Raw genomic sequence first — 112,288 nt, 5'->3', positions numbered from 1 at the left:
AACGACCGCAGCAGCGGAAACGTGTAGACGCCCTGCCGGATGTCGTTCCCGACCGGTTTGCCCAGCTTCTCCACCGACGACGTCAGGTCCAGCAGGTCGTCGAGGATCTGGAACAGCAGCCCGAAGTGCGCCCCGTACTCCGACAGGCGGGTGGTCTCCTCGTCCGACGCCGACGCGCAGTGCGCCGCCAGCACGCACCCCACCCGGAACAGCGCCCCGGTCTTCAACGCGATCGACCGCAGCGCGCTGTCCGGCGACCGGTGCACGTCGTAGAGGTCCAGCACCTCCAGGACCTGCCCCTCGACCAGGTCGGTGACCGCCGCCGCGAGCTTGCCCGCCGCGTAAGGCGAGATCGACTCCAGCGCCGCCTGGCTGGCCCGCGCCAGCATGAAGTCGCCGACCAGCACCGCCGGGCCCGGACCCCACTCCGCGTTCACCGTCCGCACCCCGCGCCGCTCGACCGCGTTGTCCATCAGGTCGTCGTGCACCAGCGACCCGGCGTGCAGCAGCTCCACGCACGCCGCCGACGTGACCGCCTTCGCCGAGATCTCCCCGGACAGCGCCAGCGACCCGGCGAGCATCACCACCGACCGCAGGCGCTTGCCCCCGGCCGCCGTTATCCGACCCGAGAACGAGTTGACGATCGGGAGCGTCGAAGAGGTGGCCAACTGCCGGATCTCGTCCTCGACCCTCGGCAGCGCGCTGGCCAGCGCCGGGATGGTCGGCATGGTCGTGGTGGGCACACCGCAGATCGTCGCGCGCCCCTGCTGAGAGCCCGCTGAGACGCCGAGCAGCGCCCCGGGACCGCCGCGCGTTCACATCGGGCGGATCACGGCCCGCCCCGACGCAATTCCCGCCACCGGAAACGACTCAGAGCACCGACGCGGCCACCGCGAGCAACACCACCGCGATGCAAAGTATCCAATGCCACCGCATGGGAGGACGCGCGTCACCGGCCGCGAAGTCACGCAGTAGGGGGTCGCTCATGTTTCCTCTTCCCGAGGTGCCACTACACGAATAACGTCGTGGCGAAACCGCGGAACGTTACCCCTGATCACGCTTCCGCAAGTTTGCGTCCACTTCGGACATCAACCGCGCCCGATCACGTCTGAGCTGCTCACGACGTTCCTGGTCGCGCACCAACTGTCGCACGTCGTCGTCCCGGTATCCTGCGGATTCGCGGTAGAAACCTTCTTCGAACCACCACCACGAACGCAGCCCCACGCGCGCGACACGCACGGGCTGTCCCCGCCTGCGCACGTCGAGTGACGGAAAGTCCGCGATACGCACCGGCGGACATCCGGTGGCCACGAAGAAATGCCGTTTCCGGAACAGGAATCCGCGGTCGGTGAAGAATCCGGCGTTCCGGTCGACCACCAGGTCGGCGTTCGGCACGGACGGCCGGAGCCGCGCGAACGAGGGCGTCCGCGGCCACGACCGCTGCCACCACGAGATGCCCGCGAACGCCGCGAATCCCGCGACGAGCAGGAGCACCACACCGACCACGCTCGACATCGATCCCCCAACACCCGGCCGTCCCTGATGGTCAGACGTGCCGGACGCCGCGTCCAGGACCCTCACCCGGAGCGCGCAACCTGACAGACTCCTGCCGTGGCTCTCCACGTGACCTTCATCTGCACTGGCAACATCTGCCGTTCCCCCGTGGCGGCGATCATATTCCGCGACCACCTGGTCCGGGCCGGCCTGGGTGACCTCGTCACCGTGACCAGCGCGGGCACCGCCGGGTGGCACGCCGGCGACCCCGCGGACCCGAGGACCGCCAAGTCGCTCGTCGACCACGGCTACCCCGCCGACCACACCGCCGCGCAGGTGTCCGACGACCACCTGGACGCCGACCTGGTCGTCGCGCTGGACTCCGGCCACGCCCGCGCGCTCGCCCGGCTGACCGACCCGGCGAAGGTCCGCCTGCTCCGCTCGTTCGACCCCGACGCGGACGGCGTGGACGTCCCCGACCCGTACTACGGCGACCGGGAGGGCTTCGACCTGGTGATCTCCCAGGTGGAAGCCGCCGTGCCCGGCCTGCTCGCCTGGGTGCGCGAGAACCGGTGACCCCCGCCCGCCCGGCGGCCGGCTCGCCCGACCCGGCCGAGGCCGCCGCCGAACTCACCGGCACCCCGGCCACCGCAACCCGCCGGATCGGCGACGCCGTCCACGAGGTCGACCTGGCGGACGGCGGCCGCGTCGTGCTCAAGCACCACGCCCACCCCGACGCCGTGCGGGCCGAAGCCGCCTCCCTGGCCTGGCTGGCCGAACCCGAGGGCCCGCCCGTCCCGCGGGTCCGCGCCCACGACGAGCACTGGCTCGTCCTGGACCAGGTCGAGCCCGGACGCCCGTCGCCGAGGGCCGCCGAGACCTTCGGGCGGAGCCTGGCGGCGCTGCACGCCACCGGGGCCCCCGCGTTCGGCGCGCCCCCGCCCGGCGGCCCGCGCGACGCGTTCATCGGCCTGGCGACCATGCCGAACGTCCCGCACCCGACGTGGCCGGAGTGGTTCGCCGAGCACCGCATCGCCTACTACGTGCGCCGGGCCGTCGACTCCGGCGTGCTCACCGCCGCCGAGGCGCGCGTGATCGAGAACGTCCGCGTGGAGGCCCCGGACGAACCGCCCGCGCGGCTGCACGGCGACCTGTGGAACGGCAACGTGCACTGGGCGGCCGACGGCCGGGTGTGGCTGATCGACCCGGCCGCGCACGGCGGCCACCGCGAATCCGACCTGGCGATGCTCGCCCTGTTCGGCTGCCCCCACCTGGACCGCGTCCTGGCCGCCTACCACGAGGCCGCGCCGCTCGCCGACGGCCGGCGCGACCGGGTCCCGCTGCACCAGCTGTTCCCGCTCCTCGTGCACGTCGTCCTGTTCGGCCGCGGCTACGCCGACCGGGCCGTCGCCGCCGCGCGCGCGAGCTGCTGAGTTCACGGGCTCCCACGCCGTCGGAGACCCGCTGCCATGATGAGCCGATGGGGATCAGGGCGTTCGACCGCGACGACTGGCAGTGGCTCAACGAACCGGCCTCGTGGTCGGCCGACGACGGCCTGACCGTCACCACCGACCCGGACACCGACTTCTGGTGCGCCACCCACTACGGGTTCCGGCGCGACACCGGGCACGTCCTCGGCGTCGCGCTGACCGGCGACTTCACCATCTCCGCCACGTTCACCGCCGACTACGCCGCCCAGTACGACCAGGCCGGCATCGCGCTGCGCGTGGACGAGCGGAACTGGATCAAGGCCGGGGTCGAGCTGGTGGACGACGAGTTCCAGGTCAGCACGGTGGTCACCCGCGACTTCTCGGACTGGTCGGTGGTCCCGGCCGCCCGGCCGGCCAGGGTCTCGATCTCCGCGACCAGGGACGGCGACGCGGTCACCGTCCGCTACGGGCTCGACGATGCCGAACCGACCACGATGCTGCGCCTGGCGTACTTCCCGCCCGAGGTCTGCGCCCTCGCCGGGGTGATGGCGGCGGCCCCGACCGGCCCCGGGTTCACCGCCCGGTTCGACCGGGTGCAGGTCACAACGGCCTAGGGCTTACCGTGGACGGGTGCGGTTGAGCTTCCTGTTGCGGCCGGGGTGGCTGGCGTTGACGCTGGCGGTCTGGGTGTTCGCGGGCGCGTGTTTCGCCTTGCTGGCCCCGTGGCAGTTCAGCCGGGACGCGGAGCGCGACGCGCAGAACAACGCGGTCACCACGTCCGTGCGCACCGATCCGGTGCCCGTCGCGACCGTGCTGGACCGGCCCAACGCCGACAACGAGTGGCGGCGGGTCAGCATGACCGGCCGCTACCTGCCCGAGGGCCAGGCGGTCGCCCGGCTGCGGACCGTGCAGGGCGAGGCCGCCTCCGAGGTGCTGACCCCGTTCGCGCTGGACAGCGGCGAGACCGTGCTGGTCGACCGGGGTTACGTGCGCCCGGTCAACGGCCTGAAGGTGCCGACCCTCAAGAGCGTCCCGGAGGGGACGGTCACGCTGGTCGCGTGGGTGCGCGCCGGCGAGAACGACGACCGGGACGCGATCGAGCGCGACGGCCACCGCGAGGTGTACGCGATCAACTCGGCCGTGGTCGGCCGGGCGGCGGGCCTGGACATCCGGCCCGGCTACTTCCAGCTCACCGAGGGCCAGCCGGGCGTCGAGGAGGAGCTGCCGCTGCCGAAGCTGGACGCCGGCCCGTTCTTCTCCTACGCGCTGCAGTGGATCGCGTTCGGCGCGATGGCCCTGGGCGGCTGGCTGTACTTCACCGTCCGCGAGGCCCGGCCCGGCGGCGCGCTGACCGGCGAGCCGAAGGTCAAGCGGAAGTCGGTCGCGGAGCTGCTCGCCGAGGACGAAGCCGGGGACGTAGCAGCGCCAGCGCCGAGGTGACCAGCGCGGCCGACGCGCCGACCACCCGGGACAGCTCCACCGCGCGCGTCACGTGGCCCGCGTCGGGCTGGCGGCCGTGGCCGAGCACCGGCCGGTCCTCCGCGCCGTGCGAGTACACCGTCCGCCCGCCCAGCCGGATCTCCAGCGCGCCCGCGAACGCCGCCTCCACCTGCCCCGCGTTGGGGCTGGGGTGGGCCGCCGCGTCCCGCCGCCAGGTCTTCCACGCCTCGCCCGACGAGCCGCCGACGACCGGCGCGCCGGCTGCCGTGAGCAGCGCCGCGAGCCGGGCCGGGACCAGGTTCGCGAGGTCGTCGAGCCGGGCCGAGGCCCAGCCGAACCGGCGGTAGCGGGCGTTGCGGTGGCCGACCATCGCGTCCAGCGTGTTCGCCGCGCGGTAGCCCAGCAGGCCCGGCACGCCGGCGACCGCGCCCCAGAACAGCGGCGCGACCACCGCGTCGGACGTGTTCTCCGCCACGGACTCCACAGTCGCCTTGGCCAGGCCCATGGTGTCCAGCCGCGCCGGTTCCCGGCCGCACAGGTTCGGCAGCCGGTGGCGGGCCGCGACCAGGTCGCCGCCGTCGAGTTCCCGGCCCATCGCGGTGCCCTCGTCGGCCAGCGACGACCCGCCCAGCACGACCCACGTCGCGGCGGCCGTGGTCAGCGCCTGGAACACCGGGTGCCGTCGCGCCACCCGCTCCACGGCGAACCCGGCCAGCACGGTGCCGCCGACCAGCGTCGCGGTGTGCACGACTCCGGCCACCGGGTGGTCGCGGTACACCTTGCGCTCCACCGCGGCGGCCACCCGCCCGAATCCCGCTACCGGGTGATACTTCCTCGGGTCGCCGAACACCGCGTCCGCGGCCACGCCCAGCACCAATCCGACCGCGCGTCCCACGCTCACACAGGCACGGTATCCCGCGACTGTCGGTAGCCCGCATTAGGGTGCCTCCCGTGGAACCGGCCCGCCTGAAGCTCTACGCGTACCTGGACGCACGTGACCACCAGCGCACTTACCTGGCGATCATGCGGCTGTTCACGTCGACCCTGCTGGCCGACCTGTCGGCGGGCGAGGTGGCGGGCGCGCTGGCCGGCGCCGAGCGCGAGGGCCGGGTGGAGCCGGGCGAGTCGCGCATCGAGAACGTGATCAACCGGCTCAGGCAGCTGGTCGAGTGGGGCAACCTGGTGCAGGGCCGGCGCGAGGTGGTGGCGTCGAGCATCGCCGAGTTCCAGCACGGCAGCGTCCGCTACCAGGTGTCGAAGCTGGCGGTGCGGGTGCAGCGCGACGTCGACGAGCTGCTGCGCGTGCCGGAGGGTGCGCGCGAGGTGTCCCGCGAGCTGCTGCCCGCCGTGGAGCGCGGCCTGGGCGGGCTGGGCCGGTCGCTGTCGGAGGCGCTGCTCAGCGAGGCGAAACGGCCCCGCGAGGTGCTCGCCGAACAGGTCACGACGCTGTTCCTGCAACACGCCGAGCTGGCCGCGACGGTCCGCGACTTCTACGCCTACCTGGGCCAGGTCGTGACCCGGCACCACCTCGCGCCCGAGGAGATCTCCGGGTTCCGCAACCTGCTGGTCGAGTACATCCAGATGGTCGTGGAGGACGTGCTGCGGCACACGCCCGCCATCGCCGACGCCCTGGCCGGGCTCAACGCCGCCCGCGCCGAGCTGCTGCGGCTGCTGGGCCGCGCGGACCTGGGCGACCGGGTGGAGCGGGCGCGCGGGCGGTCGGCCGAGGACTGGCAGGAGCTGACCGACTGGTTCGTGGACCGGCCCGGCCGGCCCAGCCAGGTGACGGCGCTGCGCGACGCGACGGCCCGCGCCATCGGGTCGCTGCTGGCCAGCGTGAAGCGGGCCACCTCCGGCGGCGGCCTGCTGCCCGGCCGGCGCGCCGAGCTGCTCAAGCTCGCGGCCTGGTTCGACGGCGGCACCCGGTCGCGGGCGCACGAGCTGTACGCGGCGGCGTTCGGCCTCTACTCGGCACGGCACCTGTCCCCCGCTCCCGAGCACGACACCGACAACGAGCGCACGTCGTGGCGCGACGGACCGGTGCACGAGGTGTCGGTGAGCGTCCGCAGCCGCAGCGACCGGGGCGCGCGCGGCCGCACCTCGCGCATCCTGGACGACCCGATGACCGAGCAGTCGCTGCTCGCCGAGGCGCGCGACGCCGACGAGCGCCGGGCCGCGTCCGTCGCCGAACTCGCCGCGGCGGCGCCGCGCCTGGCCACCACCACGCTCTCCGGCGAGGCGCTGGGCGTGCTGTGCGAGCTGTTGACGCTGGCCATGGCGCAACGCGACACCGCCGCCGACTCCGGTTCGGCGACCGACCCCGTGCGCGGGCTGCGCGTCACCGTCGGGCACGAAGCCGGGCGGTCCACGCGGATCCACTCGCACGCGGGCACGTTGACGCTGCACGACTCGACGCTGGTGCTCGACTGATGTTCGACGACCTCTCCGACATCGACGCCGCCGACGTCGTGCGCTGCGCCCGCACCCTGCTGCGCCGGCCGCTGCTGCGCGCGGACGGGCCGGACGGCGAGCTGCTGACCCTCGTCTACCGCCACCGGTTCGCCCTCCAGGACCTGTTCGCCCGCCACCTGGGTTATCGCCTGGTGGTCGAGCGCCGGTTCGCCCGCCTCTACAAAGCCGGTCCGGGCGCGGACGACTCGCGCGGCGTGCCGGGCATGTCGCCGCGCGGCTACGCCTACCTCGCGCTCACCATGGCGGTGCTGACCGGGATCGGGCGGCAGACCCTGCTGTCCCGGCTGGTGTCCGACATCCGCGCCGCCGCCGCCGAGGCGGGCATCGAGGTCGTGGACGACGTCGTCGACCGGCGCGCGTTGACCGCGGCGCTGCGGCACCTGGTGTCGCTGGGCGTGCTGCACGAGACCGAGGGCACGGTCGACATGCAGACCGAGGCGCTGATCACCGTCGACACCGACCTGCTCGGCCAGCTGCTGACCGGCCCGGTGGCCGAGGCGACCTCGCCGCAACGGCTGGTGGAACTGGCGAACCGGCCCGGCCCGCGCGGCGTGGAGCACGCGGTGCGGCGCAAGCTCGTGGAGAACCCCGTGGTGCTGCACGCCGACCTGGCCGCCGAGCAGTCCGAGTGGCTGCGGCGCAACCAGCGCAAGGAGTCCGCGCTGCTGGAGACGGTGTTCGGGCTGCGCACCGAGTCCCGCGCGGAGGGCGTGCTGGCGGCCGACCCCGAGGACTACCTGACCGACCTGTCCTTCCCCGGCACCTCGACCGTGGCGCGGATCGCGCTGCTGGCGCTGCCGGAACTGCTGTCGGGCGAGCCCGCGGGCGCGCGGCACCCCGTCGAGCGGGAGCGCCTGGTCGAGCTGTGCGGCCGGCTGGTCGAGGACTACCCGGCGGCGTGGTCCAAGCAGTTCACCGACGACCTGGAACGCCTCGCCGACGAGGTGCTGGAACTGTTGCGGCGGATGGGCTTGGCCACCCCCGACGACGACGACGGCTGGCTGCTCGACGCCGCCGCGCACCGCTGGATCCCGGAGCCGGACGGCGACCCGGAACGTGAAGTGGAGCGACCGGCGCCCGCGCCCGAGGTGCCGAGCTGGTCGCTTTTCGACGAGGAGAACGTGTGAACAGGTGGCGGCTGCACCGCGGCGGCATCGTCAACGTCTGGCAGTACACCGAGCAGACGTTCGACTTCTCCGGTGGCCGCGCGATCTTCCAGGGCACCAACGGGTCCGGGAAGTCGCGCACCCTGGAACTGCTGCTGCCGCTGTGCCTGGACGGCGACCTGCGCCAGGTCGGGTCGAAGGGTTTCGACACGGTCAGCCTGCGCCGGCTGATGCTCGACGACTACGACGGCGGCCCCAACCGCATCGGGTACGCGTGGGTCGAGCTGGTGCGCGACGACGAGTTCCTGACCTGCGGGCTGGGGGTGAAGGCGTCCAAGACCTCCCAGGCGATCACCGACTCGTGGCGGTTCGTCACCTCCGCGCGGGTCGGCCACGACCTCCAGCTCGTCGGCGCGGAACGCACCCCGCTCGGCCCGGCCCAGCTGCGCGACCTGATCGGCGCGGACTGCGTGCTGGAGGAAGCCGCGTTCCGGGCGAAGATCGCCGAGACCGTGTACGGCGTGCCGGCCGCCCGCTACGGCGACCTGCTGCACCTCCAGCGCACGCTGCGCAACCCGGACGTCGGGCTGAAGGTGCTGGAAGGGCAGCTGGAGCAGATCCTGTCCGACGCGCTGCCGCCGCTGGACCAGGCGATGGTCGAGCAGCTGGCGACCTCGTTCGACGACCTGGAGTCGATCCGGGAGAACATCGTCCGGCTGTCGTCGGCGGACGCCGCGCTCGGCACGTTCCTCAAGACCTACGCGGACTACGCGTTCGGCGGGCTGCGGTCGTCGGCGGACCGGCTCGGTGCGGCCGAGGACGCGGTGCGCAAGCTGGAGCGCTCGTCGGCGAAGCTGTCCGCCTCGCTGGCCACCACGGCGGCCGAACGCGCGTCCGCCGAGCACTCGCTGACCTCGCTGGAAGCCGGTGAGCAGCAGGCCGAGGAGACCATCGGCGCGTTGAAGGAGCTGCCGGCGTTCCGCGACCTCCAGGACCTCCAGACCCGCGAGAAGCTGGTCGAGGAGAAGCGCTCGTCGGCGATCGCCGCGCTGGACATGGCGAACAAGCAGCGCTCGCAGGAGGACGGCGCGGTCGACGGCGTGCTGCGGTCGCTGCGCCGGCTCGCCGAAGACCTGGGCGCGGCGCGGGAGCTGGTCGAGCCGCTGCGCCGCCACCTGCGGGTGGCCGGCCTGGACGAGGCGCTCGCGCCGGACGTGCCCCGGGTGGCCGTGGTGGACGCCGAGGTCCGCACCGAGTCGGTGCGCGCCAAGCCCGACCCGGAAGCCGAGCCGCTGCCCATCGAACGCCGCGTGCCGCCCGCCCCGACCGACCTCGACCTGGAACCGGCCGCCGCGCGCACCGCCGAGATCGCCTCCCTGGCCCGCCGACGGGGCGCGCTGGCGTTGGCGCTGCACCGGCAGGCCGACGAACTGGACACCGCGCAGCGCAAGGTGGACGCGCTGCGGCAGACCGCGCGGGACGCGCAGCTCACGGCCACCGAGTCGTCCGCGCTGCGCGACCAGGAGGCGCGGGAACTCGCCGAGGTGGCGCTGACCTGGCTGGACGAGGTGCGCGCGTGGCAGGAGTCCGGCCCGGCGCGACCCGAGAACGCGCTGGAGCTGCCCGCGTCGGTCGACCCGGCCGCCGCCCGGAAGCTGACCACCGCCGCCCGCGAGTGGGTGGGCCCGCTGGTCGCCGCCGCGCGCGAGGCCGCGCACGGCGTGACCGTGCGGCGCGGTGACCTGCACGGGGCGATCGACGCGCTGGACGCCGAACTCGCGGCGCTGCGCTCCGGCACGGCCCGCGTGCCCGAACGGGGCCGCTACGCCGTCGCCGAACGCGACCCGGCGGCCGGGTCGCCGTTCTACCGGCTGGTCGACTTCCGGTCCGACGTGGACGACACCCGGCGGGCCGGTCTGGAAGCGGCGCTGGAGGCGTCCGGGCTGCTCGACGCCTGGGTCACCGCGTCCGGCGCGGTCTCCGGCACGGGCTCCGGAGAGGTGGTGGCGGTGCCGGGCGAGCCGGTGGCCGAGCCGTCGCTGGCGTCCGTGCTGGCGCCTGCGGTCGACCCCGGCTCCCCGGTGTCCGTCGAGGTCGTCGCGGCCCTGCTGGCCTCGGTGTCGCTCGCCTCGGTGTCGTTGAACTCGGTGTCGCCGGGCGAAGGGGCGTTCGCGGTGACGGCGGCCGGCGGGTGGCGCGCGGGCGTGCTGACCGGCGCGTGGCACAAGGGCGCGGCCGAGTTCATCGGCGCGGGCGCGCGGGAAGCGGCCCGCCGCCGGCGGATCGCCGAACTGGAGGACGAACTCGCCGCGCTGCGCGCCGAACTCGGCGAGGCCGAGACCGCGCTGGCCGCCGCGCACGGGCTCGTCGACCGGTGGGAATCGCACCTCGACCGGTTCCCGGCCGACCGCGAACTCGTCGCCAAGCACGGCAGGCTGCAAGCCGCCCAGGAATCCGCCGACCGGGCGGCGAAACGCGCCGAGGAGCTGAGCGCCGAACTCGACACCGCCCAGTCGCGCGGCGAAGCGGCGCAGGGCGAGGTCGTGCGCCAAGCCGGCGACGCGGGCCTGCCCGCCACCACCGAGGGCCTGCGCCAGGCGCAGAGCGCCGCCGCCGAAGCCCAGCGCACCGCCGACCGGCTCGGCGACGTGCTGCGCCGCCAGTGCCAGTCGACCGTCGCCGACCTCACCGACGCCGCCCACCGCTACCACGCGGCCGTGGCCGACCGGGTGGCCGCCGAGTCCGACGCGCAGACCCGGTGCGTGGACTACGCGACCCAGGCGGGCACCCTGGCCGAGCTGACCGACGCGATCGGCGGCGAAGCGCGCGAGATCGCCGGCCAGCTCTCCGCCGCCGAGCGGTCCCGCCGCGAGATGCGCGAGGAGCTCAAGGGCGTCCGGGAACGCGTCGCCACGGCCCGGGAGCAGGCCGCGAAGCTGTCCGCCCAGCTCGACGCCGCCGGCGAGCAGCTCACCACGGCGCAGGACGCGCGCGTGCGGGCGGCGGAGCAGTTCAAGGCCACCATCCAGGTGCCCGGTGTGCTGGTCGCGGCGCTGCCGGACGTGCCGGAGGACGTCGAGTCGGTGCGCGCGGCGCTCGTCGTGGCCGACCGGCGCGGTGCGGGCGAGGCGACCGTGATCACCAAGCTCCAGGCGTTGCAGACCTCCCTCGCGGGCAGCCACGACATCGCCGCCGAACAGCACGAAGGCCTGCTGACGGTGACCGTGACCGGCGAGGAGGGCGCGCGCCCGGTCGCCGTCGCGGCCCGCCAGGTGACCGCGAAACTGGCCGAGCAGCGCGGTTTCCTCGACGAGCGCTACCAGAACATCTTCGCCGACTACCTGATCCGCGACCTAGCCGAGTGGCTGCGCGGCCAGATCGCCGTCGCCGAGGACCTGTGCAAGCGGATGAACGAGGTGCTCGGGCGGGCGCGCTCCAGCCAGGGCGTGCACGTGAAGCTGGCGTGGAAGCCGTCGGCGGCGCTGGAGGAGGAGACCCGGGACGCGCTGGCGCTGGTGCGCCTGCCGTACGCGGACCGCGACCCCGAGCAGGACGCCGTGCTGCGCCGCGTGTTCACCGAGCGGATCGAGGCCGAGCGCGACTCGCACTCCGGCAGCTACGCCGAGATCCTCTCCCGCGCGCTGGACTACCGGACGTGGCACCAGTTCACCGTGACCGTGGCCGACACCGGCCCGGACGGCAACCCCCGGGAACGGCGGCTGCGGCAGCTGTCGTCCGGCGAGACGCGGCTCATCTCGTACGTGACGCTGTTCGCGGCGGCGGCGTCGTTCTACGACGCGGTCAGCGGCGAGTTCTCGCCGTTGCGGCTGGTGCTGCTGGACGAGGCGTTCGAGCGGCTGGACGACCCGACCATCGCGCGGATGCTCGGCCTGCTGGTCGACCTCGACATGGACTGGGTGATCACCTGGCCGAGCGGCTGGGGCGTGTCCGACAAGATCCCCCGGATGCACATCTACGACGTGCTGCGGCCCAAGAACGGCCGAGGCGTCGCGTGCACCCAGACCACGTGGGACGGCGCGGCCCTGGACCGCATCGACCCCTGACCCGGCACCCCGGCACCCCGACGCCCCTGCGGCAGCGGTCGGGCCCGGGGAGGTCAGCCGGTCCGGCGGCGCACCCCGCCGGACTCCAGCAGGGCGGCCACCGGCAGCGTGGCCGCCCCGAGCGCGACCGACTCGGGGCCCAGCTCGCACAGCCCGATCGACACCCGCTCGAACGGCCGGCGCAGCGCGTGCCGGGCCGCCTCCCGCCGGATCGCGTCCAGCAGCCGTTCGCCGAGCACCAGCCCGGCCCACCCGCCGAGCACCACCGCCGACGGGTTGAACAGGTTGACCAGGTTCCCGATGCCCAGCCCCGCGAACCGGGCGGTCGCCGCCAGGATCACCGCCGCGCCGGGCGACTGGTCCGCCACCAGCGCGCGCAACGCGGCCTCCTGGTCGACCGGCACGGACGGGTCGAGCGCCCGGTAGCGGTCCACGATCCCGGCCGCCCCGAGGTAGGCCTCCAGGCACCCGGCGGCACCGCAGCGGCACGGCCGCCCGTCCAGCGCGACAGTCGTGTGCCCCCACTCCCCCGCGCCGCCGAACGCACCCCGGTACGGCACGCCGCCGATGATCACGCTCGCGCCGACCCCGGACCCGATCAGCGCGACCACGACGTCCGACACGCCCCGCCCGGCCCCGAACCACGATTCGGCCCGAGCCAGCGTGTTGGCGCCGTTGTCCAGGTGCAGCGGCAGCCCGGTGCCGGCGCGCAGCAGCCGTTCCAGCGGGACCGCGTGCCAGCCGGCGGACTGCGCGTAGACCAGGCCGTCCTCGACCAGACCGGGCACGCCGACACCCACCCCGAGCACGTCGGTCGCCCCGGACGCGGCCAGGCAGGCGTCCAGCCCCGCGAGCACCAGCCGGGCGATCTCCTGCGGCGGGCACCCGCCCGGCGGCACCGACGACCTCCACTCGGCCAGCCGCTCCAGCGTCAGGTCGAACACCTCGACCAGCACGTGCGTCTCGCCCACGTCCACCCCGACCACGGTCGCGAACGCGGGGTTCACCCGCAGCAGCACGCGCGGCCGGCCGCCGTCGGACTCGACCTGCCCCGCCTCGACCACGACCCCCTCGGCGACCAGCTCGCCGACGACCGTGCTGACCGTCGCCTGGCTCAACCCGGTCTCGGCGGCCAGCTCGTGGCGGCTGCGCGGCTGGTCGAAGTACAGCGCGCGCAACACCCGCGCCCGGTTGCCGGCCCGCAGGTCCCGCACGGTCAGCCTGCGCTGCACAGCCCACTCCTCCGTCGGGACAGGCGTCGAACCTACGTCATCGGCCCGGCGCTCAGGTCGCGAACCGCTGCGCGTCCCACTTCCCGTGCGCCTCCAACAACTTCCGCCCGATCCGCTTCAGGTCGGCGATGTCGCGGTCGTTGAGCGGACCGGCGAACTCCTCGGCCACCGCGGCGCGATAGGTGGGGGCGGTGGTCTCGTGCAGCACCCGCCGGCCGTCATCGGTGAGCGCCGCGAAGACGACCCGCCGGTTGTCCGGCGGCTGTGAGCGTTCCACCCAGCCGCGCCGGACCAGCCGTTCCACCAGGCGCGTCACGCCGCTCGGACTCACCGCGAGCAGTTCGGACAGCTCCGACATCGGCAGCCGCCCGCCCATGTCGATCCGGTACAGCGCCTCGTGCTCCAACAACGAGCACCCGGCCGACGCCTCGACCCGCCCGCCCATCGCGACGCGCACCGCGTCCACACCCTGCTGCACGTAAAGCCACGCCAGCAGCTCGTCGCTCGGCTCGTACCGGTTCACGAGGACCACCCTAGCAAGTCGCTTGACTCCAGAACATTTTCAGTGTCAACCTTTGCTCATGGAACTGACCCTGGTGACCGGCGCGACCGGAGCCCAAGGCGGCGCGCTCGCCCGCCTCCTCCTGGACCGGGGCCACCCCGTCCGCGCCCTCACCCGCACCCCGGAAAGCCCCGCCGCACAACAACTCCAGGCCGCCGGAGCCGAGATCGCCATCGGCGACTTCGACGACGCGCCGACCCTGAAGGCGGCCCTGCACGGCGTCCGCTCGGTGTTCGCGGTGACCACCCCGTTCGGCAGCGACATCGAGACCGAGATCCGCCAAGGCATCAACCTGGTGGACGCGGCCCAGGACGTCGACCACGTCGTGTTCACCTCGGCGACGAACGCCGACCGCTTCACCGGCATCCCGCACTTCGACAGCAAGCAACGCATCGAAGAGCACCTGACCAGCGGCAACGTCCCGTGGACCATCCTCGGCCCGGCCGCGTTCATCGACGACAAGTTCGGCGAGTGGACGCTCAGCGGCCTGCGCCGGGGCGTCCTCGGCCTGCCGATGCCCACGGACCGCGAACTGCACATGGTCGCCGTGCCCGACATCGCCGCCGTCGCCGCCCTGGCGCTCGAACAGCCGAGCCGCTTCGCCAACACCCGCCTCGACCTGGCCGGCGAAGCGCTGACCCCGCACCGGATGGCGGAAATCCTCACCGAAGCCATCGGTCGCCCGATCGAGCACCGCCGCACACCGATGGACGTCGTGGAACGCCACTCCACCGACCTGGCCGCGATGTTCCGCTACTTCAGCGACGTCGGCACCGACATCGACCTGCCCCGCCTGCACGCGGCCCTGCCGGAGATCACCTGGCACACCTACGCCGGCATCGCCGCCACCGTGCCCTGGAAAGAACTGCTCTGACCAGCGAGAACAAAGCGGGCCGACCCCACCGGGGCCGGCCCGCGCCACCTCGAACCCAAAAACTCCGCCAAGCAACCCGACTCACAGGTCGCCGCTCCGACCGCAACCGGCCCACCGGCCGGCGTCCGGTCAGTCGCCGACCGCCGCCCAGGACTGGATCATCCGGTACGCGATCGACGCCCCCGGCGCGAGCAACAGGTCCGGCACACTGCCCGGGACCTCCAGCGCCTGCCGCACCTCGGCCCGCGTCACCCACTTGGCCTGCGCGATCTCGCCGTCCGCCAACCGCAGCGGCTCGCCCGGATCACCGATCGCCTGGAACCCCACCATCAGCGACCTCGGGAACGGCCACGGCTGGCTGCCCAGGTAGCGGATGTCGGACACGGCGACACCCACCTCCTCGGCGATCTCCCGTGCGACGCACGCCTCCAACGACTCACCGGCCTCGACGAACCCGGCCAGCACCGAGTACCGCCCGGCCGGCCACCCCTCGCCACGCGCGAGCAGCACCTGGTCGGCCCCGTCGTGCACCAGGCAGATCACCGCGGCGTCGGTGCGCGGGTACTCCTCGCGCCCGCACTGCGCGCACACCCTGGCCCACCCGGCCTTGACCGCGCTCTGGCCGCCACCGCACACCGCGCAGAACTTCGCCGACCGGTGCCAGTGGAACAACGCCACCGCCGACGTGAACAGGCCCGCGCCGGTGTCGTCCAGCAACGCCCCGCACGCCCGCAGGTCGAGCCACTGCGGCTCGTCGGTCAGGTCCGCGCCGAACCAGGCACGCCCGGACGGCGCACCGGCACCCTCCGCCTCGTCCTCGGTCAGCACGGCCCAGTACGCGACACCGTCCTGCTCGCCGAGCAGCACCGCGCCCGCCGGCGGCTCGTCGCCGAACTCGACGGCGGGCCGGTCGACCAGGCGCGACGCCTGGTCGACCACCAACGTCCGCCCGTGCGCGTCGACCGTGATCACACGCGCCTTCGGCCACAGCTGCGCCAGCCGCTCCGCGTCACCGCGCAGCGGCTCCTGCCGGTCCGCCGTGAACCGCGACAGCGCCGGCAGCTCCACCAGCTCGAAGCTCACGGCAGGCTGACCCCACCCAACGACCGCAGCTGCGGCGCGAGCAGTTCGGCGTCGCCCACCAAGACCCCGGTGAACGCGCTCGGCGCGAAGAACTCCAACGCCACCTCTGCCACCTGCTCCACGGTCACCGCCGCCAACCGCGCGGGGTGCCCGGTGAACCACTCGATGTCCAGCCCCAGCCCGGCGAGGTTCACCAGGAACGAGGCCAGACCGCCCTGCGACGACGTCGCCGTCAGCAGCGACCCGATCGCGTACCGGCGCGCGGTGTCCACCTCGGACTCGGACGGCGGCACCAGGCCCAACCGCCCCAGCTCGTAGCGGGTCTCCAGCAGCGCGGCCGCGGTCACCTCGCTCGCCGTGTCCGCGTCCACCAGGATCGCCGCGCCCTCCGGCGTGAACTCCGGGTGCGACCGCGCGCTGTAGGTGTAGCCCTTGTCCTCGCGGATGTTCTCCACCAGCCGGGAGGAGAAGAACCCGCCGAACACCAGGTTGGCGATCTGCAACGCCGGGTAGCGCGGGTCGGTGCGCACCAGCCCACGCCCGGCCAGCCGGATCTGCGACTGCACCGCACCCTTCCGGTGCACCAGCAGGACGTCCCCACCGCGCACCGGGGGCAACGGCGACAGCGACACCGCGGTGCCCTCGCCGGTCCACCCACCGAGGGCGCCCTCGACCGCCGCCACGGCGGTCTCCGGCTCGACGTCGCCGACGACCACCAGGACGGACCCGCGCGGCAGCACGGCCGACGCGTGCAGCGCCAGCACCTCGTCCCGCCCGACCGCGGCGACCTCGTCGGCCTCCGGCATCTCCTTGGCGAACGGGTGGTCGCCGTACAGGTGGCGCTGCAACGCCTCCCGCGCGATCACGTTCGGCTGCGACCGCGCCAGCCGGATCCGCTCGACCAGCCGCGCCCGCTCCCGCTCGATCTCCTCGACCGGGTAGGTCGCGCCGGTCAGCGCGTCCCGCAGCACGTCCAGCACGGTGTCCAACCCGGACACCAGGGCGTTGCCGGAGAACGCCAGGCGCTCCGGGTCCACCACCGCGTCCAGCTCGCCGCCGACCAGCGCCAGCTCGGTGTCGACGTCCACCCGGCTGCGCGTCGCGGTGCCGGTGAGCACCGTGTTCGCCAGCACCTCCGCCCGCGCCGCGTGCGTCGACCCGACGCTGGAGGCCGCCGGGTCCCCGAACGGGATCCGCAGCCGCACCTCCACCAGCGGCACCGACGACCGGCGCACCGCGATCACCCGCAGCCCGTTGGCCAGCACGGTGTCCACCGTGGACAGCTCCGCGGCGGCCCGCTGCTCGCCCAGCTCCGGGAACGGACGCGGCCCCTGCTCCGTGCGACCGATCTCCTCGGCGCTGCGGTGCGTCGTCGGGGCGCTCACTCGGTACCTCCGTTGTCAGCAGCCGTGCCGGCCTCGGCGACGGCGGGGTTCAGGATCAGCACGGCCCGCGAGTCCGGCCGCAACGCCTTGGCCGCCGCGGCGACCTCGTCGGTGGTGATCGCGGCCAGCTTGTCCGGCAGCTCGTAGAGCAGTTCGGCGCGGCCGAACAGCAGCTCCGCCGAGCCCAGGCCGAGCGTGCGGCTGGTCAGCCGGTCGTGCTCGCGGTGCATGGTCGACACCCACCGCGCGGTGACCTTCGCCAGCTCCTGCTCCGTCGGCCCTTCCTCGGCCAGCTTCAGCAGCTCCTCGTCCACCGCCGCGACCACCTGGGCGGAGGTGACCTCCGGCGGGTGGATCGCGGTGACGTTGAACGTGTCCGGGTCGCGCGCCTCCAGCGGACCGAAGAGTCCGCACCCGGCGCCGACGTCGACCACGATCGCGTCCTGGTGCACCAGCCGCTGCTGGAGCCGGGACCCGTCGCCGTCGGTGAGCACGCCCGCGAGCACCAGGTAGGACAGGTAGCCCTCGACGTCGGTCACCGGGTCGGGGATGCGGTACCCCAGCGCGATGGCCGGCATCGGTGCGTGCTTGTCCGAGTGCTCGGCGCGCAACTCACCCTTCGGCGGCGCTTCCGCGAACGACGGCCGCTCCGGCACGGGACGCGCGGGCACGTCCCCGAAGTGCTTCTCCACCAATCCCTTGGCGACCTCGGGCTTGAAGTCGCCCGCGACCGTCAGCACCGCGTTGCCCGGCGCGTAGTAGGTGTCGAAGAACGCGGCGCAGTCGTCGACCGTCGCGTTCTCCAGGTCGGTGAAGTCTCCGTAGCCGTTGTGGGCGTTCGGGAAGGTCTGGAACAGGACCGGCGGGAGCAGGATCCAGGGGAACCCGCCGTACGGCCGGTTGAGCACGTTGAGTCGGATTTCCTCCTTCACCACGTCGATTTGATTCCGCAGGTTCTCTTCGGTGAGCTTCGGCGCACGCATGCGGTCCGCCTCCAGGAACAGCGCCCGCTCCAACGCGGCGGACGGCAGCACCTGGTAGTAGTCGGTGTAGTCGGGGTGGGTCGACCCGTTGAACGTGCCGCCCGAGGACTGCACGTGACGGAAGTGTGCGAGCTTCTCCAAGCTCTCGCTGCCCTGGAACATCAGGTGCTCGAACAGGTGCGCGAACCCTGTCCGGCCTTCCGGCTCCGAGCGGAATCCCACGTCGTAGTGCACGCTCACCCCGACAACCGGGGCGCTCGGGTCTGGGGCGAGCACCACCCGCAGGCCGTTGGGAAGCGTGAACCTGTGCAGTTCGGGTAGCGCCATGGAAGCAGCCTACGGGCTTCCGGCCCGGTGAGGCTTGCAGGTGGCCTGCCCGGACCAATGCCCGTGTCCGCCCGTGGCGAACCGGGTGCGTTCCCACACCCCGGGACACCGACTACCGCCCCGACCGGCCGGCTCCGCTGCCCGACGAAGCCATGTGGCGGGACGCGTCAATTGTCGAACAGGGGTTCGAACGAAGGCAAGATCACCATCGGGTGAACGTCAGCCGCGGAGCGACCTCAGGTGCCCGGCCTGGGCCAGCACCCCGTCCACCGCGCCCAGGAAAGCCGGGAACCGGTGGGCGAATCGCCGCAGGTCAGCGGTCTTCTCGGCCTCGCCGAACCAGTACAGCCCGGCCCGGCCGCCGGCGAAGGCCCCGAGCCAGCGCTCCGTTTCGCCCAACACGACCGCGTAAGGCAGCGACCGTGAGAACACCATCTCCCGGTCCGCCTCGGGGATGTTGTTCGGCGTCGCGGAAACCAGATAGCCGCGCAGGCCGCGCACGTGTTCCAACAGCACGCTTCCCCGCTTGGTACGCGCCGGCATCGACCGCGCGCCCAACGCCAACGCGATACCCGCGACCGCCACGACCAACCCGAACAACGCCGGTCCGGTGATCAACACCAGGAGCACGGTGGCACCGACGCCCAGCAGGGTCAGCGCGATCCCGACCCACCACCAGAGGCTGCGCTCGGCGTCCGGCCGTCGCACGAACCAGTTCTTCGCCACGACGTCGGCGTACAGCTCGTCGCGCACCCTCGCGAGATCGATCCGCCGGCTGCGCAACTCCGACAGCAGCACGGTGTCCACGCCGTCCGGGAGGATCGCGGCGTACACGGCGCGCTCGTAGCCGGACAGCGACGGGTCGGCGGGGTTGCGCCGCACGAACCGCCAGTCGAGCCCGTCGACCTCTTCGATCCACAGGTAGTTGCGCACGGCGAGGTCCACGATGGTCGCCGTGACGTCCACGACGTCGACGTGCTCGTCCACCACGGTCCCTACCTGGCCCGGCAGCACGCCGTCCGGGGAGGCGAAGGCCATGTGCCCGGACGCGTCGGACACCAGCACGTTCACCGGCCCGACCTCGCCCGCCATCGCCCGCGAGTCCCGGCCGCGCACGTACCAGAGCAGCAGGACGCCGCCGAGCAGCAGCACCACCAGGCCACCCAGCACGACAGCGCCGAGCGGGGTCAGCGCGAAGGCCGCGGCGAGCCCCGAGGTCTCCTCGATCCGGGCGTTCGCGGGGGCCGCGCCGTCCTGCAACCCGACCGCCACGTCGATACGCTCACCTGCGGGAAGGCCGATCTCGGTGGCCCTGACGCCACGTCCGTCACCGAGTTCGGCCGTCGTGCACGGCTTCGACGTGCCCGGCGTGCCGGCCAGGCAGTTCACCGACTTGGGGGCATCCGGCGTGATGACCGAGACCTTCACCGAGTCCAGCGCGGTGTCCCAACCGCTAGCCGGCTGCCACCTCAGCTCCAGGGTGTCGCCGATCTTGGCGACCGCGCCGACCACGGAGTACGTGACGGTGGAGGTACCCGCCTCCAAGGCGATGGTGAGGTCGTCGGCGGTCGCCGTCGCGGTGCCCTTGCCCTCGACGGCCGGGTCGGCCACCTCGAACACCCGGTCGCGGGTGTCGCTGACCGCGATCCGCAACGGAACCACCCGTTTGGCGGTCCTGCCTTCGGGGACACTAACGACCTCGGTCACGGACAGCTTGCCGTCGCGCTCCAGCTTCAGGCGCACGTCGGCGCCGACCGTGCCGGGCAGCCCGACCTGGCTGCTCGGCTGCGCCGACGCCGTGCCGGTGACCGTGCACAGCGCGGCCGCGCAGATGATCGCCGCTCCCCAGTTTTTCAACACGGCCGCGGAGAATAGCGGAGTCCGCCTATGCTTCAGTGCTGATTCGGGCATCCGCGATATGGGGGACCACCAGCGATGACGCAACCACCGCCGCCGGGTGGCTGGCCGCCACCACGACCGGTTGGGCCACCGCCCATGCCCGCTCCGCTGACCCCCCAACCGACTCGTCCGTGGCCGACCCAGCAGCCGCCGCAGCAACCGCCGCAACAGCACCCCCAGATGCCGCCCCCGCCGCAGATGCCGCCCCCTCCGCAGTGGCAGCAACAACCACCCCATCAGGTGATGCCCCCGCCCATGGCCGCGCCGCAGCCGCCGCCGGTGAACTGGGGTCCGGCACCCGGCTGGGGCCCGGGCGGGCCCTACCCGCCGATGCCGCGGAAGAAGAGCAAGGGACCGCTCATCGCGGGTGTGTTGATCGGGGTCGTCGTCCTGGGCATCGCGGCCGTCGGGATCGTGGTCGCGACGAGCAAACGCAAAAGCGTGAGCGATTCCGCCTATTCGGGCTACTCCAGCTACACATATACGTACGAACCGACCACAACGACCGAAGCGGCCACGACGACCACGACGACGACTTCCACCAAGTCCACGTCGACCAGTTCCACAAAGGCCGGCCCGAAGGCCGTGATCACCCTGGGCGACAACCCGATCCACGCGGCCGGTCTGGGCGCGTTCAACATCGACGGCTGCGCGCTGCCGGGCATGAACTACTCGCCCGCCGGCCAGGACCAGTTCCTGCGCGCCGCGCTGCCGTGCATCGAGGCGATGTGGAAGCCGTCGTTCCAGAAGGCGAACCTGCCCTACCAGCCGGTGGAACTGGTCATGGTCACCTCGCAGATCACGAACACGTGCGGCTCGATGGGACCGGACCGCACCGCGATGTACTGCGACGGCACGATCTACTGGACGCCGAACCACTACGCGAGCGAGCAGGGCTCGGCGAACCCGAACCACCCCGGCAAGTACCTCGGGCAGCTGGCGCACGAGTACGGCCACCACATCCAGTGGCTGTCGGGCATCCTGCGCGCGTCCAGCCAGGCCCAGTACGAGAAGGGCGGCTGGGACACCGAGGCGGGGCTGGACCTCAACCGGCGCAAGGAACTCCAGGCGACCTGCTTCGGCGGGATGACGCTGGCCCCGCTGTCGCACGGCGCGGTGCCCGGTGACGTGATCTCGGTGGCGTTGACCGACGCCGGCAACCGCGGCGACTACCCCATCTACCCCAACCGTGACCACGGGTCACCGGAGCGCAACTCCGCCTGGGTCAACCACGGGTTCAAGAACAACGAAACCAGCGCGTGCAACACTTGGCTCGCGAGCGCGGCGGACGTCAGCTGACCCGACTGGAGGACCGTGCACACGCCCGAGGAGCCCAAGAACAACCCGATCGTGCTCATCGGCGTGTTCTCGTTGATCGTTTCGTGTGTACTCGGCCTCGGCCTGCTGACGCAGGTGGACACCAACAGGCGGATCAGCGGCAGGCCCGTCGCCGCGCCCCAAGCGCCCGGCTCGCCGACCACGGTCGAGCAGCCCCGGCCCCGTGCGGTGCACCGGCTGGCCGACCACCCGTTCCTGACGACACCAACCCGGCCGGTGGGCGCGACGTGCGCGCTGCCCGCGTTCGGGGTCTCGGACGCGGAGCTGGCCGCCTACTACGCGGCCGGTGTGGCGTGCCTGGACCTGGCGTGGCAGCCCGCGTTGGCGCAGGTGAACCTCCCGTTCGACACGCCCAAACTGGATGCCTCGCCGGACTTGAAAGACGGCCCGTGCGGTTCCGCGCCGGCGGAGACCGAGGCGGTCGCGTACTACTGCGGACGCAACCGGACCATCTACATGCCCACGTCGCGGCTGCGCGACAACGGCGGCGGTGACCACCCCGCGACGCACCTCGCGACGTTGGCGCACGAGTACGGGCACCACGTGCAGTCGCTGACCGGGATGCTGCGCGCTGCGGACAGCAAGATCGTCGACGCGGGCGAGGAGACCCCGGCCGGGCTGGAGATGTCCCGCCGGATCGAGTTGCAGGCCAACTGCTTCGCCGGGATGTTCCTGACCGCGGTGTCCGGGTCGATCGGCCCGGATTTGGCGCAGGAGGCGGCGGACGACTTCCAGTACGCCGTCGAGGAGCCTGCGGAGAAGAACGCGCACGGCAGTCCGGCGAACCAGGCGGAGTGGGCGTCTTACGGTTTCACCGGGGGCGTCACGACGTCTTGCAACACCTTCACGGCGTCGGCGGAGGCCGTTGCCTGACCGGGTCTGCCGAGCAGGTGGGAGTACAGGCCGCCGGCGAGCCCGCTGAGGCACACGAGCAGCGCGGCCAGTCTCGTCTCGAACGGCGCTGAGACCGGGGTACTCGCGGCCATCTGCGCGGTGAAGTCGGCGTTGGTGTCGGCGGGGAGCACGACCTCCACCACCTCTCCCTGGCGGTGGCCGCAGCCGTCGAGCTTGGCGGTGCGGTTCCGGCCGTCGATCTTGAGTTCGATCCGGTCGTAGGTGTCGGAGCCGCCGCAGGGAGCCGGGGTGACGACGGTCGCCTGGGCCCGCCGGACTTCCGCCAGCGCGCCGCCCGGCCACCAGAGCGCGACCGCCGCCGCGACTCCCACCAGTCCGACGACCAGCAGGATCAGCGCCCATCCGACTGGGCCGAGCCGAACCGCCACAGGGTGGATGGTCGCAGACCGGGTGTCGTGTTGTCGTGGGGCCGGGCCGGTGTTCCGCCCCCGGCCGCTTCACCCGAAAGTGATCTTGACCATTGTCGAACGCCAGTTCGAAGATGGACCCATGCACAAATCGACATCCAATCCCGGGCCAGGTCGCCGGCACCTCGCCTCGACCCCGGCCACCGTCCACTTCAGACCCGGCCGCGAGCCGTCCGCCGACCCTTGACGGCCCGCCTCGGCGTCCCCCGTTCGGGGCGCTCGGCGGCCTGGGTCCTGCCCGGCCCGGTCCGCTCACCGCGTGCCGTTTCCTGCTTCTCCACAGCGAACTGTCCGACCATTTGCCTGAACGCAGGCTGAAGACGCGGGCGGGGCCCTGCCCTTACCACGCAGAATGAGGAGGTGTCGACTGCTGCCAGGGTGCTGGTGATCGAAGACGCGGAGGCCATCGGCGCCGCGGTGAGTTCGGCCCTGCGCGATGCGGGCTACCAGGTTCAGGTCCGTCCGGACGGCCGGGACCTGGAGGGCGAACTCACCCGGTTCCGGCCGGACCTGGTGGTGCTGGACGTGATGCTGCCGGGCCGGGACGGGTTCATGCTGCTGGAGGTCATCCGGCGCACCAGCGGGGCGGGCGTGGTCATGCTGACGGCCCGTGACGGTGTGGCGGACCGGCTGCGCGGGCTCGACCGGGGCGCGGACGACTACGTGGTGAAGCCGTTCGTGCTGGCCGAGCTGGTGGCGCGGGTCAGCGCGGTGCTGCGGAGGCTGGGCCGCACGCCGTCGACCGTGCAGATCGGCGACCTCGTGGTGGACGCGGACTCGGCGGTGGTGCTCCGCGGCGACGCCCCCGTGGAGCTGACCGCGACCGAGCTGCGGCTGCTGCGCTACCTGGCCGCCCAGCGCGGCCGGGTGGTCGGCAAGACGCAGATCCTGACCGCGGTGTGGGGTTATGAGGACTACGACCCCAACCTGGTCGAGGTGCACGTCAGCGCGCTGCGTCGGAAGCTGGAGGAACACGGGCCCCGGTTGCTGCACACCGTGCGGGGGCTGGGGTACGTGCTGAGAGCGGAAGACTCGTGAACCTCCGCACGGTGTCGCTGCGGCGTCGGGTCACCGTCTCGGCGATCGCGGTGCTCGGCATCGTCCTGGTCGGACTGGTGCTGGTGGTGGACGCCATGTTCATGTCGCAGTCGGTGCAGGACGTGGAGACCACGCTGCTGGACAAGTCCCGCAACGCGCAGACGCTGGTGAAGCAGCAGCGGGTGCGCGGTGCGGACCTGGTGAATCGGCTGGAAGGCCGGGGCGTGCAGGCGCGGCTGGTGATGCCGGACGGCACGGAGTACGGCCACCTGCCGACCGACGAGGTGACCAACAAGGTCACCCGTGACCTGCCGGACGGGTCGACGATCACGCTCTACGTCGAGTCGTCGGTGATCACGGTCGCGCAGACCCGCCTGCGCCGGTTGCTGTTGTTGGTGGGGTTCAGCGCGCTGGCGGTGACCGCCGTCGCCCTGGTGTGGGTGGTGCGGCGGGCGCTGGCACCGCTGGACGCGATGACCACGCTGGCCCGGTCGATCGCGCGAGGCGACCGGGGGCACCGGCTGAACCCGGCTCGGACGGACAACGAACTCGGTCGGACCGCGGCCGCGTTCGACGACATGCTCGACTCGTTGGAGGGATCAGAGGAACGAACCAAGAGATTCGTCGCGGACGCGGCGCATGAACTGAGGACACCGATCGCGGGCGTGCAGGCCGTGTCCGAGGCGCTGATGCAGACCGGCAGCGCCGAGGAGCGTGAACGGCTGAACCTGCTCCTGGTGCGGGAGTCCCGCCGGGCCGGACGCCTGGTGGACGACCTGCTGGCGCTGGCCCGCATCGACGCCGGCCTGGAACTGCACCGGGAACGGGTCGACCTGCTGGCGCTGGCGGAGGCCGAGGTCGGGCGCACCCGACTGTTGGCTCCCGACTTCGACGTCGCAGCCGAGGGCGAGTCGGCCTACGTGTCAGGCGATCCGCAGCGCCTGGCGCAGGTCTTGGCGAACCTGGCCGACAACGCCCGCCAGGCCACCGGCCCGGATGGTCGAGTGCGGCTGCGCGTGTCGACCGTCGGCAGCTACGCGTGGCTGGTGGTGTCCGACAACGGTCCGGGCGTGCTTCCCGAGGAGCGCGACCGCATCTTCGACCGCCTGGTCCGCCTGGACGAGGCTCGTGACCGTCGTTCCGGCGGCTCGGGTCTCGGCCTCCCCATCGCTCGCGGCGTGGTCCGAGCCCACGGCGGCGAACTGTCCTGCATCGACCCGAACGGTCCCGGTGCCGCCTTCCAGGTCCGCATCCCGCTGGCCGACTAGGCAGTGTCCGGTAAGCCTGTGATCAGGTTGTCTGGTGGTTGTGGGTCATGGCGGCCCGTGGCGAGTTGACCGATCGGGTGTGGGCGGCGATCGAACCCCTGTTACCGGTGTCGGGATGACCGGCAGGTGGTCAACGCGATCCTGTGGAAGCTCCGGACCGGAGCGCCGTGGCGGGATCTCCCGGACCGTTACGGACGGCGGACGGTACCTGGCGGCGCGTCTTGGACCGGTGCGGTCGCCGAGGACGACTCCGTGGGTGAACTGGAAGGGATCGTCGGCGTCTGCTCCAGCGTGGTCCGCGCCCACCGGCACGCCGCCGGTGCCCGGAAGGAGGGGGATGCGGACCTGCCGTCGAGGCTCTCGCGGTCGCGGGCGAGGCGCTCGGACGGTCCCGGGGCAGGTTGAGCACCAAGATCCACATCGCCGTCGACGGACGAGACCTGCCCTGCGCGTCCTTGCCGCGCCCGGTCAGGCCCGGGGCTACCCGCTGCCGCTGCCGGACGGCATCCGCGTCGCCCGCGTCGGGTCGGGCCGCCTCCGGGGCCGGGCCGGCACCGTCGTCGCCGACAAGGTCTACTCGCACGACTCCACCAGGAAGCCCCTGCGCGAACGTCGGACCCGGTTCGTATGCCCCGAACGGGCGGACCGGATCGCCCGCCGCACGGGTCGGGGCTCGGGGCTCGGACGGAGCACGTCCACCCGCCTTCGACGCCGAGGTCTACCGGCGCCGCAACGTGGTCGAACGGTGCTTCAACAGACTCAAGCAGTTACGCGGTCCGGCCACCCGCCACGCCACACGAGCCGCCTACCACCAGGCCGAACCCACCATCGCCGCCATCATCCTCCGGCTGCGATAACGAATTACAGGACACTGCCCAGGACCACCAGGCCACCACTTCCGTCCGACGAGCCTGGTCCGCCGCCCCGCCCACCGGATCTGCGCCCAGCCGAGCCGCCCATCCAGGCCGGACTGCCGAGCCGGACTGCCCAGCCGAACCGGACTGCCGATCGGGCGGCTCGGCAGTGCGGTTCGGCTGGGCGGCTCGAACGGGCGGCCGGACCGGCGGCCGAATGCGCTCGCGCGATGGGGCGCGAGTGGGCGGTGACTGGCTGATCTCAGCCTGACGGCATCGGCATCGGCATCGACATCGACGTCGGTATCGGCTGGCGGCGACTTTGGTGGCGGCGGGGAGCGGCGTGGGGCCTATCGGGGGTCGGCTTCCTTGGGCGGGGTCACCTTCTTGACGTACAGGAGGCGGTCGCCGGCTTCGACTGCGTCGGCTTCCGGGGCGTCCACTCGGTAGAGGGTTCCGGCGCGGACGACGCCCAGCACGATGTCGGGCAGGTGGCGGGGTGAGCCGCCGATCTCGGACGGTTCGACGTCGCGTTCCGCGATCGCGAGGCCCGCGTCCGGGGTGAGGAGGTCCTCGACCATGTCGACCACCGACGGGGTGGCGGTGGCCATGCCCAGCAGGCGTCCTGCCGTCTCGCTGGAGACGACCACCGAGTCTGCGCCGGACTGGCGGAGGAGGTGTTCGTTCTCGCGTTCCCGGACCGAGGCGACGACCTGTGCCTTCGGCGCGAGTTCGCGGGCGGTGAGGGTGACCAGGACCGAGGTGTCGTCACGGTTCGCGGCCACGACGATCGCGCGTGCCTTGGGCACGCCCGCCACGCGGAGGACGTCGTTGCTGGTGCCCGTCCCGTGCACGGTCACCAGGCCGATGGCCGACGCCGCGTCGAGGGCTTCCTGGGAGGTGTCCACCACGACGATGGAGCCCGGCTCCATGCCGTCGCCCAGCAATGCGCTGACGGCGGACCGCCCCTTCGTCCCGTAACCGACGACGACCACGTGGTCCCGCACCTTGGTCCTCCACTTCTGGATCCGCAGCGCCTGCCGCGAGCGTTCGGTGAGCACTTCGAGTGTGGTGCCGACCAGGACGATCAGGAACAGCACTCGGAGAGGGGTGATGACCAGGACGTTGACCAGCCGCGCCGACGAACTCGCGGGCGTGATGTCGCCGTAGCCGGTGGTGGACAGCGACACCGTCGCGTAGTACACCGCGTCGAGGAACGACAGGCCGTCGTCGTTGACGTCCCGGTAGCCCTCGCGGTCGAAGTAGACGATCAGGACTGCGGCCATGAGGGCGGCCAGCGCGCCGACGACGCGTTTCGCGATTGCCTGGACCGGGCTCTGCACCGTGTCCGGCATCCGGATCACGCCGACCAGGGTGTGTCCGGGCCGTTCGCTGAGCGGCTCGCCCTGGTGGGTTCGGCGGATCATGACAGCCTCTCCGGGAGTAGCCGCCAGAGGCGGGCTGCTGCTTCCGCGCCGCGAAGCAGCAGCGGCACGACGACGCGCTCGTTGGGCGCGTGGATGCGATCATCCGGCAACGTCGCACCCAGGTACACGACCGGCGCGCCGAGCCATTGCCGCAACAGTGCGGCCGGGCCGCTGCCGCCGGTGCGGCTGAACCGGACCGGCTGGTCGAACGCGGCTTCCATGGCCTCTTTCACCGCGCGCACGGCCGGGTGGTCGACGGGCATCGCGTAGGGCGGGGCGCCGTCGCCGCGCGGGATGATCTCGGCGCTCAGGCCGGGCGGGGTGTGGGCGGCGACGAACTCGCGGAGCGCGGCGGCGACGCGTTCGGGCTGCTGGTCGGGCACCAGGCGGAAGGACAGCTTCACCGCGGCCCGTGCGGGGACGATGGTCTTCAGTCCTGCTCCGGCGTAGCCGCCGAGGATGCCGTTGACCTCGGCGGTGGGGCGCACCCACACGCGTTCGAGGGTGGACCAGCCTTCTTCGCCGGCCTCGGCCTGCGCGCCGCCGGAGTTGGCCAGCCACACCTCCTGGTCGAACGGGAGGGCGGCGTAGTCGGCGCGTTCGGCGTCGGTGGGTTCCACGACGTCCTCGTAGAAGCCGGGCAGCCGTACCTTGCCCTGGTCGTCGTGCAGCGCGGCGACCAGGCGGGCGATGGCGGTGGCCGGGTTGGGCACGCCGCCGCCGGCGCGGCCGGAGTGGACGTCGGTGGTGCCGCCGGTGAACACGACCTCGACGCCGTAGATGCCGCGCTGGCCGGTGCAGATCGTGGGCGCGTCACGCGCGTAGAGCGGCGTGTCGGTGAAGACCACGAGGTCGCACGCGAGGTCGGCGCGGTGGTCGTCGAGCAGGCGGGTCAGGTTCGGGGAGCCGGACTCCTCCTCGCCCTCGATGAACAGCTTGATCGTCACCGACGGGTGGTCGGCGCGCAGGGCCGCCAGGTGGGCTTTGACGCCGAGCAGGTGCATGGCGACCTGTCCCTTGTCGTCGCTGGCTCCCCGCCCGAACAGTTCTTCGCCGATCAGGGTCCCTTCGAACGGTGGGTGGTCCCACTGCTCGACCGGGTCGACGGGCTGCACGTCGTGGTGGCCGTAGACGAGCACGACGGGAGCGTCGGGGTCGGCGGCGGGCCGGCACGCGTACACGGCGGGCAGCGCGCCGGAGCCGGACCACACCCGGACGTCGGGCCAGCCGTCGCGGCGCAGCGCGTCGGCGAGCCACTGGGCGGAGCGCGCCACGTCCTCGTGGTGTGCCGGGTCGGTGCCGATGGACGGGATGGCGAGCCACTCCCGCAGGTCCGCGACGAAGTCGTCGGCGAAGGCGGCCACTGCGGCGCGCTCGGGATGTTCGGGATTTTCCGGATCACCACTCACGGTGCGGGAGGATAACCCTGGGCGGGCCGGCCGGCGGGTGGCATGACAGGGTGAACCTCATGGAACCCACTCGTTCCCGTTCCTGGTCGGCGATCGCGCTGGCCGGGTTGCTGGGCGCGGCCGGCGTCACGCACTTCGCCCGGCCGAGGCCCTACGACGCGATCGTGCCGCGATCGCTCCCGGGCAAGCCCCGGACCTGGACTTATGCGTCGGGTGTCGCGGAGGTCGCGTTGGCCGCCGCGGTGGCTGCCCCGCGCACGCGCGGTTTCGGCGCGCTGCTGACGGCCGGGTTCTTCGCCGCGGTGTTCCCGGCGAACGTGAAAATGGCCTACGACTACCGGGCGAAGTCGCCCAGGGCGAAGGCCGTCGCCTTCGGCCGGCTGCCGCTCCAGGTGCCGTTGATCCTGTGGGCGCTGCGCGTCCGCCGTTCGGCGCACTGATCACTCTCGGCGCTGGGTGCGATACTCAGCGCGGCCGAGATCTGTCATCGAACCCGCAACCAGCCCTAGGATGCCCGAGTGCAACCGCTCCTCCACCATGCCGCGTCGGCACTCGGTTGGCGCGGCATCGTCGTTCCCGACGTCGCCGTGCTGGGTCACCAGGTGTCGGCCGTCGTGCGGGTTCGTGCCGACGTGCACGAGTGGCGCAGCGCGAACGGTTGGCCGCCCCAGGCGGACCCCTCGTGGTTCCGGTCCTGGTTCGAGCCGACCGCGCACGACCAGTTGCCGGTGCCCGCGGTGGAGCTGGTCGGTGTCCTGGTGGGTGAGTCCACGGTGGACCGGGCGTTGCAGTCGTGCGGGACGTTGATGACGCTCGCGCCGTGCTCCGTGGTGCTGCCCGCGCCGCAGGGCGAGCGGTCGTGGCCGTTGATGGAGCTGGACTACTACGGGATCGGCGTGGTGGCGGTGGACGAGGCGGGCACGGCCGAGCTGCTGGTGCCGCCGGAGGACCGGTCGACCGAGTTCGGCCCGTCGTTGTTCGGCCGCTGGCTGCTCGAAGTGCTCTACGACCGCGTGCTGAAGGAAGTCCCGGCGAACGCGCGCGTCAACAGCTGACCGGACGTGCCCTGCCGGCCGCAGGTGAGTAGTGGCCGTAGGTGAGTGCCGGCCGCACGCGAGTGCCGCCGGCCGCACGTGGGTTGGTGACCGCAGGCTCGGTCAGGTCGGTACCGAGCGGATCAGGGTGCGCAGGCCGTTCGCGTCGAGCAGGTCGGCGGGGCGGAGCGTGTGATCGTGGCGGACGTAGTGGAACGCCGCGCGCACGCTGTCGACCGGGGTGTTGGACAAGGCCGCCCACGCCAGTCGGTACGCCGCCAACTGCACCGACAGCGCCGGTAGGCGTTCCTCGTCCGGGACCGCGCCGGTCTTCCAGTCCACGACGGTCCAGCCGCCGTCCGGGTCGGCGAACACCGCGTCCATCCGGCCGCGCACCGACATCCCGTCGATCTCGGCTTCGAACGGCACCTCCACGTCGTGCGGGGTGCGGTCGGCCCACGCGCTGGCCAGGAACGCCTCTTGGAGGCGACCCAACTCGGTGTCCGGGGACGCGCCCTCGTCGGCCGCGCCGGGGAGTTCGTCCAGGTCGAGCAGCCGGGTCGCGCCGAAGCGCTGTTCGAGCCAGGTGTGGAACGCCGTGCCGCGCCGGGCCAGCGGGTTCGGCGGGAACGGCAGCGGGCGGCGCAGCCGGCGGGCCAGCTGGTCCGGGTCGGCGGCGAGTTCGACGAGCTGGCTCACCGAGAGGTGGTCGGGCAGGACGACCCGTTCGCGGCGGTCCGCTGCGGCGGCCCGTTCGGCGAGCAGCACGTCCACGTCCCGCACCCAGCCTTCCGGGTCGTCCGAAGACTCCTCGGGAGGGTCGGAATCGCCGGGGGGAACCTCGGCGAGGTAGGCGGGGTCGGCGGAGAACTCGGCGGGATCGGTGTCGGGGTCGACATCGGTGTCGGGGGCGGAGTCGGACGGGTCCGGCGGCAGGTCGAAGGTGTCGGCGGGCTCGTCGGGGACGTGCGGGGGCTCGTCGGGGTCGTAGTCGTCCGGGGGCTCGGGGGCGGGCCGTAGTCGTCCGGGGGCTCCGGGGGAGGTCTTCAGGGGGCTCGGGTGGTAGGTCGGGGTCTGCGGGCGTGCCGGCGTCCTGAGGGGTGGGGTGCTGAGGGGTGGGGCGGGGTGGTTGGGGTGTGGCCAGGTGGCGGTCCAGGGCGGCCAGGACGAGGTCTGCTCCTTGGGCCACGGCGGCGCGGCGTTTGCCCAGGGGGTCGGCGGGCCAGTCCGCCGACTTCACCTGGGAGGCCAGGGGGTTGGGCTCGTCGTCGGACGGTGGGGGTGCCCAGTGGGTGATGTCGGCGGGCGGGTGGTCGGCGGCCAGCACGGACTCGCGCAGTTCGGCCAGGAACGTGGACGGGCCCTTGGGCTTGTCGCCGGTCTCGGCCCACCAGTGGCCGGACACCAGCAGGCTGTGCTCGGACCTGGTCAGCGCGACGTAGAGCAGCCGGCGCTCCTCGACCAGGCGGCGGTCCTCGAAGTCGTCGGCGTGGCGGTCCAGGGCCTCTTCGACCTCTTTGCGGTTGCTGCCGCCGGGGATGCGCAGTTGCGGCAGGTCGGCGGCGTCGCCCCGGAGTTCGGCGGGCAGTTCGGCGACCGCCTTGAGCCAGCACGAGGTCTTCTTGCGGCCGGGGAACACGTCCTTGACCACGTGCGGCAGGGCGACGATGTGCCATTCGAGGCCCTTCGCCGAGTGCATGGTGAGCACCTGCACCCGGTTCTCGGCCACTTCGACCTCGCCCGGTTCCAGGCCGTCTTCGGCGTGCTCGGCGGTGTAGAGGTAGTCGAGCAGGGCGGGCAGGGTGGCGGACGGGCTGGCCGCCGCGAAGTCGGCGACGACGTCGGCGAACGCGTCCAGGTGCGACCGGCCCACGCCGCCCGGCCGGGCCATCGCCTCGATGTCGAGCAGCAGGGTGCGTTCGACGTCGGCGACGAGTTCGGGGAGCGGCTGGTCGAGGCGGCGGCGCAGGGTGGACAGTTCCGCGCCCAGTCGACGGACGCGGCGGTAGCCCTCGGCGGAGTACGCGGTCGGGTCGCCGGGGTCGTCCAGGGCGTCGGCGAGGCCCGCTTGTTCGGCGTGCTCGCCCGGCAACGCGTCGGCGAGGACGGCCAGCGGGTCGTCCACCACGGACTGGCGGCTGGGCGCGCCGGCGAGTTCCCGGGCGCGCTGCCACAGCGCGGCCAGGTCGACGGCGGCCACCCGCCAGCGGGAGCCGGTGAGCAGGCGGGCGGCGGCGGTGCCCGCCAGCGGGTCGACCAGGACGCGCAGCGCGCTGGTCAGGTCGCGGACTTCGGGCTCGTCGAGCAGGCCGCCCAGGCCGACCACCTCGACGGGCAGGTCGCGTTCGCGCAGGGCGGCGGCGATGGCGGCCATGTCGGCGCGCCGGCGGACCAGGACGGCGGCGGTGGGCGGCTCGTCGCTGGAGTCCAGGTGGGCTGCCCACTGGGCGGCGACGGTGTCGGCCATCCAGTCGAGTTCGGCGCGGACGTCGGGGTACAGGCCGATCCGGACGTCGCCGGGGCCCGCGCCGGGGCGGGCCCGCAGTTCCTCCACGTCCAGGCCGGACGCGCGCAGCGGCGCGGACACGGCGTTGGCCAGCGCGAGCACCTCGGGCGGGTTGCGGAAGCTGGTGAGCAGGCCGTACTTGCGGGCGGGCGGGAAGTCGTGGACGAAGCGCGGCAGGTTCGCGGCCGACGCGCCGCGCCAGCCGTAGATGGCCTGGGCCGGGTCGCCGACGGAGGTCACGGCCATCGGCTCGCCCTGCCCGAACAGCGACCGGAGCAGCACGCGCTGGGCGTGGCCGGTGTCCTGGTACTCGTCCAGCAGGACCGCGCCGTAGCGCTCCCGCTCGCCGCGCACGACTTCCGGGTACTCGCCGGCCAGCCGGGCGGCGAGGGACATCTGGTCGGCGAAGTCCATTGCCGCCTCACGGCGTTTGCGCGCCTGGTACGCCTCCAGCAGCGGCAGCAGGTTCACCCGCAGCCGTTGGGCGTTGACGATGTCCTTGAGCTTCTCGGGCAGGGCGTCGCGCTGGCGCGCGGTCTTGGGGGCGGACTCGATCACGGTGGTCAGCCACTCGGCGTTCTTGCGCAGGTCGGTGGGTTCGACCAGGTGTTCGCCGAGTTCTCCGGCCAGTGCCAGCAGGTAGCCGGTGATCGTGGCCGGGACCTTGTCGGTGTCGATGTCCTCCGCCCACGTCGCGACGACCCGGTGCGCGAGCTGCCAGGACGCGGTCTCGGTGAGCAGCCGGACGCCCGGTTCGACCGGCAGCCGGAGGCCGTGCTCGCCGACCAGGCGGCCCGCGTAGGCGTGGTAGGTGAGGATCACCGGCTCGGTGGTGAGGACGGCGGCGCGGCGTTCGCCGCTCGGGTCCAGGCGGTCGAGCAGGGGGGAGCCGCCGAGCCGGCGCAGCCGGGCCCGGACGCGCTCGGAGAGCTGGCGGGCGGCTTTGCGGGTGAACGTGAGGCCCAGCACGCGGTCGGGGGTGACGAAGCCGTTCGCGACCAGGTAGACGACCCGGGCGGCCATGGTCTCGGTCTTGCCCGCGCCGGCGCCCGCCACGACCAGCGCCGGGGCGGTCGGGGCGGCGACGACGGCGGCCTGCTCGGGGGTCGGTTTGGGCAGGCCGAGCGCTTCGGCGACCTCGAACGGGCTGGCCAGGTGCGCTGCCCCGCCCGCTCGTTCCCGATCACCACCCGGCACTGCCACGACTCGCATTCTCCGATTCCGGCCGCGTGAAGCTTCGGCGACCCGCAGCAGCGCGGCCGGATTGGTCGGGGACGCGGTGCGGGCGGCGGCGCTGCCCTGGTCTCAGCGGCCCACGACTGTGTCAGACCTGGGCCGGCATCACCAAACGCCACGTCGGTAACGCCCACAGCGCGCTACCGCCGGGTGACGCGGTGGTGCCGGCGGTGCCGGTCGAGGCCCGGTGAACGGGGTCGAGGCGACTGGGCACGAGACGAGACCCACAGCGGCACGCGCGCGCGACGACACCCGCGCCGGCGTGGGGGGACGGGGTCGGGCGCGGCCTGGTGGGAGGCGCTGCCGGCGGCGGGGTTATTGGCTCACCTGCCGGCCGGAGGCGTGGACGGGGCAGGAGGTGCGGGCCGGGCAGCGGTCGCAGTCGGGGGTTTCGGTGGCGGTGTAGTTCGGGCCGACGCTGGAGTTCGCGGCGACCTGCACGGCTTCCAGCCACGCCCGGACGCCCTGCTCGTCCAGCGGGGCCTGTTCGAGTTCGGTCGCGCCGGTCTTCCTGTTCTCCTTCGCCACGTACAGCAGGCGCGCGCCGCCCGGGTCCGTGCCGAGCCCCAGGTGGGTGAAGCCGCCCAGCGCGGAGGCCAGCTGGTAGACCGCGAGCTGCGGGTGTTGGCGGGCCTCCTCCTTGGTCACCGGCGATTTGCCGGTCTTGAGGTCGATCACCACCGGGCGGCCGTCGCGGTCGGTCTCCAGGCGGTCGACGCGGCCCTTGACCCGCAGCCACGGCCCGCCTTCCCGCTTGGGGACCTCGACCGAGATCTCCTCCTCGACCGCGACCTGGGTCAGCTGGTCGCGGCTGGCGGTCAGCCAGTTCAGGAACGTGTCGAGCATCCGCTCCACCCGGATCCGCTCGCGGCGGGAGAACCACGGCGCGCCGGCGTCGACCGCGGACCACGCCTCGGCGAGCCTGCTGCGCAGCTCCTTCTCGTCCGCGCCGGACGCGGCGGCCTGGGCGAGGGCGTGCACGAGGGTGCCGGTGATGGACGCCAGCTCGGCCGGGTCCTGGCCGCCGTGGCGCTCGACCACCCAGCGCACCGGGCACTTGGCCAGCACCTCGACCGTGGACGGCGACACGCTGACCGTGTGCTCCTCGGTCCACAGCGGGTCTTCTGAGGTCACGTCGGCCAGGCCGTACCAGGAGTCGGGGTGCGCGCCGGGCACGCCCTCGGCCGCGAGCCTGGCCAGCTGGGTCGCCGCGCGGGTCCGGCGGTCCTCGGTCTCGTCCTCGTCGCACACCACCCGGCGCAGCTCGCCGACCAGCTCGGCGAGCACCAGGCCGCGTTCCGGGGTGTAGGTGGGGCGTTCGGGCTCGTCGGTGGCCAGTTCCTCCAGCTCGTCGAGGAACCGGGACGGCTGCTCGTCCTCGCCGCGCACCGCGCTGACCAGCAGCGCGCGCCGGGCCCGGCTGGCGGCGACCAGGAGCAGCCGGCGTTCCTCGGCGAGCAGCGGCGCGATGGCCGACACCTGTTCGCCGATGCCCGCGACCACGTCGACCAGGCGTTCCACGCCCAGCAGCGACCCGCGCAGCCGCAGGTCGGGCCAGCTGCCCTCCTGCACGCCGGGCACGGCGACCACGGTCCACTCGCGGCCGGCCGCCGAGTGCGCGGTCAGCACCGCCACCGCCTCGCCGACCGGGGCGGACGCGGCGAGCGTGTCGCCGACGATCTGCTGGGCGGCGAGGTAGTCGGCGAAGCCGTCCGCGCCCGCGCCGGGCAGCCGGTCGACGTACTTGGCGGCGGATTCGAACAGGCCGACGATCGCGTCCAGGTCGCGGTCGGCCTGCATGCCCGAGGTGCCGTGCCGGGACGACTGGTTGACCCAGCGGTTCTGCAGGCCGGTGCTCTGCCAGAGGTCCCACAGCACCTGCTCGACGCTCTGGCCGCCGGCGATGCCGCGCCGGGCCTTGCGCAGCAGGCCGGAGATCCGCCGGGCGGGCTGGGCCTCGGCGTCCTCCAGGGCGGCCAGCCGGTCGTGCGACTCGATCACCTCGACCAGCAGTTCGCCGCTGGGGCGGTCGCCGCCGGCGGCCATCTCCAACCGGCGCAGGCCGCGCCGCAGCCGGCGCAGCGCCAGCGGGTCCGCGCCGCCCAGCGGGGAGGCGAGCAGCATGGCCGCGGTCTCCTCGTCGAGGCTGCCGGGGGTGGCGGCGCAGCGCAGCAGGGCCAGGAACGGGGCCACGGCGGGTTGCCGGGCCAGCGGCAGCTCCTCACCCGGCACGGCGACCGGGACGCCCGCCGCGAGCAGCGCGCGTTGCAGCACCGGCAGGGACCGGGTGGCCGAGCGCGCCACCACGGCCATCTCCGACCACGGCACCCCGTCGATCAGGTGGGCGCGGCGCAGCTGGTCGGCCACCCAGCTCGCCTCCTGCGCGCCGGACGCGAACAGCCGCACCTGCAGCGAGCCGGTGCCGTCGACCGGGGTGACCTCGCGGGTCGGCGACGCGCCGGGCAGCCGGCCGGCCAGCCGGGCGACCGCGGCCCGGATCTCCGGGGTCATCCGGTGGCCTTCGCGCAGCACGGCGGTGGGCCCGTCGGCGGCGGAGAGCAGGACCGGGTCCGCGCCCCGGAAGGAGAACACCGCCTGGTCCGGGTCGCCCGCGAGGACGTACTCCTGCGCGGCGGTGCCGAGCACGGACACCAGCGCGTGCTGCAACGGGTCGAGGTGCTGGGCGTCGTCCACGAGCAGGTGGCGGACCCGGACGCGTTCGGCGTGCCGCAGGTCGGCGTCGGTCTCCAACGCCAGCAGCGCGCTGCCGACCAGTTCGGCCGCGTCGTAGGAGGCGGCCGCGCCCTGGCCCGCCGCGGCCAGCAGGTTGACCTCTTCGTACTGCGCGCCGAACAGGCCGGCGGACACCCACTCGTCACGGCCGTGCGCGCGGCCCAGCTCGACCAGGTCTTCCGGGGCCAGGCCGCGTTCGGTGGCGCGCAGCAGCAGGTCGCGCAGCTCCTGGGCGAAGCCGGGCAGCGGGAGCGCCGGGCGCAGCCGCTGCGGCCACTTCGCCGCGCCCATGCCCACGTCGCCCGCGAGCAGTTCGCGGACCACCGCGTCCTGCTCGGGGCCGGACAGCAGCCGGGGGGTCGGCTCCCCCTGCCGCACGGCCTGGGCGCGCAGGACGGCGAACGCGTACGAGTGCACGGTGCGGACCAGCGGCTCCTGCGTCGTGGGCAGCACCTCGCCCTCGGCCTCGCCGGTCAGCAGGCGGGTGATGTGGGCGCGCATGGCCACGGCGGCCCGCCGGTTCGCGGTCAGCACCAGCACGCTCTCCGGGTCGGCCCCGCCGCGCCGGATCCGGTCGGCCGCGACCTCGGCCAGCAGGGTGGTCTTGCCGGTGCCGGGACCGCCGAGCACGCGCAGCGGCCCGCCCGGGTGGTCGAACACCGCCCGCGCGGGCGCGCTCCAGTCACGCCGGGGGCGCTCCTCGCGCACCCGGCGCACCAGCAACGGCGCCCGGTCGACTGCCACGCCCCGATGGAACCACGCGGGTACGACAAAGCCGGGCAGGACCCCGCGCGCCGCGGCGTTTTGTACGGGCTCTTGACAAATCCGAGTGGTCCAGGCCACGTTGGGAAGGTCCCGCGCACGCACCCCAGGCCGCCGCAGCGTGCTCGCCCTGCGTTCCGGAGGAACGATGAAACCCTTGCGGCGGTTGATGATCACCCTCACGGCCGGTCTCGCGGCGATGTGCCTGACACCGGCCGCCCAGGCCGCGCCGGACCCGGTCCTGGCGTCCCCGTACCTGTACCAGTGGGGCGCGAAACCCAACCCGGTCACCGTGATGAACCAGACGGGCGTGAAGGCGTTCACGCTCGCGTTCATCCTCTCGGACGGCGGGTGCAACCCGGCCTGGGACGGCCAACGTCCCCTGACCGGCGCCGACGCCACGCTGATCCGCAACATCCGGGCGGCCGGCGGCGAGGTCATGCCGTCGTTCGGCGGCTGGTCGGGCAACAAGCTGGGCCCGCGCTGCTCGTCGGCGGCGGCGCTCGCGGCGGCCTACCAGAAGGTGATCGACGCCTACCAGCTCAAGGCGATCGACATCGACATCGAGAACACCGACGAGTTCGAGAACGCGACCGTGCAGGACCGCATCCTGGGCGCGCTGAAGATCGTGGAGCAGAAGAACCCGGCCATCCGGACCGTGGTCACCATGCCGACCAACCGGGCCGGCCTGAACTCGTGGGGCACCCGGCTGGTCACCCGGGCCAAGGAGTTGGCCGTGCCGGTCGACGTGTGGGCGGTGATGCCGTTCAACTTCGGCGGGCCCAGCGACCTCGTGGCGGGCACCAAGTCCGCTGTGGACGGGCTGAAGAACCACGTGAAGGCGACGTTCGGGCTGACCGACGACGCCGCGTACCGGCGCAGCGGGCTGTCCTCGATGAACGGGGTCACCGACACCGGCGAAACCGTGACCACCGCCCAGTTCCGCGCGATCCGCGACTGGGCGACGAGCAAGCACCTGTCCCGCTTCACGTTCTGGGCCACCAACCGGGACAAGGGCAACTGCGGCGCGTCCGGCAGCGATTGCAGCGGCACCAACCAGGGCACCTACGACTTCACCAAACTCGTCGCGGGCTACACCGGCTGAGCCGACCGCGCGTCCACCGTGGAAAACTGGTTCGGTGGATGAAGAGTTGCACGAGATGGTCCGCGAGGTCGTGCGGTCGATCCCCCGCGGCCGGGTCGCCACCTACGGCGACGTCGCCGACCTGTCCCGCGCCCCGTCGCCCCGGCTGGTCGGCCAGGTCCTGAACCAGGACGGGCACGACCTGCCGTGGCACCGGGTGCTGCGCGCCAACGGCACGTGCGCGCCGCACATCGCCGACACGCAGCACCAACTGCTGCGCGAGGAGGGCGTGGCGGTGGTCGACGGGAAGATCGACCTGCGCACGTACCGCTGGGAGGACGCGGTCAAGGAGAAGGCGGAGGAGCCGCCCGGTCTTTGGTGACCCGCTGCTCCACGCGGGCCAGCTCGGCCTCGACCTCGGGGGCGCGGGTGAGCGCGGCCGCGAGTCGCAGCTGCGGCAACGCCTCCGCGTCCCGGCGCTGCCGGCTGAGCGTGCGGCCCAGCAGCAGCCTGGTGTAGCCGTCGGCCGGGTCGAGTTCGACCAGCTCGCGCAGCACGCCCTCGGCCCGCCCGAGCGACGCCGACTGGAAGTGGGCCAGCGCCAGCTCGGTGAGCACGGTGCGGTCGCCCGGCGCCTGCGACGCGGCGTCCGCCAGGAACCGCGCGGCGCTGCTCGGGTCGCCCGCGGCGCGGAACTCCCGGCCGCGCTCCAGCAGTTCGCGGATGTCGGTCACTTCTCCATCTCCTCGTCCGCCGGGCCGACGTGCGGGACGTGCGCCCCGCCGAGTCGCCCGGCCTGGAAGTCCTCGATCGCGTCGAGGATCTCTTTGCGGGTGTTCATCACGAACGGCCCGTAGCGCGCGACGGGCTCGTTCAGCGGCAGGCCGCCGAGCACGAGCACGTCCCACTCGGTGGCCGCCCGCATCGTCAGCGCCTCGCCGCTGCCGAAGACGGCCAGTCGGCCCTCTTCGAGCGGGCGGCGCTCGTGGCCGACGAACCCCTTGCCGGACAGCACGTACACCATCGCGTTGAAGTCGGCCGGCCACGGGAAGGCCAGCCGGGCTCCGGGCGCGACGGTCGCGTGCAGGTAGGTGATCGGGGTGTGCGTCATCCCCGGTCCCCGGTGGCCCGCGAGGTCGCCGGCGATCACCCGGACCAGCGCGCCGCCGTCGTCGCCGGCGAGCAGGAGGGTGTCGTGCGCCTTGATGTCCTGGTAGCGCGGCGGGGTCCACTTCGCCGCCCTGGGCAGGTTCACCCAGAGCTGCACGCCGTGGAACAGGCCGCCCTCGGCGACCAGGTCCTGCGGCGGCAGTTCGCTGTGCAGCACGCCGCTGCCGGCCGTCATCCACTGGGTCGCGCCGTCCTTGATCAGGCCGCCGCCCCCGGTGGAGTCCTGGTGCTCGAACGCGCCGTCGATCATGTAGGTGACGGTCTCGAAGCCCCGGTGCGGGTGCCACGGCGCGCCCTTCGCCTCGCCCGGCCCGTACTCCACCGCGCCCATGTGGTCGAGCAGGAGGAACGGGTCGGCCGACGCGAGGTCGACGCCCGGGAACGGGCGGCGCACCTGGAACCCCTCGCCCTCGTAGGACTTGCGCGCCTCGACGACCTTGCGGACCGGACGCCAGTCGGTGGTGGCCTCCGGGAGTTCGGGCAGCCTCGGCAGGATCAGGGTGTCCGCGGTCACGGCGGGCATGGCCGCCTCCTTCTGTCCGCTCGGTCGTGAAGTCTCGACCGCTACAACCTGGTTGAGATCTCAACTATTCCGCGCGGGATTCCGCCGTCGCCGAGGTCGGCCACCCCGCGGTGACCGGGCGGACGCGCGGTCAGAGCAGTTCAAGCACCTTGGTGGCCGTGCGCTCCAGCCCCACCAGCGACTTCGGGCCGGACAGCGGGTGCAGGGCGTGCACCGCGAGGCGGAACAGGGTCGCCCGCAGCAGGATCTGCGGCCACTCCGCGAGGTGCGCCCACCGCTGGATCAGGCCGTGGTCCGCGCCACCCCACGAGGTCGCGTCGACCACGACGACCGCCGCGCCGTACTCGGCGGGCCGCCAGAACGCCTTGAAGTCGATCACCGCCGGTGCCGCGTCGCCCGCGAACAGCACGTTGCCGAACAGGTCGCCGTGCACCACCTGCGACTTGAGCGTCAACGGCTTGCGATAGGCGGTGAGCAGCTCGTACAGGCGACCGCCGAGCGCGGTGTCCAGGTCGGCGGCACCCTCTTCCCACGCGCACCGGTCGGCGACCGCGAACACGTCCGCGCGGGCGTCCAGGAAGCGGGGCTTGGTGAGGTTCTTGGTCGCCTCGTGCAGCTTGACGGCGACTTCCACGATCTCGTCGTGCCGGGGCTCGGCCCGGCCGGACAGGTACTTGGTGGCGGCCCACCCGCCGACGACGTACCGGCCGTCGGTCGACCGCAGGGGTCTGCCGATGCGCAGGTTGTCGACGGTGAGCGTGTCGAGGGTCTTGGCGACCCACGTCGCCTCGGCGGGGTTGCCCGCGGGCCGGATCGCCGCGTCGCCACAGCGCCACACCGGACCGGCGTCGATCAGCTCCGGCTCGGCGTCACGCGCGCCGAACGCGGCGCGCACGTGCGACGGTGGCGGCTCCGGGGATGGGGTCACGCCGGCACGCTACCCGCAGAAGGCTCATGTGTGGTGGAGGTCGTGCCGCTCGTCGCGCGGCGTGCACCCATCCGGCCCAACCGCACTATTGCGGTCTGGAGGCATCGCCAACATCACACCCGCGAGGCCGCGTCGGCCTGCCGCCCCGATCACGCTTCTCGATCGGGGCGGAAGACCGCGCGACGGGCCGGCTTCCAGGCGGCGCGATTCAGTACGTGGGCAACGACGGGTCGACTTCGCGGGCCCAGGCGAGCACGCCGCCGCCGACGTGGACGGCGTCCTTGAAGCCCGCGCGGTGCAGCGCCGCCAGGGCCTCGGCCGAGCGCGCGCCCGACTTGCAGTGCAGCACGACCTGCTTGTCCTGCGGGAGTTCGGCGAACGCCTCGCCCGACAGGATGCGGTCCTTGGGGATCAGCACCGAGCCCGGGATGCGCACGATCTCGAACTCGTGCGGCTCGCGGACGTCGACCAGCAGGAAGTCCTCGCCGCCGTCCTGCTTCTGCTTGAGCTCCAGCGGGGTGATCGTGTTGCCCGCCGCGGCCTGCTGCGCGTCGTCGGAGACCACGCCGCAGAACGCCTCGTAGTCGATCAGCTCGGTGATCTTGATGCTCTCCGGGTCCTTGCGGATCTTGATGGTCCGGTAGGACATCTCCAGGGCGTCGTAGACCATGAGCCGGCCGAGCAGCGTCTCGCCGATGCCGGTCAGCAGCTTGATCGCCTCGGTCACCATGATCGAGCCGATCGACGCGCACAGCACGCCCAGCACGCCGCCCTCGGCGCACGACGGGACCATGCCGGGCGGCGGCGGCTCGGGGTAGAGGTCGCGGTAGTTGAGGCCCTGGCCGTCCGGCGCGTCCTCCCAGAACACGCTGACCTGGCCCTCGAACCGGAAGATCGAGCCCCACACGTACGGCTTGCCCAGCAGCACGGCGGCGTCGTTGACCAGGTACCGGGTGGCGAAGTTGTCCGTGCCGTCCAGGATCAGGTCGTAGTCCCGGAAGATGTCGAGCACGTTCTCCGAGTTCAGGTGGACCTGGTGCAGGACCACCTTCACGAACGGGTTGATCTCGGCCACCGAGTCGCGCGCCGACTCCGCCTTGGGCTTGCCCACGTCGGACTGGCCGTGGATGACCTGCCGCTGGAGGTTGGACTCGTCGACGATGTCGAAGTCCACCACGCCCAGCGTGCCGACCCCGGCCGCGGCCAGGTAGAGCAGTGCCGGGGAACCCAGCCCGCCCGCGCCCACGACCAGGACCTTCGCGTTCTTCAGCCGCTTCTGCCCGTCAACCCCGACATCCGGGATGATCAGGTGCCGGCTGTACCGCGCGACTTCTTCCTTGGTCAGCTCCGCAGCGGGCTCCACGAGCGGCGGAAGCGCCATCTGATCCTCCTCGACGAAACATGTCCTCTACCGACGGACAACACCAGCCTGGCCCACCGTCTTCCCGGATGGGAAGCCGTCCCAGAGCGTGGACGGACGGGTACCGGCCCTTCCAGGATGCCGGACCGCCGCGCCGCAGGGCCTAGCGAGGTGCCACCGGGAACGCGTTGGGCGTGCAGACCTTGCCGTCCGCCGGCACGACGCCGCGGTTGGAGTAGTCCACCTCGTTGAGCTGCGCCACGTAGTCGTTGGCGACCCCGAACGACTGCTGCATCATCACCGGCGCGGCCTGCCCGTTCTCCTGGCAGCCCTCGTGGCCGTTGCCCAGCGCGTGGCCGACCTCGTGGTTGATCGCGTACGCGCGATATGTCGACAAGTCGTTGCTGTACGCCTTCGCGCCGCGCACCCACCGGGCGGCGTTGATCACCACGCGCTTGGTCGGCGGGTGCCAGCACGACGACTCGTACTGGATCTGGAAGCCGCACATGCTGTGCGTGGTCGCCGTGGTGGTGAGGCTCACGGTGAAGTCGGCCGGCTGGTTCGGCTCGACGCGCTGCATCGCGACCTCGCCGGTGCCGATCCAGCTCCGGTTGTCGGCCAGGATGCCGTCGACGGTGCGCGCGAACGCCTCGCGGTCGCCGCCGTAGTCGGCCGCGTCCACGCCGTCCTCCACCGCGATCGTGTACTTGTACAGCCGACCTTGGCCCACCTGCGGGGACGAGCCCGCGACGACCTGCCACGTGCCCGCGCCCTGCTCGGAGAACTTGGGGCCGTCGGGCAGCACCGCGGTCGGGATGTTGACCAGGTCGACCTTCGCGGGCGGCGTCTCGCTGGCCGCGGGCGGTCCGGGCGAGGTCGTCGTGGCCGGCCCGGCGGCGGAGGTCTCGCCGGCGGAGCCGATCTTGGCGGGCGTGGCCGTGTCCAGCACGACCAGCGCGGTCAGCACCAGCAGCACGGGCACCGCGTAGATCCGCCAGCCGTAGTTGGCGACGAGGCCCTTCAGCCCGTGCCGACGCTTGCGGTGCCGGTCGCCGGCCGGCTCCCAGGAGGCGGTCAGCGGCTCGGCCCCGGTGCGCCGGGAGCCCCGGCGGTACCGGTCGTCCGGAGGGGCCGGTCGGGCACCCGAGGCGGACGCCGTGTCGCGCCCGTCCTGCGATGTCCGGTTCACGGCGACCAGGGTGCCACAACCGCGCCCACCAGGCGGACTCCGGTGCCGGCGCGGCACGGGCCGCCCAGGTCACCGGGCTGAACCGATCTACCAGGCCGCACCGGACTCCCACATGCCGAGCACGGCCCGCGCCACCGAGTCCGGCCGCTCCATCTGGGCGACGTGCCCGGTGCGCGGCAGCACCAGCAGCCGGCCGCGCGGCAGCAGCCGGGCCACCCGGGGCGCCTTCCGGGCGCTGACCAGCCGGTCCTCGGTGCCCCAGACGACCAGCGACGGCGCGGTGACCCGGGGCGGCAGCAGCCACATCGACCGGGACCGGGGCACCAGCCAGGTCCGGACCAGCTCCACCGTGCTGCGGCCCAGCGCGGTGCCCGCCCACGGCTGCGCGGACCGCTCGGCGTACTCCGCCACGGACTGCTCGATCCGCACGTCCGGCACCTGCGACGGGTCGGCGAAGCACAGCCGCAGCATCTGCTGGGTCCGCTGCTCGGGCGTGACCTCGGCCAGCCGCCGGCGCACCCGCGTGCCCACGACCGGCAGGAACGCCAGCGGCAGCCGGGGGTCCGACACCCGGCGCAGGCTGGGCCGCAGGTCCGGCACGGCGGGCGAGATCAGGGTCAGCGTGCGCACCAGGTCGGGCCGGGCGGCGGCGGCGATCAGCGCGATCGCGCCGCCCATCGAGTTGCCGAACAGGTGCACCGGGCCGGCGCCGAGCTGTTCGAGGTAGCCGATGACCACCTCGGCGTGGGTGGCCATGCTGAACGTGTAGCCGGGGATCGGCTCGGAGCGGCCGAAGCCGGGCAGGTCCAGCGCGTGCCCGTCGACGTGGCCGGACAGCTGGGCGGCGAGGTCGGTCCAGTTCGTCGACGAACCGCCCAGGCCGTGCACGTAGACGGCGGTCGAGTCGGCGGGGCCGGGCGTGCGCCGGACGTGCACGGTGTGTCCGGCCACCGTCAAGTAGTCACCTGGCCACGGCGCGCTCGTTGAGTCCAGCGGAGGTAGCGGCGCGGCGGACAGGGGCACGTGGGTGAGGGCGGGTCTGCTCGCCTCCAGGGTCTCGGTCATTCCTCCAGGATGCCTGCTCGGGCGTCCTACGAAACGAGAAGCTTTCCCGAAACGCTGCTACCAGCGAGTAAGGTTGCCGACGAGCCGGCAGGGCCACCCCTTGCCGGCTTCGCGATGGACAGGTTGGCTGGAGGCACCATGACGGAGACGGCCCAGACCACGGTCGGGCACAACGGCGGCGCGGGACGAGGGGTCCGACTCCCACGCACCGCCCGGCGTGCCCAGTTGCTGGCCGCGGCGCAGGACGTGTTCGTGACCAACGGCTACCACGCCGCCGCCATGGACGAGATCGCCGAGCGCGCGGGCGTCAGCAAGCCGGTGCTGTACCAGCACTTCCCCGGCAAGCTGGAGCTGTACATGGCGCTGCTGGAGTCGCACGTGGACGAGCTGGTGAGCCGCGTGCGCGACGCGCTGGAGTCCACCACGGACAACAAGCAGCGGGTGAAGGCGACGGTCGGCGCGTTCTACGACTTCGTGGACGGCGAGGGCCAGGCGTTCCGGATGGTCTTCGAGTCCGACCTGCGCAGCGAGCCGGCCGTGGCCCACGCCGTGGAGCGGGCGACGACGGAGAGCGTGGACGCGATCACCGAGACCATCACCGCGGACACCGGCCTCGACGAGCACCGGGCCAAGCTGCTCGCGGTCGGCCTGGTGGGGTTGTCCCAGGTCACGGCCCGCGCGTGGCTGGCCGACGAGCGCCAGGTCCCCAAGGAGGACGCGGTCTCCCTGATCTCCAACCTCGCGTGGCGCGGCATCGGCGGCGGCTTCCCCCTGCAGCATTGAACTGCCGCGCCCGCGGCGCGGCGGGCTCGGCCGCCGGGAAGTCGGCAGGTCGAGCCTGATTTCCCGGCGATCGAAAGGCGTGATCGCCGGGAATGGACCTCGACCTACTGACGCGGCCTCGCGTGGCGGTCCGGTGCGCACATCACAACAACGCGGTGATGTGCGCTGCGACCTCCTGTGATCGCTCCATCGGGAGCATGTGGCCCGCCCCGGGGTAGACGACCAGTTCCGCGTGCGTGACCTCGTCGGCGATGATCCGCGCGTGCTTGGCGGGCGTGAGCCTGTCCGCGCCGCCGGCCAGGACAACGGCCGGGATGCCGCCGAACTCCTTCAGCGATTTCACCCGGTCGTGTGCGTCGAGGGACGCGCGGAAGGCCACCATGGCCACCGGGTTGCACCGGCCCACCATGACCGCCGACGACGCCACGTCCCGCCACAGCGGCTGCTTGCCGAACAGCAGCCACCGCAGGCCGGGCCTGAGCACCCGCGTGCGCTGCAACAGCTGCGGGCGGCGCAGCCGGGCGATCTGCCGGTTCGAGGCGCGTTCGCCGGCCAGGAACGCCCGGCCCCACACGCCCGGCAGGCCGAGCGTCGAGCCGGACAGCCCGCCGGACGAGGTGTTGACGAAGGCGATCCCGGCGACCCGGTCGAGCAGCGCGGGGTGCCGCTCGGCCAGCGCCATGAGCGTCATTCCGCCCATCGAGTGACCCGCGAGCACGATCCGCCCGGTGGGCACCCGCGCCGCGACCAGCTCGGCCAGGTCGTCCGCGCACCGCGCGATCGTGGCCGCGTCCGCCGCCGACGCCGCCGACCCGCCGTGGCCGCGGTGGTCGTAGCGGAGCACCCGGCCGGGCAGTGCCGGCGCCACGCGGTCCCACGACGTGTGGTCCAGCGTCCAGCCGTGCACCAGCACGGTGGTCACCCCCGCGTCGCGCGGGCCGGTGTCCACGACGTGCAGCGCGGTCCCGTCCGAGGTCACGAACCGGTGGTCCGGTTCCCAGGGCGCGCTCATCCGAGCAGGAACGACCGGCGCCATGCCCGCATCCCCGGCTTCCCGACCAGGCCCTGCTCGTCGAGGAACTTCATGATCCGCTCGCCGGACCACCGGATCGTCTCGTGCCAGTGCGGGTTGCCCAGCGCGGCCTTGTGCGCCTCGTCCCGGTCCAGGCCGACCGCCGCGTACACCTCGGGGTTGATGATCGACCGGGTGATGAACATCGACGTGGTCGCGATCAGCCAGCGCTGGTAGGGCAGTTCCTTCCGGGTGATGGTCGCCATGCCGCGCACGACCTCCTCGCGGGCGAACCGGACGTGCCGCGCCTCCTCCAGCACGTGGATCCGGTTGACCATGCGGACCAGCGGCTGGACGGACTCGTCGGCCATGGTCTCGCGCTGCATCCGGTCCAGGATCTCCTCGGCGACCAGGATCGAGCCGTACAGCGCCGGGCCGTAGCCGATCACCGGGAGCAGTTTGCCCAGGTGGTAGACGTGCTTGCGGGGTCCGTAGGGCGGGCAGCCGATGCGCTCGACCATCCGCGCGAACATCGTGGAGTGCCGGCACTCGTCGGCGACCTCGGTCAGCGCGTACTGCGCGTGCTTGGTCGTCGGGTCGGACCGGTAGACCTCCTTGAGCAGCATCTGCATCAGCAGGATCTCGAACCAGAGGCCGACGCTGGCCACGCTCGCGACCTCGTGCCGGGACAGGTCGATCCGCTGCTCGGGCGTCATCCGGTCCCACAGCGCGGTGCCGTAGAGCGAGCACCGGTGCTCCGGGGTGTACCGCAGGCCCTCGACCAGCGGCGCGGACCAGTCGATGTCCACTTCCGGGTCGTAGAACTTGTCAGCCGAGGAGTTGAGCAGCCGCTCGGCGGTCTTCTCGCGATCGGCGACCTTCAAGGTCCTCGTCATCGGGTCCCTCCCCGGTTGGGTATTCCTGGCGAGTGGGTTTATCTGTGACTTGAGGTAACAGTTACTTCTGGTAGCGTGCGTCACATGGCTCGAACTGTCAAGGGCGGAACGGACGCGCGCCGGGAGCGCTGGAAGGGGCACCGGGAGGCGCGTCGGGCGGAGTTCGTCGAAGCGACGATCCGCGCCGTGGCCGCGCACGGCCCCGAGGTCGGGATGGACGAGATCGCCGCCGAGGCGGGCGTGAGCAAACCCGTGCTGTACCGGCACTTCACCGACAAGTCCGACCTGTACCTGGCGGTCGGGCAGCGCGGCACCGAGATGCTGATGGACAAGATGGTCCCGGCGATCACCCACGACGGCCCGATCCGGGCCCGGATCCGCGGCATCGTCGACGCCTACCTGTCGGTCATCGAGGAGAACCCGAACCTGTACCGGTTCGTGGTGCGCAAGTCGTTCACCGACCGGCCGGTCGAGCAGGACGTGGTCCAGGAGGACAAGCAGCTCATCGCCGCCGCGCTGGCCCGCCTGCTGGGCGACTACCTGCGCGCGTTCGACATGGACTCCGGCGGGGCCGAGCCGTGGGCGCACGCCCTGGTCGGCATGGTGCAGAACGCCGGCGACTGGTGGCTGGACCGCCAGTCGATGACCCGGGCGAGCCTGAGCGACTACCTGGCCACCATCATCTGGCACGCCATCGACGGCCTGCTCCGCTCGGCGGGCGTCGCGCTCGACCCGGACGCGCCGCTGGCCACCGATTTCACCGAGGAGCCCGCGCGGCTGCGGCTCGTCAACGGCGAGGAGGTCTGATGTCCGAGGAGCACGACCACGACGAGGACGGCTACACCGGCGCGGCGGTGCTGGTGTTCGACCAGCGCGAGGTGGCCGTGGACGTCGAGCTGCGCGGCTACTTCCAGCCGATCGACGGGCGCTACCACTGGTACGGCCGCGTCGCGGCGAACGACCAGGTCACCGAGCTGGTGGAGGCCGGCGCCCGGACCGCGCTGCTGCGCACCCCGGACGGCTCGGCGACCGGCGCGCTGACCGACCCCGACCCGTGGCGGCGCTACCGGGTCGCCGGGACCAGCACGCCGCCGTTCGTGATCCCGCCCGCGCCGGAGCCGGCCGCCGAGATCTGAGGCCGACGACGTAGGGCCCGAGCACGACGAAGGGGCGTCCCGCGAGCGGGGCGCCCCTTCGTCAGCTCTGCCGATCCCTCGACGGGACCCGAGGTCCTTACGCCGTGAAGCCGACCTTGCGCGAGTCGCTCGGACCGATCTCCACGTACGCGATGCGGTTCGCGGGCACCACGTAGCGGGCGCCCTTCTGGTCGACCAGCGTCAGGTGGCCGCTACCCGCCCTCAGCGCGTCCGCGACCTGCGATTCGACCTCATCGGGGGACAGAGAACTCGACACCACGAGTTCACGCGGACTGTCCGCGACGCCGACCCTGACCTCCACGCTGACCTCCGTACACGCGTTGACCACCCGACTCGGCGGTCAGACAACTGTCGAAATCAACCCTAGCCGAGCCCGAGCGCCGTCATGCGCCGCGTGTGGCTCTGCTGGAGCCGCCGGAACAGCGCGGCGATGCCGGCGAGGTCGCCGGAACCGCGCACGATCAGCTCGGCGAGCGGGTCGCGCTCCGCCACCACGTACTGGGCCTGCGTCAACGCCTCGCCGAGCAGCCGGCGGCCCCACAGCGTGAGCCGGTCCTTGATCTTCGGGTCCGCGGCGCAGGCCGCCCGGACTTCGCGCTCGGCGAACGCCGAGTGGCCCGTGTCGGCCAGCACGGCGAGCACCAGCTCCTTGGTCGGCTCGTCGAGCCACTGCGCGACCTCGCGGTAGAAATCGGCCGCCAGGCCGTCCCCGACGTACGCCTTGACCAGCGATTCGTGCCACGACTTCGGCGCGGTCGAGGTGTGGAAGGCGTCGAAGCCCGCCACGAACGGGGTCATGGCGTCCTCCAGCACGTGACCGCGGTCGGCCAGGTACCGCTCGATCAGCGTGAAGTGGCCGATCTCCGCCGCCGCCATCGCGGACAGGTCCGCGCGGCCGGCCAGCGTCGGCGAGGTCCGCGCGTCCTCCGCCATCCGGTCGAACGCCGACAGCTCGCCGTAGGCCAGTGCGCCGAGCAGGTCGACCACACCTTCGGCCACCTGGCCGGACACCACCGCTGCGTCACCCATGGCCGGGAGCCTAGTCGGGTGGTGTTGGCGACACCCCAGGCACGCGACTCCGCAGCGACCACGGGCGTTCCACCCCGAACGGCCTAGTCGGCAGGTAGAGTGACTACCCGACGCCCGGCGCGGCGCGGCCCAGCAGGGGCTCGCAGCGGTGCCGAGAGCCGACTACGGCGGCACCGTGCCGCCAGGAGAGGGTGCGCGCATACCTCGCAGGCCCTCCCGCGCCACACGCCCGGCCGTCCCCACGGCCGCGCGGCGGTAGGCGCGGTCGAGTGGCCCGTACAGGCCGTGCGCGCTGGTACGAGAGAGGCGATCATCCTGACCGCGACAAACGAAGAGACCCATCTGGACGCGGTGGCCTTGGAGCACAGCGAGCTGGGAGTCCCCGACGTGGACACCTCCCACCCGCTGGTCGCCAACGCCCCGGTCCGGTCCGACTCCCCCACGTTCGCCGAGCTGGGCGTCCGCGCCGAGATCGTGCGCGCGCTGGCCGAGGCGGGCATCGAGCGCGCGTTCGCCATCCAGGAGCTGACGCTCCCGCTGGCGCTGGCCGGCGACGACGTGATCGGCCAGGCCCGCACCGGCACCGGCAAGACCCTGGGCTTCGGCATCCCACTGCTCCAGCGCGTCACCGTGCCGGGCGACGGCACGCCGCAGGCGCTGGTCGTGGTGCCGACCCGCGAGCTGTGCCTCCAGGTCACCCACGACCTCACCGACGCCGCCAAGCACCTGGGCGTGCGGGTGATGGCCATCTACGGCGGCCGCCCGTACGAGCCGCAGATCAACTCGCTGCGCAAGGGCGTGGACCTGGTCGTCGGCACCCCGGGCCGGCTGCTCGACCTGGCCGAGCAGCGCCACCTGGTGCTCGGCAAGGTGCGCGGGCTGGTGCTGGACGAGGCCGACGAGATGCTCGACCTGGGCTTCCTGCCCGACATCGAGCGCATCCTGCGGATGGTGCCCGACGAGCGGCAGACCATGCTGTTCTCGGCGACCATGCCGGGGCCGATCATCACGCTGGCGCGCACGTTCCTCAACCAGCCGACGCACGTGCGCGCCGAGGAGAACGACGCGGGCGCGATCCACGAGCGCACCGAGCAGTTCGTCTACCGGGCGCACGCGCTGGACAAGACCGAGCTGCTCGCGCGCGCGTTGCAGGCCCGCGATCGCGGCCTGTGCATGATCTTCACCCGCACCAAGCGCACCGCGCAGAAGGTCGCCGACGAGATGGTCGAGCGCGGGTTCGCCGCGGCGGCCGTGCACGGCGACCTGGGCCAGGGCGCACGCGAGCAGGCGCTGCGGGCGTTCCGCAGCGGCAAGATCGACGTGCTGGTGGCGACCGACGTGGCCGCGCGCGGCATCGACGTCGAGGGCGTCACGCACGTGATCAACTACCAGTGCCCGGAGGACGAGAAGACCTACGTGCACCGCATCGGCCGGACCGGTCGCGCGGGCCGCACGGGCGTCGCCGTCACGCTGGTCGACTGGGACGAGATGCCGCGCTGGAAGATGATCAGCGACGCGCTCAACCTGGGCAAGCCGGAGCCGGTGGAGACCTACTCGACCTCCGACCACCTGTTCGCCGAGCTGCACATCCCGGCGGGCTCGACCGGCCGGCTGCCGCTGGGCCTGCGCACCCGCGCGGGCCTGGACGCCGAGCCGGAGGAGAACCTCAAGGGCGAGCGCAAGCCCCGCAAGCGCGGTCGCAAGCGCGGCGCGCCCGGTGCGCCGGCCACCGCCGGCGAGACCACGCCCGCCTCGGACGGCACCGAGAACGGCGGCGGCCGGACCCGTCGTCGGCGGCGCAGCCGGGGCGGCGTCTCGGCGGACGGCACGCCCACCACCGAGGTGACCTCCGCGAACGGCCACGCCGCCGAGGGCGGTTCGGCCAACGGCGAGGCGGGTGCCGAGCCCGGCAGGCCGTCGCGTCGCCGCCGCCGTCGTGGCGGCTCGTCCGGCGAGACCGCGCCGGAGACCACCGCGGAGACCACCGCGGTCAACGGCACGCCCGTGGAGCACGCGTCCACCGAGCCCGCCGCCACCCAGGACGCGGTGGTCCGGGACGCGGTGACCCAGGACGCGGTGATCCAGGACTCCGCCCCGGAGGCAGTGGCCGAGCCGAAGGCGGACGCCCCGGCCTCCGACGCGCCCACCCGCAGCCGTCGGCGCAGCCGGGCCGGAGCGTCGACCGACGCCCCTGCCGAAGCCGCGCCGGAGGCACCCGCCGCCGAAGCACCCGCCGAGGCCCCGGCCGAGGCGGTCGCGCCCAAGCGGACCCGCACCCGCAAGAAGGCCGAACCCGCCGAGGTCGTCGCGGAGGCCGTCGCCGAGGCCGCCGAGCCGGTCGCCGAGGCCGCGCCGAAGCGCACCCGGACGCGGAAGAAGGCCGAGCCCGCCGAGGAGGCGGTGGCCGAAGCGCCGCCCGTCGCCGAGGCGGCCCCGAAGCGGACCCGCACCCGCAAGGTCGCCGCCGAGGTCACGCCCGAAGCCCCGGCCGAGGTCGCCGACCAGCCGGTGGAGGCCGCTCCCAAGCGGACCCGCACCCGCAAGACGGCCGAGGTCCCCGCCGACGCGCAGCCCGAGGAAGCGGCCAGCCGCCCCCGGACCAGGCGCAAGGCGGAGACCGCGGACGCGGAGGACGCCGAGCGCCCCCGCACCCGCAGGCGTCGCACGCGAACCGAGACGGAAGGTTCCGCGGACGCCCTGCCGTCGGCAGACTGACTCCTTACACGGATCTCCGGCCACGTGCGGCAGCATGTGGCCGGACAGATCACCGAACCATCGGGAGCCGGGCAGTGGGCCAGCCGGAACAGGCGGAGTCGAACGGGCAGGTCGTGGTGGACGCGAACGCCGAGCGCGCCGCCGACACCAACGCCGATCGACCCGCGAGCGCGGACGCCGGGCGTCCGGCGAGCACCGACGCGGAGCACCCGGTGGACGTCGACGGCGAGCCCGCCGCCACCGACCCGACGAACAGCGACGCCGGCACCGAGGACGTGCTGGCCGAACCCGCCCGCCGGACCGACGACGGCCCGGTGGGCCCGGTCCGGACCTGGCGGACCAGGGGCGACTACGTGGGCCTGGCCCTGGTCGTGGTCGCGGTGCTGGTGACGAGCGTGCTGGTGTGGGTGTTCAGCGACGCCCGCAACACCACCTCGCAGACCGGCCCGAGCCAGATCACGCCGCTCCAGCCGGTGACGGTGCTGCCGCCGTCGCTGGGCGAGCTGTGGCGCGCCCCGAGCGCCGCCACCCAGGTGCCGGTGCACCTGGACTCCGTGGTGGCGACCGGTGACGGCGGCGAGGTCGTCGGCCGGGACGCGGTGACCGGCGAGGTCCGCTGGCGCTACAGCCGGGACCTGCCGCTGTGCACGGTGAGCACCGCGTGGGGCAAGGTGTTCGCGCTCTACCGCAAGGACACCAACTGCTCCGAGCTGACCACGCTGGACGCCGCGTCCGGCAAGCGCGGCCCGCAGCGCAACGGCGACGCCGCGCTGGACACCCGGCTGCTCAACGAGGGCTCGCACGTGCTGGCCACCGGCGAGACCTACTTCGAGGTGTACCGGCGCGACGACCTGGTGCGATCGCTGGAGTACGGCACGCTGCGCGCCATCGTGAACCCGAACAAGCAGCCCCGGCCGGGCTGCCAGTACGGGTCGTTCGCGGTGACCGGCGGCAAGGTCGCGGTGATCGAGCGCTGCTACAGCCAGGACCCGTCGGACCGGATCACCGTGCTCAAGCCGAACCCGGAGAAGTCCGACGAGCCGCAGGTGATCAGCACCGCGGTGGTCGGCGTCAAGGGCGCGCGGGTGATCGCGGTGACCGCCAACCGGGTCGCGGTGGCCGTGCCGGGCAAGCTGATCGTGTTCGACGCGGAGACCGGCGGCCTGTTGCAGGAGTACCCGGTCGAGGTCACCGCCGGCGAACTCGCGGGCGACCCGCCGGGCCGGGTCGCGACCACGACGGTGAGCACCGCGAACATCTACTGGTACACCGGGTCGCGCACGATCGCGCTGTCCCCGGCGGACCTCGACCCGCTGTGGTCGGTGCCCTCGCAGGGTCCCGGCACGACGCTGGCGGGCCGCGCGCTGATCCCGGCGAAGAACGTGCTCAAGGTGGTCGACCAGGTCACCGGCCAGGAGATCGGCAGCGTCCCGGTCGACCGGGGCGACTACACCGGCCCGGTGCTGATGGGTACCGAGGGGCCGGTCGTGCTGGAGCAGCGCGGCGGCACGCTGGTCGCCCTGCGGTAGACGTGCGCTGATTCACCCACGCGCGTCAGCGCGTAGTGCGGCACACTTCGAGGCGTGCACTCGCAGCTCAGCCCGCACCGCGCGGAACGCGTCGACCTGCCCGGCCGGTTCGGCCCCATCGCCGCCCTGCGGGCGCCCGCGGCGGGCCCGGACATGGGCGCGACGGCGTTGCTGGTGCCCGGCTACACCGGGTCCAAAGAGGACTTCGCGCCGCTGGTCGACCCGATCGCGGACGCCGGGCTGGAGGTCGTGGCGATCGACCTGCCCGGCCAGTACGAGTCGGTGGGCCCGGTCGCCGAGGCCGACTACCGCCCCGCTCCGCTGGGCGCGGCGGTGGCCGAACTGGTCGGCAAGCTCACCGCCGACGGCCGCCGGGTGCTGCTGCTGGGCCACTCCTACGGCGGGCTGGTAGCGCGCGCCGCGGTCCTCGCGCAGGCCCCGGTCAGCGGGCTGACCCTGCTGTCGTCCGGCCCGTCGGAGCTGCCGCCGGGCGAACGCCGGGTCGCGCTGGACCAGGGCGAGCCGCTGCTGCGCGAGCGGGGCGTGCCCGCACTCCAGGAGTTCACCGAGGTCCGCGCCGCGCTGAACCCGCGCTGGGCGTTCCTCCCGCAGCAGCTCAAGGACTTCTACCGGGACCGGTTCCTCCGCTCGACGGCCGCCGGCCTGCTCGGCATGGGCGACGCGCTGCGCACCGAGCCCGACCTGGTGGCCAAGCTGGCCCGCTCGCTGCGCTCCTCCGGCACGCCGTGCCTGGTGGTGTGCGGCGAGCTGGACGACGCGTGGTCGGCGGCGAGCCAGCGGGACATGGCCGAACGCCTGGACGCCGACTTCGCCGTCCTCAAAGGCGTCCTGCACTCGCCGAACACCGAGGCTCCCGACGCGCTGCTGGCCACCCTGCTGCCGACCTGGCGGGCCTGGCTCAGCGCCTGAACGGCCGGCTCACGCCCACCAGAAGACCCATAACGTCGTCGCACCGGCCACGAGCACCACCAGGCCGCACAGAGCGGCGACCCAGCCCGTGCGGCGGTCGGCGACGACCTGCGCCACCACGGCCACCACGGCGGCCACCACGTGCCCCAGCACGACGCCGACGCCCGGGCCGGGCAGGTCGTCGTGCAGGCCCGCGTAGACCTGCACGCCGATCAGCGCCAGCGCCAGCAGCACCAGGCCCACGGCCACGCTGCCGCTCACCCCGCGCCACGTCCGCAGCACGCGCGGCTCGGGCGCGCGCGAGCCGGTCTCCACCTTGGTCACGGATCTCCCTACGGCGCGAGCAGAGCCCACGGGTCGAGTGTCGGCGCCGCCTGCTGCCCCTCCGGGCAGCTCCGGCGGAAGTCGCACCAGGTGCACTGGTTCCCGGTGCGGGGCGGGTACAGGATCTCCGGGTCGCCGCCGGCGGCGAGGGTGTCGGCGGCCAGGCCGATCTCGTCGGCCGACTCCTCGGCCCGCGACACGTGCCGGGCGAGGCTCTCCTCGGTGTGCTCCCACACCGCGACCGCCCCGGTGGGCAGGTGGTGCAGCTCCACCCGCCGGCACGGCTTGCGCAGGGTGCGCCGGGCGGCCAGGGCGTAGAGGGCGAGCGCCTGGGAGCCGCGCGCGTCGTCCACGGTCAGCGCGTGCCGCCCGGTCTTGTAGTCGACGATGACCAGCTCGCCGTCGCGCAGGTCGATCCGGTCGACCCGGCCCTCCGCGACGATCCGCGCGGTGGGCGTGGAGACCCAGCGCTCGATGCCCAGCGGCTCGACGGAGGTGTCCAGCTCGGCCACGTAGTCGCGCACCCAGCCCTCGGCGCGGCCCCGGTACACGGCGGCCTGCTCGGCGTCCCGGAAGCCCTCGTTCTTCCACTGGCGGTGCAGCTGGGCCACCGCCTGCTCCGGGGTGCGGCGCTCGGCCGGCAGGTCGAACAGCGCCTTCAGGGCGTTGTGCACGACCGCGCCGAGCGTGTTGTGCGCCCAGGCCCCGCCGCGCGGCGGGGCGGGCCGGTCGACGTAGGCCATGCGGAACCGCCGCGGGCAGTCCGCCCACGTGGCGAGCTTGGACGGGGTGACCCGCACGAGCTTCTTCGGCATCGCGCCGAAATCGAACCCCAGCTGTTCCTGCACCGGACCAAACTACCGAGGTGGACCGACAGTCCCGGCACTGCCCGCGCACGGCCCACGGGCCGTTCACGCGGTCGGCCTAACCGACCAGCACCTTGCACCCGGTCGCCCGGTCGGCGATCGCGTCCACCACGTCGGGCGATGTGGTCTCGGCGCCGAGCCGCACGGTTTTGTTGGTCCCGTGGTAGTCCGACGACCCCGTGGTGAGCAGTCCCAGCTCGCCCGCCAGCCCGCGCAGCCGGGCGCGGGTCGCCGGGTCGTGGTCGGGGTGGTCCACCTCGACGCCCGCCAGGCCCAGCTCCGCCAGGTCGGCCACCACCCCGTCGGACACGATCGGGCCGCGCGAGGAGGCGAACGGGTGCGCGAGCACGGTGACCCCGCCCGCGTCGGTGATCATCCCGATGGCCCGCGCGACCGGCGTGTCGGTGCGCGGCACGTAGTACCGCCCGCCGGTCAGGTAGCGGGCGAACGCCTCGTCCACGCTGCTCACCACACCGGCCCGGATCAGCGCCATGGCCAGGTGCGGCCGGCCGGCGGGCGCGTCGGCGGGCATGGCCGCCATCAGCTCGTCCGGGTCGATGGGGAAGCCGTCCTCGACCATCCGCACCGCCATCCGGCGCAGCCGGTGCCGTCGTTCGGAGCGCAGCCGCAGCTGCTCCTCGACCAGCGCCGGCGAGGTGGGGTCGTAGAGGTAGGCGAGCAGGTGGACGGTGATGACCCTGCCTCGACCGTCGTCCGACGCGCAGGACAGCTCCGCACCGCGGACCAGGCGCAGGCCCGGGGGCAGCGCCTGCGCCGCCTCCGCCCAGCCGGCGGCGGTGTCGTGGTCGGTCAGCGCGACGGCGGACAGACCGGCGGCCGCCGCGGCGGCCACCAGTTCCGCGGGCGTGTCGGTGCCGTCGGACTCGGTCGAGTGGGTGTGCAGGTCGATGCGCACCCACCCAGTCTGACCTACGGCACCATCTTCTTCCCGCGCGCCGCCCGCTGCGCCTTGATCATCGAGAACCTCTCGGCCTGCGCCTTCTTGTCGCCGAAGGTCAACTCCGAGATGGCGTCGTAGACCTCCTCGGGGTTGGGCAGGAACTCGATCCGGTTGAGGGCCTGGATCTGTCCCGCCGACTCCACGACCAGCGTGCCGTAGCCGAACATGCGGCCGACGACCGTCCGCTCGTAGGTGAGGTCGGTGACCTTGCTGATCGGCATCATGGCCACCTTCGTCTCGAACACCCCCGACGAGATCATGAACCTCTTGTCGGTGACGACGATCCGCTCCACCCACCACTCCATGACGAAGTAGGCCAGCCTGAGCAGCACGAACAGCGCCGCGTACCAGAGGATGTTCTGGACCACGCCGGCGTTGTCGGGCAGCAGGTAGGAGATCATCATCGCGCCGGCCAGCAGCGCCGCCGCCTCCAGGAGATCCCAGAGCAGACTCGTCCAGTGCCTGCGGACCCGGATGACCCGACGCTCCGTGGGGAGCAGGTACTCGTCGGGGTCTCGTGGTGCGAACATGCCTCAGACCTGACCCTTCGCCGTGGGAGAGGAGCCGGGCGACTCAGAACAATTGTTTCACGAAGGTGATGAGCGCCTCAGCGGCTCCCTTCAGCGTGTTCAGCACGTTCTGGACGAGCTGAGCCGCCTGCTGGGGTTCCGCGATCAGGAAGAACAGGACCAAGCCGACCCCGGCGAAAGTGAGAATCTTCTTCAGATTCACGGTGATCAACCCCGTTCGCTACCCGCACCCTTGTGGCGCCAGTGAAAACCGTTGTACCGCACAGCGCGGCACCGTGGGAGTTTTGTACCGCACCTGGGGTAGCGACCAGCACCGCCGTTCCGGGGTGACTACGTTGAGTCACCGTGACGGCCGAACGTGACCGCTTGATCCGCCGGGTCGGCGGTGTCGCCCCCGGCTCGACCGGCCGGCTACTACTCGTGCAGAGGTCGAATCCCCCAGGTGAGGGACGGTGGTCGGTACCGGGTGGAGGAGTCGTGCCCGGCGAGGGGGATGTCGAGGCCGTTCTCCGCGAAAATCGGGTGAAGACGGGACTCTCCGTGACCGTGGGCAAGTTGTTAGGGAACGTCACCCGACCGGCGGAAGACAGCGTCCGCGACACCCGCGACTACGCCTGCCAGGTGCGATCGGGCGTGCTCCGACCGGGGGACGACGCCGCAACGGGCCGGTTCCCAGTCCCTGCGATCTTGGACACACTTCCCCGCACCGAAGGGCCGCGCGAGCCCCGCCGGCGGCGGGTCCGGCTCCCCCGAACGTGATCAACTCCGCCCGATCGTGGCAGGTCCCGCCCCTGTGATCGGTCCCCCCGAGCCCGCCGGCCGGAGCGCCGGCGGCGCCACCCGGTCGGCGAGACGACTTCGGCCACCCCCGGCCCCCGTCGAGCGCTCGGATCACCCCTCCGGGGAACGAGCGCCGTCGCGCCACGGTCCGGAGCCGGCCCCGGCGGTCAGGGCAGCCAGACCAGCCGCTGGCCGTGCAGCGCGGTCTTGGCCAACGCCTTGGCCGACACCACCTCGCCGCCCTCGAACCGGACCAGGCCGAGCACGCCGAACGCGGTGCCGTCCGGCTTGAGGTCCTCGCGGCCGGGCAGCACGTGCTCCAGCGCCGCCGAGTACGCCTCGTGGCTCACCCACCACACCGGCCGCTCCAGCGCCCGCAACGCGCCCACGAAGTCCTCGCCCGGCAGGTACGCCAGCACGCTGCTGGTGACCACGACGAGCGGCAGGTCCGCGGGCACCCGCGCGGCGGCCGCCGCGAGGTCGGCCACGGCGTCGCCCGTCACGAACGCGGGCGGCGACTTGCGCTGCACGCCCGCCGCCACGCCGAACAGCCGGAGCCGCTCGGGCTGGTCGGCCCAGACGCACGCCTCCAGCCACGCGTAGGTGTCCTCGTCGGTCAGGTCGGCGGGCGCGCGGTCCAACCCGACCTTCGCCGCCACCTTGACCGCCTTGGGGATCCTGGGCAGCTCCGCGCCGGGCGCGAGTTCCAGCGCGCAGTGCAGCCCGAGCGCGGCCTTGGCCGGCCCGGCGACCAGCTGCCCGGCCTGCTCGGTCTGGTACCGGTAGCCGTACTGGTCCAGGCCCAGCAGCAGGCCGGCCGAACAGCCGACCTCCAGCAGCCCGACCGGGCCCTTCACCATCGCCACCGCCGGGTACAGCAGGGCGGCCCGGCGGACCTCGTTGGTCTGGGTCGACCGGGTGGAGATCAGCGCCCGCATCCGGTCGGCGCGCTCCAGCACGAACTCCCGGAACAACGGCCAGGTGTGCTCGTCCGCGCCATACGTGCCGCCCAGCGACGGGTAGTAGTTCGACAGCTTGTGGAACGGCTCGGCCTGCACCAGCCGGTGGGCCGCCGCCAGGAACAGCGTCGCGTGCGCGAACCGCTCCGGGGCGGCGGTCAGCAGACCGGCGACCTCCGGATCGTCGGCGGCGTGCACGGCCAGGTGCTCGTAGAGCGGTGAAACGCCCCGCGTCTCCTGTTCCGCGAACCGGGACAGTCGCCGCCGCACCAGATCCAGAGCAGTCACGTCACTCCTTCGTGCTTGTCGGGTCGGGCCGTCGGCCGGTGCGGACCGGCCGACCGCCATCCTCCCCCGGCCGCGCCGGTCGTCAGCCGATCAGCGGCTGGGGCCTGCCCGGCTGCTCGCCGCCGCGGCTGTCGCCGTACGAACGCTTGGGCACCATCACCTTGCGGCGGAACACGCAGACGACCGTGCCGTCCTGCTTGTACCCGCGGGTCTCGACGTGCACGACACCCCGGTCGTCCTTCGACTTCGACGGGGTCTTGTCGAGCACCTCGGTCTCACCGTAGATGGTGTCGCCGTGGAAGGTGGGCTTGATGTGCTTGAGGGACTCCACCTCCAGGTTGGCGATGGCCTTGCCCGACACGTCCGGCACGGACATGCCCAGCAGCAACGAGTAGATGTAGTTGCCCACCACGACGTTCTTGCCGAAGTCCGTGGTCTCCGCCGCGTAGTGCGCGTCCATGTGCAGCGGGTGGTGGTTCATCGTCAGCAGGCAGAACAGGTGGTCGTCGTACTCGGTGACCGTCTTCCCGGGCCAGTGCTTGTAGACCGCGCCGACCTCGAACTCCTCGTAGTAACGCCCGAACTGCACCGCACGCCTCCGTTGACTCGTGGTGAGGGTCTGTGATCGAGCACCCTCGCGACCGGGACGACAGTGTGAACGCGGGAGGAGTACCCTCGGCAACTGGTCTGTGAGCGACTCCACCGCCGCGGACGACCGACCCGAGGAGGTGAGGGCTACCGATGAGTAACGACCCCCATCCTGCGAGTACCTCGCGCGTCCTCCACGGAGGGTCGGCTTTCCACAGCTAGGCCCAGCGCTGTCCGGTCGGGGACGTGCCGTCGTCATCTGTGCTTTTTCGTCGACGCCCCCTGTCTGGAGGACCCGTGCCCAGCTTGCCCTCGCTCGGCGGCCTGAGAGGCCGCGTGCCCGACCGCGACCGCCCCTCGGTCCCGATCCCGGTGCCGCTGTCGGCGTACGTGGTCGACTGCGGCGTCTACGTCGACGGGCGGCGCCTGCCCGGCCGGTGGTCGCACACCGACGCCGTGGACGAGGTGCGCCGGCGCGGCGACGGGTTCGTGTGGATCGGCCTGCACGAGCCGGACGAGGAGCAGATCCAGGGCGTCGCGGAGACGTTCGGGCTGCACGAGCTGGCCGTCGAGGACGCGGTGCACGCGCACCAGCGGCCCAAGCTGGAGCGGTACGACAACACGCTGTTCATGGTGCTCAAGACCGTGCGGTACGTGCAGAACGCGTCCCCGGACACGGCCAACGAGATCGTGGAGAGCGGCGAGATCATGGTCTTCCTGGGCCGCGACTTCGTGGTCACGGTGCGGCACGGCAACCACTCGGGGCTCGCGGCGGTGCGGCGCGAGCTGGAGTCGGACGCGGAGAAGCTGCGGGTCGGCCCGGCCGCGGTGCTGTACTCGATCGCCGACCACGTCGTGGACAACTACCTCGAAGTGACCGACCACATCGAGGACGACATCGACCAGATGGAAGCCCTGGTGTTCGCGCCGCGCAGCCGGATCAGCGCCGACCAGATCTACCTGATGAAGCGCGAGGTGCTGGAGCTGCGGCGCGCGGTGATGCCGCTGGCCGTGCCGCTGCGCAGGCTGGCCGAGGGCTACACGCCGTTGATCCCGGAGCAGGTGCGGTCCTACTTCCGCGACGTCGACGACCACCTGACCGAGGTCTCCGAGCGGGTGATGAACTTCGACGAGCTGCTGACCACGCTGGTGGACGCGACGCTCGCGAAGATCACGCTCCAGCAGAACTCGGACATGCGCAAGATCTCGTCGTGGGTGGCGATCATCTCGGTGCCGACCATGGTCGTCGGCGTCTACGGGATGAACTTCGACTTCATGCCGGAGCTGCACTGGCGCTACGGCTACCCCATGGTGATCACCATAATCCTGGTCGCCTGCCTGACCCTGTACCGAATATTCCGTCGGAACCGCTGGCTGTAACCCCCAGTCCACCCCGACCCGACGGGACGTCCCGACCATGACCAGAGTGCTCACCAACCTGCGGTTCTGGATCCTCGCCTTCCTCATCGGCTGGCTGACCACCGTGACCCTGCTGATCGCCACCGGCAACTAGGGGAGATCACTCCCCCGCGCCCCACCTCCAGTGCGGAGGTGGGGACTGATGAACTCCGGACCTGGCCCGCATCGCCCGCTGCACCGGTCGGTGGTGGTGTTCGACATCGCCGGCTACGGCGAACGGGACAACCGCGCGCAGGTGCGTGCGCGGGCGGCGCTGCACACCGCGGTGCGCCGGGCTTTCCGCGCCGCGGGCGTGCCGAGGTGGCGGCTCGCCGTGGCGGACCGCGGCGACGGCCTGATCGTGCTGGTGCCGCCGTCGGTGTCCAAAGTGGACCTGCTCGACCCGCTGGTGCCGTTGCTGGGCCGGGGTCTGGCCACCGCGCCGGAACGCATCCGGCTGCGGATGGCGGTCCACGCGGGCGACCTCGTGCGCGACCCGTACGGCTGGGTGGGCGCCGACCTCAACACCGCCTGCCGCCTGGTGGACGGCGCACCGCTCTACCAAGCGCAGCAACAGTTCCCGGAGGCGGACCTGGTCGTGGTGGTGTCGGACACCGTGCACCGCGCGGTGGTGCGCCACGGCTACCGGGGCATCCGCCCCACCGACTACCGCCCGGTCCGCGTGGTGAGCAAGGAGGTCGACGAGCCCGCGTGGCTGCACGTCCCGCCCGCCGCCCCGCGCCCGGCCCGCGCCTCCTGACGCCGGGTGCCCGGCGCGCTCACGTCCAGGGTCGGGTGTGCCAGGCGAACGGGGTGCCGTGGCCCGCGCCCGTGCCCAGGCGCAGCGAGATCCCGCTCGGCCACAGCTTGAGCAGCAGCTGGAAGTCGTAGCGGGTGCGCTCGTGGGTCCGGCGCGGTTCGAACACCAGCAGGGCCAGCGGGGCCATCGGGGTCGCGCGGGCCGCCGCGTCGGCGAGGATGGCCCGCCCCATGGCGCGGTCGGCCGGTGACGCGTACTGCCACACCACCGAGTGCCACACGACGGTGAGCACGTCCCGCTCCGGCCGGGCCAACTGCTCCGCCAGCCACTCCGGCCCGGTCGCCCGGTGCACCGGCACCGGGTCGACCCGGGCGAGTTCCACCGCGTCCTGGAGCTGGTCCCACCGCCGCCGCTGGTCCGCCCACACGAACGACGACAGGTGCAGCCGGCCGTCTTCGGTGGACACGTCGACCGGGTTCAGGTCGCAGCCCGCGCGGCGGACCAGGCGCAGGTTGTGCGACAAGTCCACCTCGGGACGCCCGGTCCACCGGGTGTCGAGCACGAACGGGCTGCCGACGTCGCCGAACACCTCCTCACCCACCCGGTAGGCGATCCGGTGCGGGCGCAGGTTCAGGCCGCCGGACGCGCCCACCTCCAGCAGCCGCACCGGGAACGTGGTGCGCCGGCCGACCACGTCCGCGATCAGGTGCGTGGCGGTCTGGAGGCCGCCGAACAGCGGGGCGTTGCGGCCCGGTTCGTTGGTCTGCACGACGGTCGCGCCGACCATCGCGCGCAGGTCGTCCAAGTGCTCGTGCAGCACCGGCACGGCGTCGTCCCACAGGGTGTCCAGGCGCGGTTCGCCGCCCGTGGTCGGGTAGTGCCTGGCCAGCGCGGGCGCGCGGCCCTCCAGCACCACCCGGTGCAGGGCGCTCGCGAACCTCAGCCCCGGAACGGTGCCCTGGCGCGCGCACTCGGCGCCCGCCATCACCCGGGCGGTGACCCCGCCGCGCGCCAAGTCCTCCGCCGCCGACACCAGGAGGGTGTGCGTGAGCGGACTGTGGTCCCGACAGCGGCCGGCCGCGTCGAGGAACATCTCGGCGAGCACATCTCTCGACGCTAGTCCGATTCCCGCCGTGCGGCAGCGGGCGGATCGCGCATTTCACCCTTTCACCTGCGAGGTGTCGCCCGTCGTCACCGGCCTTACGCTCGGTGGATGCCGAAGGTGCTCGCGGTGTCGGACGAGGTGGTCGAGCAGCTGTGGACCGACCAGGTGCGGCGGCACGACGTCGACCTGGTCGTCGCCGCGGGCGACCTGCCGTTCGACTACCTGGAGTTCCTGACCTCGGCGCTGGACCGCCCGTGCGTGTTCGTGCCGGGCAACCACGACGCCGACCTGGGCGGCTACACGAACGTGCGCGGCCTGTGGACGAAGGCCGGCATCCCGTCCCGCTGGCCGGGCCCGGCGGGCGGGGTCAACGCGGACGGGCGGGTGGTGGACGTGGCGGGGCTGCGGATCGCCGGGCTGGGCGGCTCGATCCGCTACAACGGCGGCCCCAACCAGTGGACCGAGCGGCAGCAGGCGCGGCGGATGCGCCGGATGACCCGGCTCGCGGCGTGGCGCGAACTGCGCGACGGGCGGTCGGTCGACGTCCTGCTCACCCACTCGCCGCCGCTGGACTGCGGCGACGAGCCCGACCCGCCGCACCGGGGCTTCGCGTGCCTGCACGACGCCGTGCGCCGCCTGCACCCGCCGCTGATGCTGCACGGCCACATCCACCCGCACGGCGCACCCAGGCCCGACCGGCTGCTGGCCGGCACGAGGGTGGTCAACGTGGTGGGCTACCAGGTGCTGGACGTGCCCGTGCGCGGTCCGGCCGGAGAGGACGGTGGCTGATGCGCCGCGACACCGGGTTCCCCGCGGCCGACGCGGAGAACGACTTCCTGCGCGCCCGGCGCGGCCAGGTGATGTCGCGCCTGGCCGCGTGGCTGCGGCGCGAGCCCGACGACGTCAACATCATGCTGCCGTTCCACGAGGTCGTGGAGGCGCTGGGGATGCTCGGCGAGCGCCGGCTCGGCCTGCGGACCATCCGGCTGGACTCGATCGTGGGCAGCGTCGACCGCACCCGCGACTTCGACCGGCGGTTCCGGCCGACGTCCGCGCGCGTGCGGGAGCGCTGGCAGCGGCTGGCGCTGGCCGCGCGCCGGGGCGAGGCGGTGCCGCCGATCGAGGTGTACCGGGTGGGCGACCTGCACTTCGTCCAGGACGGCCACCACCGGGTGTCGGTCGCGCACGCGCTCGGCCTGACCGTGATCGACGCGTACGTGACCGAGGTCGTGACCCGGATCGCGGCCCACGGCATCCGCCACCGGGGCGACCTGATCGTCAAGGACTACCGCCGGCTGTTCCTGGAACGCGTGCCGCTGCCCGGCGAGGCCCGCGCCGCCGTCCTGCTGTCCGACCCGTGGGACTACGCCGAGCTGGGCGAGCACGTCGAGGCGTGGGGCTTCCGCCTGATGCAGGACGAGGGCGCGTTCCTGGACCGCCCGACCGTCGCCGCCCGCTGGTACGAGGAGGAGTACGTCCCGGTGGTCGGGATGCTCCGGCAAGCCGACCTGGTCGGCGACCGCACGGAGACCGAGGCGTACATGTGGGTGGCCGCGGAGCGCTACCGCCTGATCCGCACCCACCGCTGGGACCAGGACGTGATCGACACCATCCGTTCGACCCGCCCGCACCCCTGACACCCCGAACGGGTCACCCGGCCGCACACCGCACAGCGCACGCCATCCACCGCACGCCGCCCACCGCGGTGCAACCATCCGACGCCTCGCGGGCGTCGGGGAGCCGGGGCCTACCTCGGACCCTCCAGCCTGGGCAGCGGACGGGCCTGGTCCATCACCCGGTCGGCGTAGCTGTCCAGCAGGCGGGTCGCCACCTGCTGCGAGTAGCCCAGGATCACGGCCCACAGCAGCAGCGCCGCCTGGGACGCCACGCCGATCAGCCCGGTGGTCACGCCCGCGCCCAGCGCCAGGATCCCGATCACCGCCAGCGCCGAGCCGAGCAGGATCTTGATCGTCGCCTGGTAGCCGATCATCACGTACGGCGACAAGCTCGGCCGCCGGCGCAGCAGCAGCACCACCGCCGACAGGATCGCCCCGAACGCGCCCAGCACCTGGATCAGCCACACGTCGACGCCGGCCGCCGCCCTGCCCGCCGGGCACACCGTCGGCAACCGCTCGGACCCCACGCACATCGGGATCATCCCGGGGCTCACCAACCCGATCGCGCCCAGCAGCGTGTTCACCCCGAACAGCACCACCGACGCGGCGATCAGCTTGTTCCGCAGCGCACGCGACCCCACGTGCGCGAAATCGGACTTGTCGAACGACGCCCGCAACGCGTCGACCACCAATTCCCGCTCGACCACCAACGGGAACTCACCGGGCCGCAACTCCTCCAGCGCGAGCCGCCGGGGGTCGTCCTCGTCGAGGTTCTCCGCGACCCGCGCGCGCAATCCCGGTAACCGCCCCAGGAAACCGCTGCCGGCCGCGACGGCCGCGATCTCCGCCTCGTGCAGCGACCGCCACGCCCGCTCGATGTGCCACCCCGACCACCACGAGGCCACCGTCCGCCACCGCGACTCGTGGCGGGTGATCATGTCCTCCACGACGGCCGCCTCCTGCTCGGCGACCAGCCGCCACCGCCCGCTCTCCGGGTCGAGCGGGTCCGGCGGGCCCAGCGTCGCCAGGTCCGCCCGGACGCGGTCCAACCGCGACTGGACTACCAGCCGCCAATCGGTGACCCTCGGTTTGCGCGTGGGCATGACTCGATGGTGACACCGGGGTACGACATTTCCAGAATCACCTGTCCGAGTGATCGAGGGCCATTTCCGCCCCTCCAGCCGAAATTCACCCGACTGCCCGCGCCGCCTCTTCCCAACCGGAGGCCAACCCGGGGTCGGCGGCCAGCACGATGTGCTCCAGCATGAACTGGTACCAGAGCCCGCCCACGTCCGGCCGACCCCGGCCGGCCTTGCGCGGGTGGTACAGCAACCGCAGCAGGCCGAGCGTCGCCACCCAGTCGTCCACGCCGGCCGCGTCCAGCACGAACGGCGAGCCGGCCAGGCACCGCTCCAGCACCCGGCACGCGGGCCCGGTGTCGCGCAGCCGCGCGCGGTTGCGGTCGCGGAAGTCGTCGGACTCCGCGCCGCGCCGGTAGGCGTCGGGGAACATCCGCTGCTCCACCTTGGCCGCCGAGGTGCCGCCCAGCCGTCGCCGCTTCCCGTCCGGCGGCTCGACCACCCCTTCGGCGAGGAACCGCACGAGGCCGCCGATCCGGTTCGCCAGGACCTTCTCCGCGTTGTCCGACATGCGCACCAGCACGCCGTCGCCCACCGGGACCGCGTCGAAGTAGTCGACGACCGGGATGTCCGAGACGTCCATCAGGCTCCCCGCACCACCGCGTGCAGGCCGCGGCGCTGCAACTCGACCACCCACTCCTCGGCGGCGGCCGCGTCGGGGAACCCGCCGAAGTCCGCGTGCCCGCGGCGGTGGATGGTCAGCACGGCCCGCCTCGCCGTCTCCGCGTCCAACCCGCACACGGTCCGCATCAGGTGCGCCACGGTGAGGATCGAGTTCACATCATCATCGTGGACGCGCACGCCCCAGGGTCTCTCGGATGACATCGGCGCAGTATGCGTCAGGTCCCGACCGCACCCCTCAGGCGGTCGGCACCGGACGTGGGAAGTGCCGGCCGGGCGGCACTTCCCGGTCGGTCAGGCCGTCTGGCCCGGCTCCACCAGTTCACGCAGGCGCGGCGGCATCCGCTTCTCCAGCCCGAACGGTTCCAGGTGTGCCTGGAGAACCCCGTCGAAGGCCCGTTTCACCGATGTCGTGTCCCAGGTGTCGCTCTCCAGGACCGGTTGCTTGAAGTACGGGTGCCCCACGAGGTGGAGCTGGCGGCCGTTGCACCGGACGATCTGGCCGGTGATGCCCTCGGCGGCGTCGCTGAGCAGGAACAGCACCAGCGGCGCGACCTTGCCGGGGGTGCGGTCGGCGGGGATCGCCCGCAGCGACCGTTCGGACTTCCAGACCATGCGGGTGTGGGCGACCGGGCACACCGCGTTGACGCGGATCCCCTCGCCCTCCAGGTCCAGCGCCCACGACGTGCTCAGGGACGCCACCGCGCCCTTGGTCGCCGCATAGGTGGACAGTTTGCGCTGCCCGAAGAACGCTCCGGACGAAATGTTCACGATCGAACCGCCGCCCTGTTCGCGCATCGCGCGCATCGCGGCCATTCCGGTGTATATGACACCCAGCAGGTTGACCTCGACCGTGCGACGCACCGAATCGGGGTCGTCCTCCCACGGCAAGGTCTCGTAGTTCAGCCCGGCGTTGTTCACCAGGCCGTCCAGCCTGCCGAACTCGGTCAGGCACATTCCGACGATCTTCTCCGCCTCCGTCGGATCGGTCACCGTGTGCGTGCTGGCGACCGCCTGTCCGCCGTACCCCCGGATGTGCTCCGCGACCTGTTCGGCCAGGTCAGCGTCGACGTCGTTGACCACCACCGCGGCCCCCGACTGCGCCGCGTGCATCGCGTAGGCCTCACCCAGCCCGCGCCCCGCACCGGTGATCACGACCGCTTTTCCGTCAAGAATCCCCATCGCGCGCTCTCTTCTGTGCTCGGCGGTCTCCCCTGCCCCGACGCCGTTGGTCGGGGTTATCCCCGCCTTCGACCAGCGTGGGGACGGACCGGAGCGAATGCCGGATGAAAGCGGCGAGATGCGCCTTTGCTGCGCTGAATGGCCTATGGAGTTCGTCCCGGCCGATGGTCTCGACTGGTCAGTAACTCCCCGTGACTTTCCGCAAATGGGGGCCATCCGCGCACGTCGGATGGCCCCCGGAGCCGCTCAATCGCCGGAATAGGTGAGGTTGGCGCCACTGGCGGGGTCGAACAGCTGGACCTTGTCGGCGTCGAACCAGATGTCCGCCTGCTCGCCCTCGGTGGCCGTGGACGCGGCGGAGAGCCGGGTGACCAGCGAGATGCCGGCGCCGGGCACGTCCGCCGAGCCCGCGTCGGCGGCCAGCTCGGCGAGTTCCGCCGACGTGGCCTGTTCACCCGACAGGCTGAAGTAGGCGTACTTGTCGGAGCCCATCGACTCCAGCACGTCCACGTGGCTGGAGAACGTCACGCCGTGCTCGCGCACCGCGTCGTCCACCAACCGGGCGTCCTCGAAGTGCTCCGGGCGCAGCCCCATGATCACCTCGCGGGGCGCGTCGGCGGCGGACAGCAGCCCGCGCACCCGGTCGGTCAGCCGGACGTCGCCCAGCGGCGAGCGGATCGTCCCGTCCTCCAGCGCGGCGGGCACGAAGTTCATCGACGGCGAGCCGATGAACCCCGCCACGAACAGGTTGGCCGGGTGGTCGTAGAGGTACTGCGGCGCGCCGATCTGCTGCACCGAACCGCCCCGCATCACCACCACCCGGTCGCCGAGGGTCATCGCCTCGGTCTGGTCGTGCGTCACGTACACCATCGTGGTGCCCAGCTGCTTCTGCAGGCGTGACACGGAGGTCCGCATCTGCACGCGCAGCTTCGCGTCCAGGTTGGACAGCGGCTCGTCCATCAGGAACGCCTTGGGGCTGCGCACGATCGCGCGTCCCATCGCGACCCGCTGGCGCTGGCCGCCGGACAGGTTGGACGGCTTGCGGTCCAGGTGCTGGGTCAGGTCGAGGATCTCGGCCGCGTCCCGGACCTTCTTCTCCACGGTCGCGTTGTCGACCTTCGCCAGCCGCAGCGGGAAGGCCATGTTCTCCTTCACCGTCATGTGCGGGTACAGCGCGTAGGACTGGAACACCATCGCGATGTCGCGGTCCTTGGGCGCGCGCTCGTTGACCCGCTCGCCGCCGATGCGCAGCTCGCCGGAGGTGATGTCCTCCAGCCCCGCGATCATGTTGAGCGTGGTGGACTTCCCGCACCCGGACGGTCCCACCAGGATGATGAACTCGCCGTCGGCGATCTCGATGTCCACGTCCCGCACGGCCACTGCGCCGTCGGGGTACTGCTTGCTCACCTTGTCCAGCACGATCTCGGCCATTGCTTCACCCCTTGACGGCGCCGGAGGTCAACCCGGCGACGATCCGACGCTGGAAGAACAACACGAACAGGATGATCGGGATCGTGATCACCACGGCGGCCGCGGCGATCGACCCGGTCGGGTCCTCGAACTGGGAGCTGCCGGTGAAGAACGACAGCGCCACCGGGACCGTGCGCGAGTTCTCGGTGGAGGTCAGCGAGATCGCGAACAGGAAGTCGTTCCAGCAGAAGATGAACACCAGGATGGCCGTGGTGAACACGCCCGGCGCGGCCAGCGGCGCGATCACCCGGCGGAACGCCTGACCGGGCGTCGCGCCGTCCATCTTGGCCGCCTTCTCCAGCTCCCACGGGATCTCCCGGAAGAACGCCGAGAGCGTGTAGATCGCCAGCGGCAGCCCGAAGGTGATGTAGGGCAGGATCAGGCCCGGCCAGGTGTCGAACAGCCCGAGCGTCCGCTCGATCTCGAACAGCGGCGAGATCAGCGAGATCTGCGGGAACATCGACACCAGCAGGGAGATCCCGACCAGCACCCGCTTGCCGGGGAAGTCCAGCCGGGCGATCGCGTACGCGGCCATCGTGCCGAACACCACCGCGATGGTGGTGGCGATGATCGCGATGCCGATCGAGTTCACCAGCGCCCGGACGAACTCCGTGGTGGCGAAGATGGACCGGTAGTTCTCCAGCGTCCACTCCTTGGGGATGAAGGAGCCGTCCGCCAACGTCTCCTTCGTCTTGAACGACAGGGAGACGATCCACACCACGGGGAACAGCGCGTACACGACCACCAGGACGTTGAGCGCGGCCCACCACGCCTTGCGGCTCGCGGTCTCGGCACCGCCGATGCCCGCCATCAGCGCCTCCCCCCGTTGTCGCTGCCCGGCGCGGCGGTGCCGAACAGCTTGATGAAGACGAACGCGATCAGCGCCACCATCAGGAAGATCAGCACCGACATGGTCGAGCCGATGCCCAGGTTCAGGCCCTTGATCAGGTTGTTGTAGGCGATCATCGACACCGACGTCGTGCCCTGCGACCCGCCGGTCAGCACGAACAGGTTGTCGAACACCCGGAACGCGTCCAGCGTGCGGAACAGCAGCGCCACCAGGATCGCCGGTTTCATCACCGGCACCATCACCTTGGTGAACCGCTGCCACGCGTTCGCGCCGTCCATCGCCGCCGCCTTGAGCAGGTCGTCGGGCACCAGGGCCAGGCCCGCCATCAGCAGCAGCGCCATGAACGGCGTGGTCTTCCAGATCTCGGCCAGGATGACCACCATCAGCGCCGGGATCTTCTGCGTCAGCACCGGTTCGCCGCCCGCCACCAACTCGGCCAGGTAGCCGGTGCCCGGCGTCCAGGCGTAGCGCCACGAGAACGCCGCCACCACCGTGACGATGCCGTACGGGATCAGCGTCGACGTGCGCACGATCCCCCGGCCGACCAGCGTGCGGTGCATGATCAGCGCCAGCGCCATGCCCAGCACCAACTCGATCACCACGGACACCACGGTGATCACGACCGTGATCCACACCGCGTTCCACCAGTACGAGTTGGACAGCACGGTGACGTAGTTGTCGAACCAGACGAACTCCTGGCGGTCCGGGAACTTCAGGTCGTAGCGCTGCAGCGAGAGCCACAACGAGTAGAGGATCGGCCACCCGGCCACCGCCGCCATCACCAGCACGGCCGGCGCGCACAGCAGCAACCCGAGCCGCCGCTCCGCCTTCTTCCCCTCGCTGAGAACGGCTTTCGCGGGCTTCCGGCCCTCCGGAGCCCGCTCGTCCTTCTCCGTGGACAGCGCGTGGCTCATGGCAGCACCCCCTTGGAGTCGAGCGCGTTCTGCAACTCGGTGCGCAACCGCTCCGCGGTCGGCTTCGGGTCGATGGCGCCGGGCGGCGACAGGATCGTGGAGATCACCGTCGACACGTTCTGGTACGCCGGGGTGCGCGGGCGGACGCTCGCGTTCTTCAGCGTGTCCAGGATGGCCTGCTTCATCGGGTACGGCTTGGCCATCTCCGGGTCGTCGTAGACCGATTCGATGGTCGGCGGCACACCGTCGTTGATGGCCGCGAACTTCTGGCTCTCCGCGCTGCGCAGGCACGTCACCGCGTCGAACGACTGCTCGGAGTGCTTGGTGAACGCGCTGACCGCGTAGTTGATGCCACCGACGGTGACCTTGGCGTCCCCGCCGTCGATCGACGGGTACGGCGCCCACTTGAAGTTCGCCGCGAACTCGGGCTTCTTCTGCGCGGCGGCGTAGACGAACGGCCAGTTCAGCATGAACGCGGCCTTGCCGCCCTCCATCGCCAACCTGGCGTCGTCCTCGGCGAAGTTCGAGAACGACGGGTCCGCCACGTCCGACGTGGCGAACTTCTCCAACACCTCAAGAGCCTTCACCGCGCCGTCGTCCACGACGGCCTTGGTGCCGTTCTCGTCCAGGATCTCGCCGCCCGCGGAGTTGACCAGCGTGTTGAACAGGACGACCAGGCCCTCGTACTGCTTGCCCTGCGCCTCGACCAGGCCCGGCTTGCCCTGGGCCTTGAGCCGGGAGCCCATCTCGATCATCTCGTCCCAGGTCTTCGGCGGAGTGGGGACGAGGTCACTGCGGTACCAGAGGAGTTGGACGTTGGTGTTGTCCGGAGCGCCGTACAGCCTGCCCTCGTAGCGGGCGGTCTCCAGCGGGGTCGACAGGGTGCCGTCCTCCACGGAGGACTTGGCCTGCCCGGTGAACTCCTTGATCCAGCCGGCCTTGGCCAGCTCGGCGGTCCACGTCACGTCCAGCGCGAGGACGTCCATCCCGTCGTCCTCGGCGGCGAGCCGGCGGACCAGCTGCTCCCGCTGCCCGTCGGCCTCGCGCGGCAGCTTGTGGTAGACGATCCGGTAGCCGTCCGCGGCCTCGTTGCACCGGTCGACGATCTTCTGGAAGTTCTCCTGCGGGTATTTGTAGACGTTGATGGTGATCCCGCCGTCACCCGAGCCACACCCCGCCAGCCCGGACGCCGCGACCAGCGCGGCACACCCGACGGCGGCCAACCGATGACGCGTCATCGGCCCAGCCTCCTTCCCGACAGCGGAGGAGCCAGACCGCAGCGCCCGGCACCTCGTCGTGCCCCACCGGAGGGCCGTGAGGCCGACCGGTGGAACGAACGTAGGCCCGGTGATCAGGTGCCGCAACCACCGGAGCCCGGAAGGGCTCTACCCGGTGATCACCAGAGTGAAACCTCTAGTCCTTCGGCGTGTCGGACGGCCGCATCGCGAGCTTGGCCAGCAGATCCCGCCCGCGCTCGGCACTGCGGGGCTGGCACAGCACGTCGTACCGCCCGGCGACGAGCTGGCTGGCGGACTGGAAGTCCCGCTTGCCCCGAGCCGACCCGTACCCGACCGCGGCGAAGATCAACCCGAACCCGACACCGACGACCAGCCCGACCAGGATCGGCCCGAAACTGGCCCCGGCGTTGGTGTTGAACAAGGACAACAACACCCCGACGAACAACCCGAACCAGGCCCCCGAAGCGGCACCGGTCCCCAGCACCCGCCCCCACGTGAGGCGGCCGGTGACCCGTTCGACGAGCATCAGGTCGACACCCACGATGGTCACCTCCTGGACGGGGAAATCACCGTCGGCGAGGAAGTCGACGGCCCGCTGCGCCTCCTCGTAGGTGCCGTAGGAGCCGATCGGCCACCCGGTGGGCGGCGTGGGCAGTCGCGGCGGCACACCTGGCCGGCTCTGACCGGAGAAGGAACTCGTCACGGAGACCACCTCTTCTGCTGATCACCCCCCATCCTGCCAAGGGCGGGCGAACAGCGCGAAACGGGTAACCCGGAACTCAACGCTTCCGTGACCTGGAACAGCTCACCACAACGACCAAAACCCCCACCAGACCCACTCCCACCAGCACCGATGGCGCAGCGACGCGACAGTCCCCCCACCACCGGACAGCCGAGAACCCCAACCAGACAGCGCCCAATCAGCCAACCAGGCACCTCACCACCACACGCCCCACCACACGCCCCACCACATGGACCCGCCCCCATGCCCCCTTTCAGCCCGCGAACCCACCCCACACACCCCACTCACACCACCCCACTCACACCCAGCCCGCGCGCAGCGCACACCCCACTCAAAGAGTCGTGTCATCCCCGTATGGCCCGCGCGCCAGCGAACCGCGCTTGAGTGGGTAGTGCAAGCACGCCTTTCGCTTGCACTACCCACTCAAGGGTGGTTGTCTCCGACCGGGTCATACGGGGATGACACGACGACCCGCCTTTCAGTCATCCTCGGCGGCTCGCCCGTCCGGCGAGGACTCCCTAGAAATCTCACACCGACGAAAGAACTCCCACACCACCGAACTCACATCGCCAAGCCACCCCGAACAACCCGACCGAACGCACAAAAAACGCACGTCCACCAATCCCGCACCCACTACACGTGACTACAGAACCGCCACCGGCTCAACCCCGCGACCGATAGTCCCGCAGGAGCCCACGACTGATGATGGTCTTCTGGATCTCGCTGGTCCCCTCACCGATCAGCAGGAACGGCGCCTCACGCATCAGGCGCTCGATCTCGTACTCCTTCGAGTACCCATACCCGCCATGAATCCGAAACGCCTCCTGCGTGACCTCCGCGCAATACTCGGAGGCGATCAACTTGGCCATCCCGGCCTCGACGTCGTTCCGTGCGCCGGAATCCTTCAGCCGCGCCGCGTTCACCATCATCAAATGCGCGGCTTCGACCTTGGTCGCCATCTCCGCGAGCTTGAACGCGATGGCCTGGTGCTCCACGATCGGCTTCCCGAACGTCTTGCGCTGCTGCGCGTACTCGATCGCCAGTTCAAACGACCGCAACGCGATCCCACACGCCCGCGCCGCGACGTTGACCCGGCCGACCTCGACGCCGTCCATCATGTGCCGGAAGCCCTGCCCAGTCGTGCCACCGAGCACCTGATCCGCCCCGATCTCGAAGCCGTCGAACACCATCTCCGTGGTGTCGACGCCCTTGTAACCCATCTTGTCGATCTTGCCCGGGATGGTCAGGCCGGGCAGGACTTCCCCGTACCCCTCCGGCTTCTCGACCAGGAACGCCGTCAGGTTCCGGTGCGCCTTCTCCTCACCCTCGTCGGTCTTCACCAGGACCGCCGTCAGGTTGGAGGTGCCGCCGTTGGTCAGCCACATCTTCTGGCCGTTGATCACGTACCCAGCCCCAGCCCCAGCCCCGGCCCCCGCCTCAGACCCAGAACCAGAACGCGTAGCGCGCGTCCGGATCGCGGCCACGTCCGAGCCCAACTCCGGCTCGGACATCGAGAACGACCCGCGCACCTCACCGGTCGCCATGCGCGGCAGGTACTTCTGCTTCTGCTCCGGCGTCCCGTGCTGCTTGAGCATGTGCGCGACGATGAAGTGCGTGTTGATCACACCCGACACCGACATCCACCCCCGCGCGATCTGCTCGACCACCAGCGCGTAGGTCAGCAGCGACTCGCCGAGCCCGCCGAACTCCTCGGGGATGGTGAGCCCGAACAGGCCCATCTCCTTCATGCCCTCGACGATGTCCGCGGGGTACGTGTCGCCGTGCTCCAACGCCTGCGCGTGCGGGATGATCTCCTTGTCCACGAAGGTGCGGACCGTGGAGAGGATCTCCTCCTGGATGTCGGTGAGTCCAGCGGTCTGGGCAAGGCGCGCCATCGCACGATCCCTTCGTAGCTCCCGAGGTTACCGGCGAGTATGGCCGGGTTAACGCCCGTTCGCGTCACGAAGGTGCTCATCGCCACCCGCTGAACCGAAACAGCGGGTTACCTTGTGCCCCCACTGCCTAGAGGGGATCGCTCCATGGCCTACTACCCGCAGGGTGGCTACTACCCGCCGCCCCGACGCACCAACGGGATGGCGATCGCCGCGCTGATCTGCGCGTTCGTGTTCGCGCCAGCCGGGATCGTGCTCGGGATCATCGCGCGCAACCAGATCAAACGCACCGGCGAGGACGGGCGGGGCCTGGCCACCGCCGGGCTCATCCTGGGGGTCGTGTTCACGCTGCTCGGGATCATCGCGGTGATCCTCTGGGTGGTGGCCGTCTACTGGATCGTGAAGAACGGCAACGACCTCCAGACGACCTTCACCTTCACGACCTGACCCCAACCCGACACAGCCCGACCCGACTCAGCCCGACCCGACCCCGCTCAACCCGACCCCCGCTCAGCCTGGTCGGCAGCAGCAGCGCCCCCCGCAGGCGGGCGTCAGGCCCCCAGCAACTCCAGCGCCCCACCGCAGTGCCGGCACACGTCCGCGAACACGTGGACGTCGGCCGAGCACCCGGGACACGTGCGGAAGCTGCGTTCCAGCAGGTCGTCGGCGGGCCGTCGACGGAACAGCCGTATTCGGGGCCTCGCGTTACGGGAACGTGACATGGGGAACACCATGCACACGCCCCACCCCTTGATCGCCATTTTCCCCGGCGATTTGTGGGAATGCTCACCGGGGAGGCCACCGCACGGTGGCCTCCCCGGCACCGAAAGTCACTGCCACGTACCAAAAACCCGCGCGCTCACTCCGCAGGCGGTGCCCACACGTCGGTCCGGGACATGCCCGCCGCGCGCCCCTTGGACGAGATCACCAGGGCCATCTTCCGCGACGCCTCGTCGATCATCTCGTCGCCGAGCATGACCGCGCCGCGCTTCCCGCCGGCCTCGGACGTGTAGTGGTCGTACGCGTCCAGGATGTTCTCCGCGTGGTCGTAGTCCTCCTGCTTCGGGCTGAACACCTCGTTCGCCGCGTCGATCTGGCCGGGGTGCAGCACCCACTTGCCGTCGAAGCCGAGCGCGGCCGACCGGCCGGCGACCCGCTTGAAGCCGTCCACGTCGCGGATCTGGAGGTACGGCCCGTCGATGGCCTGCTTGTCGTGGGCGCGCGCGGCCATCAGGATCTGCATCAGGATGTAGTGGTACGCGTCGCCGACGTCGTAACCGGGCGGCTGCTCGCCGACCACCAGGGACTTCATGTTGATCGAGGCCATGAAGTCGGCCGGGCCGAAAATGATCGTCTCCACCCTCGGCGACGCGGTGGCGATCGCGTTGACGTTGATCAGCCCCAGCGCGTTCTCGATCTGCGCCTCGATGCCGATCCGGCCGACCTCGTAGCCCATCGTCTTCTCGATCTGGGTGAGCAGCAGGTCCAGCGCGTGCACCTGCTGCGCGGTCTGCACCTTGGGCAGCATGATGCAGTCCAGGTTCGCGCCCGCGCCCTCCACGACCTCGGTCACGTCGCGGTAGGTCCACTCGGTGGTCCAGTCGTTGACCCGGACGACCCTGGCCCGGGAACCCCAGTCGCCCTCGTTCAGCGACGCGACGATGGTCTTGCGGGCACTCGGCTTGGCCAGCGGCGCGCAGGCGTCCTCCAGGTCCAGGAACACCTGGTCCGCAGGCAGCGTGCGGGCCTTGTCGATCATCTTCTGGCTCGATCCGGGCACGGCCAGACACGAGCGACGGGGACGCTGCTGGTCGACCACTGGGGTACCTCCTCGTACCGGCCGGTAACTCTCGTTCTGCGAAGGGTGGCACGCGGGGTGGTCGGCCGCTATTTCGTGAGTCCCGGCTCACAGGCCGTGGCAGGCTGGACCGGTGGAGATCACCCGAGTGTTGGACAACGCGCTGCGGAAGGCGGCCGCGGTGTGGGTCGCGCCCGCCGGGCACGACGCGCGCCTGGTGTGGGCGCTGTGGCGGGACGACACCGTGCTGGTGGCGGTCGGCGGGACCGAGCAGCAGGTCCCCGGCCTGGCCGACGGTGTCGCGTGCACGCTGACCGTGCGCTCGCCGTCGACGCACTCGCACCTGGTCACCGTCGCGGCGACGGCACGGCTGACCAGCCCGGACGACGACACCGCCGCCGCTCTGCGCGCCGCCCGGCTGAACACCGCGCCCGCGTGGGACTCGGTCTACCGCTTGGCACCGACCGCGCAGCCGTCCGAGGAGTCCTCCGGGGCGCCCGCGTGATCACCGTGCCCCCGGATTTCGCGGTCGACCACGGCGACGACGTGCTGGCGTGGCGGGGCACCCTGCCCGCGCTGGCGACGGAGTTCTGCGCCCGCTGGGAACTGGCCCCGGACGGCGACCTCATGCACGGCCACGTCGCCGTCGTGCTCCCGGTGCGGCGCGCGGACGGCGGCGGCGCCGTGCTGAAGCTGACCTGGCTGGACGAGGAGACGCGGCAGGAACCGTTGGCGCTCAAGGCATGGGCCGGTGACGGCGTGGTGCGCCTGCTGGACCACGACGACGAGCGCGGCGCGCTGCTGCTGGAACGCCTCGACCACACCCGTTCGCTGCTCGACACGTCCGTCGAAGAGGCCCTGGAGGTCACCGGCGGGCTGCTGCGGCGGCTGCGGCGGCCCGCCACGCCGGAGTTCCGCCGGATCACCGTCGAGGACCTGGCCGAGGAGAACGCGAACCTGGGCGGGATCGTGCCGGAGCGGTACGTCGGGATGGCCGACGAACTCGGCCGCGACCTCGCCGCCACCGCCGGGAACACGCTGGTCAACCAGGACCTGCACTACGAGAACGTGCTGCGCGCCGACCGCGAGCCGTGGCTGATGATCGACCCGAAGCCGATCGCCGGGGACCGGGAGTTCGGCGTGATCCCGTTGCTGTGGAACCGGGCCGCCGAGGCCGACGGCGAGCGCGGCCTGCTGGACAGGCTGGCCGCGTTGTGCGAGCTGGGCGAGTTGGACGCGGAGCGGGCGCGGCTGTGGACGTTGTACCGGGCGGTCGACAACTGGCTGTGGTGCGCGGAAGCGGGCGAGTCCGCGATGGCCGCGTCGTGCGAGCGGATCGCGCGGGCGCTGGGGTGAGGTGCCGGCCGGGAGTCCGGGTCAGGGCACCCGGATCCGGCCTTCGGCGACCGGGACGACCTTCCCGCCGACCGCCACGTGCGTCGCGACCCCGCCCGCGGTGGTGACCGAGCAGTCCAAAGTAGACGGACGGTTCAACTCTTCGCCTTGTTTCACCACGATCTTGTGCTCGCCGTCGCCGGGGAGGAGCCCGCGATCGGCCAACCACCCGCCCAGCGCGAGCGCCGCCGACCCGGTGGCCGGGTCCTCGCCACCGGTCACGCGGAACATCCGCACGTGCGCCACACCGTCGACGAACGACACCGGCACCAGGCCGCGCCCCCGCACGTGCTCGGCGAGATCGGCGCGCGCCTCGGCCCGGGTCACCGCGTCCGCGCGAACCGGCAGGAAGGTGAAGTCCACGCCCGCGCCGGCCACCCCGGCTTCGGCGTGGGTGTCCACATCGGACAGGAACAGGCCGAGCGCGTTCGCCAGCGGGGCCGGGTCGAGGTAGTCGCCGATGACGGGCGCGTCGCCGGCGAGGGTCGCCCGGTCGGCGTCGACCCGGACGTCGTGCAGGCCGAGGGCCGTCTGCTGGACGACGGTGCCGTGCGGTACGACCCCTCTGGAGGCCAACAGCCACGCCGTGCCGATGCTGGGCAGGCCCGCGAACGGCATCTCGGTGAGCGGCGTGAAGATGCGCACCCGGTAGTGGGCGGCGGGATCGGTGGGCGGCAGCGGGAACGCGGTCTCGGACAGGCCGAACTCGTGCGCGATGGCCTGCATCTGCCGGTCGGACAGGTCTTCGGCGTCGTGCACGACCGCCAGCGGGTTGCCCGCGAACGGGCGGTCGGTGAACACGTCCACCACGTCGTATTTCCGCACGGGGGCGACCCTAGACCCGGTTCGGCGGGATCATCGGGACGTGGACCCCGTCGTGATCGAGCCTGCCGGACCGGATCGGATGAACGCCGTCGCCACACTGCGGTGGCGGTGGGTGGAGGAGTTGCACGGGACGCCACCCCTGGGGTTGGCCGAGTTCGTGCCGCGGTTCACGGCGTGGGCGGCGGAGCACCCGTCGCACCGGTGCGTCGTGGCGGTGCGCGGCGAGCGGGTCGTGGGGATGGCGTGGCTCGTGCTGGTCGCGCGCGTGCCGCACCCGCGCAAGTTCGAGCGGCGGTCGGCGGACGTGCAGTCGGTGTACGTCCTGCCGGAGTTGCGGTCGAACGGGATCGGCGGGCGGCTGGTGGACGCGGTGCTCGCGCTGGCGGCGGACCTCGGGGTGGACCGGGTGACGGTGCACTCCAGCAAACGGGCGATCCCGGTGTACCTGCGGCACGGGTTCGCGGTGTTGCCGCAGTTCCTCCAGGCCCGGCTGTGACGCTCGCCCAGGCTCGCCGGGCCCAGGCCGGCGGGAGGTGGGGCGTTGGGTGGAGAGGCGAGCGGAGAGAGGCGGGTGGAGCTGACCTTGGTTAGCCTGACCGGGTGGTCGCCGTGAACCGGGTTTTCGCCGCTCAACTCGCCGGACTGCCCGTGTTCGGGCCCGACGGGGAATCCATCGGCAAGGTGCGTGACCTGGTGATCGGGTTGCGCGTGGACCGGCAGCCGCCGCGCGTGCTGGGTCTGGTGCTCGAACTGGCCACCCGGCGGCGGATCTTCGTGCCGATGCTGCGGGTCACCTCGATCGAGCCGAACGCCGTGACGCTCGCCACCGGGTCGGTCAACCTCCGGCACTTCCACCAGCGCACCAACGAGGTCCTGGTGGTCGGCGAACTGCTGGACGCCCGCGTGCGCACCGACGCCGGCGCGGACGCGGTGCTCGTGGACGCCGCCATGGAGCCGACCCGGACCCGCGACTGGCGGATGACCCGGGTCGCGGTGCGGGAGCGCACCGGACGTCTGGCGCGGCGCGGGCCGGTGCAGGTGCTGCGGTGGGACGAGCTGACCGGGCTGTCGGTCACCGAGATCGCCGGGCAGCCGCAGGGCGCGCAACACCTGGTGGCGATCTTCGAGACGATGCGGGCGGCGGACGTCGCGCTCGCGCTGCACAGCCTGCCGGTGAAGCGGCGGTACGAGGTGGCCGAGGCGCTCGACGACGAGCGGCTGGCCGACGTGATCGAGGAACTGCCCGAGGACGACCAGAAGGACCTGCTGGCGCACCTGGACGAGGAGCGCGCGGCGGACGTGCTGGAGGCGATGAACCCCGACGACGCCGCCGACCTGCTGGCCGAGCTGCCCGAGCGGGACAAGGACCGGCTGCTCGACCTGATGGAGCCGGAGGAGTCGGAGCCGGTGAAACGCCTGCTGGAGTACAGCTTCGACACCGCGGGCGGGTTGATGACGCCGGAACCGGTGGTGCTGGCCCCGGACGCCACGGTGGCCGAGGCGCTGGCCCACGTGCGCAACCCGGACCTCACCCCGGCCCTGGCCAGCATGGTGTTCGTGTGCCGGCCGCCGACCGCCACGCCCACCGGGCGGTACCTCGGGTGCGTGCACATCCAGCGGCTGCTGCGGGAACCACCGTCCGACCTGGTGGCCGGTGTGCTCGACACGGATCTGGCGACGTTGACCCCCGACGCCTCGCTCAGCGAGGTGACCAGGTACTTCGCCGCGTACAACCTGGTGTGCGGGCCGGTCGTGGACGAGACCGACCACCTGCTGGGCGCGGTGACCGTGGACGACGTGCTCGACCACCTGCTGCCGGACAACTGGCGGGAAACGGGGCTGACCCATGCCTGAGCTGCCACGCCGCCGACTCGACCAGCCGCGCCGGCCCGGCCGGTTCCGGTTCGAACTCGACCCGGAGGCGTTCGGGCGGTTCTCCGAGCGCCTCGCCCGGTTCCTCGGCACCGGGAAGTTCCTGTTCTGGCAGACGCTGATCGTGATCGTGTGGATCACGCTGAACCTGGTCGCGGTGTCCCTCCAGTGGGACCCGTACCCGTTCATCCTGCTCAACCTGGCGTTCTCCACGCAGGCCGCGTACGCCGCGCCGTTGATCCTGCTCGCCCAGAACCGGCAGGACGACCGGGACCGGGTGTCGTTGGAGGAGGACCGGGCGCGGGCCGCCCAGACCAAGGCCGACACCGAGTACATGGCGCGGGAGCTGGCCGCGTTGCGGCTCGCTCTCGGGGAGGTCGCGACGCGGGACTTCCTGCGCGGCGAGTTGGACCGGGTGTTCCGCGAGCAGCGGCGCAAGGCGCTCAAGGACGATCCGCGGTGGGACGACGTGCCGTCCTAGCTCTTGCCCCGGCGTGGTCGGGTGGTGGTGGTCGGGGTGGGACGTGGTCGGGGTGGGGTGAGGTCGGGGTGGGTGGGAGGTCAGGGCTCCTCGGTGGCGAGACGGTCGCAGGACCGCCCGAAAGCCTCCAGCTCGGCGCGGCTGAACACCTCGGCGAAGTGGTGCACCACACCGGTCATGTGGGTGCCCGACGCGATGCGCAGCCGGTCCAGGCCGAGAGGTGTCAGGACGGCGACGACACCGCGGCCGTCGCCGTCGGCGCGCTCCCGGAGCACGAGACCGGCGCGCTCCAGCCGGTCGACCAGTCGGGTCACGCCGGAGCGCGACAGCAGGACGGCATCCGCCAGTTCGGTCATCCGCAGTCGGTACTGCGGAGCCTCGGCGAGCTGCACGAGGACGTCGTAGGCCGCGAGCGATAGGCGCTGCTCGGCGATCAGTTCGGCTTCCAGGATCCGAGTGAGCCGCGCATGGGCCCGGAGGAAGGATCGCCACACACCGAGCTCGGTTCGGGTGGGCAACCGGGCACTTCCGGTTTCCGGCACGGATAGCAATGTTACGGAAAGCACGCAACCGGCTTCGCGCTGGCCCCGAATTCGAGGTGACCTACCGGTAGCTTGGAGGTGCGCCGCGCCGCCGTAGCATGGCGTTCTCCTCTGTAGGCGATCGAAGGCGATCCAGTGACGCAGACCCTTCCCACCGTTGACGACGTGCACAAGGCGCTGGCCTCGGTCCAGGACCCCGAAATCCGGCGGCCCATCACCGACCTGGGCATGGTGAAGTCGGTGTCGGTGACCGACGGGGTCGTGGACGTCGAGGTCTACCTGACCGTCGCCGGCTGCCCCATGCGCGACAAGATCACCGCCGACGTGACGTCGGCCGTGTCGGCGCTGGACGGGGTGTCGTCGGTGCGGGTCGCGCTGGACGTGATGAGCGACGCCCAGCGGACCGAGCTGCGCAAGTCGCTGCGCGGCGGCGTGGAGGAGCCGGTCATCCCGTTCGCCCAGCCGGGATCGCTGACGCGGGTGTACTGCGTCGCGTCCGGCAAGGGCGGTGTGGGCAAGTCGAGCGTGACGGTCAACCTGGCCGTGGCGATGGCGGCCCGGGGGTTGTCGGTCGGCGTGGTGGACGCGGACATCTACGGGCACTCGATCCCCCGGATGCTGGGCACGGACGCCCGTCCCACGCAGGTCGAGAAGATGATCATGCCGCCGCAGTCGCACGGCGTGAAGCTGATCTCGATCGGCATGTTCACCTCCGGCAACACCCCGGTGGTGTGGCGCGGGCCGATGCTGCACCGGGCGTTGCAGCAGTTCCTGGCGGACGTGTTCTGGGGAGACCTCGACGTGCTGCTGATGGACCTGCCGCCGGGGACCGGCGACGTGGCGATCTCGGTGGCGCAGCTGGTGCCCAACGCGGAGATCCTCGTGGTGACCACGCCCCAGCAGGCCGCGGCGGAGGTCGCGGAGCGGGCCGGGTCGATCGCGTTGCAGACGCGGCAGCGGGTGGCCGGGGTGATCGAGAACATGTCGTGGCTGGAGTTGCCGGACGGGTCGCGGATGGACGTGTTCGGCAGCGGTGGCGGGGAGGCGGTGGCGGCGTCGTTGACCCAGGCGGTGGGGGCCGAGGTGCCGTTGCTGGGTCAGGTGCCGTTGGATCCGCGGTTGCGGGAGCAGGGTGACGAGGGCACGCCGATCGTGTTGGCGGCACCCACTTCGGCTGCGGCGCAGGTGCTGACTTCCGTGGCGTCGAAGCTGTCGGTCCGGTCACGTGGGCTCGCCGGACGGTTGTTGAACGTGTCGCCGGCTGGGCGCTGACTCCTTCTCGGTGCGTGAGCGGGATCGAGTTCGGGTTGGCGACTGCTGGTTGCGCGTCTCGCTGATCGTGTTGCTTGTTCATGTTCAGCTGAGCCGCTGGGATTGCGGTCGCGTGTTTGTCTGGCGTGGCCGTGGCGGGATCGGCGGTCGGCGGGATCGGTGGTCGGCTGGATCAGTGGTCGGCTGGATCAGTGGTCGGCTGGATCAGTGGTCGGCGGACGGCCTGCGGTGGGCGGTTCTTGGGCTTTGTGCGATTCCGGGGGCACGGCTCTCAGGTTGCGCCGGAGGGATTGTCGGTGCCTCGTGGGATGATGGTGTCGGGGGCCGGAGGCCATGACTGAGTGGTTCTTGAAGCCCTCGCCAGGGAGCCGGGGCCATGACTGAGCGATTCTTGGGGCCTTGCCGGAGGCCGTGGCTGAGTGGCTCTTGGGGCCCTGCCGGGGCCGTGGCTGATCGGCTCTTGGAGCCCTGCCGGGGGCCGTGACTGAGCGGGGCGCCGCAGCTGAGTGGGTCGTGGGGCCCTGGACAGTGGTTTTGTTGCGGTTTAAAGAGTCCTCGCCGGACGGGCGAGCCGCCGAGGATGACTGAAAAGCGGGTCGTCGTGTCATCCCCGTATGGCCCGGTCGGAGACAACCACCCTTGAGTGGGTAGTGCAAGCGAAAGGCGTGCTTGCACTACCCACTCAAGCGCGGTTCGCTGGCGCGCGGGCCATACGGGGATGACACGACTCTTTGGGTGGGGTGTGCTGGCGCACGGAAAGGCGCGCACCTGGGCGGGTGCGCGCCTTTTTGTGTTTTTTCTACGTGGCGTCCGGGTCGTATGGGGGGCGTTCGCCTTGTTGTAGTGGGCGTTCGCGTTCCCGTTCACGGGCGCCTGTCGGGCCTTGGGGGGTTGTTGTGTGGGGGCCCGTTGAGAAGCCGTTGGGCTTTGTGCTGTTGCCGTTCGTCGGGACGTCGTCCCACAGGTGTTTGGTGATGGCCCGTTTCGGGTCGAAGTTGCGTAGTTCCCGGAGGTCTTCCAGTGGCTTGCGCAGCTGGTCGAACTCGGGGCCCATCTCCTGCTTCAGTTGGTCTCGTGCGCCCGTCGCGTATTCGCGTACCTGGCGGATCGTCTTGCCCACCCACGCGGCGGCTGAGGGTAGGCGTTCCGGGCCCAGGATGAACAGGCCCGCGACCACGATGATGAGGATCTCTACCCAGCCGATGCTGTCGAACACTCGCCTGTCACCTCCGCCGACTGCCGCCCGTTGCCAGACTAGCCGTCAGTCCGACCGCAGCGTCACCTGCACGGTCAGCTCGCGTCCCTGCCTGGCCAGTACGACCGGGATCGTGTCTCCGATTTCGTGGTTGCGCACGGCTACGGTCAGTTCGGCCGCGTTGCGGACCATGCGGTCGCCGACCCTCGTGATCACGTCCTCCTCCTGGATGCCGGCGGCGGCTGCCGCGCCGCCCTCCAGGACGTTCTGGACCTTCGCGCCTTCCGCCGTCTCCGCGGAGACCGACCGCACGTTGAGGTTCATGTCCGCGTGCTTCACCTGGCCGTCGCGGATGAGGGCCTGCGAGACCTTGCGGGCGTAGTTGCCGGAGATCGCGAACCCCAGGCCGACCGAGCCGCCGGTTTCGGTGCGGATGGACGAGTTGATGCCGACCAGCGTCCCGGACGAGTCGACCAGGGCACCGCCCGAGTTGCCCGGGTTGATGGCGGCGTCGGTCTGGATCGCGTCGTAGGTGACCTGGGGGCCGCCGTTCTCCCCCGCCGCCGTGACGGGGCGGTGCAGGGCGCTGACGATGCCCTCGGTCACGGTGTTCGACAGGGACAGCGGGGAGCCGATCGCCAGGACCGCGTCGCCGACGGCGAGTTCGTCCGAGTTGCCGAACTGGAGCACGGTGGGGTTGTCGACCTGGACCTTGATCACGGCCAGGTCGGTTTTCGGGTCGCGGCCGACGACCTGGGCGACCGCGCGCTTGCCGTCGGTGAACACGACGGTGAGCTTGGCGGACGTGTCCTGCACGGCCGGCGCGACCACGTGGTCGTTGGTGAGGATGTAGCCGCCGCCCTCGATCACGACGCCCGAACCGACGCCGGCCACGTTCGCGCCCTTGAACTCGATGGACACGACGCTCGGGGTCACCCGCTTGGCGATGTCGGCCACCGAGCCGACCGGGCGTTCCTTGCCCGGTTGCACCTCGGCGAGCGTCACGCCGCCGTCGGTCAGGGGGTTGCCGACCTTGCCGGCCAGCCAGCCGACGACGCCACCCACCGCGCCGACCACCAGGGCGGCGACCATCAGCAGGATCAGCCCGGTGGGCTTGACCCGTCGGCCGAAGAGGAGTTCGGGGACGCTCAGTTGCGGACCGGGGGTGGCGGACGTGGTCGTCGGGGCCTTCTCGGGCTCCTCGGTCACGGCCGGGGGGCCGATCACGGCACCGGCGCTCGGGTCGCGCCACGAGTCGCCCGCCGGTTTGCCCTCCCAGAAGACCGGTTCCACCTCGGGTTCGCCGTTGAGGTCGAGCGGTGGGCGCTGGAGCAGTTCGGACGTGCCCTGCGGACGGCCGAAAGCCGTGGTCAGGGCCTCGGGCGGGGGTGGGGCGAGGTGCGGGGCACCGTTGCCGTTCTGGGTGGTGTGGGGCTGGTTGCGGCGGTCGGCGAACGCGCCGGGTACGCCTGGCGGGCGGCCGAAGACGGCTGTCTGGCCCGGGTCCACGGCGGGACGGTTCAGGGGGCGCGGAGCCAGCCTGCGGTGGGCCCCGTCGTCCACGCCGGACCTGGGGGTTCCGTTGCCCTGCTGTGGCTCGCTCATCGCTCCCCGCACGTCGGTGTTGCCTGGTCTGTCTGGCACGGAGTGTGGTCCGGCGATCTGGACGGTACGGCGATCTGGACGGTAAGGCGGTGGAGTCGTCGCCTGTCGTGCCGCCCTGTCATATCGCCCTGTCGTGCCGCCCTGCGGTGCCGGATCACCCCTGGTGCCGGGCTAATCGTGCCCGGTGATCGGTGAAGTTGTCGTCAGCGGGGGCTGGTGGGGCACGAACTGGAACGGCACGAACTGGAACGGCACGGACTTGAAGGGAATGGACTGACGGGGCACGAGCCGAAGGGCATGGACTGAAGGGGCACAAGCCGGAGGGCGCGAGCCGAAGGGGCGAGAAGTGGTGGAGCGCGCCCGGGCGGAGCGGGAAGTGGTGGAGGCAAGCGGAAGCGGCCGCTGAGGCGGGTGGCGGCAGCGAGGCGGCCGTGCGGGGTGGTGTGACGGAGGTGCGGCGGCCGGTGTTCGGTGCCAGGGGCGGCCCGGGGGTGGGGCGCGTCAGGGACGGAAGGTGGGGCGGCTGTCAGCGGCCCAGCAGGGCGTTGTCGGCCGGGCGGTGGGGGTTGGACCTGGGGCCCGTGTCCGTGGAGACGGGGCGCAGGACGTCGCCCGGGTGTCCGCCGTCGCCCACCAGCGGTGGGGCTACCACGGGGGGTGGGGGTGTGGCGGTGCCTTGGGCCGGGGTGGAGGCCGGGTCTTCGCTGCCTGGGACGACCAGGGCGAGGGCTCCCAGCATGAGGCCCGAGACGACTACGCCCGCCCCTTGGCGGGCTCGGCTGCCGAAACGGCTGCCGGTGCCGAAGGGGCGGCTCTGGCCCAGGACCGGGCCGGTGCCGAAGGTCACCCGGTCCGGGCGTTGGACGGTCACGAGTTGGCCGTCCTCGGTGACCGCCAGGCCGTCGGGGGCGCTGGGCAGGTCGACCTCTTGCGGGATCGCGCCCAGTTTGGCCAGCAGGCCCGCCGGGGCGCACGGGGTCTCGGCCGCGCGGACCGCCGTCCTCGCCTGTTGCTGCGAGTAGGTCTCCGCCGCGCAGAACGGGCAGCGCGCCAGGTGCGCGGACGCCCGGCCGTGCGCCGAAGCCGACAGCTCGCCGTCGACGAAGGCGACGACCGCGTCGGGCAGCAGGTGCTGCTCGGGCAGTCCCCAACCTCGCAGATCGGTCATGCAGAGTCCTCCCGAACCAGACCCCGTCGGCGTTCCAGTGAGGCGCGCAGGGCCTGGCGGCCCCGGTGGATCCTGCTCCTCACGGTACCCAGCTTCACGCCGAGGGTCGCGCCGATCTCCTCGTACGACAACCCTTCGACGTCACACAACACTACTGCCGCGCGGAAGTCCGGGGGCAACTCGTCGAGCGCGGCCTGGAGATCCGGATCCAAGTGGGTGTCGGTGTATACCTGTTCGGGTGACGGGTCGTCGCCCGCGACGCGGTCGGCGTCGTCGGGCAGGCCCTCCATGCGGAACTTGGAGCGGCGGCGGACCATGTCGAGGAACAGGTTCGTGGTGATGCGGTGCAGCCAGCCTTCGAACGTGCCCGGCTGGTACGACGCGAGGGAGCGGAACACCCGGATGAACGTCTCCTGGGTGAGGTCCTCGGCGTCGTGCTGGTTGCCGGTCAGGCGGTAGGCCAGCCGGTACACCCGGTCGGCGTGGTCGCGGACGACCTGGTCCCACGTCGGCACGATCCATTCCGTGTCGTCGATGGGAGCTGTGGCGGTATACGGCTGCGTTGGCATCGGGCGGTGAAGCACCTCCAGTGGGCTGGCTGCCCTGCTGCACGGTTCAACGTTCGCTGCGGCTCACGTGTTCCCCGTGGGTCCTGCGCCGGAACCTGTTCCCCTGCGGTCCCGCGCTGGGACCAGACTGACCGGCTCCCTTATAACCATGGTGAGAGTCGGCTGAGAGCACGCTGAGAATTCCGGTGCGCGGGAGATTCACCCGATTCGCCGCGTCCGGCGTTAACCTCTGGCTGTGGATGCGCCGCTGCGCGAGTACGTGGAGGGCTACCTGCCCGAGGACGCCGTGACCGCGGCCGCCCGGGCACGGGGAGTCGACTTGGGCTGCGTGCCGATCCTGCCCGGTGGTGGCGCGGCACTGCGGTTCCTGGCGGCCGCGTTGCAGGCCAGGGCCGTGGTGGAGGTCGGCACGGGCGCGGGCGTCGGCTCGCTGTACCTGCTCGGCGGCATGCCCGCGGCGGGCGTGCTGACCTCGATCGACGTCGAGCCCGAGCACCAGCGGGTGGCCCGGGTGGCGTTCGCCGAGGCGGGCATCGCGGTGTCCCGGACCCGGTTGATCATGGGCCAGGCGCTGGACGTGCTGCCCCGGCTGACCGACGGCGCGTACGACCTGGTCTTCGTGGACGCGGCCAAGCCCGAGTACCCGAAGTACCTGGAAGAGGGCGTGCGGCTGCTGCGGCCGGGTGGCGTGATCGCGTTCGACAACGTGCTGTGGAAGGGGCGGGTGGCCGACGCCTCGCACCGGGACCCGGCGACCACGGCGATGCGCGAGGTGGCGCGGTCCGTGCGCGACGACGATCGGCTGGTGCCGGTGATCCTGCCCCTGGGCGACGGGTTGCTGGTCGCGGCGAAGGTGGACTGAGCGCCGGTTCAGGCCGCCGGGCCGAACCGCCGGCGGTAGGCGGTGGGGGTCAGGCCGGTCCGCCGGCGCAGCTGGGCCCTGAGGTTGGACGGGGAGCCCAGGCCGGAGCGGCGGGCGACGACGTCCAGGCGGGTTTCGCCGCGTTCGATCAAGGAACGGGCCAGGTCCACTCGTTCGGCGGTCAGCCAGGCGAGTGGAGTCGTGCCGAGTTCGCCCTGGAAGCGGCGGTGCAGGGTGGCCGGGCTCAGGTTCGACCGCGCGGCGATCGCGGTGACCGTCAGGGGCTCGGCCAGGTGGGCGCGGACCCACGTGAGCAGCGAGGCGAGGGTGTCGTCCCGGACCGGGGGCACCGGGCGCTTCACGAACTGGCGCTGGCCGCCGTCGCGGTGGGCGGCGAAGACCAGGCGGCGGGAGACGGTGTTGGCGACCTCGGCCCCGTGGTCCCGGCGGATCAGGTGCAGGGCGAGGTCGAGGGCGGCGGCGCTGCCGGCGGCGGTGTGGACGTCGTCGTCGTCCACGTAGAGGACGTCCGGGACCAGGTCGACGGCCGGGAACAGGGTCCGGAACGCGTCGGCCCACTGCCAGTGGGTGGTGGCCCGCCTGCCGTCCAGCACGCCCGCGTGGGCGAGGGTGAAGGCCCCGGTGCAGAAGCTGACCAGGCGCGCGCCCCGGGCGTGGGCCCGGCGGATGGCGTCCAGGAGCGGTTCGGGCGGGCGGGTCGGCGCGTCGGGGCGGTTGGAGACGATCAGGGTGTCCGCGGTTTCGGTGGCCGACAGGTCCGGCACGCCGGAGAGGGTGAAGAAGCCGCTGTTCATGGTGATCGGGCCGGGGGCGCAGAGCGTGAAGTCGTACCACGGGCGGTCGCCGAGTTCGGGGCGGCGCAGGCCGAACAACTCGGTCGCCACGCCCATCTCGAACGGGTTCGAGCCGTGGTCGACGATCATCACGACCCGGTGCGAGGAATCAGGCGGCATGTGCGATTCATAGCACTCACCGACGCCGGGCGAGGGGCCGGAGCATGGGATTCATGGAACCGGTGAACATCGGAGCGGCGTTGGCGAGCTTCGACGCGTTGTGGAGCCCGCGGATCGTGGCGACCGTCAACGACTACGACGTCCGCGTGACGAAGGTGAAGGGCGAGCACCTGTGGCACTCGCACCCGGAGACCGACGAGTTCTTCATGGTGGTCGAGGGCGAGTTGGACATCGCGCTGCGCGACCGGACGGTCCACCTGCGACGAGGTGACGTGTTCGTGGTCCCGCGCGGGGCCGAGCACAAGCCGTCGTCCGAGCGCGGCGCGCAGATCATCCTGTTCGAGCCCTCCGGCACCTCGACCGTCGGGGACCCCCTCGAAGAGGTCCCCGACCACGTCGACGCGACCACCGGCCACGCCCTCAGGCTGCCGTGACGCCCTTGCCCAGCACGGTCACGCCGGCCGCCGAGACGGTGTAGCGCTGCCGGTCGGTGGCCGGGTCGACGCCGATCAGCGCGCCGTCCGGGACCACCACGTTCTTGTCCAGGATGGCCCGGCGGACCACCGCGCCGCGGCCGATGCGCACGCCCGGCAGCAGGACGCTGCCCTGCACCACCGAACCCGACTCGACCACGACGTCGGAGGAGACCACCGAGCCGTGGACGGTGCCGGAGATGATCGACCCCGGGCCGACCATGGAGTCCTCGGCGCTGCCGCCCGCGATGAACTTCGCCGGCGGCAGCGGCGGGGTCGCGGTGCGGATCGGCCAGAGCTGGTTGTAGAGGTTGAACACCGGGTTCACCGAGACCAGGTCCATGTGCGCCTCGTAGTAGGCGTCGATGGTGCCCACGTCGCGCCAGTAGCCGCGGTCGCGGTCGGTCTCCCCCGGCACGGCGTTGTCGGCGAAGTCGTAGACGTGCGCGCGGCCCTGGTCGACCAGCATGGGGATGATGTCGCCGCCCATGTCGTGGTCCGAGTCGGGGTTGGCGGCGTCCGCGCGCAGCGCCTCGATCAGGGCCTCCGTGGTGAACACGTAGTTGCCCATCGAGGCGAAGGTGACCTCGGGGTCGTCCGGCACGTGCGGCGGGTCCGACGGCTTCTCCAGGAACCCGGTGATCCGGCCGGTCGCGTCGGAGTCGATGCAGCCGAACGCCTTGGCCTCCGCGCGCGGCACCCGGATGCCCGCCACGGTGACGCCCGCGCCGGTCTCGATGTGCCGGTCGACCATCATGCCGGGGTCCATCCGGTACACGTGGTCCGCGCCGAAGATCACCACGTGGTCCGGTTTCTCGTCGTTGACGAGGTTGAGGCTCTGGAAGATCGCGTCGGCGCTGCCGGTGTACCAGCGCGGGCCGAGGCGTTGCTGGGCGGGCACCGGGGTGACGTACTGCCCCAGGACGTTGGACAGCCGCCACGTGGTCGAGATGTGGCGGTCGAGTGAATGCGACTTGTACTGGGTCAGCACGCACAGCCGGACGAAGCCGGCGTTGACGAGGTTCGACAGCACGAAGTCGACGAGCCGGTAGTTACCGCCGAAGGGCACCGCGGGCTTTGCCCGGTCCGCGGTCAGCGGCCACAACCGTTTGCCCTCGCCACCGGCGAGGACAATTCCTAGTACGTGCGGTTGCCCTTTCACGACAACGACCCTAACCGGGCGGGCACCGGCCCACCAACGGCCGGCGAAGGCCAACCCGACTTGTTCACCCGGTCGTCCCGCCGGCCGGGGTTACGGTGGGCGGCGTGCGAATTGGACTGCTGACACGGGAGTACCCGCCGGAGGTCTACGGCGGGGCCGGCGTGCACGTCGGTTTTCTGGTGCCGAGATTGCGCGAGCTGGTCGACGTGGACGTGCACGCGTTCGGCGGGCCGCGCCCGGATGCCGTTGCCTACCAACCGGTTCCGGCGTTGGCGGCGGCGAACCCGGCGTTGGGCGTGCTGTCCGCGGACCTGGAGATCGCGGCCGCGCTGGGCGGCGTGGACCTCGCCCACTCGCACACCTGGTACGCCAACCTGGCGGGGCACCTGGCCAAGTTGCTGCACGGCGTGCCGCACGTGGTGACGGCGCACTCGCTGGAACCGCGCCGGCCGTGGAAGGCCGAACAGCTCGGCGGTGGCTACGGGATCTCGTCGTGGGTGGAGCGCTCGGCGTACGAGGCGGCGGACGCGATCATCGCGGTGAGCGAGGGGATGCGGACCGACGTGCTGGCCTGCTACCCGGCGCTGGACCCGGCGCGGGTGCACGTGGTGCGCAACGGGATCGACACCGCGCGGTACCGGCCGGTGCCCGAGGTGGACGCGCTGGAGCGGCACGGGATCGATCCGGACCGGCCGATCGTGACGTTCGTCGGGCGGATCACCCGGCAGAAGGGCGTCGGGCACCTGGTCGCCGCGGCGCACCGGATCTCGCACGACGCGCAGGTGGTGCTGTGCGCGGGCGCGCCGGACACGCCGGAGATCGCCGAGGAGACCCGGCGGGCGGTGGCCGAACTCGCGGCGGCCCGGCCGGGCGTGGTGTGGATCCGGGAGATGCTGCCCACGGCGGACGTCCGGCAGATCCTCGGCCACTCGGCGGTGTTCGTGTGCCCGTCGGTCTACGAGCCGCTGGGGATCGTGAACCTGGAGGCGATGGCGTGCGGGACGGCCGTCGTGGCCTCGGACGTGGGCGGCATCCCGGAGGTCGTGGAGCACGGCCGGACCGGGCTGCTGGTGCACTACGACGAGGACGACGTGGCGGCGTTCCGGGTCGGGTTGGCGGACGCGGTGAACGAGGTGCTGGCCGATCCGGCGCGGGCGCGGGCGTTCGGCGAGGCCGGGCGGGAGCGCGCGGTCCGCGAGTTCTCGTGGGAGCACGTGGCGGAGCGGACCGTGGCGGTCTACCGGGCGGCGCTGGGCGTGGCCTGACCGCGCGTCGGGTCACCGGTCGACAGGTGATGGGTGATGCCCGTCACAGCCGTTCGTGACAACCGGATCGCGTGGTGACCGCCTTTAACCAGTAGGGGATCGACTACTGGGGGCCACATGCGTTGGGTGCTGGGCCTGGTCGTGCTGCTCGCGGCCGGGTGCGCGGCGGTGCCGGAGCGGGCCGCCGCACCCGCGCTCACCATCGGGGGCCGGCCGGTGGTGGACCCGCAGGGCTTGCAGATGGAGGCGGAGGCCGAACTCAGCTACACGCTGAGCTTCGGCTACGTCGCCCGTGCCGGGCAGGCGGCGGTGAGCTGCTGGTTCGCCCGCGCCGGGCAGGCGGAGGAGGTCGACACCCGGCTGTGGTGCGGCCCGGTGCAGGTGCCGGGCACCGGCGCGACGACCGACTGGGTGCCGGTGCCGCTCAAGGAGGTGGAGCGGGGCGACGGCGGCGTCCGGCTGGAGGTCCAGCCGCCGCAGGTGCCCGCGCCGGGCAACCGCAGCACGCCGCTGGGCAAGCTGGTGCGCACGGACGGCCGGGAGGCCGAGGCCGACCAGGGCGTCGGCGAGGCGGGGCCGGACTTCCTGGCCGTGCTGCCCGACGACGGCCGCGCGCTGCCCGAGGCGTGCGGGACCGTCCGCGACGACCAGCTGGCGACCAGGATCACCGGCTACGGGAGCCCGGAGTCGTGGACCACCGACGAGGGCGAGCTGCGCGCCGAGCACGGGGTGCGGCTGCGCGTGCTGCGGCTGTCGGTGGAACGGCTGACCAAGACCGACACCGCGTTCGGGCAGGGCCCGTGGCAGGGCTGGGCGCCCCAGCCGCCGGAGCTGTTCCTGCAACTGCCCGGCCGGCGGCACCGGCTGGTCGTGGACCGCCTGCCGGAGACGGGTTCGGTGCTGGTCGTCTACACCGTCCCGGACGCGGGCGGGCCGGAGGCGCTGGTGCTCGACACCGTCGGCGCGCTGTCGCTGGAGCAGCGGATCGAGGTCCCGGGCGGCAAGCCGCTGACCGACGTGCCCGCCGTGCTGGGCCGCCCGGCCGGGCCCGCCGCACCGAGCCCGGTCTCGCTGCCGGTGAAGGTGGGCGACCGGGCGGGGGAGCTGGAGATCCCCCGGGTGCGCCTGGGGCGGCAGCGGCCGGTGAGCTTCGAGGACCGGTACGTGCTGGCCACCGCGTCCGCGCCGGACAAGGCGCTGCTGGAGCTGCGGTTGCAGGGGCGGGGGTTGCCGCAGGCGGCGGGCGCGACGGTCACCAAGGACCTGGTCGCGGTGACCCTCCCGGACGGCAGCCGGGCGCCGCAGGTCGGCGCGCGGCTGGGCGGGGACACGTTCCCGGTCGCGGTGGTGGTGGAGGTGCCGGCCGACGTCCGGTCGGTGAGCGTCTCGGTCACCTCGGGGCAGGTCCGGCTGCCGGTGGCCGGCGAGACCACCGTCGACGCGCCGACCCCGGTCACCGTCCCGCTGGACTTCTGAGCCGCCGGGGGCGCGCGGTCAGGTGGTGGACGGGCGGCCGGTCGTGATCACGTCGGCGTCGGGCGTCGGCGCGGGGGCCGGCCCGCCGGCACGGGCGGCGGTGCTCACCGCGAGGGCGGCCAGGGCCAGCCAGGCGAGCACCAGGACGACCAGGCCGGACCAGCCCCACGACTGGTAGGCGGTGCTGCCGGCCGTGCCGCCGGCGCTGGACCCCAGGTAGAAGGCGAACAGGTAGACGCCCGACGCGGGGCCCTTGGCCTTCGCCCGCGCGCCCACCCACGAACTGGCCACCGCGTGCACCGCGAAGAACCCGCCGGTGAAGACGACCAGGCCGGCGGCGATGGCGGCCAGGTTGTCCGGCACCGTGGCGACCGCGCCCAGCGCGGTGACGGCCAGCGCCGCCAGGGCGATCCGGGCGCGGCCGTGCCGGTCGGCGAGCCTGCCCGCCAGCGCCGAGCACGCGCCGCCCGCCGCGTAGGCCAGGAACACCAGCGACGCCACCCCGGGCGGCAGGGCCAGCCGGAACGCGACGACGTTGAACAGCGAGATGAACGCCGCCACGCCGAGCGTCGCCACGGCGTACTGGGCCAGCAGCACCCGGTCGGTGAACGCCGACCTGAGGCCGCGCTCCCGGCTCGTCGTCGGCTTGCCGGCCGGCAGGTAGACCGCCGTGACCGCGGCGCACACCAGGCTGAACCCCGCCACCAGCGCGAGCGCCCCGCGCCACCCGGCCCAGTCGGTGGCGATCCCGGCCAGCAGCCGGCCGATCATGCCGCCCGCGCTGTTGCCCGCGATCAGCGCGCCGATCGCCGCGCCCACCGCCTTGGCCTCGTCGGCCAGGAACGCCATCGCCACGGCCGGGATCCCCGCCGTCGCCAAGCCCTGCGACACCCGCAGCGCCAGGAACGCCGGGTAGGTCGGGGCGAGCGGCAGCAGCAGGCCGATCACCGCCGCCGCGAGCACGGACCACACGATCACCCTGCGCCGCCCGATGCGCTCGGCGAGCACCGCGCACGGGATCACGGCCACCGCGAGCGCGCCGGTCGCGGCGCTCACCGCGAGGGACGCCGAGCCGGGCCGGAGGTCGAACTCGGCGGCGATCTGCGGCAGGACCGGCTGCGGCGCGTACAGCAGGGCGAAGGTCGCCAAACCCGTGGCGACGGTGGCCGTGGTGAGGCGACTGGGCATGTTTCCGACGCTAAACTATGCGTCCAATACGGCATTCGGCCAAAATCAATACTGTGATGGATGAATTGGCCCCCAAGCTGGCGGTGCTCCGCGCGCTCGGGCGCGACGAGCACGTCACGCACGCCGCCGAGGCCGTCGGGGTCCCGCAGCCCACGGTCAGCCGCTGGCTGTCCGCCCTGGGCGACGCGCTCGGCTCGCCGGTCGTGGTGCGCAGCGGCCGGCGGGTGCGGCTGACCCGGGCCGGGCGGCTGCTGGCCGACGCCGCCGACCGGGCGCTGGCCGTGCTGGAGGCCGGGCACCGGGCCGCCGCCGAGGAGGTCGACCCGTCCCGGGGCCTGGTGGCGCTGGGTTTCCTGCACCTGCTGGGCCGCTCGCTGGTGCCCGAACTGGTGCGCGGGTTCCGGGCCGAGCACCCGCAGGTGCGGTTCCGGTTGGTCCAGGACTCGCGCCAGGCCGTGCTGGCGCACCTGGCGGCCGGGGTGGTCGACCTGGCCCTGGTCGCGCCGCCGCCGGACCGGCCGGGTTTCGCGCACACCGTCGTGCGCGAGCAGGAATTGGTGCTGGTGCTGCCACCCGGCCACCGGCTCGCCGACCGGGCCGCGGTGCGGGTCGCCGAACTCGCCGACGAGGACTTCGTGGGGCTGGAACGCGGCTACGGTCTGCGCCAGATCACCGACGACCTGTGCGCGGCGGCCGGTTTCACGCCCCGGCTGGCGTTCGAGGGGCAGGAGACCGAGACCGTGCGCGGCCTGGTCGCGGCCGGTCTGGGGGTGGCGCTGCTGCCGCACGCCGAGGGGCCGACCGGGCTGGTCGAACTCCCGCTGAGCCCCCGGGCCGCGCGGGAGATCGCCCTGGTCTGGCTCGCCGACGCCCCGGTGCCGCCGGCCGTGCGGGCGTTCCGGGAGCACATCACCGGTCAGTCGCGGTAGTGCTCCGCGAACTCGACCAGCGTGCGCGCGGCGAACCCGGACGCGCCGGCCACCACCTCGGCGTAGTTCTTGTCCGCGCGGGCGGGGCCCGCGATGTCCAGGTGGGCCCACGGCAGGCCGGCGGTGAACTCGCGCAGGAACAGGGCCGCGGTGATGCCGCCGGGGCCGGGCGGGATCTGCCGCAGGTCGGCGATGTCGCTCTTGACCGCGTCCGCGAGGTCGTCCGGCAGCGGCATCCGCCACCACGCCTCGCCGGTCCGCTCGCCGGCCGCGGCGACCCGCGCGGCGATCTCGTCGTCGCTGGCGAACAGGCCGCCGGTCCGGGTGCCGAGGGTGACCTTCATCGCACCGGTCAGGGTCGCGACGTCGACCAGGACGTCGGGCTTCAACTCCTGGACCGCGTACGCCAGCGCGTCGGCCAGCACCAGGCGGCCCTCGGCGTCGGTGTTGGTGACCTCGGTCGTCGTGCCGCCGTACTGCCGCACCACGTCGCCGGGCCGGTAGGCGGAGCCGGACACGTGGTTCTCCGCGCACGGCACCAGGCCGGTGACCCGGACCGGCAGGCCGCGCCGGGCGATGGCGACCAGCGCGCCGATCACCGCCGCGCCGCCCGCCATGTCGGTGCGCATCAGGTGCATGCCGTCGGCCGGCTTCACCGAGATGCCGCCGGTGTCGAAGGTGATGCCCTTGCCGACCAGCACCAGGTGCGGGGCGTCCGCCGGGGTGCCGGCCGGGCCGGACCAGGTCAGGTGGACCAGCCGGGGCGGGCGCGCCGAGCCGCCGCCGACCGCGAGCACACCGCCGAAACCCTCGCGGGCCAGCCACTTCTCGTCCCGGACCACGACCTCCAGGCCGGGCACGCCGGAGGCCGCCCTGTCCGCCGAGGCGGCCAGCCAGTCCGGGTCCTTCACGTTGGACGGCGCGTTGGTCAGGTCGCGGGCCAGCGAGGTCGCGCGCGCCAGGTCGACGGCGTGACGAACGTCATCCGCCGACGCGCCGACCAGCCGCAGCGACTTCACGCGCCTGGGCGCGGGCTCGCCGGTCACCTTGAACCGGTAGCCGCCCAGCGCCAGCCCCAGCACGAACGACCGCACGTCGGCGTCCCCGGTGAGCCGCACGTCGAAGGTGAGGCCGCCGTCCCGTTCGGCGGCGGCGTCCAGCGCGCGGGCCAGGGACGCGCCCGCCGTGCGCCAGTCGGACGGGGTCGCGTCGCCGATGCCGAGCACCCAGTGGCCGTCCCGCTCGTGCGTGGCACCCGCCGCGCCGGAGACACCGGCGGACACCTCGACGTCCTCACCACCCGGTCCGAGCAGCGGCGGCTCGCCCGCGGCGGCCAGCACCACCCGGCCCACGCCGCGCCGGAGGGAGCTGGCGGCCTCGACGGCGACGAGCGGGGCGGGCACGGGCAGGCGCACGGGGGACTCCTCGGGGGCTCGGGTGTTTCAGGACGAAGCGCAGCCCCGGTTCCACAGTGGAAACCGGGGCCTGACGTTTCTCGCTCCGGCTCAGCCAGCGGCTGCCTTGAGGGCGTCGCCCAGGGCGTTGGCCTCGTCCGCCGACATCTCGACGACTAGACGTCCCCCACCCTCAAGCGGAACGCGCATCACGATGCCACGCCCCTCCTTGGTGACCTCAAGGGGACCGTCGCCGGTCCGGGGCTTCATGGCCGCCATCGCGTGCTCCCTCCGTCAACATCTTCCCCGTCCGACCAGGGCCGGATACTCGGCCCATTCTCCCCTATGCGGACTCACCGGCGAAACCGAACCGATCTTTCCAACCGATCCGTGACTTGCCGACGATCTTCGCCTCCGCGCAGTTCAGCGCCAGGATCACCGTGCGCCAACGATTTTCGGCCGCGCATTCACCGTCATCCGGTCGTGACCAATTCCGCGGTCTGTGGCGTGTCGCGGGGTCGCCCTGACAGACTCCGATCTCGTGCGGGCACGTTCGGCGCTCTTCGACGTCTACGGCGGCCACCTCCGCGAGCGGGGTGGCGCCGCGACGATCGCCGCCCTCGTCCGGCTGCTCGAACCCCTCGACTTCGCGGCGCCGGCGGTGCGCACGGCGGTGTCCCGGACGGTGCGGCAGGGCTGGTTGGAGCCGGTGCGGCTGGCGTCCGGCCCCGGTTACGCGATGACGCCCCGGGCGGAGCGCCGGCTGGACGAGGCCGCCGCCCGCATCTACCGCACCCGGCCCTCCACCTGGGACGGTCGCTGGCACGTGGTGGTGCTGGAGGAGCTGCCCGCGCGCGAGGCCCGCGACCGGCTCGCCTCCTCGCTGCAACTGCTCGGCTACGGCGCGCTGGGCCCCGTGACGTGGATCGCACCGCGGCCGTCGCCGGAGCTGGCCGACGTGCTGGCCACCGAGGGTGTGGCGGCGAGCACGTTCCACGGCGAGCACGAGGGTGCGCCCGCCGACCTGGCCGCGCGGGCCTGGGACCTGGACACCCTCGGCGCGGACTACGCCCGGTTCGTGGCCGAGTGGGGGCCCGTGGTGTCCGCTGTGGACGGTTCGGACCCGGCGGCCGCGTTCGCCGCGTCCCAGCGGTTCCTGCACGCGTGGCGGAAGTTCCTGTTCCGCGACCCGGGGCTCCCCCGCGAGCTGCTGCCGGCCGACTGGCCGGGGCGGGCGGCGGCGGAGTTCTTCGACCGGCATACCGCGCGGCTCGCGCCCGCCGTGCGCCGGTTCGTGGACGACAGCCTGGGAATCGACAACACCGGAGGTCCTTGACGTGTCCGAACTCCTCATCGACGACGCTGACGGCGTTCGCACCCTCACCCTCAACCGCCCGGAGTCGTTCAACGCGTTCACCGTGGCGCTGAAGGAACAGCTCCTGGCGGCGGTCGGCGAGACCGCGCGCGACGAGTCGGTGCGCGCGGTGGTGATCACCGGGGCGGGGCGGGCGTTCTGCGCGGGCCAGGACCTCAAGGAGCACATCGGGCTGCTCGACGCGGGCGACCCGGCCCCGCTGCGCACCGTGGAGGAGCACTACAACCCGCTGGTCAAGGCGATCGTGGCGATGCCCAAGCCGGTGATCGCGGCGGTCAACGGCACGGCGGCGGGCGCGGGCGCGTCCCTGGCCTACGCGTGCGACCTGCGGATCGCGGCCGCGTCGGCGAAGTTCCTGATGGCGTTCGCGAACGTCGGCCTGACCGCGGACTCGGGCGCGTCCTGGACGTTGCCGAGGCTGATCGGGCACGGCCGGGCGATGGAGATGATGCTGCTGGCGCAGCCGGTCGGGGCCGAGGAGGCGCTGCGGATCGGCATGGTCAACCAGGTCGTGCCGGACGGCGAGGCGCTCGCCACCGCGCTGGAGCTGGCCCGCGGGCTCGCGGCCGGGCCGACCACCGCCTACGCCAAGATCAAGGAGGCGATGGCGTTCTCCGGCGGGCTGGCCGCCGCGCTGGAGGTCGAGGCGCGCACGCAGGCAGAAGCCGGGGCGACCGCCGACCACAAGGAGGCCGTGGCGGCGTTCGTGGCCAAGCGCCCGGCGCGGTTCACCGGGCGCTGACCGGTCGTTCAGCTCGCGCGGAAGCAGGCCGCGACGTGGTCGTCGACCATGCCGGTGGCCTGCATCAGCGCGTAGCACGTGGTGGGGCCCAGGAACACGAAGCCCCGGCGCTTGAGCTCCTTGGCCATCGCCTTGGACTCGGCGGTGACGGCGGGCACGTCCGCCGTCGTCGCCGGGCGTTCGTGGGTCTCCGGCGCGAACGACCAGAGCAGGTCGTCCAGCGGCACGTCCAGCTCGCCGACCGCGCGGGCGTTGTTGATCGTCGCGTTGATCTTGGCCCGGTTGCGGACGATGCCCGCGTCGGCCATCAGCCGGTCGAAGTCGTCCTGGCCGTACTCGGCGACGACCGAGGGCTCGAACCCGGCGAACGCGGTGCGGAAGTTCTCCCGCTTGCGCAGGATCGTGATCCAGGACAGGCCGGACTGGAAGGACTCCAGGGACATCCGCTCGAACATGGCCACGTCGCCGTGCAGCTCCACACCCCACTCGGTGTCGTGGTAGTCGTGGTAGTCCGGCGTGCTGTCGCCCCACGGGCAACGGATCATCGGTGGTACTCCCGGGCGAACTCGGCGAAGCGGCGCAGGGACCAGCGCACGCCGGGGGCGAACGCCAGGCCCAGCAGGGCGGGGATGTCCTCGGACCAGACGAACTCGCTGCGCCCGCCGTGCGGCACGACGCGGAACTCCGCGGTGCCCCGCACGACCCGACCGGTGTGCCGGACGGCGCAGCGGCGCGGCGGGTCCCACTCGGTGACCACCATGGTGTCGGTGAAGCCGATCGGGCCGAGGCCGGTGAACGCGGACAGCTCGGTGCCCACGCCGCGCCCGTCGCCGGCGGTCACCCGGACCTCGGTGCCGAGCATCCACTCGCCCTGGCGGGGCCAGTCGGTCAGCGCCGCCCAGGTGGTCTCGGCCGGGGCGGCCACCGGGACGGACAGCTCAAGCCGGGTCACGGGCGGCTTCCAGCTCGTCGACGCGGGTCTGGAGCCGGGCCACCTCCGCGGCCAGCCGTTCCAGGGCCCAGTCGACCTCGGTCATCTTGTAGCCCCGGAAGACCTGCTGGAACTGGAGACCTCGCACGTCGTCCGGGGAGACCGCGTCGGCGGGCAGCCTGGTCGGCGACGCGCCGGGCGGCAGCGGGGCGAGTTCCTCGCCGCGCCCGAAGACGAGTGAGGCCAGCAGGAACACCACGGCCGCCACGAGGACCATGACGACGAGGTAGATGAGCGCGGTGGTCACGGGAGGATCGTGGCACACGCGGTGTGGGGTGGGCGCGGGGAAACGGCGGAACGGCTCTCAGACCGCCGCGAACACCAGGCAGCGCCGGGCCGGCACGGCCGGCCGACCCATGATGACCAGGCAGACCGCGGTGGCCGCCCCGACCGGCGGGGACATCAGCAGCCGGCCCACGTCGACCTGCGCGGTGGCGACGGTGATCGCCGGGGTGGCGGCCACGTCGACGCCGACCGCGACCACGGCCACCGCCCCGGCGAGCCGGGCCAGGGTGAGCGCGCTGGTGCCGCGCCGGGCGAGCAGCCGGCCCACCAGCAGCGCGCACAGCGGTTCAGCTCCGACAGCACGTGCGCCGGCGGCAGCACCAGGATCAGCGTCCACAGGGTGTGCACGTCGTGCGCGAGGGCGAGCAGGCCCGGGCGATCCGGTGCACAGGCCCGAACTCGGCCACCGCGCGGCGTTGGGCCTGCTCGACGTCCAGGCCGCCGTCGGCGTAGGCCGCGGCGGCGTCGTCCAGGCTGTCGCGGGCTTCCGCGAGCAGGTCGTCCTTCACCTGCGCCGGTCCGCGCAGCCTGCGGTCCAGGCCGGACAGGTACTCGTCGATCACGCCTGCGCCGGCTGCGGCCCGCCTCCCAGCACGCCCTCGATCGCGGTGGTGAACTCGCGCCACGCGGTGCGCTCGGCGGCCAGCGCCCGTTGCCCCGCCTTGGTCAGCCGGTAGGTGCGGCGCTGCCGCCCGCCGACCGTGCTCCACTCGCCGGCCACCAGTCCGGCGGTCTCCAGCCGGCGCAGCGCCGGGTAGACGGTGCCGGTGGGCAGTTCCAGCGCGCCGCCGCTGCGCCGGTGCAGCGCGTCGATGATCGCGTAGCCGTGCAGCTGACCACCGTCGAGGGTGGCCAGCAACAACGCGTCGAGGTGGCCGCGCAGCGCGTCCGACTTCACAGGTAGGCAGTCTACGGGTGGCGGGATCCGGGGCACATCCGGAAAACCCGGACCCGGGCGGCACTGTCCGGCAACCTGGTGCACGCGCGGATGACGCGGTTCCGGGGCCGGATCTACGTGGTGAACTACGCGCTGGGCATCGCGACCGGGATCGTGATGGAGTTCCAGGTCGGGTGGGACCGGCTCGACCGGCGGGCGCAGCCGGCGCTGATCCGGCTGATCGCGCTCGCCGCGTACGCGTGAGCGTTGTGGATCATGGTCGCCAACGCGTTCCTCCAGCACCCCGTCTGGCACGAGGAGCGCGACGGTGTGCCGCGGCTGGGCGTGGTGATCACCTCGCCCGCCACGCCGGGCCTGATCGGGATGGGGTTCGCCCGGTTCCCGGTGCTCGGGCGGTTCCAGCCGGACAAGGCGACCGCCGCCGGCGCGGGTGCGGCCGGGCTCGGTTTCATGATCTAGATCGGGTTGGTACCGGGGCTGGTGAGCCGGCTGACCTTGCCGCTGCTGTAGCGCGACTGGGTGGTCAAGCTGCGCTTCCCGCTGCACCTGATGGTGATCGGCACCCCCGCTGCCGTTCGTCGCGGCGATCGGCGGGTGGCTGTTCCGGGAGATAGGGCGGCAGCCGTGGCTGGTCTACGGGTTGCTGCGAACCGAGGACGCGGTGTCGGACGTGAGCCGGGACGCGATGTTGTGCTCGTTCGTCGCCTTCACCGCCGTGTTCGCCGTGCCGGCGGTCGCCGACGGGGTGCTGATCGGCGCTGCTCGTCGCGGCGGGGTGGGTGTGCTGCTCGGCGACGTGCTGGGCGGGCCGGCGGTGCTGTGGGCGTTCGGGATCGTCGTGCTGTTCCTCTTGCACGGCGCGGTTTTCCTGTCCTGGCATTCGGCGGATCGGTGCGCGAACCCGCACACGGCTGGGTGGGCGCGGCAATCGCGTCGGCGTTGTTGGCCACCGCCTGGTCGTCAATGCGCCGGTCGCCTTATCGGCTGCTTTTCTTTGCACCGCAGCGGTGTGTGTCGTGCCGGTGCTCTCGCTGGTCGCGGGGTTCCAGTGGGCGACGTGGTGGATGTCCCGTGCGGCACGTTGACCGCCGGTACGTCGTCACGTCGGCGCTGCTGGGCGTGGTGACCGCCGTCCTGGTCCTGGCGCAGGCCGAACTGCTCGCGTCCGTGCTCGGCGGCGGGGCCGGCTCGGTGCCGCTGGTCGAACGGCGGGCTCGCTCGCCACCGCCGCACTCGCCGGCCTCGCCGTGGCCATGCGGTCCGACACCGCGCTGGTCTTCCTGGCGCGCGGCGAACCCGCCCACGTCGTGCTCGGCGCGGTGGCGGCCCTGGAGGTCGCCCCCCGTCACCGCGGCGCAGAGCTGGGCCGAAGCCCGCCCCTCGCTGACCAGGATCCGCGATGTCCTGGCCGCCCGACCACGACCACCACGGCGGCCGCTGGCGGATATCACCGCCCGCCGGACCGGCGTGGTCGGGCCCAGCGGCGCGGGCGAGAGCGCGTTGCTGCGCGACCTGGCCGGCGCGCACGTGTTCCACCGGACGGTCCGCGCCAACGTCGGGTTCGCCAAACCCGAGGCCACCCTGGCGGAACTGGACCGCGCGGCCCGGATCTCGGACCTCGACGTCGACTGGGACACCGTCGTCGGCGAGCACGGCACCGAGCTGTCCGGCGGCCGGCGGCTGATCCTGGCCCGCGCGCTGCTCGACGAACCCGTGGAGGGCCTGTCCCCGAGCCACGGCGACCGGGTGCCGGCCGCCGTCACCCAGCGCGGCCCGCACGCCCGGCTCGCGGCCGTTCCCGGCCACTACCGCGACCGCCGGCACGCCGAGCGAGCCCCGGCCACCCGGTGGTCCACAGTGGATCAGGCCAGCGCCCGCAGCACCTTCGCCGGCGGCCGGGTGCCCGCGATGCCGGCCACCATCTCCACCACCTGGCGGGTGCGCCGGACCTGGTGCGCCCGGAACACCTTCGCGCCCAGGAACGCCGCCACGGACGTCGCGGCGAGCGTCCCGTCCACCCGGTCGTCCAGGTCCGCGCCCAGCGTCTCGCCCACGAAGTCCTTGTTCGACAACGCCATCAGCACCGGCCACCCGGTGTCGACCAGCTCCCCCAACCGGCGCAGCAGCTCCAGGCCGTGCCAGGTGTTCTTGCCGAAGTCGTGCGTCGGGTCGATCAGCACGCCCTCGCGCGGCACGCCCAGGGCGACCATCCGCTCCGCGCGGGCCACCAGCTCGGCCACCACGGCCGCCACCACGTCCTCGTACTGGACGCGGTGCGGGTCGGTGCGCGGCGGCAGCCCGCCGGTGTGCGAGCACACGATGCCCACCCCGAACTCGGCCGCGACCTCGGCCAACCGGGGGTCCGCGCCCGCCCACGTGTCGTTGATGAGGTCCGCGCCGACCTCGCACACCGCGCGCCCGACCTCGTGCCGCCAGGTGTCGACGCTGATCACCAGGGACGGGTGGCGCTCGCGCACGGCGGCCACGAACGGGACCACCCGGCGGGCCTCCTCGACCGCGTCCACCGGCTCGCCCTTGGACCCCGCCTTGACCCCGCCGATGTCCACGACGTCCGCGCCCTCGGCCACCACCCGGTCGACGGCCGCCATCGCGGCCTCGTCGCCGAAGGTGGACCCCTTGTCGTAGAAGGAATCCCGCGTCCGGTTGACGATCGCCATCACCAGCGCGCGATCTTGGGGCACGTCCCGCTCGCCGAACCGCATGCCGCTCATCGTGCCACGTCCTCCGTGTGGGTGAACTGCGTCACAGCCCATTGCTACCCACGAGTAGGACTCTGCTTTACTCCCCGGTAACACCCTGCGTGATCCAGGTCACGGTCGAGGAGGACTGCGTGCGCCGGACGCTCACCCTGCTGCTCATCGCGATGACAGGTCTGGTCCTGGCCCCACCGGCTTGGGCGACCCCCGGTTTCACCGTCTCCTACGAGACCATCCCCGGCCAGGGCGGCACGCCGCTCAAGGCGTTCGTGGTCGAGCCGACCGGGCGCGGCGGCGGGCCGTTCCCGCTGCTCGTGCTGCCGTCGAGCTGGGGCGTGAACAACATCGAGTACGTCGGCGCGGCGGCCAAGCTCGCCTACCAGTCGGGCTACTCGGTGATCAGCTACACCAGCCGGGGCTTCCACGACTCGGCCGGCGAGATCGACGTGGCGGGCCCGGACACCGTGGCCGACGTGAGCCGGGTGATCGACTGGGGCATCGCGCACGCGGCCGGCGACCCGGCGAAGGTCGGCGTCGGCGGCATCTCCTACGGCGCCGGCCAGTCGCTGCTCGCCGCCGCGGCCGACCCGAGGGTCAAGGCGGTGGCGGCCCTGAGCACGTGGACCGACCTGGCCCGCTCGCTCTACCCGAACGAGACGGTCAGCGCGCAGGCCGTGGAACTCCTGCTCGCCGCCGGCCACCTGACCGGCCGGCCCGGTCCGGTGCTGCGCGAGGCCGAGGCCGCCTACCGGCAGGACCGGTTCGCCGACGTGCTGCCGATCTCGCCGCCGCGCTCCCCCGCGTCGAAGGTGGACGGCATCAAGGCCGCCGTGCTGATCGGCAACGCCTGGAACGACGGCCTGTTCCCGCCCGGCCAGGTCACCGACTTCTTCCAGCGGCTGCCCGGCCCCAAGCGGCTGATGCTCTCGCCCGGCGACCACGCCACTGCGGAGGCGTTCGGCGCGGCGGGCCTGCCCAACGAGATCTGGGACTCGGTGGGCCGCTGGTTCGACCGCCACCTCAAGGCCATCGACAACGGCATCGACCGCGAAGCCCCCGTGCAGCTCAAGCCCAACAACGGCGGCGGCTGGCGCTCTTACGCGTCCTGGCCGGCCGTGACCGCCACGACCGACACCGTGGCGCTGGCCGGCGACCGCATCGGCACCGGGTGGCCCACCATCGCCGAGAGCGGAACGGTCCTGGTCACCGGCGCGTTGCAGGGCTTCCTGAACATCCCGACGGGCGTCGCCACCCCGTTGATCGACCGCAACGCGGCAGCGGTGTGGCGCGGCCCGGTCCAGCGGAGCCGCACGACCGTCGCCGGCACCCCGCGCGCGCACCTCACCGTGACCACGACGGCCCCCAGGACCAGCCTGTTCGCCTACCTCTACGAGGTGAACGCGCTCGGCCTGGGCGCGCTCGTCACCCACAAACCGATCACCCTGCCGCCGGGCACCCGCACCGTCGACCTGGACCTGGAACCGACCGTGTGGGACGTGGCCGCCGGCAACCGCCTGGTGCTGGTCGTGGACACCGTCGACCTGCGCTACGGCGGCAAGAGCACGCTCGGGTCCACCGTCACGTTCGGCGCGGACTCCCGGCTCACCGTCCCCCGAAGCTGACAGCACCTGACAGGTACCGCTGCCACCCTCCACCGCATGGAATCGAAGTTCACCATCACCCGCTGGGACGACACGATCGCCGACGAGACCGAGCCCCGGCTCGGCCGCGTCACGGTGGGCAAGACCTTCACCGGTGCCCTCGACGGCACGAGCACGGCCGAACTCACCACCTGCCAACCGGTGGGGGGTTCGGCCGGCTACGTGGCGATCGAGAAGTTCCAGGGCAGCCTGGACGGCCGCGCGGGCACGTTCGTCTTCCAGCACGCCGCCACCACGTCGGCCGCCGGGCCCGCGTTCTACGGCGTGATCATCCCCGACTCCGGCACCGGCGAACTCGTCGGCATCACCGGCACCGTCAAGGTGGAGCACGAGCTGATCACCCTGGACTACACCCTCGGCTGACCGCGCCGTCAGGCGGTGGGCTCACCGGGCGGCGGCCCCACCGGACCGCCCCCGGGTCGACCCGCGCAGGCGTCCAACGCGGTGCCCACGTCCTGCGCCACCACCAGCAGGTCCAGCGCGAACTGCGACACGAACCCGCGCTCGCGCAGCTCGGCGAGCCACGCGAGCAGCCCCGAGTAGTGGCCGTCGACGTCCAGTAGCACCACGGGTTTCGCGTGCATCGCCAACACCCGCGCCGTCCAGACCTCGAACAGCTCCTCGGCGGTGCCGATGCCACCCGGCAACGCCAGGAACGCGTCGCCGTGCGCCTCCATCAACGCCTTGCGGTCCCGCATGGTGTCCACGCGCAGCAGGTCGTCCGCGTCCTCGTCGGCCCACTCCCGGTCCACCAGCGCGTGCGGGATGACGCCGACGGTGCGTGCGCCGCCTTTTCGCGCCGCCTCCGCGACCGCGCCCATCATCGACGTCCGACCGCCGCCCCACACCAGCGACCAGCCGCGACGCGCGATCTCCGCGCCCACCTCGGTGGCCAGCGCGAGGTACGACTCCGGCACGCCGCGACGCGAGCCGCAGTACACCGTCACGGCCGTCAATGCGCGTCCGCCCACGCCTGGTGCGCCTCCAGGACCACCCGCACCGCGTCGTCGATGTCGTCGGTCAGGTGCAGCAGCCCGAGGTCCTTGTCGCCGACCTTGCCGCCGCCCATCACCGAGTCCTTCACCCAGTCGTAGAGGCCCTGCCAGTAGGACTTGCCGAACAGCACCACCGGGAACTTGGTGACCTTCTTGGTCTGCACCAGGGTGAGCGCCTCGAACAGCTCGTCCAGCGTGCCGAACCCGCCCGGCAGGCAGATGAACGCCTGCGAGTACTTGATGAACATGGTCTTGCGGACGAAGAAGTAGCGGAAGTTCACGCCGAGGTCGACCCACGGGTTCAGGCCCTGCTCGAACGGCAGCTCGATGCCCAGCCCGACGGAGAACCCGCCCGCCTCCGAGCAGCCCCGGTTGACCGCCTCCATCGCGCCCGGACCGCCGCCGGTGATCACCGCGAACCCGGCCTCGGCCAGCGCGCCGCCGAGCTTGCGCCCGGTCTCGTACTCGGGGTGGTCGCGGCCGGTGCGCGCGGAGCCGAACACGGTCACCGCGCTGGGCACCTCGGCCAGCGCCCCGAAGCCCTCCACGAACTCGGCCTGGATCCGCAGCACCCGCCAGGGGTCGGTGTGCACCCAGTCCGTCGGGCCGCGCGAGTCGAGCAGCCGCTGGTCGGTGGTGGTCAGCTCCTCACGGCGCTTGCGGCGCAGGACGACCGGTCCGCGCTGCTTCTCCTTGGGGTGCTCGTCGACGCCGTTCTGGTCACTCATTGGCGCGAGTCTATCCCCGTGATCAGCCCTCGTTCAGGAAGCGGTGCAACACTTCCCGGCACTGTCGGATCTGGTTCACCGGGACGTTCTCCTGCCGGGTGTGGGCGAGCGTCGGGTCACCCGGCCCGAAGTTCACCGCGGGCATCCCCAGCGCCGCGAACCGCGCCACGTCCGTCCACCCGAGCTTGGCCACCGGCGTGCCGCCGGCGGCCCGGACCAGCTCCTGCGCCGCCTCGGCGCCCAACCCGGGCAGCGCCCCGGCGGCGAAGTCCGTCACCACGAGGTCGAACCCCGAGAACACCTCGCGCAGGTGCGCCTCGGCCTGCTCCGGCGTCCGGTCCGGCGCGAACCGGTGGTTGACCGACAGGACGCACGAGTCCGGCACCACGTTCCCGGCCACGCCGCCGGCGATCTTCACCGCCTGCAGCCCCTCCCGGTACACGCACCCGTCGATGTCCACGGTGCGCGCCTGGTACGCCTCCAGCCGCCGCAACGCCTCGCCCACCGCGTGGATCGCGTTGACGCCCATCCACCCGCGCGCGGTGTGCGCCCGGGCCCCGGACGTGCGCAGCTCGACCCGCATCGTCCCCTGGCACCCCGCCTCGATGACGGCGTTCGACGGCTCGCACACGATCGCCAGGTCCGCGTCCAGCCAGGAGCGCAGCTCCCGCTCGATCCGCCCGAGCCCGTTGCGCGCCGCCTCGACCTCCTCGCAGTCGTAGAACACGAACGTGAGGTCGTGCCGGGGGCGGTCGACGGTCGCGGCGAGGTTGAGCATCACCGCGTCACCGCCCTTCATGTCGCACGTGCCCAGCCCGTGCAGCACGCCGTCCACCAGCCGTGACGGCAGGTTGTCGTTCACCGGGACGGTGTCCAGGTGCCCGGCGAGGATCACCCGCCCGGCCAGGCCGAGGTTCGTGCGGGCCAGCACCGAGTTCCCGGACCGGATCACCTCCAGCCCGGTCTGCGCGCGCAGCGAGCGCTCCACCAGGTCGGCGAGTTCGGCCTCCTCGCCGGAAACGCTGGGCACGTCCACCAGCGCGGCGGTCAGCTCGACGGGATCGGCAGCGAGGTGCAAGGTGTCGGCCACGCGCGGCAGGTTACCGTTTGGTCCCGTGAGCACCGCAAACCCCACCGGCGCGTACGGCGTCGGCCTGGCCACCGTCACCTCCACCGGTTCCGTGCTGGACGTCTGGTTCCCGTCGCCGAAGCTCGGCGAGGCGCAAGCGGGCACGGTCCGGCTGTCCGCCGCCGAGGTCGCCGCCGAACTGGGCGAACCCGCGGCCCGCCAACTCGGCGAGGACACCGACCGCGACGTGGAGGTGGTCGGCGTCCGGGTGGGCATCGCCGCGCTGACCGACAACCCCGCCGACACCTACGACACGTACCTGCGCCTGCACCTGCTGTCGGCCCGCCTGGTCCGCCCGCACGGCCAGAGCCTGGACGGCGTGTTCGGCCTGCTCAACAACGTCGTGTGGACCAACTACGGCCCGTGCGCGGTGGAGGGCTTCGAGGAGACCCGCCTCAAGCTGCGCGCCCGTGGCCCGGTGACCGTCTACGGGGTGGACAAGTTCCCCCGGATGGTGGACTACGTCGTGCCGAGCGGCGTCCGCATCGCCGACGCGGACCGCGTGCGCCTGGGCGCGCACCTGGCGTCCGGCACGACGGTCATGCACGAGGGCTTCGTGAACTTCAACGCCGGCACCCTGGGCGCGTCGATGGTCGAGGGCCGCATCTCGGCCGGCGTGGTCGTCGGCGACGGCTCGGACATCGGCGGCGGCGCGTCGGTGATGGGCACCCTGTCCGGCGGCGGCAAGCAGGTCATCGCCATCGGCGAACGCTGCCTGATCGGCGCGAACGGCGGCGTGGGCATCTCCCTGGGCGACGACACCGTCGTGGAGGCCGGCCTCTACATCACCGCCGGCACCAAGATCACCGCCGACGACGGCACGGTGGTGAAGGCCGCCACCCTCTCCGGCGTCCCGAACCTGCTGTTCATCCGCGACTCCACCACCGGGGCCATCAAGGTCAAGCCCCGCAAGGGCACCGGCGTGGAGCTGAACGCCGCTCTCCACTCCAACGACTGATCCGTCGGGCGGCGACGCCCGGCGGCTGGAGGGCCACGGGTTCGAGGTGGTCGGCGTCGACGTCGACCACCTCCCCGCCAGAGATGCATAAAGGATTCATATAAACCTGCTATGTTCCCGGCGTGAGCAGCCGAGACGCCGCGCACGGCGCTTCCGACGCCATCGGGTCGGCCCTCTACGGCCTGGCCACCAGGGCCGTGCGCCGGCTTCCCCGCGACCTGAGCCTGACCTCCGCCGCCACCCTGGCCACCCTGGACCGGACCGGCCCGCGACGGATCACCGACCTGGCGGCGGCCGAGGGCGTCACCCAGCCCGCGATGACCGTCCTGGTCCGGGTGATGGAGGAGTCCGGGCTGGTCGAGCGGAAGGGCGATCCGTCCGACAAGCGGGTCACGCTGGTGCGCCTGACCGAGGCCGGCGCGGCGTACGTCCGGACGCGGCACCGGGCGGGCGTCGACGCCTACGCGCGGTTGGTCGACCAGCTCACCGGCGACGAGGTCGAGGCCCTGGCAGCGGCCCTGCCGGCGCTGCTGCACCTGGCGGAGCTGGAAAGCCGCGCCCGAGCGGGGTCGGACCGGTGAGCACGGCCCCGATCCGCTCCGGGGCACGTCCGCTGGTCCCCTCCCTGGTGTTCGTCGCCCTGGTCGTGGCGGCGGTCGCCAGCCTCGGCACCCCGCTCATCACCAGCGTGGCGACCACGTTCCACGTCCCCCTCGACAGCGCGCAGTGGACGCTGACCATCTCCCTGCTCAGCGGTGCCGTCGCCACACCCGTCCTCGGCCGGCTGGGAGCCGGTCCGCACCGGCGGGCCGCGATCCTCGCCACGCTGGCGGTCGTCGTCGTCGGCAGCGCGCTCACCGTGCTGCCGCTGCCGTTCGCCTGGCTGGTCGTGGGCAGAGCGGCCCAGGGCGTCGGGCTCGGTCTGACGGCGCTGATGATGGGCGTGGCCCGCGACCACCTCCCCGAGGAGATCAGCGCGGCGACGATCGCGCTGATCTCCGTGGTCTCCATCATCGGGGCCGGCGTCGGCTACCCGCTGGCCGCGCTGCTCGCCGAGTTCGGCGGGCTGCGGGCCGCCTACGGCCTCGGCCTGCTCGTCACGGCCATCGCCTTCGTGACCGCGTGGCGCTCCGTGCCCGAGGCTCCCGCAGGCCGCTCCGCCCGCGTGAACGTGGTCGGCGCGGTCGTCCTGGCGGGTGGACTGCTCCTCGTCCTGTTCCTGGCCGGCGAGAGGGACCTGTGGAGCCGGCACCTCGCCGTGGCGGCGACCCTGGCCGGCACCGCCGTGCTCCTGCTCTGCGCCTGGACCGTTTCCGAACTGCGGACCAAGACGCCCCTGGTCGACGTCCGCGCGGTGCGGCACCCGGCGGTCGCCGGGGCGAACATCGCCATGTTCGTCGGCGGGAGCGGCATGTACCTCCTGCTCACGCTCATCACCCGCTACGCGCAGACGCCGCACAGCGCCGGCTACGGCTTCGGGCTGACCACCTTCGCGGCGGGGCTGGTCCTCGTCCCGTTCTCCGTGCTGGGGTTCGTCGCCGGCAAGCTCACGCAGCGGGTCCGCGACCGGGTCGACGGCCCCCTGCTCCTGGCCGGCAGCGCCGCCGTCGTCGGCGGCGGGTTCGTCCTGTTCGCCACCGCCCGGTCCGGCCTGGCCGAACTGCTCGTGGCCATGGGCGTGCTGGGCTTCGGCGTCGGCGGCTTCTCGGCCGCCGTGCCCGGCGTCATCCTGGCCGTCACCCCCAAGAGCGAGACGTCCAGCGCCATGGGCTTCAACTACGTCGTCCGCAGCGTCGGGTACGCCCTGGGCAGCGCCATCGGCGGGCTGGTCCTGGCCGCCGGCACCGCCACGGGCCGCCTCTTCCCGAACGACGACGCCTACACGACGGCGGCCATGATCGGCGTCGCCGCGATGGCGATCACGACGACGACCGCCCTCGCCCTCGCCCTCGCCCGCCGACGCCCACCCGAGACCGACCCGCAAGTCGGACGCACCCATCCCGACACAGGAGGTTCCATGCCCAAGGGCTACTGGATCAGCGCCTACCGCACCATCGCGGACCCCGAGAAGCTGGCCGCCTACACCGCGCTGGCCGGTCCGGCCGTCAAGGCCGCGGGCGGGCGGCTGCTCGCGCGCGGCGGCCGGGTCGTCGCACACGACGCCGGAATCGCCGAGCGCACCGTCCTGATCGAGTTCGACAGCTTCGAACAGGCGGTCGCCGCCCACGCGACCGAGGCTTACCAGGAGGCGCTGGCCGTGCTCGCCGACGGCGTCGAGCGCGACTTCCGCATCATCGAGGGCCTCGACTGACGAACCGAGGCCGCGCGGGGCCGTGCTCGGGTCGCTCCCGAGCGCGGACCCGACGAGTCAGGAAAGCCGCTCCACCGCGGCCTCGACCCGCTCGTCCGAGGCCGTCAACGCGATCCGCACGTGCCGATCACCCGTGGGCCCGTAGAACGTCCCAGGCGCCACCAGGATCCCCAGCGACGCGA

The 112,288-nt window shown here is 72.4% G+C and carries 113 protein-coding genes and 4 pseudogenes (2 of these 117 only partly in view); 51 read left to right on the top strand and 66 right to left on the bottom strand.

Annotation, left to right across the window (positions count from 1 at the left end; translation table 11 throughout):
• Together AC0HI0_RS40330 and AC0HI0_RS40325 are read right to left on the bottom strand one after the other, a co-directional pair.
• A protein-coding gene (locus AC0HI0_RS40330) for a polyprenyl synthetase family protein (protein ID WP_480928723.1) crosses the window boundary here: on the bottom strand, positions 1–743 show its 5' portion. The gene continues 241 nt to the left of window position 1, outside the view; the window shows 743 of its 984 coding nt (coding positions 1–743); it begins with the start codon at positions 741–743; its stop codon lies beyond the left edge, outside the window.
• Between the two features lie 301 nt (positions 744–1,044).
• Complete coding sequence (locus tag AC0HI0_RS40325) at positions 1,045–1,497, bottom strand: hypothetical protein (protein WP_480928722.1); 453 nt, start codon at positions 1,495–1,497, stop codon at positions 1,045–1,047.
• 114 nt (positions 1,498–1,611) lie between these two features.
• Here AC0HI0_RS40325 and AC0HI0_RS40320 point away from each other — a divergent pair, with 114 nt between their 5' ends.
• Genes AC0HI0_RS40320 through AC0HI0_RS40305 form a run of 4 tightly spaced genes read left to right on the top strand, consistent with a single transcriptional unit; the run spans position 1,612 to position 4,364 of the window.
• On the top strand, positions 1,612–2,070 hold the full coding sequence (locus tag AC0HI0_RS40320) for a low molecular weight protein-tyrosine-phosphatase (protein ID WP_480928721.1): 459 nt from the start codon (positions 1,612–1,614) through the stop codon (positions 2,068–2,070).
• Positions 2,067–2,927 (top strand): fructosamine kinase family protein, encoded by an 861-nt coding sequence (locus AC0HI0_RS40315; protein WP_480928720.1) that lies wholly within the window; start codon positions 2,067–2,069, stop codon positions 2,925–2,927. Before AC0HI0_RS40320 ends, AC0HI0_RS40315 begins: the two co-directional genes overlap by 4 nt.
• A 47-nt stretch (positions 2,928–2,974) precedes the next feature.
• Positions 2,975–3,538: a DUF1349 domain-containing protein gene (locus tag AC0HI0_RS40310; RefSeq protein WP_480928719.1), complete on the top strand. Its 564-nt coding sequence runs from the start codon at positions 2,975–2,977 to the stop codon at positions 3,536–3,538.
• A gap of 16 nt (positions 3,539–3,554) precedes the next feature.
• A complete protein-coding gene (locus AC0HI0_RS40305; protein WP_480928718.1) occupies positions 3,555–4,364 on the top strand; it encodes an SURF1 family cytochrome oxidase biogenesis protein in 810 nt (269 codons plus the stop codon).
• On the opposite strand, the gene AC0HI0_RS40300 is transcribed toward AC0HI0_RS40305, so the two are convergent.
• Positions 4,291–5,265: a cobalamin biosynthesis protein gene (locus AC0HI0_RS40300; RefSeq protein ID WP_480928717.1), complete on the bottom strand. Its 975-nt coding sequence runs from the start codon at positions 5,263–5,265 to the stop codon at positions 4,291–4,293. The two genes, AC0HI0_RS40305 and AC0HI0_RS40300, sit on opposite strands and share 74 nt — an antisense overlap.
• Positions 5,266–5,315: 50 nt before the next feature.
• On the opposite strand from AC0HI0_RS40300, the gene AC0HI0_RS40295 reads away from it, so the two are divergent.
• Genes AC0HI0_RS40295 through AC0HI0_RS40285 form a run of 3 tightly spaced genes read left to right on the top strand, consistent with a single transcriptional unit; the run spans position 5,316 to position 12,006 of the window.
• Positions 5,316–6,794, top strand: coding sequence for a DUF2397 domain-containing protein (locus AC0HI0_RS40295; protein WP_480928716.1), 1,479 nt, complete (start codon positions 5,316–5,318; stop codon positions 6,792–6,794).
• Positions 6,794–7,963, top strand: a complete 1,170-nt coding sequence (locus AC0HI0_RS40290; RefSeq protein ID WP_480928715.1) for a TIGR02678 family protein — start codon at positions 6,794–6,796, stop codon at positions 7,961–7,963. Before AC0HI0_RS40295 ends, AC0HI0_RS40290 begins: the two co-directional genes overlap by 1 nt.
• Positions 7,960–12,006, top strand: a complete 4,047-nt coding sequence (locus tag AC0HI0_RS40285) for a TIGR02680 family protein (RefSeq protein WP_480928714.1) — start codon at positions 7,960–7,962, stop codon at positions 12,004–12,006. The genes AC0HI0_RS40290 and AC0HI0_RS40285 overlap by 4 nt, the downstream gene beginning before the upstream one ends.
• Positions 12,007–12,059: 53 nt before the next feature.
• Here AC0HI0_RS40285 and AC0HI0_RS40280 read toward each other — a convergent pair whose 3' ends face one another.
• On the bottom strand, positions 12,060–13,238 hold the full coding sequence (locus tag AC0HI0_RS40280) for an ROK family transcriptional regulator (protein WP_480928713.1): 1,179 nt from the start codon (positions 13,236–13,238) through the stop codon (positions 12,060–12,062).
• 52 nt (positions 13,239–13,290) lie between these two features.
• Entirely contained in the window at positions 13,291–13,761 is a 471-nt protein-coding gene (locus AC0HI0_RS40275; RefSeq protein ID WP_480928712.1) for a MarR family winged helix-turn-helix transcriptional regulator, read from the bottom strand.
• Between the two features lie 58 nt (positions 13,762–13,819).
• Between AC0HI0_RS40275 and AC0HI0_RS40270 the strand changes: the two genes are divergently transcribed.
• The gene (locus tag AC0HI0_RS40270) at positions 13,820–14,674 is read left to right on the top strand and encodes an NmrA/HSCARG family protein (RefSeq protein ID WP_480928711.1); all 855 of its coding nucleotides are present in this window, start codon (positions 13,820–13,822) and stop codon (positions 14,672–14,674) included.
• Between the two features lie 129 nt (positions 14,675–14,803).
• Here AC0HI0_RS40270 and nudC read toward each other — a convergent pair whose 3' ends face one another.
• From nudC to AC0HI0_RS40250, 4 genes are all read right to left on the bottom strand, one after another.
• Positions 14,804–15,757 (bottom strand): NAD(+) diphosphatase, encoded by a 954-nt coding sequence (gene nudC, locus AC0HI0_RS40265; protein WP_480928710.1) that lies wholly within the window; start codon positions 15,755–15,757, stop codon positions 14,804–14,806.
• Positions 15,754–17,142, bottom strand: coding sequence for a M16 family metallopeptidase (locus tag AC0HI0_RS40260; protein WP_480928709.1), 1,389 nt, complete (start codon positions 17,140–17,142; stop codon positions 15,754–15,756). The genes nudC and AC0HI0_RS40260 overlap by 4 nt, the downstream gene beginning before the upstream one ends.
• Positions 17,139–18,452: a M16 family metallopeptidase gene (locus tag AC0HI0_RS40255; RefSeq protein ID WP_480928708.1), complete on the bottom strand. Its 1,314-nt coding sequence runs from the start codon at positions 18,450–18,452 to the stop codon at positions 17,139–17,141. The genes AC0HI0_RS40260 and AC0HI0_RS40255 overlap by 4 nt, the downstream gene beginning before the upstream one ends.
• Before the next feature lie 219 nt (positions 18,453–18,671).
• Entirely contained in the window at positions 18,672–20,312 is a 1,641-nt protein-coding gene (locus tag AC0HI0_RS40250; RefSeq protein ID WP_480928707.1) for a DUF2207 domain-containing protein, read from the bottom strand.
• A 294-nt stretch (positions 20,313–20,606) separates the two neighbouring features.
• On the opposite strand from AC0HI0_RS40250, the gene AC0HI0_RS40245 reads away from it, so the two are divergent.
• The gene (locus tag AC0HI0_RS40245; RefSeq protein ID WP_480928706.1) at positions 20,607–21,650 is read left to right on the top strand and encodes a neutral zinc metallopeptidase; all 1,044 of its coding nucleotides are present in this window, start codon (positions 20,607–20,609) and stop codon (positions 21,648–21,650) included.
• 15 nt (positions 21,651–21,665) lie between these two features.
• The gene (locus AC0HI0_RS40240) at positions 21,666–22,562 is read left to right on the top strand and encodes a neutral zinc metallopeptidase (RefSeq protein ID WP_480928705.1); all 897 of its coding nucleotides are present in this window, start codon (positions 21,666–21,668) and stop codon (positions 22,560–22,562) included.
• On the opposite strand, the gene AC0HI0_RS40235 is transcribed toward AC0HI0_RS40240, so the two are convergent.
• Positions 22,493–22,972, bottom strand: coding sequence for a hypothetical protein (locus AC0HI0_RS40235; RefSeq protein ID WP_480928704.1), 480 nt, complete (start codon positions 22,970–22,972; stop codon positions 22,493–22,495). The genes AC0HI0_RS40240 and AC0HI0_RS40235 overlap by 70 nt on opposite strands.
• 399 nt (positions 22,973–23,371) lie before the next feature.
• Here AC0HI0_RS40235 and AC0HI0_RS40230 point away from each other — a divergent pair, with 399 nt between their 5' ends.
• The 3 genes and pseudogenes from AC0HI0_RS40230 (at position 23,372) to AC0HI0_RS40220 (ending at position 26,174) form a co-directional block, all read left to right on the top strand.
• On the top strand, positions 23,372–24,049 hold the full coding sequence (locus tag AC0HI0_RS40230; protein WP_480928703.1) for a response regulator transcription factor: 678 nt from the start codon (positions 23,372–23,374) through the stop codon (positions 24,047–24,049).
• The gene (locus AC0HI0_RS40225; RefSeq protein ID WP_480928702.1) at positions 24,046–25,317 is read left to right on the top strand and encodes a sensor histidine kinase; all 1,272 of its coding nucleotides are present in this window, start codon (positions 24,046–24,048) and stop codon (positions 25,315–25,317) included. Before AC0HI0_RS40230 ends, AC0HI0_RS40225 begins: the two co-directional genes overlap by 4 nt.
• 47 nt (positions 25,318–25,364) lie before the next feature.
• A pseudogene (locus AC0HI0_RS40220) lies at positions 25,365–26,174 on the top strand (transposase).
• 347 nt (positions 26,175–26,521) lie between these two features.
• Here the strand turns inward: AC0HI0_RS40220 and AC0HI0_RS40215 are convergent.
• Entirely contained in the window at positions 26,522–27,598 is a 1,077-nt protein-coding gene (locus AC0HI0_RS40215) for a potassium channel family protein (protein WP_480928701.1), read from the bottom strand.
• Positions 27,595–29,007 carry a M20/M25/M40 family metallo-hydrolase gene (locus AC0HI0_RS40210; RefSeq protein WP_480928700.1) on the bottom strand — a complete coding sequence of 471 codons (1,413 nt, stop codon included), beginning with the start codon at positions 29,005–29,007 and terminating at the stop codon, positions 27,595–27,597. Before AC0HI0_RS40210 ends, AC0HI0_RS40215 begins: the two co-directional genes overlap by 4 nt.
• A gap of 59 nt (positions 29,008–29,066) precedes the next feature.
• Here AC0HI0_RS40210 and AC0HI0_RS40205 point away from each other — a divergent pair, with 59 nt between their 5' ends.
• Together AC0HI0_RS40205 and AC0HI0_RS40200 are read left to right on the top strand one after the other, a co-directional pair.
• On the top strand, positions 29,067–29,447 hold the full coding sequence (locus AC0HI0_RS40205) for a DoxX family protein (protein WP_480928699.1): 381 nt from the start codon (positions 29,067–29,069) through the stop codon (positions 29,445–29,447).
• A 78-nt stretch (positions 29,448–29,525) separates the two neighbouring features.
• On the top strand, positions 29,526–30,062 hold the full coding sequence (locus AC0HI0_RS40200; RefSeq protein WP_015098379.1) for a hypothetical protein: 537 nt from the start codon (positions 29,526–29,528) through the stop codon (positions 30,060–30,062).
• Positions 30,063–30,164: 102 nt separating this feature from the next.
• Here the strand turns inward: AC0HI0_RS40200 and AC0HI0_RS40195 are convergent.
• A pseudogene (locus AC0HI0_RS40195) lies at positions 30,165–33,759 on the bottom strand (ATP-dependent helicase).
• 339 nt (positions 33,760–34,098) lie between these two features.
• The gene (locus AC0HI0_RS40190; RefSeq protein ID WP_480928698.1) at positions 34,099–37,260 is read right to left on the bottom strand and encodes an ATP-dependent helicase; all 3,162 of its coding nucleotides are present in this window, start codon (positions 37,258–37,260) and stop codon (positions 34,099–34,101) included.
• 166 nt (positions 37,261–37,426) lie between these two features.
• On the opposite strand from AC0HI0_RS40190, the gene AC0HI0_RS40185 reads away from it, so the two are divergent.
• Together AC0HI0_RS40185 and AC0HI0_RS40180 are read left to right on the top strand one after the other, a co-directional pair.
• Positions 37,427–38,383, top strand: coding sequence for a chitinase (locus AC0HI0_RS40185; RefSeq protein ID WP_480928697.1), 957 nt, complete (start codon positions 37,427–37,429; stop codon positions 38,381–38,383).
• A gap of 34 nt (positions 38,384–38,417) precedes the next feature.
• Positions 38,418–38,744 (top strand): MGMT family protein, encoded by a 327-nt coding sequence (locus AC0HI0_RS40180; protein WP_480928696.1) that lies wholly within the window; start codon positions 38,418–38,420, stop codon positions 38,742–38,744.
• Here the strand turns inward: AC0HI0_RS40180 and AC0HI0_RS40175 are convergent.
• From AC0HI0_RS40175 to AC0HI0_RS40150, 6 genes are all read right to left on the bottom strand, one after another.
• The gene (locus AC0HI0_RS40175; RefSeq protein WP_480928695.1) at positions 38,707–39,096 is read right to left on the bottom strand and encodes a tetratricopeptide repeat protein; all 390 of its coding nucleotides are present in this window, start codon (positions 39,094–39,096) and stop codon (positions 38,707–38,709) included. The genes AC0HI0_RS40180 and AC0HI0_RS40175 overlap by 38 nt on opposite strands.
• Positions 39,093–40,055 (bottom strand): pirin family protein, encoded by a 963-nt coding sequence (locus AC0HI0_RS40170; RefSeq protein ID WP_480928694.1) that lies wholly within the window; start codon positions 40,053–40,055, stop codon positions 39,093–39,095. Before AC0HI0_RS40170 ends, AC0HI0_RS40175 begins: the two co-directional genes overlap by 4 nt.
• Positions 40,056–40,185: 130 nt before the next feature.
• Positions 40,186–40,983, bottom strand: a complete 798-nt coding sequence (locus AC0HI0_RS40165) for a TIGR02569 family protein (protein ID WP_480928693.1) — start codon at positions 40,981–40,983, stop codon at positions 40,186–40,188.
• 208 nt (positions 40,984–41,191) lie between these two features.
• Positions 41,192–42,364: an adenylyltransferase/sulfurtransferase MoeZ gene (gene moeZ / locus AC0HI0_RS40160; RefSeq protein ID WP_480928692.1), complete on the bottom strand. Its 1,173-nt coding sequence runs from the start codon at positions 42,362–42,364 to the stop codon at positions 41,192–41,194.
• A gap of 142 nt (positions 42,365–42,506) precedes the next feature.
• On the bottom strand, positions 42,507–43,532 hold the full coding sequence (locus AC0HI0_RS40155; protein ID WP_480928691.1) for a DUF3152 domain-containing protein: 1,026 nt from the start codon (positions 43,530–43,532) through the stop codon (positions 42,507–42,509).
• A gap of 87 nt (positions 43,533–43,619) precedes the next feature.
• A complete protein-coding gene (locus AC0HI0_RS40150) occupies positions 43,620–44,597 on the bottom strand; it encodes an alpha/beta fold hydrolase (RefSeq protein ID WP_480928690.1) in 978 nt (325 codons plus the stop codon).
• 138 nt (positions 44,598–44,735) lie between these two features.
• Between AC0HI0_RS40150 and AC0HI0_RS40145 the strand changes: the two genes are divergently transcribed.
• Complete coding sequence (locus AC0HI0_RS40145; protein WP_480928689.1) at positions 44,736–45,380, top strand: TetR/AcrR family transcriptional regulator; 645 nt, start codon at positions 44,736–44,738, stop codon at positions 45,378–45,380.
• A 142-nt stretch (positions 45,381–45,522) separates the two neighbouring features.
• Here the strand turns inward: AC0HI0_RS40145 and AC0HI0_RS40140 are convergent, their stop codons facing one another.
• Together AC0HI0_RS40140 and AC0HI0_RS40135 are read right to left on the bottom strand one after the other, a co-directional pair.
• Positions 45,523–46,392, bottom strand: coding sequence for an alpha/beta fold hydrolase (locus AC0HI0_RS40140; RefSeq protein ID WP_480928688.1), 870 nt, complete (start codon positions 46,390–46,392; stop codon positions 45,523–45,525).
• Positions 46,389–47,288, bottom strand: a complete 900-nt coding sequence (locus tag AC0HI0_RS40135; RefSeq protein WP_480928687.1) for an AurF N-oxygenase family protein — start codon at positions 47,286–47,288, stop codon at positions 46,389–46,391. The genes AC0HI0_RS40140 and AC0HI0_RS40135 overlap by 4 nt, the downstream gene beginning before the upstream one ends.
• An 84-nt stretch (positions 47,289–47,372) precedes the next feature.
• Between AC0HI0_RS40135 and AC0HI0_RS40130 the strand changes: the two genes are divergently transcribed.
• Together AC0HI0_RS40130 and AC0HI0_RS40125 are read left to right on the top strand one after the other, a co-directional pair.
• Positions 47,373–48,095, top strand: coding sequence for a TetR/AcrR family transcriptional regulator (locus tag AC0HI0_RS40130; RefSeq protein WP_480928686.1), 723 nt, complete (start codon positions 47,373–47,375; stop codon positions 48,093–48,095).
• Positions 48,095–48,424 (top strand): DUF4873 domain-containing protein, encoded by a 330-nt coding sequence (locus AC0HI0_RS40125; protein WP_480928685.1) that lies wholly within the window; start codon positions 48,095–48,097, stop codon positions 48,422–48,424. The genes AC0HI0_RS40130 and AC0HI0_RS40125 overlap by 1 nt, the downstream gene beginning before the upstream one ends.
• Positions 48,425–48,521: 97 nt before the next feature.
• Here AC0HI0_RS40125 and AC0HI0_RS40120 read toward each other — a convergent pair whose 3' ends face one another.
• Together AC0HI0_RS40120 and AC0HI0_RS40115 are read right to left on the bottom strand one after the other, a co-directional pair.
• The gene (locus AC0HI0_RS40120; protein ID WP_480928684.1) at positions 48,522–48,746 is read right to left on the bottom strand and encodes a DUF3107 domain-containing protein; all 225 of its coding nucleotides are present in this window, start codon (positions 48,744–48,746) and stop codon (positions 48,522–48,524) included.
• A 62-nt stretch (positions 48,747–48,808) separates the two neighbouring features.
• Positions 48,809–49,474, bottom strand: a complete 666-nt coding sequence (locus AC0HI0_RS40115; RefSeq protein ID WP_480928683.1) for a ferritin-like fold-containing protein — start codon at positions 49,472–49,474, stop codon at positions 48,809–48,811.
• A 351-nt stretch (positions 49,475–49,825) separates the two neighbouring features.
• Between AC0HI0_RS40115 and AC0HI0_RS40110 the strand changes: the two genes are divergently transcribed.
• The 3 genes from AC0HI0_RS40110 (at position 49,826) to AC0HI0_RS40100 (ending at position 54,648) form a co-directional block, all read left to right on the top strand.
• Positions 49,826–52,189 carry a DEAD/DEAH box helicase gene (locus AC0HI0_RS40110; protein ID WP_480934497.1) on the top strand — a complete coding sequence of 788 codons (2,364 nt, stop codon included), beginning with the start codon at positions 49,826–49,828 and terminating at the stop codon, positions 52,187–52,189.
• Between the two features lie 74 nt (positions 52,190–52,263).
• Positions 52,264–53,718 carry an Rv3212 family protein gene (locus tag AC0HI0_RS40105; RefSeq protein WP_480928682.1) on the top strand — a complete coding sequence of 485 codons (1,455 nt, stop codon included), beginning with the start codon at positions 52,264–52,266 and terminating at the stop codon, positions 53,716–53,718.
• Between the two features lie 54 nt (positions 53,719–53,772).
• A complete protein-coding gene (locus AC0HI0_RS40100; protein WP_480928681.1) occupies positions 53,773–54,648 on the top strand; it encodes an alpha/beta fold hydrolase in 876 nt (291 codons plus the stop codon).
• Positions 54,649–54,657: 9 nt separating this feature from the next.
• Here the strand turns inward: AC0HI0_RS40100 and AC0HI0_RS40095 are convergent, their stop codons facing one another.
• The 5 genes from AC0HI0_RS40095 to AC0HI0_RS40075 form a co-directional block, all read right to left on the bottom strand.
• Positions 54,658–54,972: a hypothetical protein gene (locus AC0HI0_RS40095; RefSeq protein ID WP_480928680.1), complete on the bottom strand. Its 315-nt coding sequence runs from the start codon at positions 54,970–54,972 to the stop codon at positions 54,658–54,660.
• 8 nt (positions 54,973–54,980) lie between these two features.
• A complete protein-coding gene (locus AC0HI0_RS40090; RefSeq protein ID WP_480928679.1) occupies positions 54,981–55,820 on the bottom strand; it encodes a RecB family exonuclease in 840 nt (279 codons plus the stop codon).
• Between the two features lie 76 nt (positions 55,821–55,896).
• A complete protein-coding gene (locus AC0HI0_RS40085; protein ID WP_480928678.1) occupies positions 55,897–56,754 on the bottom strand; it encodes a PHP domain-containing protein in 858 nt (285 codons plus the stop codon).
• Positions 56,755–56,768: 14 nt separating this feature from the next.
• Entirely contained in the window at positions 56,769–57,329 is a 561-nt protein-coding gene (locus tag AC0HI0_RS40080) for a PH domain-containing protein (protein ID WP_480928677.1), read from the bottom strand.
• A 43-nt stretch (positions 57,330–57,372) separates the two neighbouring features.
• Complete coding sequence (locus AC0HI0_RS40075; protein ID WP_015098354.1) at positions 57,373–57,531, bottom strand: hypothetical protein; 159 nt, start codon at positions 57,529–57,531, stop codon at positions 57,373–57,375.
• 143 nt (positions 57,532–57,674) lie between these two features.
• Here AC0HI0_RS40075 and AC0HI0_RS40070 point away from each other — a divergent pair, with 143 nt between their 5' ends.
• On the top strand, positions 57,675–58,088 hold the full coding sequence (locus AC0HI0_RS40070) for an NUDIX domain-containing protein (RefSeq protein WP_480928676.1): 414 nt from the start codon (positions 57,675–57,677) through the stop codon (positions 58,086–58,088).
• A 188-nt stretch (positions 58,089–58,276) separates the two neighbouring features.
• Here AC0HI0_RS40070 and AC0HI0_RS40065 read toward each other — a convergent pair whose 3' ends face one another.
• A complete protein-coding gene (locus AC0HI0_RS40065) occupies positions 58,277–59,356 on the bottom strand; it encodes a DUF2332 domain-containing protein (RefSeq protein WP_480928675.1) in 1,080 nt (359 codons plus the stop codon).
• A gap of 82 nt (positions 59,357–59,438) precedes the next feature.
• Positions 59,439–59,951: pseudogene (locus tag AC0HI0_RS40060) on the bottom strand (MaoC family dehydratase); the annotation flags it as partial.
• Between the two features lie 290 nt (positions 59,952–60,241).
• On the opposite strand from AC0HI0_RS40060, the gene corA reads away from it, so the two are divergent.
• Together corA and AC0HI0_RS40050 are read left to right on the top strand one after the other, a co-directional pair.
• Entirely contained in the window at positions 60,242–61,324 is a 1,083-nt protein-coding gene (corA, locus tag AC0HI0_RS40055; protein WP_480928674.1) for a magnesium/cobalt transporter CorA, read from the top strand.
• Positions 61,325–61,505: 181 nt separating this feature from the next.
• On the top strand, positions 61,506–62,102 hold the full coding sequence (locus tag AC0HI0_RS40050; RefSeq protein ID WP_480928673.1) for a hypothetical protein: 597 nt from the start codon (positions 61,506–61,508) through the stop codon (positions 62,100–62,102).
• A 19-nt stretch (positions 62,103–62,121) separates the two neighbouring features.
• On the opposite strand, the gene AC0HI0_RS40045 is transcribed toward AC0HI0_RS40050, so the two are convergent.
• Positions 62,122–63,207 carry a DUF2332 domain-containing protein gene (locus AC0HI0_RS40045; protein WP_480928672.1) on the bottom strand — a complete coding sequence of 362 codons (1,086 nt, stop codon included), beginning with the start codon at positions 63,205–63,207 and terminating at the stop codon, positions 62,122–62,124.
• A gap of 108 nt (positions 63,208–63,315) precedes the next feature.
• Here AC0HI0_RS40045 and AC0HI0_RS40040 point away from each other — a divergent pair, with 108 nt between their 5' ends.
• Together AC0HI0_RS40040 and AC0HI0_RS40035 are read left to right on the top strand one after the other, a co-directional pair.
• Positions 63,316–63,996, top strand: a complete 681-nt coding sequence (locus tag AC0HI0_RS40040; RefSeq protein WP_480928671.1) for a metallophosphoesterase family protein — start codon at positions 63,316–63,318, stop codon at positions 63,994–63,996.
• Complete coding sequence (locus tag AC0HI0_RS40035) at positions 63,996–64,844, top strand: chromosome partitioning protein ParB (RefSeq protein WP_480928670.1); 849 nt, start codon at positions 63,996–63,998, stop codon at positions 64,842–64,844. Before AC0HI0_RS40040 ends, AC0HI0_RS40035 begins: the two co-directional genes overlap by 1 nt.
• A 110-nt stretch (positions 64,845–64,954) precedes the next feature.
• On the opposite strand, the gene AC0HI0_RS40030 is transcribed toward AC0HI0_RS40035, so the two are convergent.
• The 10 genes from AC0HI0_RS40030 to AC0HI0_RS39985 form a co-directional block, all read right to left on the bottom strand.
• Positions 64,955–65,926: a hypothetical protein gene (locus AC0HI0_RS40030; protein WP_480928669.1), complete on the bottom strand. Its 972-nt coding sequence runs from the start codon at positions 65,924–65,926 to the stop codon at positions 64,955–64,957.
• An 85-nt stretch (positions 65,927–66,011) separates the two neighbouring features.
• Complete coding sequence (locus AC0HI0_RS40025; protein WP_480928668.1) at positions 66,012–66,545, bottom strand: DUF2017 family protein; 534 nt, start codon at positions 66,543–66,545, stop codon at positions 66,012–66,014.
• Positions 66,545–66,787, bottom strand: a complete 243-nt coding sequence (locus AC0HI0_RS40020) for an ATP-dependent Clp protease adaptor ClpS (protein ID WP_480928667.1) — start codon at positions 66,785–66,787, stop codon at positions 66,545–66,547. The genes AC0HI0_RS40025 and AC0HI0_RS40020 overlap by 1 nt, the downstream gene beginning before the upstream one ends.
• A gap of 90 nt (positions 66,788–66,877) precedes the next feature.
• Positions 66,878–67,765 carry an SDR family NAD(P)-dependent oxidoreductase gene (locus AC0HI0_RS40015; RefSeq protein WP_480928666.1) on the bottom strand — a complete coding sequence of 296 codons (888 nt, stop codon included), beginning with the start codon at positions 67,763–67,765 and terminating at the stop codon, positions 66,878–66,880.
• A gap of 246 nt (positions 67,766–68,011) precedes the next feature.
• Complete coding sequence (locus AC0HI0_RS40010; RefSeq protein ID WP_480928665.1) at positions 68,012–69,196, bottom strand: ABC transporter ATP-binding protein; 1,185 nt, start codon at positions 69,194–69,196, stop codon at positions 68,012–68,014.
• Positions 69,197–69,200: 4 nt separating this feature from the next.
• Complete coding sequence (locus tag AC0HI0_RS40005; RefSeq protein ID WP_480928664.1) at positions 69,201–70,046, bottom strand: carbohydrate ABC transporter permease; 846 nt, start codon at positions 70,044–70,046, stop codon at positions 69,201–69,203.
• Complete coding sequence (locus AC0HI0_RS40000) at positions 70,046–70,999, bottom strand: carbohydrate ABC transporter permease (protein WP_480928663.1); 954 nt, start codon at positions 70,997–70,999, stop codon at positions 70,046–70,048. Before AC0HI0_RS40000 ends, AC0HI0_RS40005 begins: the two co-directional genes overlap by 1 nt.
• Positions 70,996–72,237 (bottom strand): ABC transporter substrate-binding protein, encoded by a 1,242-nt coding sequence (locus AC0HI0_RS39995; RefSeq protein ID WP_480928662.1) that lies wholly within the window; start codon positions 72,235–72,237, stop codon positions 70,996–70,998. The genes AC0HI0_RS40000 and AC0HI0_RS39995 overlap by 4 nt, the downstream gene beginning before the upstream one ends.
• 175 nt (positions 72,238–72,412) lie before the next feature.
• Positions 72,413–72,949: a YflT domain-containing protein gene (locus AC0HI0_RS39990; RefSeq protein WP_480928661.1), complete on the bottom strand. Its 537-nt coding sequence runs from the start codon at positions 72,947–72,949 to the stop codon at positions 72,413–72,415.
• A 692-nt stretch (positions 72,950–73,641) separates the two neighbouring features.
• Positions 73,642–74,874: an acyl-CoA dehydrogenase family protein gene (locus AC0HI0_RS39985; protein ID WP_480928660.1), complete on the bottom strand. Its 1,233-nt coding sequence runs from the start codon at positions 74,872–74,874 to the stop codon at positions 73,642–73,644.
• Between the two features lie 144 nt (positions 74,875–75,018).
• Between AC0HI0_RS39985 and AC0HI0_RS39980 the strand changes: the two genes are divergently transcribed.
• Positions 75,019–75,318, top strand: coding sequence for a DUF4190 domain-containing protein (locus AC0HI0_RS39980; RefSeq protein ID WP_480928659.1), 300 nt, complete (start codon positions 75,019–75,021; stop codon positions 75,316–75,318).
• Positions 75,319–75,422: 104 nt separating this feature from the next.
• Here the strand turns inward: AC0HI0_RS39980 and AC0HI0_RS39975 are convergent, their stop codons facing one another.
• Positions 75,423–75,593: a hypothetical protein gene (locus AC0HI0_RS39975; RefSeq protein ID WP_480928658.1), complete on the bottom strand. Its 171-nt coding sequence runs from the start codon at positions 75,591–75,593 to the stop codon at positions 75,423–75,425.
• A gap of 137 nt (positions 75,594–75,730) precedes the next feature.
• Positions 75,731–76,690, bottom strand: coding sequence for an HpcH/HpaI aldolase/citrate lyase family protein (locus tag AC0HI0_RS39970; RefSeq protein WP_480928657.1), 960 nt, complete (start codon positions 76,688–76,690; stop codon positions 75,731–75,733).
• A gap of 112 nt (positions 76,691–76,802) precedes the next feature.
• On the opposite strand from AC0HI0_RS39970, the gene AC0HI0_RS39965 reads away from it, so the two are divergent.
• On the top strand, positions 76,803–77,174 hold the full coding sequence (locus AC0HI0_RS39965; RefSeq protein WP_480928656.1) for a hypothetical protein: 372 nt from the start codon (positions 76,803–76,805) through the stop codon (positions 77,172–77,174).
• Positions 77,171–78,025, top strand: a complete 855-nt coding sequence (locus tag AC0HI0_RS39960) for an aminoglycoside phosphotransferase family protein (RefSeq protein WP_480928655.1) — start codon at positions 77,171–77,173, stop codon at positions 78,023–78,025. The genes AC0HI0_RS39965 and AC0HI0_RS39960 overlap by 4 nt, the downstream gene beginning before the upstream one ends.
• 21 nt (positions 78,026–78,046) lie before the next feature.
• Here AC0HI0_RS39960 and AC0HI0_RS39955 read toward each other — a convergent pair whose 3' ends face one another.
• Positions 78,047–78,889: a PhzF family phenazine biosynthesis protein gene (locus tag AC0HI0_RS39955; RefSeq protein WP_480928654.1), complete on the bottom strand. Its 843-nt coding sequence runs from the start codon at positions 78,887–78,889 to the stop codon at positions 78,047–78,049.
• 40 nt (positions 78,890–78,929) lie between these two features.
• Here AC0HI0_RS39955 and AC0HI0_RS39950 point away from each other — a divergent pair, with 40 nt between their 5' ends.
• From AC0HI0_RS39950 to AC0HI0_RS39940, 3 genes are all read left to right on the top strand, one after another.
• Positions 78,930–79,385: a GNAT family N-acetyltransferase gene (locus tag AC0HI0_RS39950; RefSeq protein ID WP_480928653.1), complete on the top strand. Its 456-nt coding sequence runs from the start codon at positions 78,930–78,932 to the stop codon at positions 79,383–79,385.
• 104 nt (positions 79,386–79,489) lie between these two features.
• Positions 79,490–80,743, top strand: coding sequence for a magnesium transporter MgtE N-terminal domain-containing protein (locus AC0HI0_RS39945; protein ID WP_480928652.1), 1,254 nt, complete (start codon positions 79,490–79,492; stop codon positions 80,741–80,743).
• Positions 80,736–81,242: a DUF1003 domain-containing protein gene (locus AC0HI0_RS39940; RefSeq protein ID WP_480928651.1), complete on the top strand. Its 507-nt coding sequence runs from the start codon at positions 80,736–80,738 to the stop codon at positions 81,240–81,242. Before AC0HI0_RS39945 ends, AC0HI0_RS39940 begins: the two co-directional genes overlap by 8 nt.
• 80 nt (positions 81,243–81,322) lie before the next feature.
• On the opposite strand, the gene AC0HI0_RS39935 is transcribed toward AC0HI0_RS39940, so the two are convergent.
• The gene (locus tag AC0HI0_RS39935) at positions 81,323–81,784 is read right to left on the bottom strand and encodes a MarR family winged helix-turn-helix transcriptional regulator (RefSeq protein ID WP_480928650.1); all 462 of its coding nucleotides are present in this window, start codon (positions 81,782–81,784) and stop codon (positions 81,323–81,325) included.
• Positions 81,785–81,919: 135 nt separating this feature from the next.
• On the opposite strand from AC0HI0_RS39935, the gene AC0HI0_RS39930 reads away from it, so the two are divergent.
• Positions 81,920–83,056: an Mrp/NBP35 family ATP-binding protein gene (locus AC0HI0_RS39930; RefSeq protein WP_480928649.1), complete on the top strand. Its 1,137-nt coding sequence runs from the start codon at positions 81,920–81,922 to the stop codon at positions 83,054–83,056.
• Between the two features lie 799 nt (positions 83,057–83,855).
• On the opposite strand, the gene tatB is transcribed toward AC0HI0_RS39930, so the two are convergent.
• From tatB to sigE, 4 genes are all read right to left on the bottom strand, one after another.
• Entirely contained in the window at positions 83,856–84,272 is a 417-nt protein-coding gene (gene tatB, locus AC0HI0_RS39925; RefSeq protein WP_480928648.1) for a Sec-independent protein translocase protein TatB, read from the bottom strand.
• A 45-nt stretch (positions 84,273–84,317) separates the two neighbouring features.
• Positions 84,318–85,856, bottom strand: coding sequence for a S1C family serine protease (locus AC0HI0_RS39920; protein WP_480928647.1), 1,539 nt, complete (start codon positions 85,854–85,856; stop codon positions 84,318–84,320).
• 526 nt (positions 85,857–86,382) lie between these two features.
• Positions 86,383–87,024, bottom strand: a complete 642-nt coding sequence (locus AC0HI0_RS39915) for an anti-sigma factor family protein (RefSeq protein ID WP_480928646.1) — start codon at positions 87,022–87,024, stop codon at positions 86,383–86,385.
• Positions 87,021–87,593, bottom strand: coding sequence for an RNA polymerase sigma factor SigE (gene sigE, locus AC0HI0_RS39910; RefSeq protein ID WP_015098323.1), 573 nt, complete (start codon positions 87,591–87,593; stop codon positions 87,021–87,023). The genes AC0HI0_RS39915 and sigE overlap by 4 nt, the downstream gene beginning before the upstream one ends.
• 235 nt (positions 87,594–87,828) lie before the next feature.
• On the opposite strand from sigE, the gene AC0HI0_RS39905 reads away from it, so the two are divergent.
• Positions 87,829–88,455 carry an O-methyltransferase gene (locus AC0HI0_RS39905; RefSeq protein ID WP_480928645.1) on the top strand — a complete coding sequence of 209 codons (627 nt, stop codon included), beginning with the start codon at positions 87,829–87,831 and terminating at the stop codon, positions 88,453–88,455.
• Between the two features lie 8 nt (positions 88,456–88,463).
• On the opposite strand, the gene AC0HI0_RS39900 is transcribed toward AC0HI0_RS39905, so the two are convergent.
• A complete protein-coding gene (locus AC0HI0_RS39900) occupies positions 88,464–89,429 on the bottom strand; it encodes a helix-turn-helix domain-containing protein (RefSeq protein ID WP_480928644.1) in 966 nt (321 codons plus the stop codon).
• 53 nt (positions 89,430–89,482) lie between these two features.
• Between AC0HI0_RS39900 and AC0HI0_RS39895 the strand changes: the two genes are divergently transcribed.
• Entirely contained in the window at positions 89,483–89,863 is a 381-nt protein-coding gene (locus tag AC0HI0_RS39895) for a cupin domain-containing protein (RefSeq protein ID WP_480928643.1), read from the top strand.
• Here AC0HI0_RS39895 and glgC read toward each other — a convergent pair.
• Positions 89,850–91,064, bottom strand: coding sequence for a glucose-1-phosphate adenylyltransferase (gene glgC / locus AC0HI0_RS39890; RefSeq protein ID WP_480928642.1), 1,215 nt, complete (start codon positions 91,062–91,064; stop codon positions 89,850–89,852). The two genes, AC0HI0_RS39895 and glgC, sit on opposite strands and share 14 nt — an antisense overlap.
• 104 nt (positions 91,065–91,168) lie before the next feature.
• On the opposite strand from glgC, the gene glgA reads away from it, so the two are divergent.
• Both glgA and AC0HI0_RS39880 read left to right on the top strand, forming a co-directional pair.
• Positions 91,169–92,329, top strand: a complete 1,161-nt coding sequence (glgA, locus tag AC0HI0_RS39885) for a glycogen synthase (protein WP_480928641.1) — start codon at positions 91,169–91,171, stop codon at positions 92,327–92,329.
• A gap of 117 nt (positions 92,330–92,446) precedes the next feature.
• Positions 92,447–93,805: a hypothetical protein gene (locus tag AC0HI0_RS39880; RefSeq protein WP_480928640.1), complete on the top strand. Its 1,359-nt coding sequence runs from the start codon at positions 92,447–92,449 to the stop codon at positions 93,803–93,805.
• A gap of 18 nt (positions 93,806–93,823) precedes the next feature.
• On the opposite strand, the gene AC0HI0_RS39875 is transcribed toward AC0HI0_RS39880, so the two are convergent.
• Positions 93,824–94,993: an MFS transporter gene (locus AC0HI0_RS39875; protein ID WP_480928639.1), complete on the bottom strand. Its 1,170-nt coding sequence runs from the start codon at positions 94,991–94,993 to the stop codon at positions 93,824–93,826.
• A gap of 56 nt (positions 94,994–95,049) precedes the next feature.
• On the opposite strand from AC0HI0_RS39875, the gene AC0HI0_RS39870 reads away from it, so the two are divergent.
• The gene (locus AC0HI0_RS39870; RefSeq protein WP_480934496.1) at positions 95,050–95,922 is read left to right on the top strand and encodes a LysR family transcriptional regulator; all 873 of its coding nucleotides are present in this window, start codon (positions 95,050–95,052) and stop codon (positions 95,920–95,922) included.
• On the opposite strand, the gene AC0HI0_RS39865 is transcribed toward AC0HI0_RS39870, so the two are convergent.
• Together AC0HI0_RS39865 and AC0HI0_RS39860 are read right to left on the bottom strand one after the other, a co-directional pair.
• On the bottom strand, positions 95,910–97,337 hold the full coding sequence (locus tag AC0HI0_RS39865) for a leucyl aminopeptidase family protein (RefSeq protein ID WP_480928638.1): 1,428 nt from the start codon (positions 97,335–97,337) through the stop codon (positions 95,910–95,912). The two genes, AC0HI0_RS39870 and AC0HI0_RS39865, sit on opposite strands and share 13 nt — an antisense overlap.
• 90 nt (positions 97,338–97,427) lie before the next feature.
• Positions 97,428–97,595, bottom strand: coding sequence for a DUF3117 domain-containing protein (locus tag AC0HI0_RS39860; RefSeq protein WP_012783412.1), 168 nt, complete (start codon positions 97,593–97,595; stop codon positions 97,428–97,430).
• 262 nt (positions 97,596–97,857) lie between these two features.
• Here AC0HI0_RS39860 and AC0HI0_RS39855 point away from each other — a divergent pair, with 262 nt between their 5' ends.
• Positions 97,858–98,652 carry a PaaX family transcriptional regulator gene (locus AC0HI0_RS39855; protein ID WP_480928637.1) on the top strand — a complete coding sequence of 265 codons (795 nt, stop codon included), beginning with the start codon at positions 97,858–97,860 and terminating at the stop codon, positions 98,650–98,652.
• Between the two features lies 1 nt (position 98,653).
• Positions 98,654–99,433: an enoyl-CoA hydratase-related protein gene (locus AC0HI0_RS39850; protein WP_480928636.1), complete on the top strand. Its 780-nt coding sequence runs from the start codon at positions 98,654–98,656 to the stop codon at positions 99,431–99,433.
• Positions 99,434–99,441: 8 nt separating this feature from the next.
• Here AC0HI0_RS39850 and AC0HI0_RS39845 read toward each other — a convergent pair whose 3' ends face one another.
• Genes AC0HI0_RS39845 through AC0HI0_RS39820 form a run of 6 tightly spaced genes read right to left on the bottom strand, consistent with a single transcriptional unit; the run spans position 99,442 to position 101,607 of the window.
• The gene (locus AC0HI0_RS39845; RefSeq protein WP_480928635.1) at positions 99,442–99,978 is read right to left on the bottom strand and encodes a DNA-3-methyladenine glycosylase I; all 537 of its coding nucleotides are present in this window, start codon (positions 99,976–99,978) and stop codon (positions 99,442–99,444) included.
• Complete coding sequence (locus AC0HI0_RS39840; RefSeq protein WP_480928634.1) at positions 99,975–100,385, bottom strand: SRPBCC family protein; 411 nt, start codon at positions 100,383–100,385, stop codon at positions 99,975–99,977. Before AC0HI0_RS39840 ends, AC0HI0_RS39845 begins: the two co-directional genes overlap by 4 nt.
• Positions 100,372–100,671: a DivIVA domain-containing protein gene (locus AC0HI0_RS39835; protein ID WP_480928633.1), complete on the bottom strand. Its 300-nt coding sequence runs from the start codon at positions 100,669–100,671 to the stop codon at positions 100,372–100,374. The genes AC0HI0_RS39840 and AC0HI0_RS39835 overlap by 14 nt, the downstream gene beginning before the upstream one ends.
• Positions 100,672–100,728: 57 nt before the next feature.
• Complete coding sequence (locus AC0HI0_RS39830; RefSeq protein ID WP_480928632.1) at positions 100,729–101,046, bottom strand: hypothetical protein; 318 nt, start codon at positions 101,044–101,046, stop codon at positions 100,729–100,731.
• Entirely contained in the window at positions 101,036–101,272 is a 237-nt protein-coding gene (locus AC0HI0_RS39825) for a permease prefix domain 1-containing protein (RefSeq protein ID WP_480928631.1), read from the bottom strand. Before AC0HI0_RS39825 ends, AC0HI0_RS39830 begins: the two co-directional genes overlap by 11 nt.
• Complete coding sequence (locus tag AC0HI0_RS39820) at positions 101,269–101,607, bottom strand: PadR family transcriptional regulator (protein WP_480928630.1); 339 nt, start codon at positions 101,605–101,607, stop codon at positions 101,269–101,271. Before AC0HI0_RS39820 ends, AC0HI0_RS39825 begins: the two co-directional genes overlap by 4 nt.
• Before the next feature lie 36 nt (positions 101,608–101,643).
• Between AC0HI0_RS39820 and AC0HI0_RS39815 the strand changes: the two genes are divergently transcribed.
• From AC0HI0_RS39815 to AC0HI0_RS39805, 3 genes are all read left to right on the top strand, one after another.
• Entirely contained in the window at positions 101,644–101,850 is a 207-nt protein-coding gene (locus tag AC0HI0_RS39815) for a cytochrome ubiquinol oxidase subunit I (RefSeq protein ID WP_480934495.1), read from the top strand.
• A 12-nt stretch (positions 101,851–101,862) separates the two neighbouring features.
• Positions 101,863–102,066: a hypothetical protein gene (locus AC0HI0_RS39810; RefSeq protein ID WP_480928629.1), complete on the top strand. Its 204-nt coding sequence runs from the start codon at positions 101,863–101,865 to the stop codon at positions 102,064–102,066.
• A gap of 109 nt (positions 102,067–102,175) precedes the next feature.
• Positions 102,176–102,733, top strand: coding sequence for a cytochrome ubiquinol oxidase subunit I (locus AC0HI0_RS39805; RefSeq protein WP_480934494.1), 558 nt, complete (start codon positions 102,176–102,178; stop codon positions 102,731–102,733).
• A 736-nt stretch (positions 102,734–103,469) separates the two neighbouring features.
• On the opposite strand, the gene folP is transcribed toward AC0HI0_RS39805, so the two are convergent.
• Positions 103,470–104,339, bottom strand: coding sequence for a dihydropteroate synthase (gene folP, locus AC0HI0_RS39800; RefSeq protein WP_480928628.1), 870 nt, complete (start codon positions 104,337–104,339; stop codon positions 103,470–103,472).
• An 89-nt stretch (positions 104,340–104,428) separates the two neighbouring features.
• Between folP and AC0HI0_RS39795 the strand changes: the two genes are divergently transcribed.
• A complete protein-coding gene (locus tag AC0HI0_RS39795; protein WP_480928627.1) occupies positions 104,429–105,946 on the top strand; it encodes a CocE/NonD family hydrolase in 1,518 nt (505 codons plus the stop codon).
• 36 nt (positions 105,947–105,982) lie between these two features.
• A complete protein-coding gene (locus AC0HI0_RS39790; RefSeq protein ID WP_480928626.1) occupies positions 105,983–106,348 on the top strand; it encodes a DUF3224 domain-containing protein in 366 nt (121 codons plus the stop codon).
• An 8-nt stretch (positions 106,349–106,356) separates the two neighbouring features.
• Here the strand turns inward: AC0HI0_RS39790 and AC0HI0_RS39785 are convergent, their stop codons facing one another.
• From AC0HI0_RS39785 to dapE, 3 genes are read right to left on the bottom strand one after another with little or no spacing between them, the layout of a single operon-like run.
• Positions 106,357–106,932, bottom strand: a complete 576-nt coding sequence (locus AC0HI0_RS39785; protein ID WP_480928625.1) for an LOG family protein — start codon at positions 106,930–106,932, stop codon at positions 106,357–106,359.
• A gap of 5 nt (positions 106,933–106,937) precedes the next feature.
• Positions 106,938–107,708, bottom strand: coding sequence for an LOG family protein (locus AC0HI0_RS39780; protein WP_480928624.1), 771 nt, complete (start codon positions 107,706–107,708; stop codon positions 106,938–106,940).
• Between the two features lie 22 nt (positions 107,709–107,730).
• Entirely contained in the window at positions 107,731–108,798 is a 1,068-nt protein-coding gene (gene dapE / locus AC0HI0_RS39775; protein ID WP_480928623.1) for a succinyl-diaminopimelate desuccinylase, read from the bottom strand.
• Positions 108,799–108,823: 25 nt separating this feature from the next.
• On the opposite strand from dapE, the gene dapD reads away from it, so the two are divergent.
• The 4 genes and pseudogenes from dapD (at position 108,824) to AC0HI0_RS39755 (ending at position 112,106) form a co-directional block, all read left to right on the top strand.
• Positions 108,824–109,795, top strand: coding sequence for a 2,3,4,5-tetrahydropyridine-2,6-dicarboxylate N-succinyltransferase (dapD, locus tag AC0HI0_RS39770; RefSeq protein ID WP_480928622.1), 972 nt, complete (start codon positions 108,824–108,826; stop codon positions 109,793–109,795).
• A gap of 122 nt (positions 109,796–109,917) precedes the next feature.
• Positions 109,918–110,376 (top strand): MarR family winged helix-turn-helix transcriptional regulator, encoded by a 459-nt coding sequence (locus AC0HI0_RS39765; RefSeq protein WP_480928621.1) that lies wholly within the window; start codon positions 109,918–109,920, stop codon positions 110,374–110,376.
• A pseudogene (locus AC0HI0_RS39760) lies at positions 110,373–111,782 on the top strand (MFS transporter); the annotation flags it as partial. The gene AC0HI0_RS39765 and the pseudogene AC0HI0_RS39760, both read left to right, overlap by 4 nt.
• A gap of 30 nt (positions 111,783–111,812) precedes the next feature.
• On the top strand, positions 111,813–112,106 hold the full coding sequence (locus AC0HI0_RS39755) for a DUF1330 domain-containing protein (RefSeq protein ID WP_480934493.1): 294 nt from the start codon (positions 111,813–111,815) through the stop codon (positions 112,104–112,106).
• A gap of 57 nt (positions 112,107–112,163) precedes the next feature.
• Here AC0HI0_RS39755 and dapC read toward each other — a convergent pair whose 3' ends face one another.
• On the bottom strand, positions 112,164–112,288 hold the end of the coding sequence (dapC, locus tag AC0HI0_RS39750; RefSeq protein WP_480928620.1) for a succinyldiaminopimelate transaminase. 958 nt of this gene lie beyond the right edge of the window; only the last 125 of its 1,083 coding nucleotides appear in the window; its start codon lies off the right edge, out of view; the stop codon is at positions 112,164–112,166.

This window comes from Saccharothrix sp. NBAS 001, assembly GCF_056640475.1.
Note: the sequence above shows the minus strand (reverse complement) of the source record. Positions and strands in the feature narration are given on the sequence as shown.

Bases quoted from the DNA above. Each gene is read 5' to 3' on its own strand.
- AC0HI0_RS40205 (WP_480928699.1), top strand. From the start codon at position 29,067: ATGGAACCCACTCGTTCCCGTTCCTGGTCGGCGATCGCGCTGGCCGGG.
- AC0HI0_RS39980 (WP_480928659.1), top strand. From the start codon at position 75,019: ATGGCCTACTACCCGCAGGGTGGCTACTACCCGCCGCCCCGACGCACC.
- AC0HI0_RS40000 (WP_480928663.1), bottom strand. From the start codon at position 70,999: ATGAGCCACGCGCTGTCCACGGAGAAGGACGAGCGGGCTCCGGAGGGC.
- AC0HI0_RS40150 (WP_480928690.1), bottom strand. From the start codon at position 44,597: ATGACCGAGACCCTGGAGGCGAGCAGACCCGCCCTCACCCACGTGCCC.
- AC0HI0_RS39995 (WP_480928662.1), bottom strand. From the start codon at position 72,237: ATGACGCGTCATCGGTTGGCCGCCGTCGGGTGTGCCGCGCTGGTCGCG.
- AC0HI0_RS40020 (WP_480928667.1), bottom strand. From the start codon at position 66,787: ATGTCATCCGAGAGACCCTGGGGCGTGCGCGTCCACGATGATGATGTG.
- AC0HI0_RS40115 (WP_480928683.1), bottom strand. From the start codon at position 49,474: ATGGGTGACGCAGCGGTGGTGTCCGGCCAGGTGGCCGAAGGTGTGGTC.
- AC0HI0_RS39880 (WP_480928640.1), top strand. From the start codon at position 92,447: ATGCGTTGGGTGCTGGGCCTGGTCGTGCTGCTCGCGGCCGGGTGCGCG.
- AC0HI0_RS39755 (WP_480934493.1), top strand. From the start codon at position 111,813: ATGCCCAAGGGCTACTGGATCAGCGCCTACCGCACCATCGCGGACCCC.
- AC0HI0_RS39870 (WP_480934496.1), top strand. From the start codon at position 95,050: ATGGATGAATTGGCCCCCAAGCTGGCGGTGCTCCGCGCGCTCGGGCGC.
- AC0HI0_RS40245 (WP_480928706.1), top strand. From the start codon at position 20,607: ATGGCCGCGCCGCAGCCGCCGCCGGTGAACTGGGGTCCGGCACCCGGC.
- AC0HI0_RS40255 (WP_480928708.1), bottom strand. From the start codon at position 18,452: ATGGCGCTACCCGAACTGCACAGGTTCACGCTTCCCAACGGCCTGCGG.
- moeZ (WP_480928692.1), bottom strand. From the start codon at position 42,364: ATGGCGCTTCCGCCGCTCGTGGAGCCCGCTGCGGAGCTGACCAAGGAA.
- AC0HI0_RS40030 (WP_480928669.1), bottom strand. From the start codon at position 65,926: ATGCCCACGCGCAAACCGAGGGTCACCGATTGGCGGCTGGTAGTCCAG.
- AC0HI0_RS39860 (WP_012783412.1), bottom strand. From the start codon at position 97,595: ATGGCGGCCATGAAGCCCCGGACCGGCGACGGTCCCCTTGAGGTCACC.
- AC0HI0_RS39985 (WP_480928660.1), bottom strand. From the start codon at position 74,874: ATGGCGCGCCTTGCCCAGACCGCTGGACTCACCGACATCCAGGAGGAG.
- AC0HI0_RS40035 (WP_480928670.1), top strand. From the start codon at position 63,996: ATGCGCCGCGACACCGGGTTCCCCGCGGCCGACGCGGAGAACGACTTC.
- AC0HI0_RS40290 (WP_480928715.1), top strand. From the start codon at position 6,794: ATGTTCGACGACCTCTCCGACATCGACGCCGCCGACGTCGTGCGCTGC.
- AC0HI0_RS40215 (WP_480928701.1), bottom strand. From the start codon at position 27,598: ATGATCCGCCGAACCCACCAGGGCGAGCCGCTCAGCGAACGGCCCGGA.
- AC0HI0_RS40145 (WP_480928689.1), top strand. From the start codon at position 44,736: ATGACGGAGACGGCCCAGACCACGGTCGGGCACAACGGCGGCGCGGGA.
- sigE (WP_015098323.1), bottom strand. From the start codon at position 87,593: ATGCCAACGCAGCCGTATACCGCCACAGCTCCCATCGACGACACGGAA.
- AC0HI0_RS40040 (WP_480928671.1), top strand. From the start codon at position 63,316: ATGCCGAAGGTGCTCGCGGTGTCGGACGAGGTGGTCGAGCAGCTGTGG.
- AC0HI0_RS39875 (WP_480928639.1), bottom strand. From the start codon at position 94,993: ATGCCCAGTCGCCTCACCACGGCCACCGTCGCCACGGGTTTGGCGACC.
- AC0HI0_RS39940 (WP_480928651.1), top strand. From the start codon at position 80,736: ATGCCTGAGCTGCCACGCCGCCGACTCGACCAGCCGCGCCGGCCCGGC.
- AC0HI0_RS39920 (WP_480928647.1), bottom strand. From the start codon at position 85,856: ATGAGCGAGCCACAGCAGGGCAACGGAACCCCCAGGTCCGGCGTGGAC.
- AC0HI0_RS40310 (WP_480928719.1), top strand. From the start codon at position 2,975: ATGGGGATCAGGGCGTTCGACCGCGACGACTGGCAGTGGCTCAACGAA.
- AC0HI0_RS40010 (WP_480928665.1), bottom strand. From the start codon at position 69,196: ATGGCCGAGATCGTGCTGGACAAGGTGAGCAAGCAGTACCCCGACGGC.
- AC0HI0_RS40025 (WP_480928668.1), bottom strand. From the start codon at position 66,545: ATGGACGTCTCGGACATCCCGGTCGTCGACTACTTCGACGCGGTCCCG.
- AC0HI0_RS39780 (WP_480928624.1), bottom strand. From the start codon at position 107,708: ATGAGTGACCAGAACGGCGTCGACGAGCACCCCAAGGAGAAGCAGCGC.
- AC0HI0_RS39845 (WP_480928635.1), bottom strand. From the start codon at position 99,978: ATGATCCGTTGCCCGTGGGGCGACAGCACGCCGGACTACCACGACTAC.
- AC0HI0_RS40140 (WP_480928688.1), bottom strand. From the start codon at position 46,392: ATGAGCGCGCCCTGGGAACCGGACCACCGGTTCGTGACCTCGGACGGG.
- AC0HI0_RS40125 (WP_480928685.1), top strand. From the start codon at position 48,095: ATGTCCGAGGAGCACGACCACGACGAGGACGGCTACACCGGCGCGGCG.
- AC0HI0_RS39895 (WP_480928643.1), top strand. From the start codon at position 89,483: ATGGAACCGGTGAACATCGGAGCGGCGTTGGCGAGCTTCGACGCGTTG.
- AC0HI0_RS40185 (WP_480928697.1), top strand. From the start codon at position 37,427: ATGAAACCCTTGCGGCGGTTGATGATCACCCTCACGGCCGGTCTCGCG.
- AC0HI0_RS39810 (WP_480928629.1), top strand. From the start codon at position 101,863: ATGGTCGCCAACGCGTTCCTCCAGCACCCCGTCTGGCACGAGGAGCGC.
- AC0HI0_RS39900 (WP_480928644.1), bottom strand. From the start codon at position 89,429: ATGCCGCCTGATTCCTCGCACCGGGTCGTGATGATCGTCGACCACGGC.
- AC0HI0_RS40135 (WP_480928687.1), bottom strand. From the start codon at position 47,288: ATGACGAGGACCTTGAAGGTCGCCGATCGCGAGAAGACCGCCGAGCGG.
- AC0HI0_RS39975 (WP_480928658.1), bottom strand. From the start codon at position 75,593: ATGTCACGTTCCCGTAACGCGAGGCCCCGAATACGGCTGTTCCGTCGA.
- AC0HI0_RS40005 (WP_480928664.1), bottom strand. From the start codon at position 70,046: ATGGCGGGCATCGGCGGTGCCGAGACCGCGAGCCGCAAGGCGTGGTGG.
- AC0HI0_RS40270 (WP_480928711.1), top strand. From the start codon at position 13,820: ATGGAACTGACCCTGGTGACCGGCGCGACCGGAGCCCAAGGCGGCGCG.
- folP (WP_480928628.1), bottom strand. From the start codon at position 104,339: ATGAGCGGCATGCGGTTCGGCGAGCGGGACGTGCCCCAAGATCGCGCG.
- AC0HI0_RS40015 (WP_480928666.1), bottom strand. From the start codon at position 67,765: ATGGGGATTCTTGACGGAAAAGCGGTCGTGATCACCGGTGCGGGGCGC.
- AC0HI0_RS40080 (WP_480928677.1), bottom strand. From the start codon at position 57,329: ATGTTCGCACCACGAGACCCCGACGAGTACCTGCTCCCCACGGAGCGT.
- AC0HI0_RS40050 (WP_480928673.1), top strand. From the start codon at position 61,506: ATGAACTCCGGACCTGGCCCGCATCGCCCGCTGCACCGGTCGGTGGTG.
- AC0HI0_RS39790 (WP_480928626.1), top strand. From the start codon at position 105,983: ATGGAATCGAAGTTCACCATCACCCGCTGGGACGACACGATCGCCGAC.
- AC0HI0_RS39915 (WP_480928646.1), bottom strand. From the start codon at position 87,024: ATGACCGATCTGCGAGGTTGGGGACTGCCCGAGCAGCACCTGCTGCCC.
- AC0HI0_RS40130 (WP_480928686.1), top strand. From the start codon at position 47,373: ATGGCTCGAACTGTCAAGGGCGGAACGGACGCGCGCCGGGAGCGCTGG.
- AC0HI0_RS40170 (WP_480928694.1), bottom strand. From the start codon at position 40,055: ATGCCCGCCGTGACCGCGGACACCCTGATCCTGCCGAGGCTGCCCGAA.